The sequence below is a fragment of the Streptomyces sp. NPDC038213 genome, from assembly GCF_055600495.1.
Genome location: NZ_JBVJYM010000012.1, coordinates 74,100 through 189,442 on the forward strand (window position 1 = coordinate 74,100; position 115,343 = coordinate 189,442).

The following is a 115,343-nucleotide window of genomic DNA, read 5'->3' on the forward strand; positions in this document are numbered from 1 at the left end:
CCCCCTCATCATCCGCGGCCTCGCCTTGTCGGTCCTCTCCGGAGGCCGGGCCCCCCGCGCCGGCGGCGGGGGCCCGCCAACCCACAACGGCCCCGTCAGGCCGTACAGCGGATCATCGTCAGGGGCCGGTTCGCGGCGTAGTCCTGCCAGTACTCCTCGCCGAACTCGGCGACGCCGGCCTCCGAGACGTCGAGGCGCACCCACTCGACGCCGGAGAACCCGGCTCCGGCCAGGGTCTTCTCGTACGTCTCCTTCGACGGCACGGTGGCCTCGAAGGACACCGGGGGGTCCAGCAGGGCCGTGAGCCGGATGCCCCTGCCGATCTCGTCGTCCTTGCCCGTCGACTCGCACAGGAACCCGTACTTCTCCAGCGACGGGCCGCCGAAGTCGAACTCCGGGCTCTGCACGAAGAGGAAGAACGAGCCGCCGGGCACGAGGCTGCGCCGGATGTTGGCCATCATCCGCCCGATCTCGGCGACGTCCTGCGCGTAGTTGAAGGCCTGCACGGCCACCGCGAGGTCGAAGGGCTCGTCGAAGGCCCGCAGGGTCGCGGTGTCCCCGACCTCGTACGCGATGCCCAGCGGCTCCGCCGCCTCGAGCGCCGCGGCCGCCTCGACCATCGCCCCCGAGATGTCGAACCCGAGGACCCGGGCCGCGCCGCGGCGGCGCAGCTCGCGGCTGTAGAAGCCGGTCCCGCAGGCGATGTCGAGCACGGACTTTCCGGTCACGTCGCCGACCAGCGCGAGGAAGCCCGGCACCTCGGCGTAGCGGATGATGGGCAGGGTCTTGAAGCCCTCGAAGGCCTCGCCGATCCCGTCGTACAGCTGACCACTCATCGTGGCGTTTCCCCTCGATTCGTGGCGTCGGCTCCCGAAATGAGCCGCGGCCCGTGGAGGAAGTTTCATCCCACGGCCGGGCGGCCCCGTACTGGCAGAAGATCCAAAAGACGGCGCCCCCCGATGTGCGGAGATCCCTCCAATCCGCCCCGCGGACAACGCACTTCACCCACCCGTCGGGTTCCGCTTCCCGCCCCGCCCCGCGGGGCCGGCGCCCGCCTCAAACGTCCACCCCGCCCGTACGCCCCTTCCGCTTCGCGGCGCATTTGGCGGGCGACCCCTGCTGGACGAGAATGGAGGCCGTTCGAGCTCCGGGGGAAAGCGCGATGAGGTTCGGCGTACTCGGTCCGCTGTCGGTGCACGACGATGCGGGCCTTCCCAGACCCGTCGCCCAGCCCAAATCCCGGGCGCTGCTCGCCGCCCTCCTCCTCCAGCCCGGGCAGGTCGTCACCTTCGACTCCGTGATGGGCGCACTGTGGGGGGAGCGCAGGCCCGCCTCGGCGGTCGCCTCCATGCACAACCACATGGCCCGGCTGCGCAAGGACCTCGGCCCCGGCGCCGCGGCCCGGCTGCACACCGTCGGCCAGGCCTTCCGGGTCTCCGTGTCCGAGGGCGAACTCGACAGCGAGGTCTTCGCCGGGCACGGCGGCCGGGCCCTGGAAGCCCTCCGCGCCCAGGACTGGAGCACCGCCGAACGGGAGGCCGGGGCGGCCCTCGCGCTCTGGCGCGGCCTGCCGCTGGCCGACACCCCGCTCGCCGTCGAGCACCCGCAGACCGCCTACCTGGAGGAGCAGCGGCTGCGCGTCCTGGAATGCCGGTACGAGGCCTGCCTCGGCCTGGGCCGGGTCGAGGGCCTCGCCGCCGAACTGGAACTCCTCGTCGCACAGCACCCGCTCCGCGAGACGTACCACCGGCAGCTCATGCTCGTACTCGACCGCACCGGCCGCCAGGCCGAGGCCCTCGCCCGCTTCCACGGCCTGCGTCGGCTGCTCGCGGACGAGCTCGGCGTGGAGCCCGGCCCCGCCGTCCGCCGCGCCCACCAGGAGGTGCTGTCCGGGCGCGGCCGCACCGGCGCCGACGCCCCCCGTCCGGCCGCGGACCCCCGTCCCCCGACCCCCCGTCCCCCGATCTCGCGCCCCGCTCAACTCCCCGCCGCACCCGCCCACTTCGTCGGCCGCAGCGAGGACGTCGAACAGCTCCGCGACGCCCTCCTGCGGGACCGCACCCGGTCGGCCCTGGCCGTGGTCACCGGCATGGCGGGGGTCGGCAAGACCGCCCTCGCCCTGCACACCGCCCAGCAGCTCCAGTCCGCCTTCCCCGACGGGCAGCTCTACCTCAACCTGCACGCGGCCACCCCCGGCGTGTCCCCGCTCGACGCCGCGCAGGCCCTCTCCCTGCTGCTCCAGGGCATGGGCGCGGACCCCCGCACCGTCCCCGCCGACCCCGGGGCCGCCTCGGCGCTCCTGCGCTCAGCCCTCGCCGACAAACGCGTGCTCCTCGTACTCGACGACGTCCCCTCCGCCGGCCGGCTCACCCCCCTGCTGCCCGCCGGGCCGGGCTGCGCCGTGATCGCCACGAGCCGGATCCCGCTCGCGACCCTCGGCGCCGACCGGCACATCCGGCTGGAGCCGCTGTCCCCCGCGATGAGCACCCTGCTGCTGGAGAAGGCCTCGGGGCGCCGCTGGAGCGCCGGGGACTCCGCCCGCGTGGCGCACCTCGCCGAGCTGTGCGGCCGCCTGCCCCTCGCCCTGCGCATCACCGCCGCCCGGCTGGCGACCCGCCGCACCCTCACCGTGGAGGCGCTCGCCGCCCGCCTCACCGCCCACGACGCCCGCCTCGACCACCTCGAACTCGACGACCTCAGCGTCCGCCGCTCCCTGTCCGCCTCCCACGAGGCCCTCGCCACCTCCGACCGGGCCCGCGACCGCGACGCCGCCCTCGCCCTCACCCGCCTCGGCGGACTCGACCTCCCCGAGTACTCCCCGGCCCTGCTGGCCCGGCTCATGGGCGTGGACGAACTCCGCGCCGACCTCGCCCTGGAACGCCTCGCCGAGACCGCCCTCGTCGAGGAGACGCGCGCCGGCCGCTACGGCCCCCACGACCTGGTCCGCGACTTCGCCCGCGAACTGGCCGCCCACCACCCGGACCTGGCCGCCCACCAGGCCCGCGAGGAAGCCGCCCTGGCCTGGTACGTCCACCGGGCCGCCGCATGCGCCCGCCTCCTGCGGCACGGCAGCCCCACCCTCCGCGGGGTCGCCCCTGACCCGGACGGGCCCGCAGCCCCCGACGGGCCCGCAGCCCCCGACGGGTCCGACGGGCTCAACGCGCCCGCCGGCACGGCCGGTTCCGCCGGGTCCGACGAGGGCGGCTTCCGCGATGCCGCAGCAGCCGCCGCCTGGGGCGACGAGGAAGCCGAGAACCTCGTCTTCCTCGCCGGCCGCCCGGACGGCGGCAGGCTCGGCCCCCGGCGCGCCATCGAACTCGTCAGCGTCCTCTCCGCCTACCTCCACGATCGCGGCCTGGTCCAGGAGCGGCGCACCCTCGCCCGCCGCGCCGTCGCCGCCGCCCGCTCGGCCGGCAACCGCGAGGCCGAGACCACCGCCCTGCGCGCCCTGGCCGTCACCCAGTACTCCGACGGCTACCTCAACGAGGCCCTGCTCCTCCTCGACGAGTCCCTTGCCCTGGCCGCCGAACCCACCCCCGCCGCCCGCATGCTCGCCCTCGGCAACAGGGCGGCCTTCCTCAAAGAACTCGGACGGTACGACGAAGCCCGAACCGCACTGCACCAGGCCCTCGCCCTGCGCCCCGAGGACCCGAACGACATGGAGGACTTCCACCGCGCCCTCCTCCTCGGCCACCAGGGCTACGTCAGCGAACCCGACGACCTGCGCCTGGCAGTCTCGTACCACCTCCGCAGCCTGGAGCTCGCGACCAGGATCGGAGCGGACGTGATCCGCCTGGTCGCCCTGTGCAACACCGGCCACTGCCACCTGGCCCTCGGCGAACCCGAGGCCGCCCTGGCCCGCTTCGCCGAGGCCGCCGCCATCACCGCGACCGGCGTCCTGCACTGGAACGCCGAACGCGAGATCCGCATCGGCAGGGCCAGGGCACTGCGCCTGCTCGGCCGGCCCGGGGAGGCCCGCCGCGAGTGCGAGGCCCTCCTCGGCCTCGCCGCCGAACGCGGCGACACCTACACGACCGGGCTCGCGGAACACGAGCACGGCCACGCCCTGCGCGCCTGCGGCGACGAGCGCGCGGCCCGGCAGTCCTGGCGCACCGCCCTGCGCAACCTCGACGGGACCGACGCCCGCATCCTCCCGGAACTCCGCGGCCTCGCCGGGACCCGCCCGGGCCAGGGCCCCGAAGAGCGCCGTGCCACCCCGGAGCACGCCGCCTCGTCGGAGGTCCCGGCCGCCCGCGGCCACGAGGACTACGAGCCGGTGTAGGCGCAAGCCCGCGGGTCGGTACGCCCGTTCGCCCGCATGCCCGTACAGCCGTACGCCCGCGGGTCCTTGCGCCCGTGGGTCCGTACGCCCGCAGGCAGGTCCGCAAGCCCCTCCCGCAACCCGCCGAGGCACGCCCGGCGGGCACCGGCCTGCCCGGACCGGCCCGTTGGAGCCGTGTTGGCGGGCTGTTGGTACGGGTCGACAGAGTGGGCGGCGAGCACCCGGCCAGGGTGCCCACCCGCAGGCGAGACCCGCCCGGGACCCACCCGAGACCCGCCCGAGCCCGCAGACCGCCGGTCCGCACCCGTCCGCCGCCGTCGCCCCGTCCGCCCCCCGGACGGTTCCCGACGGCGCGGCCCGGCCCGGACCGGCCCGGACACCGAGTTGAGGACACCCCACCATGACCCCGGTCACCGAACCGACCCCCGGCCGCCGCACCCTGCTCACCGGAGGCCTCGCCCTGGGCGCCGCCGCCGTGCTGCCCCTCTGGGCGGGGGGCCGGGCCGCGGCAGCCTCCGCCCCGACCATCGTGGACACCGCGGGGTGGGGGGCCAGGCAGCCGAGCAGCCCCGTACGGGTCCTGCCCGTCCCGCCGCAGAAGATCATCGTGCACCACACCGCCACGGCCAACGTCACCGACTACTCGCAGGCACAAGCCGCCAGACTGGCCCGCTCCATGCAGAACTGGGCGATGGACGAACGGCACTGGATCGACACCGGCCAGCACTTCACGGTCTCCCGCGGCGCCCACGTCCTGGAGGGCCGGCACGGCAGCCTCGCCGCCCTCCGCGGCGGCACCCAGACCGTGGAGTCGGCCCACTGCGGCGGCCAGAACACCATCGCCATCGGCATCGAGAACGAGGGCACGTACCGCACGGTCGACCCGCGCAGCGAGCAGTACGCGAAGCTCGTCGAGCTCTGCGCGCACCTCTGCCGCCAGTACGGCCTGCGCGCCTACCAGATCTACGGGCACCGGGACTTCAACGCCACCGAGTGCCCCGGCGACCGCCTGTACGCGCTGCTGCCGCAACTGCGCCGCGACGTCGCCGCCCGCGTCGGCGGGGACCCGGCCGCAACCGTCTGGCCGGTGCTCCGCAGCGGCGACACCGGCCACCGGGTCCGCGCCCTCCAGCACCTGCTGATCCGCCGCGGCGCCGCCATCACCGCCGACGGGAGCTTCGGCCCGGCCACCGAGAAGGCCGTACGGGACTTCCAGACCCTCGTGACCGCCACCTCCGACGGTTACGCAGGCAACCAGACCTGGCACCAGCTCGTCGCCCCCGTGCGCCAGGGGGACTCCGGCGAAGCCGTCAGGGCCGTACAGCTCCTGCTCACGGCCAAGGGCGTGCCGACCGCCGTCGACGGCGCCTTCGGCCCCGGCACCCAGGCCTCGGTCACCGGCTTCCAGAACACGGCCGGGCTCCCGGCCGACGGCACGGCCGACGCCCGCACCTTCAGCCGCCTGCTCGGCTGAACCCGCCCACCCGTCCACTGCCATCCGCCCACCAGAGGAGAAGACCACCGCCATGCCACCGACCACCGCCCTGTCCTTCCGCGCCCTGCGCGCGGCCGTCCCCCTCACGGCGCTCGCCGCATTCGCCGCCCTGCTCCTCCTGGTCGGCCTGGGCGCCCCCGCACAGGCCTTCGGCGGCGCGTTCGTCCCGACCCAGAGCAAGGGCAACCGCGGCACCGACGTCGTAGCCCTCCAGTACCTGCTCAACGGGCAGGGCGCCCAGCTCACCGCCGACGGGGTCTTCGGCGGCGGCACCGACACCGCCGTCCGCTCCTTCCAGACCGCCCGCAGGCTCGACTCCGACGGGATCGTCGGCCCGCAGACCTGGAAGGCGCTGACCCCCACCGTGCGGGAGGGCAGCCGCGGCGAGGCCGTCAAGGCCGTCCAGTACCTGCTGAACGCCAAGCGCGGCGCGGGCCTCGCCGTCGACGGCGCCTTCGGCGCCGGCACCGCCTCGGCCGTCCGCACCTTCCAGAGCCACGCCGGCCTCGGCGCCGACGGTGTCGTCGGCCCCGACACCTGGACCAACCTGCTGTGGCACTACGAGTCCGTCGACTACGGCGCCGGCACCCTCTGCAACCAGAGCCCCGACGGCAACGGCTCCGCCGACTGGGGCACCGCCGCCGCGGTCGCCCAGCTGGAGGCCGCCGCCCGCACCTTCTCCGCCCACGGCCGCGGCAAGGTCCCCGTCGGTGACGTCAGCTTCGAGCACGGCGGCTCCATCTCCGGCCACGCCAGCCACCAGGTCGGCATGGACGCCGACCTGTGGCCGGTGCGCACCGACGCGGCCCAGTGCAGCGGCTCCCGGATCACCTGGCAGTCGGGCGCCTACGACCGCGGAGCGACCCGCGAGCTGGTCAAGGCCCTGCGCGCGGCGGCCCCCGGGCACGTGAAGTTCATCTACTTCAACGACCCCCAGCTGATCGCGGAGGGGCTGACGATCCAGTACCCCAACCACGACAACCACCTGCACATCCGGTACTGCGAGCCGGTCCACCCGAACGCCTCCTACCGGTGCTGAGCAGCGGCAACGGCATCGGCAGCACGAACAAGAGCAGGCACAGGGAAGAGGAACAGGAAGAAGACGTGACGAAAAGACACCCGGGCGCAGTGGCCGCCCTCATCGCCACCCTGCTGGCCGCGCTCGCCGCCGGCCTGCTCTCCGCGGCCCCGGCCCTCGCCGCCGACTGGCCCCTCGTCCGCAAGGGCGAATCCGGCCCCCAGGTCACCACCGTCCAGCACCTGCTGGCCGCCCGCGGCCACGCCACCGGCGCCGACGGCGCCTTCGGGGACGGCACCGAGGCCAAGGTCAAGAGCTTCCAGAGCGCCGTCGGCCTGTCCCCGGTGGACGGCATCGTCGGCCCCAACACCTGGTCGAAGCTCATCAGCACCGTCCGCAAGGGCGACAACGGCTCCGCGGTCAAGGCCGTGCAGACCCAGCTCAACCGGTACGGCTCGGGCCTCGCCGTCGACGGCGCCTTCGGGGACGGCACCGAGGCCAAGGTCAAGAGCTTCCAGTCCGCCAAGGGCCTGTCCCCGGTCGACGGGATCGTCGGCCCGAACACCTGGCGCGCCCTGGTCGCCGGCTCGGGCGGCGGCGGTGGCGGCGGCGAGATCCTCACCCACGCCCAGGCGACCGCCGTCTTCAGCGCCGGCAGCATCTCCTGGACCTCCTCCGGAAACTGCTCCAACCGCAACAGCAGCAACTGCACCTCGTTCGACGGCCTGCGCCGCACCTCCGCCGACGGCGCCGTCGCCCTGCGCCGGGCGAGCGGCTGCGCCCTGACGATCACCGGCGGTACGGAGACCGGGCACGCGGGCGGCACGTACAGCCACTGGAACGGGTACAAGCTGGACTTCGCCCTGACCCCCTGCCTGACCGGCTACGTCACCCGGAACTTCCGGCTCGCGGGGACCCGCCCCAGCGACCAGGCCCCGCTCTACGAGTCGCCCTCGGGCAACATCTACGCCCAGGAGAGTAACCACTGGGACGTGGCCTTCCTCAGCTGACCGGACGACCGGACGACCGGACGACCGGACGACCGGACGACCGGACCGACGGGGGACGGCCGGCGGCAGCGACCACCGCTGCCGCCGGCCGCGGTCGCAGGTGGGAGCCCCGGGCAATAAATGATTTGTCCGATTCCGACGTTTCGCGGACGATGATCCCTCGTGAGTACCCCCCGCCGCATCGCCGCCCTCCTCCCCGATCTGACCCCCTGGCACTCCAGCCGTGACTTCCGGCTGCTGTTCTGGCAGGGCACGGTCACCTTCTTCGGCTCCTTCATGGCGATGATCGCCCTGCCGCTCCAGATCAAGCACCTCACCGACTCCCCGCTGGCGGTGGGCGCGATGGGTGCCGTGGAGCTGGTCCCGATGGTCGTCTGCGGGCTCTACGGCGGAGCGCTCGCGGACGCCGTGGACCGGCGGCGGCTGATCCTGCTCACCGAAGCCGCACTCGGCGCCCTGGCACTGATCCTGCTGGTCAACGCGATGCTGCCGGACCCGCTCCTGTGGCCGCTGTACGTGGTCGCCGCCGGGGTCTCCGGCCTCGCGGGCCTCCAGCGGCCCGCCCTCGACTCCCTGATGGCCCGGATCGTGCCCCACGACCAGATGACGGCCGCCGCCGCCCTGAACTCCCTGCGCTACAACATCGGCGCCATCGCCGCCCCCTCCCTGGCCGGCGTGGTCGTCGCGTACGCGGGCTACGCCTCGGCGTACGCGGTCACGGTGGTCGGCTTCGCGGCCTCCGTCCTGCTCTGCACCCGGCTGGCGCCCGCACCCCCCGTGCACGGCGCCGAACGGCCCTCGCTGCGCTCCATAGCCGAAGGCGCCCGCTACGCGTGGAGCAGGCCGGTCCTGCTCGGCACGTACGCCGTGGACCTCGCCGCGATGTTCTTCGCCTTCCCGAACACGATCTTCCCCTTCCTCGCGGACGAGCTGGACGCCGTCTGGGCGCTGGGCCTGATGTACGCGGCGGGTGCGGTCGGCTCCCTCCTGCTGGGCCTGACCAGCGGCTGGACCTCCCGCGTCCACCGGCACGGACTGCTGGTGATCGGCGGGGCGGGCGTCTGGGGCCTGGCCGTGGCGGCGGCGGGCTGGACCGGCAGCATCTGGGTGGTGCTGGCCTGCCTGGCCGTGGCGGGCGCGGGCGACATGCTCAGCGGCCTCGGCCGCGCCACGATCTGGAACCAGACCATCCCCGAGGAGCTGCGCGGCCGCCTCGCCGGCATCGAGGTCCTCTCGTACAGCGTCGGCCCGCAGCTCGGCCAGGTCCGGGCGGGCTCGATGGCGGGCTGGACGGGTACGCGCTCCGCGTTCTGGACCGGCGGCGTGGCCTGCGTGGCCTCGGTCGCCATCCTGTCCGCGCTGCTCCCGAAGCTGTTCACGTACGACGCCCGCACCGACGAGGACGCCGTCCGCCGCCGCGCCGCCCGCGAGCCCGCCGACCCGGCCCCGGCGGCCTGACGGGGGCCGGGCGGGGGCGGTTCCGTCCGTACGTACGCAGGTACCTGCGTACGTACGGACCTGCTAGGAGTCCGCGACGGGGGAGAGGACGGCGGGCGCGGTCCCCTCCAGGACGAAGCCGCTGTCCAGCCGGACCCGGACCGTCACCCGCTCCCGGTCCGCCTCGAAGGTCCGCCAGGCGGGCTCCAGAGCGGCGACCTCCTCCTCCAGCCGCCCCCGGCTGGCGGCGGGCATCTGCGCCCCGAAGTCCTCCAGCAGGGACTTCAGGCGGAGGAACTCGCCCACGGCCTTGTCGGGCTGCCGCTCGTGGGCGTCCACCCGCTCGACGGTTCCGCGGGTCCCCGCCGCCAGGGCCAGCGATCCCACCACGGCCCCGGCCCCGTCTCCGGCCGCGTCCCCGTGACCGTCCGCCTCCCCGCAGCCTTCCCCGCCCGCCACGGTGACCGGACCGGCGAGCCCGAGCTCGACCGCCAGTTCCACCCTCTGCCCCACCGCGAACCCCATGGTCCTCTTCCCCGGTCCTCGTCCGACGTGCCGCCCCGCCGGGCGGCGCGTCCCTGCATCCCGCCATTATCGGCCGCCCGGCCGGAGCCCCGGGGACCGGCCGCTCAGAACACGTCGGTCGCGTACCGCCCCGCCGCCCGCATCCCGTCCAGCCACCGCGCCCCGTCCGCGTCCCCGGACCCGATCCGGCCCAGCACCTCCTCGACCGCGGGCCCCATGCCCCCGGCGTCCCCGCACACGTACACGTGCGCACCCCGGCCGAGCAGCTCGCGGACCCGGTCCCGCTCCTCCCACAGCCGGTCCTGGACGTAGCGGATCCCCTCACCACCGGTGTCCGGGCCCCCGCCGCCCAGCCGCGAGTACGCGCGGTGGACCTCCAGCCGCCCCGCGGCCACGTGCTCCGCGAACTCCTCCGCGTACAGGTCGTCCCACTCCGGGTGCCGGCAGCCGAAGAACAGCACCGTCGGACCGGTGGCCCGGCCCTGCGCCGCCGCGGCCATCCGCGCCCGCACGAACCCGCGGAACGGCGCGATCCCCGACCCGGAAGCGATCATGACGGCCGGTACCGACGGGTCCGCCGGGGGCCGGAAGGTCTCCGGGGGAGAGGTCACGGCCACGGTGAGCCGGTCCCCGGGCCGGGTCCGGCGCAGCAGGTCGGAGGCGGCGCCCCGGAAGACGCCCCGGCCGGAGCGGGCCGGGCCCTCCAGCACCGACACCGTCAGCGCCGCCGTGTCCTGCTCCTCGGCGGCCGAGCTGATCGAGTACGCGCGGGCCCGCGGCGCGGGCAGCAGCTCCAGCAGCAGCGCGAGGTCGGCCCGGCAGGAGGCGAACCGCTCCAGCAGGTCCAGGACGCTGAGCCGGGGCCGCAGCACCCCGTCCGCGTGCCCCTCGCCCGCCAGCCGCTCCAGCTCGGCGCGCTCCGGCGGGCAGGGGGTGTGCGCGGCCAGCCGGGCCACGGCGCCCGCGGAGGCGGGGGCCGACAGGTCGACGTACCGGGTCAGCAGGTCGTCCAGCCGCAGCGGGCGGCCGATCGGCAGCCGCCCCGCGGGGGCATGCGACTCGACGGTGCAGACCCGCCCGGCGGGCAGGCCCAGCCGGTCCAGCAGCCGCGTCACCAGCTCCGGGTGGTTCTCGGGCAGGACCGACAGGTAGTCGCCCGTGCAGTACGAGGCCCCCGCGGGCAGCCGGACCTCCAGGTGCCGCTTGGAGCCCGCGCCGGGCTCCCGCACCAGCTCGCGGTTCTCCAGCACCACGGCGGTCCCGGTCCCGGCGCCGCCCTCCTCGTCCCCGCCCGCCGCCTCGACCACCCGGAAGCGGGGGCCGGCCGTCGCCATCTCGGTGATCCCGTAGGTCTCGGCGAGCTGCGGCCACAGGGGCTCGTACCAGCGCTGCCAGTCCCCGTGGAAGTCGGTACGGGCGTCCGTGGCGCCCCGCTCGCGGATCCGCCGCGCGCCCGCCGCGGCCATCGCCTCGTCGACGAGGGTGGGCACGCGCTGGTAGGTGGCGGCCCAGTCGAGGCTGCCGCAGCCCAGCACCAGGTAGTCCACACCGGAGAGGTCGGGGGCCTCCTCCGTCAGCCAGGACACGAAGCGGCGGGCGTTGTCCGGCGGGGAGCCGTTGTAGGTGGAGGTGACGATCAGCACCGCGCCCTCGGCGGGCAGCCGGCCCGCGTACTCGTCGAGCGGGGCCGCGGTGGTGCGCCAGCCGCGGGCCGCGCCGTCCCCGGCGACCGTGCGGGCCAGGGCCTCGCCGCCGCCCCCGTTCGACCCGTACAGCACGAGCAGGGGGGTGCCGTGGCCGGGCGCGGCCGGGGCGTCCTGCCGGCCGTCCCCGGGTGCGGCGGCTGCGGGTACGGGTACGGCCTCCGGTACGGGCGCGGGTGCCTGCCGCCGCCGGGCCCGTACGGCCAGCCCCGCCGGCTTCACCGTCAGCGTCTCGTGGACCGTCAACTCGTAGTTGGGATCGGCCAGTTCGAGATCGAAGCGCTGGAGGACCATCGCCAGGACGAGGACCGCCTCCTGGAGGGCGAACGGCCGCCCGATGCAGGCGCGCGCCCCGTGCCCGAAGGGCATCCACGCGTACGCCGGGATCTCCGCCATCCGCTCCGGCGCGAACCGGTCGGGGTCGAACTCCTCCGGGTCCGGCCACACCGCCGGATCCCGGTGCAGCGCGGGCAGGTTGACGAGTACCGACTCGCCCGCCCGGACGGCGTACCCGCCCAGCGTGGTGTCCCCGTCCGGGGCCAGCGCGAAGCCCGGCGCGGTCGGGTGCAGCCGCAGGGTCTCGCGCAGCACCTGCCCCAGGTAGCCGAGCCCCGCCAGGTCCTCGAACCGCGGGGTCCGCCCGCCCAGCACCCCGTCCACGGTCTCCTTCGCCCGGCGCAGCACCTCCGGGCGGGTCAGCAGGGCGTGCACCGCGAAGGACAGCAGCCCGGAGGTGGTCTCGTGGCCCGCGATCAGGAAGGTCGCCAGCTGGTAGCGGACGTTCTCCTCCGGCAGCACGGCCCCCGTCACCGGGTCCGCCGCCGTCAGCATCCGCTCCAGCAGGTCGTCCGGGCGCTCCCCGGCGGGCTGCGCCCGGCGCGCGGCGATGATCTCGCCGGTGATGCGCCGCATCGTCTCCAGGTCCTCGCGGTAGCGGCTGTTGGTCCGCAGCAGGAAGGGCTGGAGGCCCGGCAGCCGCTCGCTGCGCGCCCCGGCCTCGGTGAGGCTGCGGACCATCGCGCCGACGAAGGGGTGCATCTCCTCCGAGTAGAAGGAGTTGAGGCGGACGCCGAAGGCGCACAGGGCGATGGTGTCGAGGGTCAGCCGGGTCATGTCGTCGGCCACGTCGATCCGCGCACCGGGCCCGAACCGCTCCCAGCGCGTCAGCATCTGGTCGGCGATGTCGAGCATCGCGGGGAAGTAGTCGCGCATCGCGCCCGGCCCGAAGGCGGGCATCAGCAGCCGGTGGGCCACGGCCCAGTTCGGCTCGTCGCCGTACGCGGTGAACAGCCCGTCGCCGGCGAAGTCCCGTACCTCCTCCAGGGCGGCGTGCACGGACTTGCGCCAGTGCGGACCGGCGCACATCTCGGCGACCAGCTCGTGCGAGGACACGAAGACCTGGCGCTCGCCGTTGATGGTCAGGGCGAAGATCCCGCCGTACTCGCGGTGGAAGGAGTCGAGGAACTCGTCGCTGCTCCCGTCCGGGGCGGTCAGCAGCTCGGGCAGGTTGCCGAGGAGGGGCAGCGGGCGGGGGCCGGGCAGCGGCAGGCCCCCGGGGGTGGCGGTGGTGGAGGCGGCAGCGGGGGAGTGCGTGGCGGACATGGGTACTCCTTCGGGAAGGGACGTGGCGGGGGGAGGGGCGGGGGCGGTCATGCCGCGGACGGGCCGGGCGGTACGGGCCGGTCAGGGCCTGGTGGCGGTGGCGGTGGCGCGGGGCTTGGCGGCGGGGGCGGCCGCGGCGCTGGACGACGTACCCGAAGCCGAATCTGAAGCCGAAGCCGAAGCCGAAGCCGGGCCCGAGCCCGCATCCGGGCCCGAATCCCCGTGCGCCCCCGCCCCGGCCCCCGCCTCCGCGACGCGGTGGCGGCGCAGCACCAGGGCCGCGGCCGCGGCGGCGGCGCCTACGATCAGCGCGGCGGTGAGGAAGGTCTGCGACATGGCGTCCACGAAGGCGCCGTGCGCACCTGCGACGAGTTCGCGCCCCTGCTCCGGCGGCAGCGCGGCAGCCACCTGTTCCGCGGTGGCGAGGGTCTGCGTGGCCGCCTCCGCGGCCTCGGGCGGGGTCTGGGCGGGCAGGTCCGCCAGCACCCGGGAGGCGTAGGCCTGGGCGCCGATGCTGCCGAGGACGGCGGTGCCCATCGCCCCGCCCAGTTCGTACGCCGTCTCGCTGATGCCCGCGGCGGCTCCGGCCCGGCCGGGCGGCGCGGCGCTGACGATCACGTCGTTGGTGAGGGTGTTGGCCAGTCCGACGCCGGTGCCGAGCAGTGCGCCGCCGCCGAAGGCGAGGGCCGCCGCGCCGGAGGCGTCCAGCAGGCTCAGCAGCAGGTAGCCGGTGGCGGCGAGGGCCAGCCCGAGACCGATGACCGGGCCCGCGGCGAGCCGCCGGGCCAGGGAGGGCACCACCAGCGAGCCGAGGACCGCGCCGACCGCGAGCGGCAGCGCCCACAGTCCGGCCTCCAGGGCCGAGCGCCCCAGGACGATCTGCACGTACTGCGGGAAGAAGTAGAGCATCCCGGTCATCGCGAACACCCCGGCGATGTTGGTGAACACCGCGACGCCGAAGGGCAGGGACCGCAGCAGCGCGAGGTCGATCAGCGGCTGCTCCAGCCGCCGCTGCCGTACGGCGAACAGCGCGGCCACCGCCGCCCCGCCGGCCAGCCAGGCCGCCGGGACGAGCCCCCAGCCCAGCCGCCCGCCCTCCTTGAACCCGAAGACGACGGCGAGCACCGCCCCGATCAGCAGGACCGCGGAGAGCAGGTCGAACGGGCCCGGCCTCGGGTCCCGGGACTCGGGCAGCAGGAAGGGGCCGACGGCCAGCAGCAGGGCCATCACGGGCAGGTTGATCAGGAACACCGAGCCCCACCAGAAGTGCTCCAGCAGCACTCCGCCCACCACGGGCCCGAGTCCGGCCCCGCCCGCGAAGGCGGCCGCCCAGACGGAGATAGCCCGGCGCCGCTGGGCGGGGTCCTCGAAGATGTTGCGGATCAGCGAGAGGGTCGAGGGCATCAGGGTCGCGCCGCCGAGCCCCAGCAGGGCGCGGGCCGCGATCAGCACCTCGGCGTTCCAGGCGAACGCGGCGAGCAGTGAGGCCGCTCCGAAGGCCGCCGCGCCGGTCAGCAGCAGTCTGCGGCGCCCGATCCGGTCCCCCAGGGACCCCATGAGGATCAGCAGCCCCGCGAGGAACACCCCGTACACGTCGATGATCCACAGCAGCTGCGAGGAGCTCGGCGCCAGGTCCGCGCTGAGCGCCGGGACCGCCATGGACAGGACGGTCAGGTCGATGCTCATCAGCAGCACCGGGACCGTCAGCGCGACCAGCGCCCACCACTGCCGGGGCCCGGCCCGCCGGACGGAAGCGCCCCCGTCGGGCCCACCGCCGGGTACGGACTTGCCAGACAGAACAGAACTACTCATTCCCATCGCCCCCTCGTTCTCCTTCACCTGCTGCGGCTGCTGCTCGCCGCCGATGGAAGGACCGTAAAGTTGGCCAGGTGGCCAAGTCAAGTGGCCAAGCCAAATGACTTGGCCATCTGACCGAGTCGTTTGACTCGGTCACCCGACTCAGTCACCCGACCAATGTCTTGCTACTCTTCGCGGCATGACGACGGCACCGGCTGGCAAGACGACGAAGAAGCACCTAAGCGCGGACGTGCGGCGCGAACGCCTGGTCGCGGCCGCCCTCGTGGTGATGAAGCGCGACGGCATCGCCGCCGCGAGCACCCGGGCGATCTGCGCCGAGGCCGGGATGCCGCACGGCGCGTTCCACTACTGCTTCCGCTCCAAGCAGGAGCTCTACGCCGCCCTGCTGGCCCTGGACATCAACATCGACCTCGGCGCGGCCTGGGGCACCGTCAGCCCCGGCGCCGACCCGGCGGCGACCCTGCGGGCCCTGCTGCGCACGTACTGGGAGGCCGTCGAGGCCGACCCGGAGACGCAGCTCGTCCTCAGCGAGCTGATCAACCTGGCCCTGCGCGAGCCCGAGCTGCACGAGCTGCCGGGCTGGGAGCACCGGGCGTACCTGGACAAGACCGTGGAGTACCTCGAGCGCTTCGCGCAGGAGGCGGACCTGGAGTACACCGTCACCACGGCGGCCTTCGCGCAGATGCTGATCGAGTGCTTCAGCGGGGTGGCCTCCGCCTGGCTGTCCCACCGCGACAACGCGGCCGCCCGCGCCAGCCTGGACCACTTCGCCGACCTCTTCGCCACCCTCGCCCGTCCGCGCCCTCACGACAGCGCTTCCGAATAACCGGCCGCGGCAGCGCCGCCGTTCGGTTATATTGGCGCCACTTCGATCCGCAACCTGGCCCCTCGCGGGCAGGCGCAAGATCTCCGCTGATACGTGGAAAGGTCTTGCCATGCACGGATTCGCGCACGCGCGCCGCCAGACGGGAACCGCCCCCGGGAGCGGCGCGCCCGTCCTGATCACCGCCGTGGCCCCCCGCAAGGGCGAGGGCAACAGCCCCACCGGCATCGTCGGCCGGCACCTCGCGCGCCTCCTGCTCGAAGCGGGCCGCCCGGTCCGCGTCCTGGCCGAGCCGGAGGTGGCCGACGGCTGGCCCGCCGGGGCCGGGCTGGTGACGGGCTCGGTCACCCGACCGCGGGACCACGCACCGGTCTTCGACGGCATCGGCGCCGTCTTCCTCGCCGGAGCGCACCCGGAGACGACCGCCGACGTCCTCGGCCTGGCCCGCGCGGGCGGCGCGGAAAAGGTGGTCCTGCTGTCCTCGCACGGCCCGGAGTACGAGGCGGCCTACCCGCCGGAGACCTGGTACTGGCTGGCGATCGAGAAGACGGTGGAGGCCTCGGGCATCCCCTGGACCCACATCCGCCCGTCAGCCGTGATGGGCGCCGCCGTTGAGGGCACGTACCCGGCGACCGGCTCGGACTGGGCGGAGACCATCCGCGCCGACGGCACGGTCCGCGAGGCCTTCGCCGACCGCGGCCACTACCCCTTCATCCACGAGGAGGACCTCGCCGCCGTCGCGGTCGCGGCCCTGACGGACACCGGGCACGACGGCCGCATCCTCGAGGCCGTAGGCCTCCCCCTGAGCACCCGTTCCCGCATCCGCACCCTCGCCACCGCCCTGGACCGCGAGCTCACCACCACCGAACTCACCCCGGACGAGAGCCGCGAGGCCTGGCGCAGCCGAGGCTGGCCCGAAGGCGGCATCGACGTCACCCTCCACGCCCTGGAGGCCTACGCCGACCAGTACGAGGAACTCGTCGCCTGGACCCTCTCCCAACACCCCACCGTCCAGTCCCTCATCGGCCGCACCCCCCTCACGTACGAGTCCTGGGTCCACTCCCACCTCCACCTCTTCGACTGACGCGGCCGAACCGCCCGAGCCGGAACCGGTTGGGGCCCGCCCCTTACCGGCGGGCGGTTCGCCTAGCCTGCCCGCATGTCAGTGAACATTGCATTCAACTTCCGGGTGTCGGACCTGGTCGACGAGGTACAGGCCCGGGCCGTCGTGGAGGAGATCCGGGAACTGCTGCACGACGAGCGCATCGCCGGGCAGGTCGCCGTGGCCGCGGCGGAGGAGGGCGGGGCCTGGGCCGTGGCCGGGGCGACGACGTTCCCGCTCATCGTGTCCCGCTCCTACCAGTGGTGCCCGCAATTCGAAAGCTCCTTCGCCTGGTACGTGAAGGAGGTGGCTCCGGCGGCGAAGACGGCCCTGGACTGGGACTATCCCGACGAGCCGTGAGCACCGGCCGGGGTCCCGCCGCCCGGACGGGTGCCCCCGAATGCGGGGTTCCGGCCCGGCTGCGGGGGGATAATGCGGCGGTCAGGGCGCGGTACGGCACGGAGGGCACCACGGTGGGGGCGGCACGCGAAGCGGAATCGGTGACGGTGGCGGGGCTGCTGGCGGCGGCGCCGCCGGACACCGGGGGCGCGCTGTGGCGGCTGCGGGCCGGCGGCCGCCAACTCGACGCCAACCTGGTCCGCCACCTGCCGGGCACCGGCGGGACGCCGTCCACCGAGACGGCCGTGGACGTGGTCCTCCTGACCGTCTCCGGCAGCGGCACGCTCACCCTCGACGGAGCCGACACCCCGCTCGGCCCCGGGCGCCTGGCCTTCCTGCCCCGCGGCACCTCCCGCGCCGTGTCGGCGGGCCCCGACGGCCTGGTCGTCCTCACCGTCCACGGCCGCCGCCCCGGCATGAGCATCACCCCCGCGGCCCCGCCCGGCCCCCCGCCCCTGTGCCCGGTCCACCTGGTCTGCCCCCGCTGCCACCGCCACGCCATAGAAGCCGCAGCCCGCTACTGCTCGGCCTGCGGCACCCCCCTCCCGGACCACCGGGACGCGTGACGGGGGTGCGGTGGCGCCCGGCCAGGCGGTTGTTCCTGGCCCGCGACCGGTCCCCCCCGCCCTCAAACCGTCCGGTCGGCGGCGGTGGTCAAGATGTGGCGGTCAACGTGTGGTGTTCAGGCTGTGGAGTTCTGCGGCGGCTTCCAGGCGGCGGGGGTTGCCGAGGTGGGAGAGGGACTCGTGGGCCGCGGTCAGGGTGGTGCGGGCCTCCTCGTGGCGGGCGAGGTGGCGCAGGACGATGCCCAGGTCGAGCCGGGCGGATGCGCTCCAGACCGGCATCCTGGCGGCCTCGAAGTGCGCGAGCGCGTACGACAGCGGGGCCTCCGCCTCCGCCCAGCGGCCCAGCGCGGCCAGGTCGTTGCCGATGTGCTGGCGGCTGGAGGCGAAGTAGAGGCCCATCACCTCCTGCGGTTCGCCCGGCACGCCCACCCGGCTGCGGGCCTCGCTGCGCCGGTGGATGGCCAGCGCCTCGTCGGCCCGTCCGCACAGGCGCAGCAGCCGGCCCATCAGGTTGAGCGCGCTGAGCTCCGCCAGGCGGGCGTCGAGGCCGGGCAGCGGGGCGAGGTGCGCGGCGGCCCGCCGGAACTCCCCGATGGCCTCCTCGGTCCGGCCGAGCCGGTGCAGCGCCCCGGCCGCATAGCTCATGGCCCACCCCACCTGCACCTCGTCGCCGGCCTCCCGGGCCAGGTCGAGGGCGGTCCGGGCGGTGGCGAGGCCGGCGGCGTGGTCGTAGAGGCACACGTCGTAGGCCCAGGCCAGGTAGTTCAGCTGCACGGCCTCCTCGCGCAGGCTGCCCAGCGCGCGCGCCGAATCGGCGCCCCGCCGGAACACCTCCGCCCACAGCTCCCAGTGCAGGGTCCGGTCGGAGAACCAGTGCATCGCCTCCGCCGCATCGACCACCCGCCGGTGGTCCCCGGCCGCCTGCGCCCGCCGCAGCCCGTCCAGCCACTGGGCCCGCTCCTCCTCCAGCCAGGTCTGCGCCTCGACCGGCCCGGCGGGCGCGGTCGCAGGGTCGGGGTCCCCGTCCGCCGCGCCGCCGGGTACGGGCGACGCCCCGGCGTCGAAGAGCAGCGCGGCGGCCGTGGCCCGGCTCAGCGCCCACCGGCCCGCCCGCTCCCCGGCGGCGGCGATCTCCTCCGGCCCGTCCTCCCCGGCCGCCTGCTCGGCGGCGTACAGGGCGAGCAGGTCGTGGTAGCGGTAGCGGTCCGCGGAGGGGTGCGGCTGGAGCAGCCCGGCGTCGGTCAGCTCCTCGGCGCACCGCGCGGCCACCCGCACCGGCACCCCGGCGAGCTGCGCGGCGGTCCCGGGGCTGAAGTCGGGGCCCGCGGCCAGGCAGGAGCGCCGGAAGACCGTACGGGCCTCCGGGCTCAGCTGCCGGTACGACAGCCCGAACGCCGCCCGCACCTCCAGCGATCCGGCCCGCAGGGCGTCCAGCCGCTCGCCCTGTGCGGCGAGCCGGCCGACGAGCTTGGCGATCCGGTCGCCGGGCCGGGCGGCGAGGCGCTGCCCGGCGATCCGTACGGCCAGCGGCAGGTGGCCGCACAGCTCGGCCAGGTCGCGGGCCGCCTGCGCCTCCCGCGCGACCCGCTCCGCACCGACGATGCGGGTGAGCAGCTCGACGGCCTCCTCCCGGCGCAGCAGGGCCAGTTCGGCGCGGTGGACGGCTTCGAGCCCGGCCAGGGCCTGACGGCTGGTCACGAGGGTGAGCGAGGACCCCCCGCCGGGCAGCAGGGGCCGTACCTGCTCCTCGTCGGCCGCATTGTCCAGCAGGAGCAGGACCCGCCTGCCGCGCAGTACGGACCGCAGCAGGCCGCTGCGCTCCCCGGTGCCGGCGGGCACCTCGCCGCCGGAGACCCCGAGGGCGTGCAGCAGGCGGGCGAGCGCCTCGCGCGGCGGGGTCGGCTGCGGGTCCATTCCGCGCAGGTCGAGGTAGAACTGCCCGTCCGGGTAGTGCGGTGCGAGGGCGTGCGCCGCGTGCACGGCGAAGGCCGTCTTGCCCAGCCCCGGCTGGCCGCTGACCACGGCCACCGGCGGATACCCGCGGGCACCGTCCTCCCCGGCCAGCTCCGCCAACCGCGCCAGCGCCCGCCCGCGGGCGGTGAAATCGCGCAGATCGCGGGGGAGGGCGAGGGGGTGGTGGGCGGCGGCTCCCGGCAGCGGGTCTGTTCGGGGCTGCGGGCGGGGGTCCGGCTTCGGGTCCGCCTCGGGCTGCGGGTCCGCCTCGGCCTTCGGGTCCGCCTCCGCTTCCGGCTCCGCCTGCACCTCCGTCCGCCCCCCGGCCCGCCGCGGGCGCGGCCGTCCCCGCCGGGCCGCCCGCTCCAGCTCCGCGGCGCCCGCCGCATCGAGTCCCAGGGCCGCGGCCAGGGCCTCCACGGTGCGCCGCTGCGGCCCCCGGGTCCGCCCGCGCTCCAGGTCCGACAGGGCCCGTACGCTCACTCCGGCGGCGTGCGCCAGCTCCTCCTGGCTCATCCCGGCCCCGCTGCGCAGGTCCAGCAGGAGCGCCCCGAACCCTCCGTCGGCCGGTGTGTCCGTCCCCATGCCCGCTGTGTCCCCCGGTACCGCGCGGACCGGCCGGTCCGCCGAATCCTTCCGGCAGAAGTATGCCGGACCCCGCCCCACCCCCTGGAATCCCCCGATCCGCATCCGGCCACCACGTACCCCGGGCAGGCCACCGGGCCGCGGACCACCCACACCGCCGTGTCCTCGCGGATGGGCTTGCAGGAGGTGCACCCCATGCGGCCCGACCCTGCCAGCCGCGGCCGGTCCCCCCACCGGTTCTGAGGTCTCGTCCGGGGTGATCACGCCACCCCGCCCACCCCTGGCCGGAAAATTTCGAAGAGATCACGCAAATATTGCACGCATCATGACGGTCACTTCGGCGGGTTCGACGGGACCCAGCGTGCGCCCCGCCGCCCCCTTGTGCCCCCATACCCCGTCCAGCCAGCAGGTAGTCGGTCTGTCCGGCTTGCGGGGGTCCGGGTGATGGGTCGGCTGTCGGGCAATTCCAAAATCTGCGCGATATCTTGCGTTCACTTGTTGGTGGTGGTTGAGTGTGCCGCGCCCCACACCGCAGTCGCCGAGCCCGGTGGGGCGACCTCCACGTTCCTGCCCGAAGGGGACCACCTGATGAGAAGTGCCAGGCTCCGCCGTACCCGCCGCGCCAGCGCGGTCGCCCTCGCCTCCGCCGTGACGCTGACCGCGCTCGCCGCCTGCGGTACGAGCAGCAGCAAGGACGGGGGTGACGGCGCCGGGCAGCCGAGCGGTTCGGCCGACGCCTCCGCCCCGCTGGACCCGAAGACCAAGGTGTCGATCACGATCGACTGCATGCCCCCGGCGGCGAAGGCGGCCGAGCTCAAGGAGTGGAAGGAGGACGTCGCCGAGTTCAACAAGACGTACCCGAACGTCACCATCGAGGGGCGCTCCACCCCGGGCCAGTGCCTGGAGCCCCCGCGCTTCACCGCGATGCTCAAGGCGAAGTCCCAGCCGGACGTGTTTTACACCTACTTCACGGACCTGCCGCAGGTCCTGTCCGAGGACGGCGCCACCGACCTCTCCGCCTACGTCAGCGACAAGACGGTCCCGGCCCTCAAGGACATCGACCCGAACGTGCTCGACGTCCTCAGGAGCGACGGCAGGCTCTACGGTCTGCCCACCAGCAACTACACGATGGGCCTGCTCGTCAACCGCAAGCTCTTCAAGGACGCGGGCCTGAACCCCGACACCCCGCCGAAGACCTGGGACGAGGTCCGGGCCGCCGCCAAGAAGATCGCCGCCCTCGGCAACGGCATCTCCGGCTTCGGCGAGTACAGCGCGGCCAACACCGGCGGCTGGCACTTCACCGCGCAGCTCTACAGCCTCGGCGGCGACATCGTCGACGCGACCGGCAAGAAGGCGGCCTTCAACAACGACCTCGGCAAGCAGCTCGCCGAGAACCTCCACGCCATGCGCTGGGAGGACGACAGCATGGGCAAGACCCAGCTGCTCAAGTGGGGCGACCTGCAGAAGCAGATAGCCACCGACAAGCTCGGCATGTTCCTCGCCGCCCCCGACGACATCACGTACATGGTCCAGCAGCTGGGCGCGAAGTACGAGAACTTCGGGATGGGGCCGATCCCCGGCGGCAAGAACACCCTCGCCGGGGGCAACGGCTACATGATCAAGCAGGGCATCTCGCCCGACAAGGTCAAGGCCGGCATCGCCTGGCTCAACTTCAAGTTCACCACCGTCGGCAAGGGCCAGTTCGACTGGGCCCGCACCAAGGCCGACAAGCTGCCCGTCGGCCTCCCGCAGCCCAACTTCTGGCTGAACGAGTCCAAGGCGAAGGACGACGCCGCCCGCGCCGCGAACGCCACCATGCCGGTCGCCAACTTCAAGGCCTTCACCGACGCCCCCGTCCCCGGCAAGGCCGAGCCGCCGAAGGCCCAGGAGATCTACAAGGTCCTCGACAACGTCATGTCCGGCATCCTCACCAACAAGGACGCCGACATCGACAAGCTCCTGTCCACCGCGGAGACGCAGGTCAACCAGGTGCTGGCCAACCAGTGACGGCCCCGGGCGGGGCGCCGCGCCCACCGCGCCCCACCCCGCCCGCACGCCGGTACGCCGGTACGCGCCCAGCCCGTACGCCCGTAAGCCCCACCTCAGCCGAGGAGCACGCACGCATGTCGGCCCCGAGCCTGACCCCGAGAAGAGCGGGGAGCCCCCGCCCGCCCCGGCCGCGCCGGGAGGACCCGGCGACCACGGCCCCGGCCGGCTCCTTCGCCGGCAGCCTGCGGCGCAACCTGACGGCCCACGCCTTCCTCGCCGGAGCCGTCCTGTGCTTCGCCGTCTTCTCCTGGTACCCGATGGTCAGGGAGTTCCTCCTGGCCTTCCAGAAGACCGAGAGCGGCGAGTCCGTCTGGGTCGGATTCGACAACTTCCGCACCGTCTTCAACGACCCGGCCTTCTGGCAGGCCTGGGGCAACACCCTCTGGTACACCGCCCTCGCCCTGCTCCTCGGCTTCGCCGTCCCCTTCGTCCTCGCCGTCGCGATCAACGAGTTCCGGCACGGCAAGGCCTACCTGCGGCTCCTGGTCTACCTGCCCGTGATGCTCCCGCCGGTCGCAGCCGTCCTGCTCTTCCAGTACCTGTACGACCCCGGCTACGGCCTCCTCAACGAACTGCTCGCCCTCCTCCACCTGCCCGAACAGCAGTGGCTCCAGGACGCCGACATCGCGATGTTCGCCCTCGTCATCGCCTCCACCTGGATGAACATGGGCGGCGCCACCCTGATCTACCTCGCCGCCCTCCAGGGCATCCCGGGCGAGCTCTACGAGGCCGCCGAACTCGACGGCGCCGGGCTGCTGCGCAAGATCTGGCACGTCACCGTCCCGCAGACGCGCCTCATCCTCTCGCTGATGTTCCTCATGCAGGTCATCGCGACCATGCAGGTCTTCGTCGAACCGTTCCTGCTCACCGGCGGCGCCGGCCCCGAGGGCTCCACCACCACCGTCGTCTACCTCATCTACCAGTACGCGTTCAACTTCAACAACTACGGCGCCGCGGCCGCCCTCGGCCTGCTCCTGCTCGTACTGCTCGCCGGATTCTCGGCCGCGTACGCCAAGCTCAGCCGCTCCGAGGACGCATAGGACCGGGAGGACAGCATGTCCGCACGTACGCTCATCTCACCGGCCGCCCTCGCCCGACCCCGCGGCAGGCGCCTGTACTGGAGCGCCTTCGCCCTGGTCACCGCGGGCTTCACCCTGGTCTTCCTCGGCCCCCTCTACTGGCTGGTCTCCAGCGGGTTCAAGGACACCCAGGAGGTGGTCCGGACCCCGCCGACCCTCGTGCCCGAGAGCTTCACGCCCGGGAACTACAGCCGCGCCTGGGAGGTCATGGACCTGTCCTCCCTGCTGTTCAACACCTTCTACTACGCCCTCGGCGCCCTCGCCTTCCAACTGGTCCTCGACGTGGCCGCCGCCTACTCCCTGTCCAGACTGCGCCCCGTGCTCGGCAAGGCCGTCCTCGGGATGATGCTCGCCACCCTCATGATCCCGGCGACCGTCCTCGTCGTACCGCAGTACCTGACCGTGCTGGACGTCCCGGTCGTCGAGCGCAACCTCCTCAACACCCCCTGGGCGATCTGGCTGCCGTCCGTGGCCAACGCCTTCAACATCTTCCTGCTGAAGCGGTTCTTCGACTCGATCCCGAAGGAGATCCTCGACGCCGCGTCCATCGACGGCGCGAGCCCGGTGCGGATCCTGTGGTCGATCGTCCTGCCGATCTCGCGGCCCGTCCTCGGCGTCGTGTCGATCTTCGCGGTGGTCGGGGTCTGGAAGGACTTCCTCTGGCCGATGCTGACGCTCCCCGACCCCTCGAAGCAGACCCTCAACGTGGGCATCTACTCGCTCTCCACCGGGGTCCCCGTCAACGTCCTCATCGCCGCCCTCACCATCGCCTCCCTGCCGACGCTGATCGTCTTCCTGCTCTTCCAGCGCAACATCATGGGCGGCCTGACCGCGGGCGGCCTCAAGGGCTGACCCCCGGATCCCCCGCCCCGCGCACCCCCGCCCGCCGCACCTGCCCGAAGCCTCCCGGGCACCCCCCGATCACTCGCCGCCGCCCCGGGCCCATCCGACCCCGCCATCCGGGGCGGCGGCGAGGCCCCGTCCTGCCCGAAAGGAAACCCCGTGGCCGCCCCCACTCCGTCCCGCACCGCCGACTGGTGGCGCGACGCCGTCATCTACCAGGTCTACCCGCGCAGCTTCGCCGACGGCGACGGCGACGGCACCGGGGACCTCGCGGGCATCCGGGAGAGACTGCCCCACCTCGCCGGACTCGGCGTCGACGCCGTCTGGTTCACCCCCTGGTACGCCTCCCCGCTGGTCGACGGCGGCTACGACGTCGCCGACTACCGCGCCATCGACCCCGCCTTCGGCACCCTCGACGAGGCCGAGAAGCTCATCGCCGAAGCCGCCGAACTGGGGCTGCGCGTCATCGTCGACATCGTCCCCAACCACGTCTCCGACCAGCACGCCTGGTTCCGGGCCGCCCTCGCCGCCGGCCCCGGCAGCCCCGAGCGGGCCCGCTTCCACTTCCGCCCCGGCCGCGGAGAGCACGGCGAACTGCCGCCCAACGACTGGCCCTCGCAGTTCTCCGGCAACACCTGGACCCGCGTCCCCGACGGCGAGTGGTACCTCCACCTGTTCACCCCCGAGCAGCCCGACCTCAACTGGGACCACCCCGACGTCCGCCGCGAGCACGAGGACGTCCTGCGCTTCTGGTTCGAGCGCGGAGTCGCCGGAGTACGCATCGACTCCGCCGCCCTCCTCACCAAGGACCCCGCCCTCCGCGACTTCACGGAGGGCACCGACCCCCACCCGTACATCGACCAGGACGAGATCCACGAGGTCTACCGCTCCTGGCGGGCCGTCGCCGACGAGTACGGGGGCGTCTTCGTCGGAGAGGTCTGGCTCCCCGACGCCGAGCGCTTCGCCCGCTACCTGCGCCCCGACGAGCTCCACACCGCCTTCAACTTCAACTTCCTCGCCTGCCCCTGGGAGCCCGGCCGCCTCCGCGACACCATCGACAACACCCTCCACGAGCACGCGCCCGTCCACGCCCCCGCCACCTGGGTGCTCTGCAACCACGACGTCACCCGCACCGCCACCCGCTACGGCCGCGCCGACACCGCCTTCGACTTCGCCACCAAGCGCTTCGGCACCCCCACCGACCTGGAACTGGGCACCCGCCGCGCCCGCGCCGCCGCCCTGCTCACCCTCGCCCTGCCCGGCTCCGTCTACCTCTACCAGGGCGAGGAACTGGGCCTCCCGGAGGGGGAAGTCCCCCGCGAGCACATCCAGGACCCGATGCACGCCCGCTCCGGCGGCACCGACCCCGGCCGCGACGGCTGCCGCATCCCCCTCCCCTGGGAGGCCGACGCACCCGCGTACGGATTCGGCACCGCCGCCGGCACCGGGACCTGGCTGCCCCAGCCCGCCGACTGGGCCCGCTACGCCGTCGACCGGCAGAGCGCCGACCCGGACTCCATGCTCACCCTCTACCGCACCGCCCTCGCCCTGCGCCGCACCGTGCCCGGCTTCGGCGACGGACCCCTCACCTGGCTCCCCGCCCCGGACGGCGTCCTCGCCTTCACCCGCGCCCACGGCCTGACCTGCGTAGCCAACCTCTCCGGCAGCCCCGTGCCCCTGCCCGCCCACCGCGAACTCCTGCTGGCCAGCGGCCCGCTGACCGCCGACGGCAGGCTCCCGGACGACACGGCCGCCTGGCTCCTGACCTGAAGCCCCGGCTCCCGACCTGAAGCCCCGGCGCCAGACCCGACCGCCCGGCCCCTGTCGCCCCCCGCCCGCGCCCCGAGCCCCACCCCTTCCGTCCCCCTTCCGTCCTCCTCCGTCCCCTTCCGAAGCAGCGAAGAAGCGAGGCCCGATGTCCCCCCGCCGCGTCCCCCCGCGCCTGCGCACCGGTGCGGTCGCCACCGCCGCCGCCTGCGCCCTGCTCTGCCTCGGCCAGGCCGCCGGCGGCATCGCCACCGCCGCACCCGCCCGCCCGGCCCCGGCCCCCGCCCCGTACCCTGCCGGAGCCGTCGTCACCCGCGCCGGCCTCGAACCGGCCCTGGTCGCCGGCCGCGGCGCCGCCGTCGCCTTCGACGAGCAGGAGGCCGAGAACGCCCGTACGAACGGCACCGTCATCGGCCCCGACCGCACCGCGCACACCCTCCCCTCGGAGGCCTCCGGCCGCCGGGCGGTCCGGCTCGCCCCCGGGCAGTACGTCGAGTTCACCCTGCCCCGCGCCGCCAACGCCCTCACCGTCCGCTACAGCATCCCCGACGCGCCCGGGGGCGGCGGCACCACGGCGCCGCTGCACATCGGCGTGGCCGGAAAGCCCCGCGCCACCATGACCCTGACCTCCGCGTACTCCTGGCTGTACAACCAGTACCCCTTCACCAACGACCCGCAGGCGGACCTGCTCCACCCCGACTGGTGGCTCGCCGAGTGCTCCTGCGTCCCGTCCGCCACGACCCCCGCGCCCGTCATCACCAAGCCCTTCCGGCCCACCCACTTCTACGACGAGCAGCGCCTGCTGCTGGGGCGGACCTTCCGCGCGGGGGAGACCGTACGGCTCACCGCCCCCGCCGGCAGCCCCGCCGCCTGGACCGTCATCGACCTCCTGGACACCGAGCTGGTCGCCGCACCGCACGTCGAACGCGGAGGGATCGACGTACGGGCCTTCGGCGCCGACCCGGCCGGGCGCCGGGACGCGGCCCCCGCCATCGAGCGGGCCATCGCCGCGGCCCGGCGCACCGGGCGGCCGGTCTACCTGCCGCCGGGCACCTTCCGCGTGGACCGGCACATCACCGTCGACCGGGTCACGATCGTCGGCGCGGGCAGCTGGCACACCGTGCTCAAGGGCCGCCGGGTGACCCTGCCCGAACCGGCGCCCGACGGCTCGGTCCACACCGGCATCGGCCTCTACGGCCGGCCCGCCGCCGAGGGCGGCAGCCGCGACGTGCACCTGTCCGGCTTCGCGATCGAGGGCGACGTACGCGAACGGATCGACACCGACCAGGTCAACGCCATCGGCGGCGCCATGAGCGACTCCACGGTCACCGGCCTGTACCTGCACCGCACCAAGGCCGGCCTCTGGTTCGACGGGCCCATGAGCAACGTCCGCGTCACCGGCAACGTGATCACCGACCAGATCGCCGACGCCCTGAACTTCCACACCGGTGTCACCGACTCCGTCGTCCGCGACAACTTCATCCGCAACACCGGCGACGACGGCATCGCCCTGTGGTCGGAGAAGACCGCCGACGCGCGCAACACCGTCGACCGCAACACCGTCCAGTCGCCCACCCTCGCCAACGGCATCGCCGTATACGGCGGCGAGGACACCACGGTCAGCGGCAACCTGGTCGCCGACCCGGTCCGCGAGGGCAGCGCCCTGCACGCCGGGGCGCGCTTCGGCGCCGAACCCTTCACCGGGACGCTCCGCTTCACCGGCAACACCGCCGTCCGGGCCGGCACCCTGGACCCCAACTGGAAGATCGGCCTGGGCGCCCTGTGGATGTACGCCCTCGACGGCTCCATAGACGCCGACGTCCGCGTCACCGGCGACCACTACCTCGACTCCACCCACAACGCGGTCATGCTGGTGAGCGAGTACGGGGTGAAGGACCGCTACGGCATCCCCTCGGTGCACTTCAAGGACATCCGCGTCGACGGCGCGGGCAACTCGGTCCTGAGCGCCCGTACGAAGGGCTCCGCCACCTTCGAGAACGTCGACGCCCGCAACGTGGGCGCCGTCGGGGTCAACAACTGCGGCTCCTTCAACTTCCCGGCCACCGGATCGGAGTTCGCCCTCACCGACCGCGGGGGCAACGACGGCGGCTGGCTGGCCCCCTGGCTCCTGCCCAACACCATCACCTGCGACGACCGGCCCCCGGTCGTCCCGCCCCCGGCCCCCGCGCCCTGGTGAGCCCGTCACCCTGCAGAATTGACGCAATTCTTTTGCAGATTTTGCGCTAGGCTTGCGTGTATGACGCGACGACTTGCTCAGGTGGCGAAGAAGGTGGGGGTCAGCGAGGCGACGGTCAGCCGGGTCCTCAACGGCAAGCCCGGAGTCTCGGACGCCACCCGGCAGTCCGTGCTCACGGCGCTGGACGTGCTGGGGTACGAGCGGCCGACGCAGCTGCGCGGCGAGCGCGCGCGGCTCGTCGGCCTGGTCCTCCCCGAGCTCCAGAACCCGATCTTCCCCGCGTTCGCCGAGGTCATCGGCGGCGCGCTCGCCCAGCAGGGACTCACCCCCGTGCTCTGCACGCAGACCAAGGGCGGCGTCTCGGAAGCCGATTACGTGGAGCTGCTGCTCCAGCAGCAGGTCTCCGGCGTGGTCTTCGCCGGAGGCCTGTTCGCGCAGGCCGACGCCCCGCACGAGCACTACTACCGGCTCGCCGAGCGCAATATCCCCGTCGTCCTGGTCAACGCCTCGATCGAGGGCCTGGACTTCCCGTGCGTGGCCTGCGACGACGCCGTCGCCATGGAGCAGGCCTGGCGCCACCTGGCCTCGCTGGGGCACGAGCGGATCGGGCTCGTGCTCGGCCCCGAGGACCACGTGCCCTCGCGCCGCAAGCTGGAGGCCGCCCGGGTGGCCGCCGCGGCCGCCAGCACCCGGTGGGACGAGGCCTTCGTCGAGCGGACCATCTTCTCCCTGGAGGGCGGGCAGGCCGCCGCCGCGCGCCTCCTGGACCGGGGCGTCACCGGCATCGCCTGCGGCAGCGACCCGCTGGCGCTCGGGGCGATCCGGGCCGCCCGCCGGCGGGGGCTCGGGGTCCCGTCGGACGTCTCCGTCGTCGGCTTCGACGACTCCGCGTTCATGACCTGCACCGAGCCGCCCCTGTCGACCGTGCGCCAGCCCATCGAGGCCATGGGGCGCGCCGCCGTCGACCTGCTGAGCGCGCAGATCCAGGGCGCACAGCACCACCTGGGCGAGCTGCTCTTCGAGCCCGAGCTGGTGGTCCGCGGCTCCACGGCCCCGCCGCCCGCGCGCTGAACCCGCCCCGGCTGAAAGAAAACTGACGACATATCACCTCACGGCACCGGTGTCCCCCGCCCCGAGCGGGGCGGCACCGGTGCCGTCGGTGTTTCCGGCAGATGTTGCCTGTCGGTAAGTGGAGGGAACCCGTTGACAAACTCGTCATGCAGTAGAAACCTTGCGGGCTAACAGCGCAAATGAGTTGCAGAAGCTGCTCAAGAAATTGGCTGACTGTTATTCGATCCCTGTCGGAGTCACGTCGGGCTCCACGGCGCGCAACCTGTCGCACCACCACCGGCCCCCTCGCGCCTCCCCCGGCGAGGGCTGCTCCCGGACACGACGACAGGCCACGGGCCGGGCCCGCATCGCGGAGAGGTCACCATGAGAGGCACACACCCGAGCAGACGTTGGGGGGCCGGTCTGCTGACAGCGGGCCTCCTCTCCGCAGGACTGCTCCCCGCCCCCGCCCACGCGGCGGCGGACCCCAATCTCGCACTCGGCCGCACCGCGACCGCCGGCGGCGCGCACGGCGGCTACCCGGCGTCCCACGTCACCGACGGCAGCCAGCAGTCGTACTGGGAGGGCCCCGCGGGCTCCTTCCCGCAGTGGGTGCAGGTCGACCTCGGTTCCCTGACGGACCTCGACCGGCTCGCCCTCAAGCTCCCGACCGGCTGGGAGGCGCGCACCCAGTCCCTCAGCATCCTCGGCAGCGCCGACGGCAGTGCGTTCAGCACCATCACCGGGGCGCAGCCCCGCGCCTTCGACCCCGCGTCCGCCAACACCGTGGGCATCCAACTCCCCGGCGCCAAGGCCCGGTTCGTCCGGATACAGATCGCATCCAACTCGGGCTGGAACGCCGCCCAGCTCTCCGAGCTGGAGGTCTACGGAGACCCCGGCGACGGCGGTGACCCCGGCGACCCGCCCCCGGCCACCGGCACGAACCTCGCCCGGAACAAGCCGATCGAGGCCACGTCCACCACCCAGAACTACACGGCGGCCAACGCCAACGACGACGACACGGCGACCTACTGGGAGTCGGCCGGCTTCCCCGCGAGCCTCACCGTCAAGCTCGGCTCGGACGCCGACGTCGAGGCCGTCGCCGTCAAGCTCAACCCGAACGCCGCCTGGGGCCCGCGCACCCAGTCCCTGGAAGTCCTCGGCCGGGCCTCCGCGGAGAGCACCTTCCGCACCCTGAAGGCCCGCGCCACCTACACCTTCAGCCCCTCGGCGGGCCAGAACACCGTCACGGTCCCCGTCACCGGCAAGGTCTCCGACCTGCGCCTGACCGGCTTCTCCAACACCGGCGCCACCGGCGTCCAGGTCGCCGAGATCCAGGTCCTCGGCCGCGCCGCCCCGGCACCCGACTTCGTCGTGGGCGAGCTGGCCTGGGAGCCGGCCACCCCCTCCGAGGCCGAGGCCGTCACCGCCAAGGCCACCGTCCGCAACGCCGGCACCGCCGCGGCCCCCGCCACCACCGTCAGTGTCAGCGTGGAGGGCGCCGTCGCGGGCTCCGCGCCCGTACCCGCACTGGCCGCAGGCGAGTCGAAGACCGTCGACGTCCCCCTCGGCAAGCGCCCCACGGGCTCGTACACCGTCTCGGCGGCCGTCGACCCCGCGGACACCGTGCCCGAGCTCGACAACGGCAACAACAGCCGGACCGCTTCCGCCAAGCTCACCGTCTCCCAGGCCCCCGGCCCGGACCTGACGGTCACCGCCATCACCCCCAACCCGGCCGCACCCCCCGTCGGCGCCCCCGTCTCCTTCACGGTCGCCGTGCAGAACCGCGGCACCACCGCCGTCGCAGCGGGCACCACCACCCGCCTCACCGCCGGCCCGACGACCCTCTCCGCCGCCACCCCCGCCATCGCCGCGGGCGCCACGGCCACCGTCGCGCTCACCGGCACCTGGACCGCCACCAGCGGCGGCGTCACCCTCACCGCCACCGCCGACGCCACCGGCACCGTCACCGAGACCAACGAGGCCAACAACGTCTTCACCCGCTCGATGGTCGTCGGCCGCGGCGCCGCCGTCCCCTACACCGAGTACGAGGCGGAGGACGCGGACTACCGCGGCACCCTCCTGTACACCGACTCCACCCGGCCCTTCGGCCACACCAACTTCGCCACCGAGTCCTCGGGCCGCGAATCGGTGCGCCTGGACGCCACCGGCGACTACGTCGAGTTCACCTCAGCCGGGGCCGCCAACTCCATCGTCGTACGCAACTCCATCCCCGACGCCCCGTCCGGCGGCGGCCGCGAGGCCACGCTCAGCCTCTACGCCGACGGGCAGTTCGTCCGCAAGCTGACCCTCTCCTCCAAGCACAGCTGGCTGTACGGCACCACCGACCAGCCCGAGGGGCTCACCAACACCCCCGGCGGCGACGCGCGGCGCCTCTTCGACGAGTCCAACGCCCTGCTCGCCCAGTCCTACCCGGCCGGGACCAAGTTCCGCCTCCAGCGCGACGCCGGGGACACCGCCGCCTTCTACATCCTCGACCTGATCGACCTGGAGCAGGTCGCCCCGCCGGCCGCCAAGCCCGCCGAGTGCGTGTCCATCACCGAGTACGGGGCGGTGCCCAACGACGGCACCGACGACACCGACGCCCTCCAGCGCGCCGTCACCGCCGACCAGAAGGGCGAGATCCCCTGCGTCTGGATCCCGGCCGGACAGTGGCGCCAGGAGCAGAAGATCCTCACCGACGACCCGCTCAACCGCGGCAACCACAACCAGGTCGGCATCAAGGACGTCACCATCCGCGGCGCGGGCATGTGGCACTCCCAGCTCTACACCCTCACCCCGCCGCACCTGGCGAACGGGATCAACCACCCCCACGAGGGCAACTTCGGCTTCGACATCGACGACAACACCAAGATCTCCGACATCGCCATCTTCGGCTCCGGCACCATCCGCGGCGGCGACGGCAACGCCGAGGGCGGCGTCGGCCTCAACGGCCGCTTCGGCAAGAACACCAAGATCAGCAACGTCTGGATCGAGCACGCCAACGTGGGCGCCTGGGTCGGCCGCGACTACTCCAACATCCCCGAGCTGTGGGGCCCCGGCGACGGCCTGGAGTTCACCGGCATGCGGATCCGCAACACCTACGCCGACGGCGTGAACTTCGCCAACGGCACCCGCAACTCCACCGTCTACAACTCCTCCTTCCGCAACACCGGCGACGACGCCCTGGCCGTCTGGGCCAGCAAGTACGTCAAGGACACCTCCGTGGACGTCGGCCACGACAACCACTTCCGCAACAACACCGTCCAGCTGCCCTGGCGGGCCAACGGCATCGCGGTCTACGGCGGCCACGGCAACACCATCGAGAACAACGTCGTCGCCGACACCATGAACTACCCCGGGATCATGCTGGCCACCGACCACGACCCGCTGCCCTTCTCCGGCCAGACCCTGATCGCCAACAACGCCCTGCACCGCACCGGCGGCGCCTTCTGGAACGAGGACCAGGAGTTCGGCGCCATCACCCTCTTCGCCCAGGGCCCCGACATCCCCGGCGTCACCATCCGCGACACCGACATCCACGAGTCCACGTACGACGGCATCCAGTTCAAGACCGGCGGCGGCGCCATGCCGAACGTGAAGGTCACGAACGTGACCGTCGACAAGTCCCTCAACGGCTGCGGAATCCTCGCCATGAGCGGTGCCCGCGGCAGCGCCACCCTGACGGACGTGACCATCACCAACTCCGCCAAGGGCGCCGTCTGCTCCCAGCCCGGCACCCAGTTCACCTTCCAGCAGGGCTGACCCGCCCCCCCGAACGGGCGCGGCGCCCGCCACCCCCGGCGGGCGCCCCGCACCCGCGCACCACCCTGCCGAACACCCGGGCCCGCCGCCGCCCCCGCCGGGCGGCGCCGGGCCCGGCCCGAGAAGCGAGGAAGAATGAGAACCCCCACCTGGCGGTCGCGGTGCCTGAGCGCCGCGATCGCGACCAGCCTGCTGGCCCTCGGCGGCCCCGCGCTCACCGCGCGGGCCGCCGGCGGCCCGAACATCGCCCTGGGCGACGCCGCCTCCGCGAGCACCGCCCAGTCCGGCTACACCGCCGGCAACATCACCGACGGCAACCAGGGCACGTACTGGGAGGCCGCAGGCCCCTCCTTCCCCCAGTGGGTGCAGGCCGACCTCGGTACGGCCGCCCGCGTCGACGAGGTGGTCCTGAAGCTGCCCGCCGGCTGGGAGGCCCGCAACCAGACCCTGTCCGTCCAGGGCAGCACCGACGGCACCTCCTTCAGCACCCTCAAGAGCTCCGCCTCGTACACCTTCAGCCCCGGCTCCGCCAACACGGTCACCGTCGCCTTCCCCGCGACCCAGACCCGGTACGTCCGCGTCCACCTCACCGCCAACACCGGCTGGCCCGCCGCGCAGCTCTCCGAGCTGGAGGTGCACGCCGCCGAGGGCTCCTCCGGGAACCTCGCCGCGGGCCGGACCCTCACCGCGAGCAGCCACTCGGACGTGTACGCCGCCCCGGGCGCCAACGACGGGAACCGGGCCACGTACTGGGAGAGCGCCAACAACGCCTTCCCGCAGTGGCTCCAGGCCGACCTCGGCTCCACCGTCGCCGTCAACCGCGTCGTCCTCAAGCTGCCGGCCGGCTGGGGCGCCCGCAGCCAGACCCTGAAGATCCAGGGCAGCGCCGACGGCACCCGGTTCACCGACCTGACCGCCTCCCAGGCGTACGCGTTCAACGCGGCCGGCGACAACACCGCCACGATCACGACGGACTCCACGACCACCCGGTACGTCCGCGTCCTCGTCACCGCCAACACCGGCTGGCCGGCCGCCCAGATATCCGAGCTGGAGGTCTACGGCCCGGCAGCGGGCGACACCCAGGCGCCGACCGCCCCGACCGGCCTCGCCTACACCGAACCGGCCACCGGCCAGATCAGGCTCACCTGGAACGCCTCGACCGACAACGAGGACGTCACCGGCTACGACATCTACGCCGACAACGTCCTGCTGACCACGGTCGGCGGCGACGTCACCGCCTTCACCGACACCCGCCCGACCGGCCAGACCGTCTCCTACCGGGTCCGCGCCCGCGACGCGGCCGGCAACCAGTCCGGCGACAGCAACACCGTCACCCGCATCGGCGACGGCGGCGACACCCAGGCCCCCACGGCCCCCGGCGGCCTCCAGTTCACCGAACCGGCCGCCGGCCAGGTCAGGCTGACCTGGACCGCAGCCACCGACAACCGCGGCGTCACGGCCTACGAGGTCTACGCGAACAACGTCCTGCGCGCCACCACCGCGGGCGACGCCACCACCTACACCGACACCCAGCCGGCGAGCGCCACCGTGGCGTACCACGTGGTCGCCAAGGACGCCGCGGGCAACTCCTCCGCCGCCTCCCACAGCGTCACCCGCAACGGCAGCGGCGGCAGCGGCTCCAACCTCGCCGTCGGCAAGGCCATCGAGGCCTCCTCGACCACGGGCGAACTCGCCGCCGCCCGCGCCAACGACAACGACGCCGCCACCTACTGGGAGGGCGCCGGCGGCACCTACCCCCAGACCCTCACCGTCAAGCTCGGCGCCAACGCCGACCTCGACAGGCTCGTCCTCAGACTCAACCCCGCCCAGGCCTGGGGGGCCCGCACCCAGACCGTCGAGGTCCTGGGCCGCGAGCAGAACGCCGCCGGCTTCAGCAGCAGGGTCGCGGCGAAGAGCTACTCCTTCGACCCCGCCTCCGGCAACACGGTCACCATCCCGCTCACCGAGCGGCTGGCGGACGTACGGCTGCGCTTCACCGCCAACTCCGGCGGCGGCGCCGGACAGCTCGCCGAGTTCCAGGCCTTCGGCGTGCCCGCCCCCAACCCGGACCTCACCGTCACCGCCCTGACCACGGCCCCCGCCGCCCCCGACGAGGACGACGAGATCACCGTCAGCGCCGTGGTCCGCAACCACGGCACGGCCGCGGCGCCCGCCAGCAAGGTGGCCGTCCGGCTCGGCGGCACCAAGGCCGGCACCGGGCAGACCCCGGCCCTCGCCCCCGGCGAGCAGGCCACCGTCCCCGTCCCCGTCGGCGTGCGCGCGGCGGGCTCGTACGAGCTCAGCGCGGTCGCCGACGAGGCGAACGAGGTCCTGGAGCAGAACGAGACCGACAACACCCACACCCGCTCCACCCCCCTCGTGGTCAAGCCGCTCGCCAGCTCCGACCTGCTCGCCGCCTCGGTGGCGACCACCCCGTCCAGCCCGGCCGCCGGCGACACCGTCACCTTCAAGGTCGCGGTGAAGAACCAGGGCACGGAGGCGACCGCGGCCGGCAGCCGCGCGGTCACCCTGGAGCTCCTCAACGCGCAGGGCGGCGTGGTCAAGACGCTGACCGGTGCCCAGAGCGGAGTCCTGGCCCCCGGCGCGAGCGCTGACGTGTCCCTCGGCCCGTGGACGGCCGCCAACGGCTCGTACACCGTCCGGACGGTCATCGCCGCCGACGCCAACGAACTGCCGGTCAAGCGCGGGAACAACACCCGCACCCAGCCCCTCTTCGTCGGCCGCGGCGCCAACATGCCGTACACGATGTACGAGGCCGAGGACGCCGCCGCGGGCGGCGGCGCCACCGTCGCCGGGCCCAACCGGACCGTCGGCGACACCGCGGGCGAGGCCTCCGGCCGCAGGGCCGTCACCCTGGACGCCACCGGCGAGTACGTCGAGTTCACCACCCGCGCCGCCACCAACACCCTGGTCACCCGCTTCTCCATCCCGGACGCCCCGGGCGGCGGCGGCACGAACTCCACCCTCAACGTCTACGTCGACGGCGTCTTCAAGAAGGCGCTGCCCCTCACCTCGAAGTACGCCTGGCTCTACGGGGCCGAGGCCGGCCCCGGCAACGACCCGGGCTCCGGCGCACCGCGCCACATCTACGACGAGGCCAACCTGATGTTCGGCGAGACGATCCCGGCCGGCAGCCGGATCCGCCTCCAGAAGGACGCCGCGAACACCGCCGCCCACTACGCCATCGACTTCGTCAACCTGGAGCAGACCGCAGCCGCGCCCAACCCGGACCCGGCCGCCTACACCGTCCCCGCCGGATTCACCCACCAGGACGTGCAGAACGCCCTCGACAAGGTCCGCATGGACACCACGGGCAAGCTCACCGGCGTCTACCTGCCGCCGGGCGACTACCAGACCTCCAGCAAGTTCCAGGTCTACGGCAAGGCGGTGAAGGTCGTCGGCGCGGGCCCCTGGTACACCCGCTTCCACGCCCCGGCCTCGCAGGACAACACCGACATCGGCTTCCGCGCCGACGGCACGGCCAACGGCTCGCTCTTCAAGGGCTTCGCCTACTTCGGCAACTACACCACCCGCATCGACGGCCCCGGAAAGGTCTTCGACTTCCAGAACACCGCCGACATGGTCATCGACGACATCTGGAACGAGCACATGGTCTGCCTCTTCTGGGGCGCCAACACCGACCGCACCACCATCAAGAACTCCCGGATCCGCAACATGTTCGCCGACGGCGTCAACATGACCAACGGCTCCACGGACAACCTGGTCGCCAACAACGACGCCCGCGCCACCGGCGACGACAGCTTCGCGCTCTTCTCCGCCATCGACGCCGGCGGGGCGGACATGAAGAACAACGTCTACGAGAACCTGAGCACCACCCTGACCTGGCGGGCCGCGGGCATCGCGGTCTACGGCGGCTACGACAACACCTTCCGCAACATCCACATCGCCGACACCCTGGTCTACTCCGGCATCACCATCTCCTCGCTGGACTTCGGCTACCCCATGAACGGCTTCGGGACCATCCCGACCACCTTCGAGAACATCTCGATCGTCCGGGCCGGCGGCCACTTCTGGGGCAACCAGACCTTCCCCGGCATATGGATCTTCTCCGCCTCGAAGGTCTTCCAGGGCATCCGGGTCAACCGCGTGGACATCGTCGACCCCACGTACAGCGGGATCATGTTCCAGACGAAGTACACCGGCTCCCAGCCCGAGAACCCGGTCAAGGACACCGTCTTCACCGACATCTCCATCACCGGCGCGCGCAGGTCCGGCGACGCGTACGACGCCAAGTCCGGCATGGCCCTGTGGGCCAACGAGCTGCCCGAGCCGGGCCAGGGCCCCGCGGTCGGCGAGGTCACCTTCAACTGCCTGCGCATGCAGGACAACGCCCAGGACGTCCGCAACACGACCAACTTCAAGATCAACATCAACCCCTGCTGAGGGCACCCGCCCCGGCACGACCCGGCGCCCCCCGCAGCCTGCGGGGGGCGCCGGCCCCGTCGGCCCGCGGGATCCGCCCCGGTACGATGAGCCCCTTGCAGACGGGCTGGACAGGAGGTTGACGGCGGTGGGCGAAGAAGCGAACGGCGGTGCCGGGCAGGTGTCCCGCCGCCGGGGCCAGGGCGAGCTGGAGGCCCAGGTGCTGGCCGCCGTGGGGCAGGCGCCCGGTCCGGTCACGGCCGGCTGGGTGCAGGAGCGCATCGGCGGCGGGATCGCTTACACGACCGTGATGACGATCCTGACCCGGCTGCACGCCAAGGGCGCCGTGGCCCGGGAGCGGGCGGGCCGCTCGTTCCAGTGGACGGCCGTCGCCGACGAGTCGGGGCTGGCCGCCCTGCGGATGCGCAGGGTGCTGGACGCGGAGGCGGACCGGCAGGCCGTCCTCGCCAGCTTCGTGACGGCGCTGCCCCCCGGGGACGAGCGGCTCCTGCGGGACCTGCTGGCGCAGGCCTCGGAAAAGGGTGAAGACTGACGGCATGGGGGTCTTCGTCTTCCTGCCGCTCGTGCTGCCGCTGACCGCCTGGCCGGTCGCCCGGCTGGCCGAGCACCGGCTCCACCCGCGGACGGCCACCCGGCTGCTGACGTGGACGGCCGTCCTGCTCGCCGTGTGCAGCACCCTGTCCCTGGCCCTGCTGATGGTCGTCGGCACCGCGCAGCTGCCCGGCAACCCGCTGCCGGACGGCTGGTCGGACCCGGAGGTCCGGGCCGCCGTCCCGTACGACGAAGTCGCCGGACGGGCGGCGATCCCCGCCCTGCTGGCCGTGCTCGTGTGCTGCCTGGCCGCGGGCCGGCGGCACGTCCGGGTGCGCAGGCGCGCCGGGCGCGCGGTGGCGGGCCGGGCCGGGCGGTCGGTGGCGGTGCTCCCCGACCCGCAGCCGTACGCGTACGCGCTGCCCGGCCGGCGGGGCGGCGGACGGGTCGTCGTCAGCACCGGCATGCTGGCCGGGCTCGCCCCGGACGAGCGGCGGGCGCTGTTCGCCCACGAGCGGGCCCATCTGGCGGGCCGTCACCACCGGTTCCTCCTGGCGGTGCAGCTGGCCGCCCGCGCGAACCCGTTCCTGCGCCCGCTGCGGACCGCGGTGGCGTTCACCGCGGAGCGCTGGGCGGACGAGGAGGCGGCGGCCCGGATCGGCAGCCGCCGCACGGTCGCCCTGGCGGTGGGCAAGGCCGCCCTGGTCTCCACGCCCGCTCCCGCCTCCCCGCTCGCCGCGTTCGCCGCCGGCCCGGTCCCGCGCCGGGTGGCGGCCCTGTTGGGCCCGGCCCCGGTCGCCCCGCACTGGCCCTCCGCCTTCACGGCCCTGGGCGCCGCCCTGTGGACCGCGGCCGCCGGGGTGGCGGCTTCGGCCCTCTCCTCGGCCAACTCGGCGGTCACCCTCTTCGCCATCCTCCACGCCGCCCTCGACGCCTGACCGCCGCTGCCCGGCGGGACGGCCCGGGGGCCCCAGGGGTCAGAGGTCGAACTCGTGCGGCGGCAGGTCGAGGGCGAAGCAGGCCTCGCGGACCACGGCCTGCTCCGTCTTGTCGAAGTCGCCGTCGGCGCCGCCGATCACGATGCCGATCTGGATGACGGCACGGGCCTCGGCGGGCTTCCTGCGCGCCTTGGCCACCTCCTGGAGCACGCCGACCCGGCCGAAGTCGAAATCGGCGGCGAGCCGGTCCAGGTTCTCGTCGAAGCGCCGCTGGAGGTCTGCGGCGTCGAAGTTCTGCAGCACCTCGTTGGTGGCGATGAGCTGGGCGACCCGCCGCCGCTCGGCGGGGTCGACGGTGCCGTCGGCCGCGGCGACGAGGGCGCACATCGCCATCGAAGCGTCCCGGAAGGCACCGGACTTGAGGTCGTTCTTCTTGGCGGTCAGCTGGGTCTGCATCGTCGATGCGGACTCCTTGATGCGGTCCCACAGGGCCATGAGCACTCCTTGGCGGTCGGGGGCGGGCGGGGCCGGGTAGGAGCCCGGCCCCGCCCGTCAACTTCTACAACAGTGTAGAAGTTACCAGGCCGCCCGCCCCGGGCGCCCGCCGCCCTCAGGCCTCGTCGTCGCCCTCGTCGCCCTCGAAGAAGTCCCCGACCTCGTCGACGAGTTCGGCGGCGACCATGCCGCCGACGACACCGACGGCCAGGCCCGCGGCCCCTGCGGCGACCACGGTCCCCGTGCCGGGGCCGCAGCGGTGCCCGTCGCCGTGCCCGTAGCCGTCCTTGTATCCGTGTCCCTGCCCGTCGTCGTACCCCTGCCCGTACGGGCCGCCGTGCGCGGAGTACCCGGCGGCCGGGGGGAGCAGGTCCCGGATCCAGGACTCGACCTCGGCGTTCCAGCCGGGGCCGGCGGCCGGGTCGTGGCCTACCGTGCGGCGGGTGAGGGCGTCGTGGCCGCCGGAGAAGGGGCCGCCGCGCCTGTCCGCCTCCACGACCACCTCCACCCCCGCCGGACCGGCGAGGAAGGTGACCTCCACCTCGTCGGCCAGGTGCGCGTACCGGGGCGGCGGGGTCAGCTCGATCTCCTGGTAGAACGGCAGCTGCTGGCCGGTGCCGGCGATCCGCCCGTACTCCAGGTCCACGGACTTGAAGCCGAACCCGAGCTGCCCCAGGGCCTCCAGCACCGCTTCCTGCGCGGGCAGCGGGCGTACGGTCAGGGCGTCGAGGTCGCCCTTGTCCCGGGCGCCCGCCACGCCGAGCTCCGTCCGCACGCCGAGCGCGATGCCCAGCGGCTGCCCGTACAGCTCGGTGACCGGGGTCTCCCACGGCAGGGCGACGGTGAAGGGCACGCTGCGTTGCTCGCCCTCCTGGAGGCGGAACCCGCCGCCGACGGTGTAGCGCTCGAAGACGAGGTTCCCGTCCTGCTCGCCGTGTTCGGTCTCGGCCTCGACGCGGGCGACGAGTTCGAGCGTGATGTGCTCGATGTCGAAGCCCGTATGCCCCCCGGTCAGCCGGACCTCGCCGGACAGGCTGCCGCCGGGGACCGCCCCGACCGGGTCCAGGACCGTGTCCACGGCCGGACCGCCGATCCCCATCGAGCCGAGCAGTCGCTTGAACACCATCGGGGCGTTCTCCTTAAGTCTGTGGGGCAAAGGCAGGAGCCCCGGCGGCGGACCGCCGGGGCGAAGGGTGCGAGCGGGGCGCGGGGGCGCCGCCCGCGGGTGGGTGAGGGGGTGCTACTTCGCGGAGTCCAGCGCGGCGAGCGCCTGGGCCCAGCGGGCGAACTTCAGGTCGGCCAGGTCGGCGACGGTCCTGATCCCGAACGCCTCCCTCAGCAGCTCCCCCTGCCGCTCGCTGACCCCCTTGAGCGCGTCCACGGGCGCCGCCAGCACCTCCGCCACGCTCTTGTCCGCCCACGCCTTGTCCAGCACCTTGTCGAGATCGATCGAAGCCATGAGAACTCCCTCCCTGGAGAACAGCTGCCACCAAGCGGTCCGCCAACAGGCAGGTCCAGAAAGGCCGTTGCGGCCGTTTCCGGACATGCCGACGGCCCGGTGCGCGAAGACCGGCACAAGCAAAATCTACACGCATGTAGAAGAATAGGGGACGTCGAACCACCGCGAGCCGCCCCGCACGAACTGGCCCGACCGACCACCCGCCCGACTGCCCGTCTCCCCGCCACCGGAAGAAATCGGGTGACGCCGCGGCCCGTACTGCCTAGCATCGGCCGCTGCCCCCACCCCTCCTCCCGATCGGCCGCCACGTGAAGTCCCTGGTCCCCGGAGTGCTGCGCGACGAGCCGCAGTTCGCCCGACTCTTCGCAGGACAGTCCCTGTCCGTGCTCGGCGACCGCGTGTCGCTCGTCGCCGTCCCCTTCGCCGTGCTGTCCGTGGGCGGTTCGGCCTCCGACGTCGGACTCGTGGCGGCCGCCGGACTCGGGCCCATGCTGCTGTTCACCCTGGCCGGCGGCGTGTGGGCGGACCGCTTCCCGCGGCACCGCATCATGCTCGCCGCCGACCTGGTCCGCTTCCTCGTCCAGGGGCTCATCGCGGCGCTCCTGCTCACCGGTGCGGCCACCGTCGCCCACCTGGTCGCCCTGATGGCCGTACTCGGCGCGGCGGACGCCTTCTTCCAGCCCGCCTGCACCGGGCTCACCCCGCTGGTCGTCGCGCCCGACCGGCTGCGGGAGGCCAACGCCCTGCGCGGTCTCGTCCAGTCCTCCGGACTCGTCCTCGGCCCCGCCGTGGCCGGCGGCCTGGTCGCCCTCGCGGGCCCCGGCGGCGCGCTCGCCCTCGACTCCCTGACCTTCGCGGTCAGCGCCGCCTTCCTGCTGCGGCTCAAGCCCCGCGCCACACCGGCAGGCGAGGCCGGCGGCGAAGGCCGCGGCGGCTTCCTGCGGGAGCTGCGCGAGGGCTGGCAGCACGTACGCACCCGTACGTGGGTGTGGTCGGGCATGGCCGCCATGTCCGTCTACCACGTCGTCGTCCTGCCGTCGGTGTTCGTGCTCGGCCCGGTGCTCGCCGCGGACGAGTGGGGCGGCGCGGCCGGCTGGGCGGTGGTGGTCGCGGCCTTCGGCACCGGCTCGATCGCCGGAGACGTGTGGGCGTACCGGCTGCGGACCGCCCGCCCGATGGCCGTGGCCGCCGCCGCCCTCGCCATCGCCTCCTGCCAGGCCGCGATCATCGGCTCGGGCGGCTCGCTCCTACTGATCGCGGCCCTCGAAGCGGTCACGGGCGTCGCCGTCTCCCTCTTCTTCGTGCTCTGGGAGACCACCCTCCAGACGCACGTGCCCGAGCACGCCCTGTCCCGCGTCAGCTCGTACGACCACCTGCTGTCCTCGGGCCTGATGCCCCTCGGGCTCGTCCTCGCCGGACCGCTGGCCCAGTCCTTCGGCACGCGCCCCGTCCTGTACGCCATGACGGCCCTCGGGGTCCCGGCCGCCCTCGCCCTGTTGCTCGTCCCGGCCGTCCGCAGACTGCCGGCGACCGCCGCGGCGCCCGTACCCGGTGCGCCCGGCGAGGACATCAACGCCGCAGGCACCGCACCGCAGCGGCCGGACTGCCCGACCGCCGCGTGACGCACGCCCGACGGCCTGGCCGGGGCTGAAGACGGTCGCCGGAGCCGGAGCGGTGTGCGATGCCGGTCGCCGGACGGCGCTGCTGCGCCGGGGGCGCCGGGAGGGTGGCGGGCGGGGGGCGCTACGGTCGTGCTCCGAGGAGGGAGCCCCATGCCCCGTACGTTCAGTGTCAGCGACACCGTCTTTGTCGCGGCCGACCCGTCGACGGTGTACCGGCACGTGTCCGACCCGGCCCTGATGGGCCGCTGGAGCCCGGAGAACCTGGGGGCCACCCCGGTCGACGGGCCCGGCACCGCGACGCGTGCCGGGATGGTCTTCGACGGCCGCAACAAGCGCGGCCCGTTCCGGTGGACGACCCGCTGCACGGTGACGGCCGCCGACCCGGACGAGCTCTTCCGGTTCCGGGTCCACGCCATCGGCGTGCGCCGCCCGTGGCTGCCCGGCCCGATCGCCACCTGGGAGTACCGTTTCGCCGCCGTGCCCGGGGGCACCGAGGTGACGGAGACGTGGACCGACGACCGGCGGGCCTGGCCCGACGCCGTGGCGAACGCCTTCGACAGGGTCGCCACCCGCGGCCACACCTTCGCCGAGTTCCAGCGCAGGAACATCCGCACCACCCTGCGCAACCTGAAGGAGCAGCTGGAGGCCGGCCCCGCCACCCCCTGAGACCGGCGGAGCAGCCGAAAGGGGGCGTCCCCCGGCGCACACGACGCCGGGGGACGCTCCCTTCCCCTTTTCACCTGCTCCGTGCGGGGGAGGGGGCACATCCTGGCTCCCGGCCCCGGCCCCGGCCACGCTTTGCGTGTGCGATCACAGGGCCTTTGGAACCATGGATAATGAGAGGGATCAATTTCCAATCGCATAAAACGGGGCGGGAACACCTTTGATTCGGAACAAGGCGGCGCTGTGGGTGGCCGTGCTCGGGGCGGCCGTGCTGTCCACGGCGGGCTGCGGCACCGGCGGCGGCAGTGCAGCCGGCAGCCGTGCGGACGGTGCGGCGCAGGGGGCTGCGGAGCGGACCGCTCCGGCGCCGGGCGCCACGGTCCCGGCCGGCGGCCGGCAGCAGGACACCCTGGGGCGGGCCGCCGTCGACGATGAGATCGAGGCCGCGGCCGCGGCCGCCGGGCTCAAGGGCCTGTCGCCCGACCCCGACCCCGCCGCCACCTCTCCCACCGAGCGCCGGCTGGGCGCCTGTTCGGTCCTCTGGGCGGGCAGCCCCGACGTGCCGGTCGGCACCGGAACCGGCGCGGCCCCGTACGCCGCCCTGCTGCGGGCCCTGGGGGAGCGCGGCTGGACCGCGGGCGAACGGCAGCAGGAGGGGGCCGTCACCGAGACCCGGCTCACGGACGGTCCCTGGAGCCTCACGGCCAGGCTCACCGAGACCGACCGGGTCGACACCCTCCTGCTGGTCGCCCACCACGAGAGCTGCGCCGCCGACATCGCCGCCCTGGCCGACCGGGGCGGGAGCCGGTGAGCGCCGCCGCCCCCGGGACCGGCTTCGACCTGGAGCAGTGGGCCGCGGACCTGGCGGAGCTCGCGCGGGCCGTCGACCGCGGTTTCGAGGCCGTGTACGGATTCGCGCCGGACGGCCACCGGCTGAGCCGGTCCGGCCCCGGCGAGGCCGCCGGGGTGACCGCCCGGCTGCGGGAGGCCGGGGCGCACCCGTCGGCCGGGGCCTTCTGGTCCCGGTTCTCCGCCGTCGAACTGCCGGACCTGGACAACGGGTTGTGGCTTGGCGACACCGACCTCGTCCCCCGCGACTGCGCGACCCGGCTGACCGGGGCGGTGGAGGACCTGGTGACGGGCCTCGGCTCGGACGGCGGCGGCGCGTACTACGCGCTGAGCACCACGACCGGTTGCGTCTACCACCTGGTCTCGGTGGTGTCCGGGCCGGACGGCTCGCTGGAGGTCCCCGACCGCTGCCACACGGTCGCGGCGCCGGACCTGTGGGCGTTCCTGGAAGACCGCCGGGCCGCGCTGGCCGGGGCCGCCGCCTTCATCGCCGCACGCACCGGCGGCTGACCGTACGCGCCGCAGCCGGCCGGTTCAGGGGCAGAAGACCTCGCGCGCCGCGGCCGCGCCCTCGTTCCAGCCGTCGGTGAAGGCCGCGTTCGCGGATGCCGGGGGCCTGGCCGTGCAGCTCTCGTTGATGTCGTCCCAGCCCGCCGTGATCCCGGCCTTGTAGGTGGTGCCGGGCCCGACGGTGGGTTCCGGGCCGCCGGTGCACGCCGTGGTGGTGCCGCCCTGCGTGACGGCGTAGCGGTCGTCGGCCTTGTTGCCGATGCTGAACGAGCCGCCGTCCGGCACGTTGAAGACCGTGGTGGGCGCGGACGGCGAGGACAGCTGCGCCTCGCCCCGCGTGAACCCCTCGCCCTCGATGACGACCCGCTCCACCTGGTTCGGGTCCGAGACGGTGCAGGTGGCCGCCGGTGCGGCGGCAGGCTGGGCGTACGCCGCCGGCGCCGTGACGAGCGCCGAGGCGCCCAGCAGGATGGCGGCGGCCGCGGCGGTGGTGCGCGCGCGTCGGTGCATGGTGGTTCTCCTCGTCCCTCGCCGGGTACGGCGTTCGACAGAGTCGGCCCGTCCGTGCGTACGGGGCACGGCCTGCGGGCCTGCGGGAGCGCGGCGCCGGGAGGCCCCTTCCGGGCCCGGCCGGCCCGAGCCGTACGCAGCGGCCGGCGGCTTCGGAGCGCGCGGTCCGGCCGCGCGCGGGCGGACCGCACCGGCTCCATCGTCCCCCGCCCGGTGCGGCGTGTCGACCGGGCGGGGGACGGTGGCGGCCGCGGTGGCCTCAGGCCGCCGCGGGCCGGGGCAGCAGCGGCGGGTTGAGGCGGGCGAAGGCCTCCTGGCGCTCGTAGGGGAAGTGCGGGTACGGGGCCGGGCGGTGGCTGACGGCGTCCAGGCAGGCGGTCTGCTCCGGGGTCAGGGACCAGCCCGCCGCGCCGAGGTTCTGGTGCAGCTGCTCCTCGTCCCGGGCCCCGATGATCACGGAGGCGACGGTGGGCCGCCCCAGCAGCCAGTTCAGCGCCACCTGCGGGACGGTCCGCCCCGTCTCGGCCGCGACGTCGTCGAGTACGTCCACCACGTCGTACAGCAGCTCCGGGTCCACCGGCGGACCGTAGTCGGCGGTGGCGTGCAGGCGGCTGCCGGCGGGCAGCGGGCGGCCGCGGCGCACCCTCCCCGTCAGACGGCCCCAGCCCAGCGGGCTCCACACCAGGGCGCCCACCCCCTGGTCCCGCGCCAGCGGCATCAGGTCCCACTCGTAGTCCCGGCCGACCAGGGAGTAGTACACCTGGTGGGCGGTGTAGCGGGGGCGGCCGTCGCGGTCGGCGGCGGCCAGGGACTTCATCAGCTGCCACCCGGCGAAGTTGGAGACGCCCGTGTGCAGCACCTTGCCCGCGCGGACCAGCCCGTCCAGGGCCTCCAGCACCTCCTCCACGGGCACCGCCGCGTCGAAGGCGTGCAGCTGGAACAGGTCGATGCGGTCGGTCCCCAGGCGGGTCAGCGCCTCGTCGACGGCGCGCACCAGCCGGGGCCCGGAGGTGCCGGCCTCCCCGGGGCCCTCGCCGGTGGGCAGCCCCGCCTTGGTGGACAGCAGCAGCCGGTCCCGGCGGCCGCGCACCGCCTCGCCGAGCACGGACTCCGAGGCCCCGGCGGAGTAGACGTCGGCGGTGTCGAAGAGCGTGATGCCCGCGTCGAGCGCGATGTCGACCATCCGGCGGGCCTCCCGCACCCCTGTGTCGCCCCAGGCCCCGAAGAGCGGCCCCGAGCCGCCGAAGGTGCCGGCCCCGAAGCTCAGCGCGGAGACCTGCGGACCGGACGCACCGAGTGTCCTGTACTCCATGACAACCCCCAGTTCTCTAATGGGACTCCAGCCCCTTTAGGATGTCCCCAAGGTAGCAGCCCTGCGCCACTAATGGAACCGGAGACCCGTTATGACGGCCCAGCCGCCCCCCTCGGACCACCCCTCGGAGCAGCCCGCGGACCCCGGCACCGTCCGCCCCGGCGGCCGCACCGCCCGGGTCCGCGCGGCCGTCCTGGAGGCGGCGGGCGACCTCATCGCCGAGGCCGGGCTCACGGGCCTGGACCTGGCCGAGGTGGCCCGCAGGGCCGGGGTCGGCAAGACCACCGTCTACCGGCGCTGGGCCACCACCACGGGCCTGGTCGCGGACCTTCTCGCGCACATGGCCGAGGAGTCCGTACCGCGCACGGACACCGGCAGCCTCGACGGGGACCTCCTCGCCAACGCCGAACTGGTCCGCGCCACCCTCTCCGACCCCCGGCAGGGCGCGCTGTTCAAGGCCGTCATCGCGGCAGCCGCCACCGACCCGCGCACCGCGGACGCCCTGCACCGCTTCTACCGCATCCGGGTCGCCGAATGGGCCCCGTGCGTGACCGCGGCGGTGGAGCGCGGCGAACTGCCCGCCGGCACCGACCCCGCCGAGGTCGTACGGGCCGTCTCCGCCCCCCTCTACTACCGCCTCCTGACCACCCCGGAACCCCTCACCCCGGCCCTGGCCGCCACCGCCGCCCACGCCACCGCAGCGGCAGCCCGCGCAGGCGCCTACACCGCCACCACCGCCCCCACCGCGCCGGTCACCCGGGCCGTCCCGTAGGGCGCACGCCCCACGCCCACGAGGGCGTTCCCATCACCTCTGAGCTGGGAATCTAACAGTCAGTGACGTTGCGGTGGTGTGGGACTCCTGATTTACTGACCAAGCTCCGGACGCCGCGCGCAGCGCCAACGGCCCATCGACCAGGGCAGTGTGACGGCCTGTTCCCGTCCAGCTCCGGATCCTGACTGATTTCCACACGGGGGTACCTCCATGCGCTCTGCGCGCTCCATACCGGCCCTTGTCGCGGCCGCCGCCCTGCTCGGCTCGCTCGCCGTCGCCTCGCCCGCACACGCGGGCGAGGCGCCGCAGCCCAACGAAGACCTCGGCATCGAGATCCCGGTCGACCAGATCCCCGTCGTCCCGCCGGACGCCGACTCGTGGCCGGCCGACGCCGGCACCTCCACCGAACTCGGTACGGAGGACGGCGCCAAGGTGCCGGACCCCATGGTCTCGGGCGGGCTGGCCCGCAACCCCTGGGGCTGCAAGGGCGAGATCGACACGCCGCACGTGTCCCACACGACGCCGTTCACCATCAACGTGCACCTGGACACCAAGTGCCGTTCCATGGTCCCCGGCGGCACCCTGTCCACCGAGGGACACCTCTACCGCTCCCGCTGGTACGGCTGGGAGCACCTGGTCTCCAAGTCCGCCCAGCAGCGCGGCTCGTCCACCAAGTCGATGCGCCTGCCGCTGCCCAAGGGCTGCCGCAACGGCGAGTGGTACAAGTACCGGGCGCTCGGCCGGTTCTTCGCCAAGGGGCCGCGCGGCGGCTACACCGCGCACGTGAAGAACCAGAACAACTCCGAGATCAAGTGCTACCAGTACTTCACGTGATCCGTCCGTACGCCCCGGCAGGACCGCTGCGGACCGCCGCGGCGGTCCTGCTCGCGGGTGCCCTCGCGGGTTGCGGCCCGGCGGGCCCGGCCGGTGCGGGATCTGGCACCGCCCCGTCCGCCGCGAGCCCTTCCGCCGTCCCCTCCCCTCCGGACGGCACCGCGACGGCGCCGCGCGGCGCTCCCCCCGCGGCCCGCTCCGGCGGCGCCCCGCTCCCGCTGGTGGCCGCCCGCGGCTGGGCGTCCGGCACCCGGGAGCCGCCCCGCCGGCTGGACTGGCCGCCACGGGCCGCCGGGGGCCCGCCCTCGAGGGTCCGCGTCGACCTGGCCCGCGCCGAAGCGCCCGTCTACGTCTCGCTGCTGGCCCACGCCCGCAAGAACGCCGACGGCCTGCCGGACGAGTCCACCGTCCGCATCCTCGAGTGCTCGCCGCAGGAGAGCGCACCCGGCTGCACCGTCGCCCCCGCCCCCGGCGGCCGGTGGACCCTCACCTTCACCGACGACGGCCTCGCCCAGCACCCCTACCGCATCCTCTACGTCCAGTGGATGGGAGCGATCGTCAACGACTCCGGAACGGAACAATGGGCCTCGTGGCAACTCCCCCCTCCCCGCCCGACTGGCTAGGCCCCCGGCCCGACGGCCCCGCGGCCCTGCTGCCCTGGACCCTGGCCCGGGCGGCATCCGCCGACCCCGGTGCCGCCCCCTTCCGCGTCGCCGTCCGCATGGAGTTCTCACCCCGCTGGCCGGAGCGGGAGCAGGCCCTGGGCGGGCCATGGGTGGCTTGCGCCCCCCTGGCCGGCGCCCCGGGCCCGCTCCCGGCCGCCGCACCCGTGACCGAGCACCTCGCCCTCACCGCCCGCGACCCCCTCCACTGGACCCTGCGGACCGCCTACGCGGACACCCCGCCCGGCGAGGACTCCAGCCCCGCCGCCGACGGGGAGCGCCTGCCCTGGTGGGAGGCCGTGGAGGACCGGGTCCACGCCCTGCTGGCGCCGCGGCTGTTCGTCGGAGACCTCACCGACCTGACGGCCGCCCCGTCCGGGCCCGTCCTCGGGCGCGCGTGCGTACGGCTCGACGGCCGCCCCCGGCCCCTGCGCCCCAACCCGGCCAGCCCGTGGGCCCCGCCCGGCGCCGGCCGCGTCAGCGCCTGGATCGACGTAGGCACCGGCGTCGCCCTCCGGGCCGCGCTGGGACCGGACCCCGAACGCCCCGACTGCACGTACACGATGACCGCGCTGGAGGGCGTATGAGCACCGCACCCCCCTGGGCCGCGCTGCCCGTCCCCTCCGACCCCGGGGAGTGCGCCCGCTGGGCCCTGGCCCGGATGGCCGCGACCGAGGCGGACGAGGCCCCGTTCGCCGCCGTCGTACGGGTCCACCGCCCCCTGCGGCCCCCGGAGACCGGCTCCGGCCACGGCACCGCGCTCCTCGACCCGGCCCGTACGGACCTCCTCAACGCCGCCCGGGAGCGGACCTTCACCCTGACCGCCGCCTCCGCCGAGCACTGGCACCTCACGATCGCCGCCGACGGCCGCACCCTCAGCGACCAGCGCCTCGAAGCCGGCCTCCTCACCGTCACCGCGGACGGCGCGTCCCGCACCGTCGGGGTCCCGCCCGGCCCCGGGCGGCACTGGGCCGCCCTCCCCGACACCGCGGTGGTCGACATGCTGCGCCCCGCCGCGCTCGTGCCCTGGCTGGCCGGCCTCACCGCCCGCCCGGCCGTCTGGCGCGGCCGCCCGTGCGCCGAGGTCACCGCCACCCCCCGGCAGGACACCCGGCACCCGGCCGACCCCTGGGCCCCGCCCGGCATCCCCGCACTCCACCTCCGCGTGGACCGCGCCACCGGCCGCCTCCTGACGGCCTCCCACTCCGCCGCGACGGAGGCCGAGCTGACCCACCTCACCCCGCCGCCCGCCCCTCTGACGGGGCGACGGGGCAGCTGACCCGGGAGGGTCAGACGAGGTCCGTGTACAGGGGCTCGCTCGCGGAGTCGAGGGGGAGGGCGGTCCGGCGCTTGAAGGGTGCGCGCCAGTCGCCGGTGGCGCTGTGCAGCCACTCGTTCCGGCCGTCGGTGGCGAGCAGGTCGGCCCGGCCGTCCTTGTCCGCGTCCCCGATGCCGATCAGCTGCGTGGAGGGCTTCCAGCCGCTGCCGATCTTCTGGCGGGGTGCGAAGGCCCCGCCCCCCTTGCCGAGGTGGAGCCACAGGGTGCCGTCCGCGTCCCGCGCGACCAGGTCGCCCCCGGACGCACCGGCTACGTCGCCCACCACCGTCACCGCGTCGTACCCGTTCCAGCCCGCCCCGAGCTTCGTGCGCGGCGCGTACGGCTTCCTCCACGCGCCGGTGCCCTTGTACAGCCACAGCACGCCGCTGCCGTCGCGGGCCAGCAGGTCGGCGCGGCCGTCGCCGGTGACGTCGTGGCCCGCGGTGAGGAGGTCGTACGCGTCCCAGCCGGCGCCGATGCGTACCGGAGCGGCGAAACCGCCGTTGCCGTAACCCGGTCGGACGTACAGCACCCCGTAGTGGTCGCGCATGACCAGGTCGGCGGCGGACGTCCCGCCGAGGTTGCCGGCCGCCAGGATGTTGACGTACGCGCCCCAGTCCCCGCCGGAGGAGCGCCTCCCGGAGAGCACGGAGGTGGTGGCCCTGCCGGAGCCGAGGTCGGCGTGCACGGTTCGCGAGAGAGTCATGAAACGGCCGTTGCGCTGGAGGATGTCGGGGGAGCCGTCGTCGTCGTAGTCGTGCGGCGCGGGCCTGCGGGTGACCTCGAAGGCGCCCTCGGAGACGACGTCCGGCCCGAAACCGCCGATCAGGCGCAGGGTCAGCGACCACGTGTACGCGCCGTTGGGTGCGGGCTCGTACGTCGTGCCCTCGCCCAGCGCCGACCAGTCCAGCCCGATCAGGCCCGGGCCGGTACCGGGGGCGCCCAGCGGGCGGGGGCTCGTCGTGAACTCCCGGCCGGTGGCGCGGTGCCGCACCGTGAGGACGGCCTGCACATCGCGCCGGGACAGCTTCCAGCGCATCGCGAGCGGCGCCTCGTCGAGCCGGGCGGCCGCGGGCACGCCCTCAGCCAGTACGGCGACGTTCTCGGGCTCCCTCATGACAGCGATCCGGTCGGCGCCGGGCGCTCCACCGGCCCCGGGGGCGATCCGGTACACGCCCGCGCCGCCGGCCGCGGTGCTGCCGGTGGTGAGCAGGCCGCCGTCGGGGGCGGCGCGCAGGTGCGTGGCGTGGAGGCCGAGGGCCCGCGGCTCGCCGCCCGCCAGCGGCACCGCCCGGAGTCCGGTGCCCTCGGGCGGATTCGCGGTCCCGAGCGGGACCAGGCCGCCGTACACCAGCCAGCCGCCGACGATCCCGAGGCTCCGCGCCGCCCCCGCCGGCGGGTGGACCCCGCTCACCCGGCCGCTCTCGAGCTCGACCACACGGATCATGTCCGGCCGGCCGCCGCTCTGCCGGACCGTCAGCGCCAGGTGGGTCCGGGAGACCGCCGCGGCGTTCGCGAGTCCCGCTCCCTTGCGGTCGTACAGGACCTCGGCGGCGGCCACGTCGACCACCGCCTGCCCGATGCCCGCCAGTTCCGAACCGTCCGAGTAGCCGACGACGGCCAGCCCCTTCGCCCCGCCCAGGACCTGGAAGCCGGATGCCCGCGGCAGGCCCTCGACGGTGCGGATCCCGTCCTGCGCGACCAGCACCACTTCGCTGGCACCCGGGGAGACGCTCCGGGTGGCGAGGACCGTGCCGCCCACGGTGCCGAGGTAGGCGTCGAGGCCGCGGGCGGCGAGGTCGACTGCCGTACGGCGTCCTGTGGCCGTGTCCGTCAGCACGATGCGGGACCCGGTCCGGGTCGCGACGGTGTCGGAGGCGAGCCCGTTCCACGCGGGGTAGTGGCTGCCGGTGAAGGCGTCCATCCGCTTCTTGGACCCGTCGGCGAACCGGTTCCAGGCGACCAGGCCGCCACGCTCCCCCGTGAGGTAGCCGGTGCTGCCGACGCTCAGGACCCGCCCCCCGGGGCTCACCCAGGGCGCGGCCGCCGCCGCGGCGCCGGAGGCCGCGGGGGAGGACGGGGCGGCCGCAGCAGCACCCACCGGGGGCGCCGCGGCGGTCAGGCCGACCACGAGTGCGGTGGCGATCAGACGGGACGAACGGGACATCGGCTCTCCAGTACCGCAGCGGCAGGGCGCCGTTCCCCCGACGGACACCGGCAGGACGGCACCGCCCGCAGGCGCACCCCGCGCACCCCGACGAACCATCCGCCCCCCGGTCCGCAAGACGCCCGGACCCCCAGAATGGTCGTACGAGTATCACCGCCAACCCCACCAGCCCCAAACACCGCGTCCTGCCCCCCCGGGGCCTCCGACCACAGGGGGGGCGAACCGGCACGTCAACTTCCGGCACCCGGCCCGCACCCGGGGGACGGGTCAGCCGGGGCGGCGCCGGCCCGCCCGCCGCGGCCGGACCGCGGCCGCGGGCCCCGGAGTTCGCAGTCGGAGCGGTGCCGGCGGTGTGGCAGGGTGGTGGGTCACGTGGGCCTCGGGGCCCGTGGACGCGAGAGAGGTATGTCATGAACGAGGACGAGCTCAGGGCGCTGTTCGACGAGATCGACACGGACGGCGACGGGCGGATCAGCATCGTCGAGCTGGCGGAGGGCTTCAAGGCGGAGGGCGCCCAGGGGCGCCTCGCCGAAGAGGTCAAGAAGGCCATGGCGGCCGACGCGAACCACGACGGGGTCCTCGACTTCGACGAGTTCCGCACCCTCCTGAAGTAGCGCCGGGCCGACGGGGGAGCCGGGGCGCGCGGCGGGAGCCTCAGAGGCCGCCCCCGCAGCCGCCCCCGCACCCCCCGCCGCCGAAGTCCGCCCCGCCCAGCCCCACACCGCCGCTGGACTCCCAGTGGGACCGGGTGGACGGGGGCCCGGGGGAGCGGGGCGGCGGCACGTACGGCTTGGTGAGCGCCCTGTGGAGTGCGGGCAGCGCATACGTGCCGCCGCGGGCGACGGAGATGAGCGCCGTGCCGGTCCTGCGGTCGGGACGGCCCTGCCCGGGCAGCCGGGTCCACGCGCCGCGCCTGCTCAGCCGTTCGGACAGCTTCCGGGCGGCGAGCGGTCGCAGGTTCGACTTCGTGCCCTCGTACCAGAGCGCGACGAGCCCCCAGATCCAGAGCAGCACGTACGCCGCCGCCCACACCAGCGGGACCCGGTCGTGCACGGCCCAGTCGGCCGCGGGCACCAGGGCGCTCGCCGCAACGCAGGCCAGGCAGGCGCGGACCGCTCGCTTCCGCGCGGACCGCGCGCGCCGACGCGCCTCGGGGTCGTCCAGCAGCCCGCCCCGGACCAGATCCTCCAGTACGGCCGCGACCGCCGCCGACTTCCCTACGGCGTCGAGGAGTTCCGCCCCGTCCTGCGCCCCGCCCCCGGCGGCCCGGAGTCCGGTGGCGGCCTGCTGTACGGCGTCCCGTCCCGGCGCGTCCGCGAGCAGTACGCGGCCCTCCCCGGGGCTGGTGAGCCGGCCGTCGAGGAACATGGCGGCCAGCGCCGTACCGGCCACGTACCGCGCCCCGCCCGACAGGGCGGCCAGGACGTACAGGTCGGGCTTGGCCGGTTCGCGGACGGGCGGATCGATCCACTGCCGGTTCTCCCGCCCGTAGAAACGCAACTGCCGCACCAGCACCACGCACAGCACGACGTAGACCGCTCCCCATGCGACCTGCCACATGACCGCCCCCTTGGTCCCCCCGTGGATACCCGCCCCTCCCCGCCCCAAAACCGGGCAAGCCGCCCGCAGGGGCGCCGCGACCGCCAGCCGCCCGAGGGCGCCCGTACCGCCGGGGAACGACCCCGTCCCGACGTCGGTCGGCCTCGGGGACGAGCCGCCTTCCGCCCCGGGGGTGAGGCGGTCCCTACCGGGGGTTGACGCGGGGCGGACGGGGGCGCCGGAGGATGGGGGGCGGCAGCAACTCCCGCTGCTCTGCCGGTGTTTCCCGGTGCCGCCGGGCATCCCGGGTGAGAGGAACCATGGTGAGCGCGATGGAGTCCGTCAGCCGTGCCAGTGCCGGTGCCGCGGCCGACCGGGATCCCGGGGCGGGTGCGGGTGCCGGGGCAGGTACCCCGCGGATCCCGCGTGCCGTCCTGTGGGCGGCGTACGCCGTGCCGCTGTGCACGCTGCCGTCGGGGCTGTGGCGCATCGCGCTCGTATCGGGCTGGCCGGACTGGTACGCGGGCCACGACTGGCTGCCGGGCGAGCGCCCGTACGTCGTCTCGCTCTCCCTGGTCGCGCAGTGCCTCGCGCTGCTCACGCTCGGGCTGGTCAAGCCGTGGGGCGAGCGCCTCCCGGCGTGGGTCCCCCTCGCGGGGGGACGCGAACTGCCGGTCCGCGCCGTCGTGGTGCCCGCCGCGGCCGGAGCCCTCCTCGCCACGGCGCTGTCCGCCTACGCCGTGCTCAACTACTTCTTCCACTTCGTCCCGCCGCTGAACGACAACGGCGAGGTGTTCCCCACCAGCGGGCCGGGCGCCTGGATGCTGTGGGCCTGCTACGTCCCGGTCCTGGCCTGGGGCCCGCTACTCGCCTTCGTGACCCGCGCCTACCACCTGCGCCGCACCCGCGGGAATCGGTAGCCACAGCGGGCCTGCGCACCGCCCCGCCCGCCCCGCCCGTACCATCCTGTGGTGCCTCGCAGGCGCCGCACCCCCGGCCCTCCTGGCAGCCGCCCTCGCCTACGCAGGCCCCGCCGCCCTCTGGACCTGGACCCCCGACGCCTTCACCGCCCTCTGCACGGCATCCGCCGCGGGAACCGCCGTCACCGCCCTGCGCCTCGCTGCCGCCCACGCCAACAGGAGGTCCGCACGGCGCCGCGCCCCGTCCGTACGCAACGCACCCGACCGCCCCGTTCCGGACGCGCCCCTCCCACTTGCCCCGCCCCCCTACGGAAACCCCGGCCCTTCCGCGAAGATGCCGCCATGTCGCCAACGGACTTAGCAGGTGCGGTCGTCGCCTCCCTCGTCTCGGGCGCGGCCTCCGGCGCCGGCACCGCAGCCTTCACCCGCCTGTCGGAGCTGGTCCGCAGCCGCCTCGGCCGCTCCGACGAGGGGCGTGGAGCCCTGGACCTCTGGGACGCGGAACCGGGCTCCGAGCAGGCTGCGGAAGCGGTACGGGGTCGCCTGACCGTGGAACTGGACGGCGACCCCGCCCTCGCCGACCAGCTGCGGGCGGCCCTGAGTTCCGGACCGCCACCCCCTCCGGCCTACCCGCCGACGATCACCCAGCACGTCCACATCGGCGGCGACGCCCCCCACGCCACCATCAACATCGGCCCCCTGCACCTGAAGAAGACCACGGGGACGGTGGTCACCCTGATCGCCGTCGGCGCGGTGCTGGCCCTGCTCGTCGTCATCGGCTTCCGCAACGTGGTCCAGATGCTGGGCGACGACGGACGGGACGGCGCGGGCGCGCGCAAGGTGACCCCCCTCACCGAGCTGGCGGTCGTCGAGAGCGTCCTGCCCGGCGGGGACAGCCTGCCGGCCGAGTTCAAGAGCAGCGGCGAGCCGGAGGTCAGCGCGGGGGAGCAGGGCTGCCAGCCCGCCTGCGAGGGCCGCCTGTTCACCGCCCGTACCACCACGGGGCGCGAGAAGCCGCAGAAGACGGCCGCGCTCTACGTCACGGCCTTCGACAGCGCTCCGCACGCCGCCCGGGCGTACGACCTGATGCGCAGCGACCTGGCGGACGACTCCGAGAAGACCCTCATGTCGTACCCGGCCCTGGGCGACACCAGTACGGCCTTCCGGTTCACCCCCGGCAAGGAGATGGTCAACGAGGACGACGAGACCATCGAGGAGGCCGAAGCGGGGGCGCTCGTCGGAACCGTCGTCGTCTTCGTCCGCTACACCACCGCGGCAGGCGACCTGGAGCCCTCGCTCGCCGCGCTCGGCCGGATGATGGCGGACCGCGCCCAGCAGGCCCAGAACGGCAAGGCCCCGTCCGCCTCGGCGTCCCCCTGACCCCTCCCGGCGGCGCGGCCCGCGGCCCGGGCGGGGAGTTCGCGGTATGCAGGAGCCATGACGACTGACGGGCGCGGTGCGGGCGGGGAACCGGCGTGGTTCGAACGGCTGGCGGAGAAGGCCTCGGCGGCCACCGCCTCGGTGGCCTTCCAAGCGGTGTGCGTCGCCCTGGTGGCGGCGTACCTGGTCGGCCACTTCCTGCACATCCCGCTCGCGTGGCAGCTGCTCCTGGGCGAACTGATGACTGCCGTGACCCTGCTGCTGCTGGCCCTGCTGAAGAACAGCGAACGCAGGGCCGAGCACGCGGTCCAGCGCAAACTCGACGCGATCGCCGCCGCCCTGCTGGAGATGCGGCAGGGCGAGGAGCACGAGGCGGCCGACGACCTCCGCCGGGTCATCGGCATGGACGAGGAGGTCTAGGTGCGTCCGCCCCGCTGGGCCCGGCCCCTGACCAGGGCCCCGGGCCTCAGCCGGGCAGGCGGGTGGCGAGTCCGTCGAGGAGGACGTCCAGGCCGGCGGTGAACTTCCGGTCGCGGATCGCTGCGGGGTCCTCGACGTACTGCCGGTGCTCCTCGTCGGTCTCCGGGGTGGTGGGCAGGACCCGCTCGAGGAACTCGGCCTCCGTCAGACCCGAGCGGGCCACGGTGGTGAGCCAGGCCGACTCGGTGGTGCTCATCCCGATCGCGTAGGAGTACACCGCGTCGATCGCACCGGGTACGTGGGACAGGCCGATGCCTTCGAACAGGTCGGCCAGTCCCGCCGAGAGCGCGGACAGGTTCGGCCCCTGGTAGGCGAGACCGGCCCGGCCCAGTTCGGCGCACAGCCAGGGGTGGCGGACCGCCGTCGCCCGGAAGGACTGCGCGCACTCCGAGACCGCGGCACGCCAGTCGGCGCCCGCGCCGTCCGGGCCTCCCCGTCCGCCGGGGACGAGGACCTCCCCGAGGACCTCGTCCACGGCCAGCTCCAGCAGCTCGTCCTTGTTCGCCACGTGCCGGTACGCCGACGTGGCCCCCGCGTTCAGGCGGGCGCCGAGCTTGCGCATGCTCAGCGCCTCCGCGCCGTCCGCGTCCAGCATGCCGACCGCCTCGCGGACGATCACGTCGCGGCTCAGCCCCGGCTGGCGCGGCTCGGGCTGCGGACGCGTCCAGACGGACGGCACGGGAGGGGACTCTGCTGCCACGGTTGTTCCTCCAAAGCGGGGTGCTGCGCACCGGGTGCGCACGGTGTACGCGCCGAGGGTACAAGCGCCGCGAGGGCCACTTCCCGCCCACCCGCACGAGCCTGCCACCTGCGGCAACTGCCTTGCTGAGCCGTCGCGTCCGATGCTGTCAGATCATGGTTGCGCACATCGTACGCCCATGCGTACAGTGTGCGCGTCGGAAGTCCTGTGCCTTGTTCCGCCGGTTCCGGCAGCTCCGCCCGATGCGCGCGCCGCCCGACCGGGCCGCCCCGGGCGGACCCCGCTGCGGGAAGCGGCGGGGGCCGGCCAGGGGCCGGCGAGGAGCTGCGTCTGCGGACGCCGCGCCGCTCGCGCCGCCGGGTACCGGGTTCCGGCAGGCGTCCCCGGCGGGGGCTGCCGCTCCGTCGCCGTGTCGGCCGTCCACAGGGGAGACGGCCGCCGCGGACGGGGCGAAGCGGCCGCCGGAAATATTCCGAGCAATTCATATGAAATTCGTGCACAACCATCTGGTGGGCCCCATGAGTCCCACCGGTGATGGATCTGACATGCGATCTGACATCTGATCTGGCATCTGCATCACGGGGAAAGGAACCTGCCTGATGGACGCACACGGGGGAGGGCGGGGCCGGCTGGCCGTCGCGGTGGCCATCGTCAGCACGCTGACCGGCGTCGCACTCGGCGTACCGCCGGCCTTCGCCGCCACCACCACCCTGTTCCACACCACCTTGCCCGCCGCGACCGCCACCACAGCCGCAGCACCCCCACCCGCAGCCGCCACGCCCGCGCAGCAACTCCCGTCCTGGAACAGGGCCGAGCCCGTCAGCGACCGGATCATCAGCTGGGTGGGCCGCCAGCAGATCGCCGTCGCCTCCGACGGCTCCGCGGTCGCCGTGTGGAAGGAGGCGGTGGCCGGGACCAGCTGGACGTACCGCCTGTACGCGGCGGTCCGCGCCCCGAAGTCCAGTACCTGGAGCGCCCCGAAGCCGCTCTCCCACACGCCCACGAGCAGGGGCGACGTCCAGCTCGTCGCCGGAACGGGCGGCGAGGTCCTGGCCGTGTGGGCGGAGTCCCCGCACCACGACGCGGCCCAGGGGACCGGCCGCGAGGCCCGCGTCGTGGCGGCCACGGTCCACACCAAGTCCCTCGCCTGGTCCGGTACTTCGGAGCTGCTGCCGCTCTCCGCGGGCCTGACCCTCGACAGGCTGCGCGCCGCCGCCGGCCCGGACGGCACCTTCGCCGCCGTGTGGGCGGGCGGCCCGGAGGGCCGCGGTCCGGCCGCCGTCTCCGCCGCCGTCCGCGGCGCCGACGGCACCTGGGGCGCTGCGGCCGAGGTCGCCTCGGCCGCCTCGCCGCAGGAGCTCCTGAAGGACCCCGACGTCGCGGTGGACGCCACCGGGTCCGTGGTCGCCGCGTACGTCCGTACGACCGGCACCGGCGACACCGCCAACCGCCTGGAGACGGTCACCCGCTCCGCATCCGGACGGGCGTGGGGCGAGCCCGCCCCTCTGACCGCTGCCAGCGCGGGCGCGACCCGGCCCGAGCTGGGCACGGGCCCCGACGGCACCACGGCCGTCGCCTGGCGCGTGGACCAGCCCGCCGCGGACGGCAAGCGCACGACCGCCGGCTACGCGAGCGTACGGGCCCCCGGCGCCGCGGCCTGGGGCCCGCAGCTCCAGGTCTTCGCCGACGCCTTGACCGACCCCGCCTGGCGCACCCCCGAGCCGCTGGTCGCCCCGGACGGCCGGGTCACCCTGCTCTGGCTCCACCCGAAGGCCGCCACAGCCACGACCCCCCTCTACGCCTCTTCGCTGGGCCGTACGGACTCCCGCTGGTCCGCCCCGGCCCCCATCGCCTCGGGCACCGGCGCGCCCTCCCGCTACGGGGCCGCCATCGGCGCCGACGGCACCATCCGCGCCACCTGGTCGCAGCCCCGGCCCGGCTCCGGGAGCACGGACGTGCATCCCATGGAGACGGCCCGCGACCCGCGGACCGGCACCTGGACCGCACCGGTCCGGCTGACCCAGAACCGCGGGGTGACGGGGAACCGCTTCGCCGAGCTCGCCGTCGGCCCGGACGGTGCGGGCGCGGCCCTGCTGGTCGCCGGTGAGCTGGAGCGGGCCGACCAGCTCCTCGCGGTGCGCACCAGCACCGCACCCGCTGTGGCGCTGACGGCTTCGAACGCGCCCGCCGCGGCCGTCTTCGGCGGTACGGGCCCCGCCTGGGACCCGACGTGGACCGCGAACCAACCGGTCCGCTGGACCCTGGCGCTCAAGGACCCGGCGGGCCGCACCCTCCGGACCCTGTCCGGCACCACCGCCGCCGCGGCGCCGGTCCGCCCGCGCTGGGACGGCCGTACCGCCGCCGGCACCCCGGCCCCGAACGGCCCGCTGGCCTGGGAACTCGCCCTCACCGGCGCCGAGTCGGCCGCCGACCCGGCGGTCCTGGCCCGCGGAACGGTCGCCCTGCGCGGCGGCGCCGCCGTCCACCGCGACTTCGGCGGAGCGGCGAACACCCCGGACGGTACGGGCGACTTCGTCCAGACCACGGCCGCCGGCACCCTCCGCACCGCCTACGGCAACCGCGCCACCGGCAACTTCAGCGGCAGCGCGACCACCACGGGCTGGCCCAAGGGCTTCCGCCCGGTCCCCTTCGGCGACACGAACGGCGACCGCTGCAACGACACCCTGGTCCGCATCCCGGCGACCGGCGAGATGCGCCTCTACACCCCCGCCTGCGGCGAGGCCCTCAAGCCCACCACCCAGCACAAGGTCCTCGGCAAGGGCTGGAACGCGTACGACGTCATGACGGCCGTCGGAGACGTGAACAAGGACGGCCGCCCCGACCTGATCGCCCGCGATCCGGCCACCGGCGGCCTGTACCTCTACACCACCACCAGCACCGGCATCCTCTCCGCGCGCGTAGGCCTCGGCACGGCGTTCAAGGGCTACAAGAAGATCGTCGGCGCCGGGGACCTCACCGGCGACGGCCACGGCGACCTGCTGCTCCAGGACGCCTCGAACGAGCTGTGGCGGATGAACGGCACGGGCAACGGCACCTTCGGCCCGCGCACCCTGGTGGTGAAGGACTTCAGCCCCTCCTACACCACCCTCGTCGTCCCCGGCGACCTCACCGGCGACGGCCGCGCCGACCTCCTCGCCCGCGACAGCGCCGGCGCCATCTGGCGCTGGAACGGCACCGGAGCCGGCACCTTCGGCGGCCGCACGCAGCTCGCCACCGGCTGGCAGGTCTACAACGGCGTCTACTGACGCCCGCGCGCGCCCACTCCGCACCACCACCACGTACGCACCGCTCCACGAAAGGCAACTCCGTGCACGACATGGGCGATTCGCCGACGCAGGCCACGCCTCCGGCCCCCCTGGAAGAGCTGCTGCTCACGGCGGCCGACCTGGGCCCCGCGGGCCTCGACGGGTTCACCGAGATGGCGGCCCCCTCCTCCGACGAGGACCCGCCGCCGATGACCGCCGCGACCCCGGAGCTCACCGCGCTGCTGAACAGAGCCTTCCTGGACAAGGCCGCGCGCGAGGTCAGGACCTCCTTCGTCAACGCCGACTCCACGATCCTCGTCGACGAGGGGGTCTCGGAGCGGGAGGCCGGTGCCGCCGCGGCCTGGATGGCCGACATGCGGGCGGTCTACGAGGGCTGCCAGGCCTGGACGATGAGCATCGGCGACCAGGACATCACGGTGGAACTCCTCGACCCGGCCGCCGATCCGAGCGGGCCGCTCGACGTGGAGAAGCGCTCCGGCGGCGACGAGGCCCTGATGCGCACCATGCTGGCCGGCCCCGCCGGACAGCAGGCCCGGATCACCACCCTCCTGGTACGGGACGGCGACCGGGCCCTGGAACTGACCTTCCGCAGCCTGGCGGGCGATCCGGACGGCCCCGGAGCGGCCGGCCTCGCCACCGCGATGGCGAAGTTCCTCGTCCTGGCCCCGGCGAGGTTCCTGGGCCTGCCCGCCGCAGCGGGCGCGCAGGGCTGAGGCGGGACCGGGCCACGGCGGCAGGCCCCCGATCAGGGACGCGGTGCCCCCGGCCGGGGGTCTGCACCGTCGTGCCGCCCGTCAGCCCGCTTTCTCCTCCAGCTCCTCCTCCGGGTTGAGCACGCACTCCTCGCAGGTCCCGCCGCCGTCGCGGACCCGGTAGTACAGGCAGCAGTTGTTGCGGCGGTAGGAGAGCGCCGCGGTGGGGCCGGCAGCCCGGTACGTTCCGGCCCCGGCCAGCGGCGGCCGGTCCAGGAGGGCGCGGACCAGGGGCGCGACCGGGAGTACGGGCGGATGCGGTGCCCGCGTGTGGAGGGCGCGGTGGGCGCAGACCAGGGTGGCGGCGGCGTTGCCGTGCAGGACCTTCGGGGACACGGCGCAGGTGCGGTGCACGGCCGCGGCGAAGGGGCCGAGGTTCTGCTCGACGACCGTGTGCCCGAGTGCCCGCAGGGGGTCCCGGTCCGGCACCTCCCGCAGCTCGGGGAGCCACAGGTCCACGGGCCCGGACCCGGGCAGGCGCCAGTGCAGACGGCCGGGGTCGAGGTCGGGGACCCGGCCGGTGAGGGCCGCGCCGGCCAGTGCGACCGACCACAGGCGGGAGGCGGTGCCGATGTGGAGGGTGGACGCGGCCACCCGCGGCTCGTCGGTGCGCAGGCGCGCGGCCACGGCCCGTACGCACTGCGCCATCGTGTCCGCGTCGCCGTACAGCTCGGCCAGCGGCCGGTACCCCGCGACGGGTGGCCGCGGTCCGGTGGACACCGCGAAGTACCGGCTGATACCCGCGAACCGGGCCAGGACGGCGGGGGTGAGCACCGGGGTCACCATGCCCGTACCGCCCCTGCGGCCCCTACCGCGTGGACCGCCCGTACGGTCCCCACCGGCCGCCGAAACCGCCGGCCGCCGCTCTGCGGCAGGCTGCCGTAGCCGTAGCCGTAGCCGTAGCCGTAGCCGTAGCCGTAGCCGTAGCCGTCGTATATGTGCAGGCACACGAGTGCCACCGCCTCCCCGGGGAGATCCGCCCCGTACGTCGAGGTGCGACGGCGTGAGTCTCCTGACTCGGGATCAGTGCTCCTCCGGCCTTCCCGCCCTGACGGGCAGTGGCCGCGCATGGAGTCGCTCCCCCTACACAGTGGCGGTACCGTGCCGGAATCCCACCGGCTTCCTCGTCCCGCCGTCGCTTGACGCCCGCAATCGTCGCAGACTGCGCACCGCCGCCACCAGCACCGCAGCTGTGCAGCCGGCCACGACGGGCAGCCGACTCGACCCCGCCCGGCCGCGCCGCGGCGGGACCCCTCGCGGGCGGACCGCCCCCAGGGACGGTGCGCGGTGGGCCAGACTTGCTCGCGTGGACGAGGATCGACGTAAGTACGATGGCTACGAGGGCCGCGAGGCCTTTGTCGGGCGGGGCCCCGAACTGGCCGCCCTGACCGCCATGCTGGCCGCCCACCGGGCGGTCACCGTGGTCGGCACCGGAGGCGTGGGCAAGAGCCGGGCGGTCCGCCACCTGCTGGAGCAGTCGCCCCACGGTGACCGCCCCTTCGCCTGGGTGGAACTGTCCCGGCTCCAGGACGCCTCCCAGCTGGCCGACACCGTCGCCGCCGCCTGCGGCCTCGCCGACCACACCCCGCGCATGCCCGCGGAAGCCCTCTGCGCCTGGCTGGCCGACCGCGAACTGCTCCTCGTCCTCGACTCCTGCGAGCACCTGCTCCCCGAGGTGCGGTACCTGGCCGCCGACCTGATGACCGCCGCCCCGGGGCTGTCCGTACTCGCCACGAGCCGCCAGCCCCTCGGCATCCGCGGCGAGCGCGTCGTGGAACTGCCGCCGCTGCGGCCCGACGACGCGCTCGAACTCTTCCTCAGACGGGCCGCCGCGGTCGCGCCGCAGCTTCCGCACCCCTGGCCGCCCTCACTCCTTCGGGTGGCACGGGACATCTGCCGCCGCCTCGAAGGCATCCCCCTGACGCTGGAGCTCGCCGCCGCCCAGCTCACCCACCACGCACCGCAGCAGCTCGCCGACCGCCTTCACCGCCATATCGACCCCCTCCTCTCCGCCACCCCCCGCGACCCCCGCCGGCACCTGAGCCTGCGCACCACCATCGGCTGGAGCCACGAACTGTGCGACCCGGCCGAACGCCTCCTGTGGGCACGGCTCTCGGTCTTCCGCGGCCCCTTCGACGCGGACGACGCGCGCGCGGTCTGCTCCGACGCGGCCCTGCCGCCGGCCCGGGTCCCGCAGGCGCTGGACGGACTGGTCGCCAAATCGGTCGTCAAGAGGTCCGGGCAGGACCACGTCCTGCTCGACACCATCAGGGAGTACGGGGCCATGTGGCTCGGCCACCTGGAGCAGGGCGACACCGTCCGCCGGCGCCACGCCGACCACTTCCACCGCCTGGCCCGCTCGGCCGAACAGGGATGGCTCTCGGCCGACCAGGGCAGCTGGTACCGCCGGCTGCGCGACCGGCACCGCGACCTCTGCGCGGCCCTGGACCACCTGCTCGGCGCCGAACCGGCCCGCGCCCTGGACATGGCCGCGCGCGTCGCCTTCTTCTGGGGCTGCTGCGGGCACCTGAACGAGGCCCAGACCTACCTCCAGCGCGGGCTGAACGCCCCCAGACCGGACGGTACCGACATCACGCGGCCCCGCTGGGCGCTGGGCGTGGTCCTCCTCCTGCGCGGCGAACACGAGCACGCCCACCGCCTCGCCCTCGCCTGCGAAGCAGCCGCAGCAGCACGCGGCCTGGACGAGGACCCCGACGACCCCCACGACCCCGACGACCGGCTGGACGCGGCCTACCTCCTCGGCATCAGCCACCTGCTGGCCGGCCGCCCCCTGGCCGCCCGCATCGTCACCGACAACGCCCTCGAAGGCCTCCCGGGAACCGTCTTCGACTCCGCCGCCAGGCTCCGCTGCCACCTCGCCCGGACCTTCGCCCTCACCGCGACCGGCCTCCACCAGGAGGCCCGCGCCGCCGCCGAGGAACTGCGCGAGGGCTGCACCGCCCGCGGCGAGCACTGGACCCGCTCCTACGCCGACTACCAGCTCACCCTGATCTCCCTGATCGAGGAGCGCCCCGCCGAGGCTGCCGCGCACGCCCGCTCCATGCTCGCCGCCAAGCACCACCTCGGCGACAGCTTCGGCACCGCCCTCGGCCTCGACCTCCTCGCCGCCGCCCAGGCGGCCGCCGGCGAATGCGCCCGCGCGGCCCGCACCTCGGGCGCGGGCCACGCCCTCTGGCAGTCCGTGGGCCACCCCCAGCGCGGCACCCCCGAACTCGCCCCCCTGCGCACGCAGTCCGAACACCACGCCCGGACCCTCCTCGGCGACCGCGCCTACGAGGCCGCGTACCGCGAAGGCATGCACGGCGGCTGGCGGGACCGCTGAGCCCCGCGGAGCCGGCGCCCCGTCAGCCGCGCCGACCCCCGCGGGGCGCTATTCCCGCCGACCGGGCCCGCGACCTAGACTGCGACCGCTCCAAGACCTGGCGATCGCCGGAAAGGGCGTGCAGGATGAACCGATTACTGATCAGCACCTTGGCGGCGGCCACGGCGCTGGCCCTCTCCGGCGGCAGTACCGCCACCGCTTCCGAGGGCCCTCCGCCGCGCACCACGAACGGCCCCTGCCAGTACGCGCAGACCCCCGAAGAGCCGCCCGCGCGCCCCGTCCCGCTGCCGCCCGACCCGCGCCGCACCCCCAGCCGCGGCACGGTGGACATGGCGGTTCCGACCAGCCAGGGCCGGCTCCCGCTGCGCCTGGACAGGGCCAAGGCCCCCTGCACGGTCCAGAGTTTCCTGCACCTGGCCCGCCACGGCTTCTACGACCGCACGGTCTGCCACCGCCTGACGGCCTACCCCACGCTGAAGGTCCTGCAGTGCGGCGACCCGACCGGCACCGGCGAGGGCGGGCCCGGGTACAAGTACAAGGACGAGCTCCCGGTCGACCTGCCGCCCGTACCGACCGACCCGACCGGCACGCGCCGCCAGTACGGGCGCGGCCTGCTCGCGATGGCCAACGCCGGTCCGCACACGAACGGCTCGCAGTTCTTCGTCGTCTACGGAGACTCCGTCCTGCGCCCCAACTACACGGTGTTCGGCACGGTCGGCCCCGAAGGCCTGGCCACCCTCGACAAGGTCGCCGCGGCAGGCATCGAGCCGACCGCCGAGGACCCGGCGCCGGTCGACGGCACACCCGCCCTGCGCACCGAACTCCTCCGCGTCCGCCCGGCCTGCCCGCAGTGACGTGCTCCGCGCCACGCGGCCGTCGGCCCGTACGCCGCCGCGTGCCGCCGGGCGCAGGCCGTCTTGCCCGCGCCGGACGCGCGTCCCTAAGGTGGTCGGGGTGGGGTGGAGTGGCTGACCGGGGGAGGGTCCGGCACATGATGCGACGTCTGGTTCCGCTGACCGCAGCGCTGGCGCTGCTCGCCGGCTGCAGTGCGGCCGGGGACGACGGGAAGTCCCGCAGCGACGCCGAACTGGCCTGCACGCTGGTGTGGAAGCTCCCCGACCCGCTGCCCGCCGACTCCTCGGACACCGAGTGGGAGCTCGCCTACGGCCGGCTCGCCGTGGCCTCGGAACTCGCCCGCCTGGCCGCCCTGGAGGACGCGAAGCACAAACCGCTCGCCGAGGCACTCGACCTGGCCCGCGGCACCGCCTCCTCCACCTCCGACCTCCGCAAGGCCGCACCGGGCCTCAAGAAGGCCCGCAGCCACTGCTGACCGACCCGGAGGCGGTGTTCCCCCCGCTCCGGGGAGGAACACCGCCTCACGGCGTCAGTGGATGCCTCCCGCGTACACCTGCCAGCCGGTGCCGAGCTTGACGCGTCCGCCGAAGGTTCCCCTGCCGGTGCCGTCGTAGCGCCAGACCGCGCCCGCGGTGTCGCGGACGAGCAGGTCGGCGCGGCCGTCGCCGGTGAGGTCGCCGATGCCGACGAGGGCGTTGTACGAGGCGCCCCAGTCCTTGGCGAGGAGGGTGCGGGCGCCGAACTTGCCGTTGCCGAGCCCGTAGCTGCGCCACAGCTCGTTGCCGGTGTCCTGGAGGAGCAGGTCCCCGATGCCGTCGCCGTTGAGGTCGCCCGTGCCGACGATCTTCTTGTAGTCCTTGAAGGCCGTGCTCAGGAGGACGCGCGGGGACAGGATCCCGGAGGCGGTGGTGGTGTAGAGGTACAGGCCGCCGGTCTTGGGGTCGCGGGCGATCAGGTCGGGGCGGCCGTCCTTCGTGACGTCCCCGACGCCGGTCATGAGGTCGTACGCGTTCCAGCCCTTGCCCAGCACCCGGTGCTTGGTGGTCGGTTTGAGGGCGGCTCCGCACGCGGGGGTGTAGAGGCGCATCTCGCCGGTGGCCAGCCGTACCAGGGTGTCGTTGCAGCGGTCGCCGTTGGTGTCGCCGAACGGGACCGGGCGGAAGCCCTTCGGCCAGCCGGTGGTGGTCGTGCTGCCGCTGAAGCTGTCGATCCCCGGGTGCCCGTACGCGGTCCGCAGGCTCGTGCCGTTGACGGACATGATGTCGCCCGTACCGTCGGGCGTACCCGCCTTCCCGCCGAAGTCGCGGTGGACCGCCGATCCGCCCGTGACCGTGACCGAGCCCTTGGCCAGGACGACCGGGGCCGGGGCGTTGGCGGGGGAGGTCGTCAGGCTCCACGCGAGCGGGCCGTTCGCCGGGAGGGTGCCCGCGGCCGTGCGCCCGTTCCAGGCCGCCGTGACCTTGCAGGTCTGCGTGTTCCCGGTGAGGGTGCGGACGGCCTTGCCCGTCTTCGGGTCGGTGAGGGTCAGCGTCCAGTCGGCCACGGGCGCGCTGAGGTCCCAGACCGGGGCCCAGACCGTCTTCCTGCCGTCGCTCCCGGCCAGCGGAGCCGCCGCCGGGACCGCCGAGCCGGTCACGACCAGCGGCGGCAGGGTGTCGGACGCGAGCAGTGGGGTCCAGTCCTCGTCGTTCCAGTCCTGGTGCCACAGGGCCGCGGCGGAACCGCCCGGTCCTGCGGCGACCGCCCCGAAGAGCTTGGAGTGTTCCGCGGTGGCGCCGGGCAGGGCGGCGGGCGCGGACCAGGCGTCGTCGCCGGAGGTACGGGCCGCCTGGCCCAGGACGTGCCGCACGGACGAACCGGCGGCCACCTGCTCCGACCACAGCACGCGCACGGTCCCGTCGGGACCGATCTCGGCGTCCTCCAACTGCACCTCCTTGCCCCGGAGTCCGAGCTGCGCCTCCTGCTTCCAGGCGGCGGCGCCCGCGCGCAGGGTGGCGGTGGCGATGCCGGAGACCACCCCCGTCCCGCCGTCGTGGCGGTCCCGCCAGGCGAGGGTGACGTCGCCGTCGGGCGCGATCAGCGGCTCCGGCGCCCGGACGGCCTCCTGCTGGCGCTCCGAGGGCACGGCGAGTACGGGACCCCAGTCCGCGCCCGGCCGCCGTACGGTCGCCCGGATCGCCTCGTCGGCCGACGCCCCCGGGGTGCCGTCGACCCAGGTCATGGCCAGGGAGCCGTCGGGGCCGGAGCCCAGGTTGGGGCCCGTGGTGCCCTTGCGCGGAGCGGCGGCGGGTACGGGCCGGCCCCAGGACCCCGCAGGGCCGGGCCGGGTGACGGTCTCGACGCCGGACAGGCCGTCGGCGGTGGTGCGCAGGTAGCCGATGACGGCTGTGCCCTGGGTGTCCACGGCTACGTCGGGCCGCGTCACCGCCCCGTCGGTCGTGGAGGCGACGGCGGTGGGCGCGGACCAGGTCCCGTCGGCGGCCCGGGTCGTCGTGGTGACGGTCCGCTCGACGGGATCCGTGGCGGAGGCGCCGTAGGGCTCGGTGGACCAGACGGCGGTCAGGGTGCCGCCGGGGCCCGGGGCGAACGCGGCACCGGTGACCGACAGCCCGGCCTCCCTCTCCACGAGGGCCTTCTTCGTCCAGACGCCCCGGACGAGGTCGGCGACCCACACCTGGCTCGCATCCGTGCCGCCGCCTCCGTCCCACTCGGTCTCGGCCCACGCGGCCGTCACCGTGCCGTCAGCGCCGGGGAACATCCGGAACGCGTGCAGGCCGTCGCCGGCGAGGTACTTCTTCGCACTCCAGTACCGGCTGCCGGCGGGCCGGACGGAGTAGTAGTAATCGCTCGGCAGGTCGTCGGAGACCGCCTCCCCCCACACCGCCACGGCCGTGCCGTCGGGGGTGATGACCAGGTGCTTGGTGCCGGAGACGAGGCTCCCCGACGGGCTGTCGAGCGGAACGGGCTGGTTCCACCCGGGAAGCGGAGCAGCAGCCGCCGGTCCGGCGGCGAGCAGCGGCGGGACGAATCCCCCGGAGACGACCAGTGCGGCAGTGGCGACGGCAGCCGCCAGCCGGCCGTGAGTGCGGGCCTGTACGCCCATCGGGCAGTTCCTTCCCCCGTGAAAATCATCGATCAGCCGGTTGGACCCCCGACCCCCGCGGATGGTTGTACCGTGCCCTTCTACGGCGGCCGCGTGCGGCCCGGCACCGGGCCGGCTGCCGAGCAGGCTGGCTCAGCGGCCGGCCTGAGCGCGCAGGAGGGCGAACAGGGCGGGGACGTCCGGCTTGTCGATGCCCGTGTACTCGGTGAAGAACGTGGTCACGGCGCGGGCGATCGTCTCCGACCGGGTGGCGTCGGTCGTCGTGGCGATGTCGGTCAGGAGCATGGCGTAGGCGGCGGTGACGCGGGCGTACGGCGCGGCTTCCTCCAGTCCGCTCACCGCCTCGGCGAAGCCGGGGTCGGCCGGGTCCAGGAAGTCCTCTTCGGAGTCCACGTCCGCAGCGAGGGTGGAGAGGATGAGGTAGCGGCCGACGAGGGCGATGACGGTGGGCAGCGGCCGCTCGCCCGGGGCGCTGACCTCCACGGCACGCAGCCCGTCCGCGTCGTCCTGCCACACGGCCTCCAGGGCCGCCGTTGCGCGCAGCACCTCCTGCCGCGTCAGTTTCTCCCGTCCCATGCCGGCCCCCTCGGTCCCGTCCCTGGTCGTGGGTGGACTCTAGGCGGTGGGCGGCGCCGCGGGCGAGGACGGGGTGCCACGACCGGGTGAAGCTACGGGACTCGGCTGCGGGGCCCTGCACGCCGCGACCACCATCGGGCGCGCAGGCGGCCGGCGCCGCCCGGCCGCCGCCGGACAGCCCGTCGCCGCGCGGGGGGACGACAGCCGGCCCGCCCTGCCCGCGGCTCCTCCCGGGGCCTCAGCTCTTGACCGGGTGGAAGTTGTCCCCGGCCCGGGCCTCGCCCGTGCACTCGAGGCCGCGGTAGCGGTCGCGGAAGGCGGCTGTGATGCCGGTGTACGCGTCGTACGCCTGGTCCAGGGGCAGGTCCTCGCCCACCCTGAACCGCAACTGCACGTGCAGGGATTCCCGGTGCCCCAGTGTCTTCGGCCCGGGTACGGCGCCGCCGGCCGTCCCGTCGGCCTGGCGCAGCGTCCTCCAGGCCAGTCGTGAGGTGTCCCAGTACTGCAGGTCCCCGTAGGGGCTCAGATCGCGCTCGCCCTCGTTGTAGAGGTGACTCCCCAGCTCGGCAATGACCTTGACCGACTTCATCTCCGCCCCGGAGACGTTGGTGACCGTGGCGGTGTACGTCGTCCAGCGGGGGCCGAGGGCTACCGGCCGGGGGACGCCGAACGAACGCCCGACGGAGGTGTTGATGTTGTACTGCCCGTAGGCGGTGTCGACGTCGACGCAGGTCGGAATCCGGGCGCCGGGATCGGGCTCCATGTTCGGCCTGCCCGAGGGGTGGGCCGCGACCGGTGGCTGCGGACGCGTTCCGGCCGCGGGGAGGATGGTGAAGTCGGACCAGGCCTCCTTGGCCGAACCGCAGGAGCCGTCGGCGTTGCGGTAGTCCCCGGAGGCGAGCGCGTACCCGGCACCGGGCTGGGCCTCCTTGACCGCGCGGGTGCGCAGCTGGAGCGTGACGGTGCTCCGCGGACCGACGGGGAGGAATCCGAACACCTCGTCCGCCTGCGCGTGGCGGAAGGACTTCCACCGCCCCGTCCGGGCGTCCCGGTACTCCGTCTCCAGCTCCCACGCGGGCCGGTCGACGCGCTCGGCGGAGGCCACGCGCAGGAAGGGCTGGACCTCCTCCAGGCGCTTGCCGGTGGTGTTGGTGAGGGACAGGGAGAAGGAGGACCAGGCGCCCCCCGCCGTCAGCCGGCGCGGCAGCCGGTGGACGGCCACGCGCAAGTGGTCGGACTCGAATGCGCAGGACCGGCCCGCGGGAGCGGCGGACCCCGGCGCGGCGGCTCCGGTCGGGGCACCTGCCGATAACGCGGCGCCGGGCGCAGCCAGTACGGCGGACGGTGCGATCACGGCAGCTGCCGCGGCGGCTGTCAGAGTGCGGCGGATCATCATCCGGAAAGAGCCCGGCCGCCTGCCGGCTCAGATGCCACTCCTGCTCCGCGGTGCCGTTAAAAGGTGACGTGTTCTGTCAGTTTTGGCATGAACGATGGATTCCATGACGATGGAGAACAGGACCGTCCAGAACACACACGACGGCGTGCAGGCCGGCCCGGCGGGCCCGCTCGCGGGTCGGGTCGCGCTCGTGGCGGGTGCCACCCGCGGGGCCGGACGGGCGCAGGCCGTGGAGCTGGGCCGGGCCGGTGCGACCGTGTACGTCACCGGCCGTACGACCAGGGACCGGGTCAGCGAGGTCGGCCGGAGCACCGAGACCATCGAGGAGACCGCCGAACTCGTCACCGCCGCGGGCGGCACCGGGATCGCCGTACCCGCCGACCATCTCGACGAAGCCCAGGTACGCGCCCTCGCCGGGCGGATCGACCGGGAGCACGGGCGGCTCGACATCCTCGTCAACGACCTGTGGGGCGGCGAGCACCTCCTGCTCACCTCGGTGTTCGGCAAGAAGAGCTGGGAGACACCGCTCGCCGACGGCCTGCGGATCCTGGAGCTCGGGGTGCGCTCGCACGTGATCACGGCGGCGCTGATGCTCCCGCTGCTGATCCGCTCCGACGCGCCGCTGCACGTGGAGGTGACCGACGGCACCGCGCACTCCAACCGCCGCTACCGGGAGAACCTCTACTACGACCTCGCGAAGAACGCCCTGATCCGCCTCGCGTTCGGCCTGGGGCAGGAGCTCGCCCCGTACGGCGGCGCGGCGGTCGCGGTCTCGCCGGGCTTCCTGCGCTCGGAGCAGATGCTCGCCCACTTCGGTGTGGGCGAGGAGAACTGGCGCGACGCGATCGCCCGGGAGCCGGAGTTCGCCATCGCGGAGTCCCCGACCTACCTGGCCCGCGGGGTCGCGGCGCTGGCCGCCGACCCGGACCGCGCGCAGCGGTGGAACGGCACGTCCACCTCCAGCGGCGAACTCGCCAGGCTGTACGGGGTGACGGACGTGGACGGCAGTCAGCCGGACGCCTGGGCGTACTTCGAGGACGTGACCTACGGCGGCAGCAAGGCACCCGCCGAGGACTACCGCTGAGCCCCGCCTACCCCTGATCCCCGGCCCCCTCCGGCGAAGCCGCCCCGGGGCCGGGCCGGTACAGCGCGGCCAGCGCCGCCGCGTGCGCGCGGAAGCGGGCGCGCAGCCGGGCCGGGGCCAGCACCTCGGCGTCCGCGCCGAGCCGGGCCAGCTGGTCGAAGGCGACGTCCTCGGACTCCGCCGGCAGGTCGACGGTGACCAGGCCGGCGGAGTCCGGGGCGCTCGCGGAGGCGAGCGCGTCCGCGACGGCGGCCCCGTCCACCACCGAGGGCAGCCGGTCCAGCCCCGGACCGGTCAGCCGCACCGTGACGGTGATCCGCAGCAGGGCGCGGGCGAAGGCCGCCGAGCGGGCCTCCCAGTGCGCGGCCAGCTCGAAGGCCGGATCGCGTACGAACGGCTCCTCCGCCCCGGGCGCGGGGCCCAGCGCGGTGATCCGGTCCACCCGGTAGGTGCGCCAGCCGCCGTCCCGTTCCTGCCGCCCGCCCGGGACACGGGCCACGAGGTACCAGGCCCCGGCCTTCAGTACGAGCCCGTACGGCTCCACCACCCGCTCCACGGCGCCGGGCGGCTCCCCGTCCCGTCCCGGCCGCGCGTACGACAGCCGGACGGCCCGGTCCGCCCACACCGCGCGGGCCAGCTCCGGCAGCAGCTCCGGGGCGGCGGGCTCGCGGAACCAGGCGGGGGCGTCGAGGTGGAAGCGCCGCACCGAGGACTCGGCCGCCCGGCGAACCGACGGGAGCAGCGTCGCGGTCAGCTTCAGCCGGGCGGTCTCCGCCGCGTCCGACAGCCCCAGGTCCCGCAGCGCCGCGGGCAGACCGGACAGGAAGAGCGTCTCCGCCTCACCCGTGCCGAGCGTGGTGAGCCGGGTCCGGTATCCGGCGGCAAGGAAGTACCCGCCCACCCGCCCCCGCTCCGATCGCACCGGCACCCCGGCCTCCTGCAACGCCTGCACGTCACGGATCACGGTCCGCTCGGAAACCTCCAGCTCCCGGCCGAGCGCGGCCGCGGTCAGACCGGGGTTGGACTGGATCAGGAGGGCCATACGAATCAGCCGCGCAGCACGCATCCCCACAGCATCACCGACCCGGCGAACAACCACCCCCTCGTACCGCCGCCACTCCCAGGCGGCCAGGCCTGGATCGCCCCCGCACGACGCCTTGCCTGACGCACGGTTGGCCGGCTGCCGTGGCAGAAACGGCTCGCGGTGGGAGAAGTCGGCTGCTGTGACCTGGACCCCGCTGCGGGCGAGGAAGGATGAGCCGTCTGCTCAGTCGATTCAGTCGGTGTCGAAACTGCGGCGGGCGGCTTCGATGTCGGCGAAGTACCGGTGCGTCCAGTCGCACATGCCGTCGACCGTCGCGCGCAGGGCCCGGCCCGGCTCGGTCAGGGTGTACTCGACGCGCGGCGGCACGACCGGGTGGACGGTCCGCCTCAAGAGACCGTTGCGTTCGAGCAGGCGCAGGTTCTGGGTCAGCATCTTGTGGCTGATGCCTTCGACCTCGTCACGCAGCTCGGTGAACCGCAGCGTGCCGTCGCCCAGCGCCTCGATGATCAGCAGCACCCACTTGTTGGCGATGTCGGAGAAGATCTCCCGCGCCAGGGAGTCCGCCCGGGTCAGATCCGCATCGTCCTCGGCCGGACCCGAGTCTCTGAGCTGCTTGGTCACCATGAGGTTCCTTTGTCACTGAAAAGTGCGTTCTTCCAGGTAGAGCGCCACTCTCCTACGGTTCCCCAGTAACCACAAGAGACCAAGAGGAGCAGCAAGAACATGGCCGTCACCCTGGTGAACCCCGAAGGACTGCCCACCGTCGACGCCTACCGGCAGGTCGCGATCGCCTCCGGCACACGGATGGTCTTCATCGCCGGACAGGTTGCTTGGGACTCCACCGGACACATGGTCGGACAGGGCGACCTGGCCGCCCAGGTCGAGCAGTGCTACCTCAACGTCGCCACCGCGCTGGCCGCAGCCGGCGGCACCTTCGACGATGTGGCGAAGCTGACCCTCTACGCCGTCGACTGGACCCCCGAGAAGATGCCCCTGCTCATGGACGGCATAGGCCGCGCGGCCAGGAGCCTCGGGCTCGCGCTGGTGCCGCCGGCCTCCCTGATCGGCGTAGCGACGCTGGACGTCCCTGAGCACCTGGTCGAAATCGAGGCGACCGCAGTCCTCGACTGACCGGCTGCGCCGGGCAGCACATGCCGTCCACGGAACGGGAGGCCTACGGATTCTCCTGCCCCGGCGAGGCGCGATCCTTCAGCCCTGTGAGGGGATGTCCAGGGCGGTCCCGTACAGGCGCGAGACCCGCAGCAGGATGGTCACGCGCCGGTCGGGCAGCGGCTGTTCGCCAGGGGCCGCCCCGTCGGCCGGATCCACGATCTCCGCCTCTCCCTCCGCCACGGCGAACGACCAGACGTCCGGGCCGCTGACGTGCAACGAGGCGTGCGGGTCGCGGCGCAACTGGCGGACCTTGAGGCGGTCGGCGGTGGAGGAGACCCTCAGGACGCGCTCCTCGGTGTTCCAGTCGTAGAGGACGGTCGACAGGTGCGGGTGGCCGGTGCTCCTGACGCTCGCGAGTACGCCGAACTGCTGCTGGCCCAAAAGCCGGGAGAGCTCCTGGTCGGTGAGCGCACGGGGGGCCGGCCCGTCGTTCCGGGTGGTGCTGGGGGTGGTCTCAGTGGCGGTGCGGTGGCTCATGGTGGTCAGCCTTTCGATGGTCAGGTCGGGACGGGAGGGCAGATCGGACGGCTGCGACGTCGATGGCGAGCCCGCTGCCGCAATGAGGAAAACCATAACAGATAGTTTTGTTGCAGACTATCTAGTGAGGTCTCATCCGTGGGCAAGCGCCCCCCGCCACCGACCACTCGGTCCACCAGATACGGGGGGAACACCTCGCCGCGGCAAGCCAGTCCTCCGTTCCCGGGGTCGACCCGACCGTGCGTTCACCCCCGCACTACGATGCGGGCCCTATGGAGTCGATGGGATCCCTGTTCACCGCTGTCGTCTGGGGCGGCACCTTCTTCGCCCTGCTGCTCGGCGTGCTGTCCGGAGCCCTCGTAGTCCGCTGGCGGCGGCGGGAGATGGCCGCCCTGCGGCAAGCCGAAGAGGCCCAGAGCGAGAACCCGAGCCGGTAGAACCGCACAAAGCGGCACTGCTGTCGGTCCCCACGGGGCGGCCGACCACCCGGTCAGTGACTCAGCACGGCTCGCAAGGAGTCCAGTTCGGACCCCTTGCTGTAGCTGGTCGGCTGGTCGGTCACCGCGTCTCCTTGATGGCTTGCGCAGCATGGTCCAGCGAGGGGAAGCACGCATCGGCTTCGGCGAGCAGTTCCACCCCGTGCGTGGTGGCCACGGCGTAGACGGTGCAGCCGGCGGCGCGCCCGGCCTGAATGCCGGCCGGTGAGTCCTCGACCACCACGCAGCGGCGCGGGTCCACACCGAGCTGCTCCGCAGCGGCCAGGTAGCCGTCGGGCGACGGCTTGCCGCTACGAACGTCCTCGGCGCAGACGCGGACGCGGGGCACGGGAAGCCCCATGCGCTCCATCCGCAACCGGGTCGCCTCCCTCCGGCTGGAGGTGACCACAGCCCAGGGCACCGTCAACGCGTGCAGGACGTTCGCGGCGTCGGGGTAGGGGCGCATGGCCTCTTCCTCAACAGCCATCAGCCGGTCCAGCACCCTGCTCTCCTCCGCGACGTCGAGCTCCGGGCCCACGATGCGAAGGGTGTCCACACGCCGCCGTCCCTGGGTGACCCGACGCACATACCCCGGGTCCAGGCCGCGCAGCACCGCCCACGAGGTCCACACGCGGTGGTGGGCCGCACCGGAGTCGATCAAAACGCCATCCACGTCGAACAGAGCAGCGCGCAGCCTCGTCGTCATGCCCGTACCCTCCTGCGACCTCCAAGCGGCGTGCAAGCGATATGCCCAGATCCGGATCGGCCCCCTGCCCCTCCGAGCCGGTCACCGGGCCGCTGCGGCTGACCAGCGGCACGTCAGACGACATGACCGCGCACCAGCGTCGGCCGACCGGCGGCCCGAAGCCCTGTTGCGACGTCAGCCACGCCCTCAGAAGGGCGGGTACCCGAGCGGATAGGGGTGCGCGGCATACGGCGCTGCTACTGCGGCCGACCCGTTGGCGGTGCCGGCCGGGGCGGGCGTCCTCAGTCCTCCAGTCCCGCCTGCCGGCACCGCTGCTTCGCTGTACGGAGCCTGTCGTCCACGGGCGAGGCGCCGGCCGATGGCTGCCCCTTCAGCAAGTCCAGCTGGTCGTCCAGGTTCTCCTGCGCGCTGCGCGACAGCACCCAGCCCAAGGGCGCCTGGACGCCGGGCCCGCGGACGTTGGCGAACGTGAGGTAGCGGCTGCACCCGAACGCCTCCAGGGCACGCTGGCGTACGGCAGCTTCTGCCACGGACACCGCGGCGATCTTCCCCTGTGCCGGCACGAGGAGCTCCCGCGGCCGGCTGTGCGAGGGGGCCGGCGAGGCGACGCTGCTGTAGCCGTTGTCGATCTGCACGAGTGCGGCCTCCACCTGCCGAACTGCCGTGCCAGTACCCGGCGGGCAGCCCCGCGGTACGGCGGTCCCCGGGCCCGCCGGTCCGGTGGCGGCCCCGGCCGTGACCCTCCGGTTGTGGCAGTCGATCAGGCGGCCGAGCTGTGCGTGCAGGTCGACTGCGGTGAGACTCCCGGTGGAGTCCACGTACCCTCCGTCGATCACGGACACCGCTGTCTTCCCGTGCCCGCAGTCGGCGGCGGTGAGCCGCCCCGACGGGGTGATGAAGGGGAAGCGCGCGGAAGGCAGTGCCGCCGTCGAGAGGTTGACGTCCTGGCGTTCGCACAGGAAGCCCGGACGCAGGTCGATCAGCGCCGGTCCGCCCTGCGGGGGCTCTCCTCGCGGGGACGTCCCCGCGCCCGCCGTCCCGTCCGGGGAGTCGGCCAGCCAGGACACCGTCCCGAGGCTGCCTCCCGAGACGCTGCTCACCGCGAACACGGGGGCCCGGCCGTGCGTACTCGGCGGTGCGGGCCGGAAGCCCCCTGGGGCGACGTCGGCGGTCTTCCGTGCTGACCGGTGGTCGAGCATCGTCCGGAGAGCGTTCACGAAACTGCGGCCCGATGTCGGACCGGGACCGGATCGCTGCCCAGGGCCTGCTGCTGACCGGTCTGCTGTTCGCGGCCGCGTGGCGGGCGGGTCACGCCGACCTGGTTCAGGCGGACTTCGTCCTGCCGCTCCTGCCCGGGACGGCGCCCGCGGACAGGGCGGGGAGATCGGCATCGGGCGGACAGCGGAACCCACCCGGGAATAGAGTGGACGCCGGGTCGGGGTGAGTCGGGGATCTGAGGTGAACGGCACCGGCTGAGCCGGGACGCCTTACCGAGCGGGGGACGCATGGCTGGCTGGTGGCGGAGACGGGCCACGCGTGAGCGCGACGTGCCGGGGACTGCGGAACCGCGATCCGGACCGGGAAGTGAACTGCCTGCCGGGCCGGTGCACGGGACGCTGGCCGGAGAAGCGGCCGGGCCCGACGGGCCGCAGGCGGCGACGCTCTCCGTGTTCGGCGACGGCGTGGCGCTGACCGGGGCCGGCGGCACGGGCGGCCCCCACGTGTACCGGTGGGCGCAGGTCGCCCGCCTGTGGTGCGCCAACGACGTGGACGGCAGCCATGGAACGGACGGCACGGTGGTCACGCAGTGGGTACACCTGCTGCGGATGGAGTTCACCGACGGCACGGTCTTCGCCTCGCGGACGACCGACCCGCCCGTCGCCACACCAGAGGCCGTCTTCCTCTCCGGCCGCATGTCCCCGTCCCCGCCCTCTGCCATCGCACCGCTGGTGGACCGGATCAGGGGCCCGGTGACCGCGCTGCACCTCGCCCGGGCCAAAGAATCCCTCGCGGCCGGCGAGGAGCTGGAGTTCGGGCCGCTCACCGCCACCGCGGACGGGCTGCGCCACGACGGCACGGACATCTCCTGGCACAGCATCACCTCGTGCCGCTACAGCGTCGTCATCGCCGACGAGGACGAGAGCGAACTGGGCGCCCTGCTGCGCATGGAGTACCGGGCGGCCGAGGGCGGCGCGTACGGGCTCCCGTTCCACTGGCTGCGCATACCGGCTCTGGACGTACCGGACATGGACGTCCTGATCGCCCTCGCAGCCGAGAACCGCACCTGAGCCCGGGGCGCCCCGGTCCGCCCCGCCACCGGTTCCCGCCGCCCGGCCCGCCCCCGCCGCGAACCCGTACCGCCCCAGCCGCGCCGCAGGCCGCCGCCCCCGCTGCTCGCGGGCCCGGGCTGCGGCTCCGGAGCCCGCGCGCTTCCCGTCAATCAGGACGTCCAGAGAGTACGCAGGTCCTGCCCGCCACGCCCGCCACGCCCGCCACGCCCGCCACGGCCGCCCTGCCGCGACGCCCGGGCCCGTCCGGAGTCCGCGTCGGCCCGGTCCCGGTCCCGGCGCCCGGAATGATGGTCGACAGGATGCTCCACGAAAGTCAGCCAGAACCCAAGATTCGGCGGCGCTACCAGGGGGCGGTCCGAGCGGGTACCGGGTGCTGGCGTAGGTTCGCACCGTGACGTGCTCCCCGAGATCCTGGTTGGTGGCCCGGTGAGCGGCTGGTGGGCTTATCTGGAGGAGCGGACCTGCCGTGAGGTGGACGCCGACGTGCTGCGCGACCGCCGATTGTCGGCGGTCAGGTCGGTCTGGGAGGCGCTGCGTCCTCTGGGGGTGGGGCTGCACGAGGCCGAGCGGGTGGTCCACGCGCGATACGCGGTTTTGGGGGACCGGGTACAGCACACGCCGCCCGATCCGCTGGACCTCGCCTCGCTCGCAGCCCGGGCCGCAGCTCTTCCCGGCCGTGTGGCAGCGGTGGAGGCGATCTGGGACGGCGACACCGTGCACGACTGGTTCGTGGACCTGGTCGCGGTTCTGGACGCTCCGGAGGGAGAGGGCCGCCTGGCGACCGTCTACCACCGATCCGGCAGCCCCCCTCCCGGCGTTGCCGCCACTGAGGCCGGCCGGGCGCTGGCCGCCCACCTTGTGGTGCCCTTCCACTTCGCGTCTCCGGACGTCCCGGATGACGACGCTCCGCGCTGGAGGACGACCCAGCGGCCGGCGAGGTACGTGCCGAAGCCGTAGACGTACGCCTCCACCGCCAGCGCCTCAAGGCCCGACGCCCCACACCGCCCTCTTGTGACCAGCCCGGACAGGCAGCGCCCCTCCGGAGATCCCGCCCCGCCACCTGCGGCCCGGCACCCTCGCCGTTCTCGCCGTGCGGCTCCCGGCGTCGGCCGGCGGCTTCCGGCGCGCTCGGCCCGCCCTGCCGGGATCCCGCCTCCCGAACTCCTTCCCGGCAACGCCACCCTCACCGGCCGGGGTGCCACCACCGGAAGCGGTGATGCCGAGAACCCCCTCCGGCAGGCCACCGTCACCCTCATCCCCACCGCCGAATGCGGCATGCGGTGGATCACCAAGGACGCGGCCACGCCCGGGAAGCCCGGAGTCGGTCGACTCGTACAGGTGCAGAAAGCCTCCTCGCCGCGACTCGGGCCTGGCCCCTGCCTGCGGCCCGCTCCATTACGGCCGCAGTCCTGTGCGGCCGCAGTAGTCCTGTGCCCGCCGGGAGGCTGCGGCGGCGCAGGAGGTCGTACCGGCTGCTGTACTCGGCGCGCAGCTCCCGCGTCCTGCCGGTGACGGTGAGCAGAATCTCGCGCCGCAGGGCCAGGTGGTGGCGGGCGAAGCGGTCGGCGACTTCGTGCTGTTCGCCGGGACCGAGCCGGGTCAGCGTACGGGCGAACTGCCGACCCGCCTCCTGGGCCTCGCGCACGGCGGCCCGGCCCATGAGGTAGCCCTCCAGGCGGGCGAATCCGGCGGCGGCGTCCTCCTGCGGGCGCTCTGACACGGCGGTCTCCTACGGGTTGCGGCCCGGGGCGGCGTCCGGGCCCTGGTGGGTGGCGGCGGAGGGGTCGTCGACGATGTCGCGCCGGTCGTGCTTGCCCGGGTCGAGTGCGGCGATCTCGGGGTGGTGCAGGTCGAAGGCGGGGGACTCGGAGCGGATGCGGGGCAGGGTGGTGAAGTTGTGCCGCGGCGGCGGGCAGGAGGTGGCCCACTCGAGGGAGCGGCCGTACCCCCACGGGTCGTCGACGGTGACGCGGGGGGCCGACCGGGCCGTCTTCCAGACGTTGTAGAAGAACGGCAGGGTGGAGATGCCGAGGAGGAACGCGCCGATCGAGGACACCATGTTGAGCGCGGTGAACCCGTCGGCACTGAGGTAGTCGGCGTAGCGGCGGGGCATGCCCTCGGCGCCGAGCCAGTGCTGGACGAGGAAGGTGGTGTGGAAGCCGGTGAACAGCGTCCAGAAGTGGATCTTCCCGAGGCGTTCGTCGAGGAGGGTGCCGGTCATCTTGGGCCACCAGAAGTAGAACCCGGCGAACATGGCGAAGACGACCGTACCGAACACCACGTAGTGGAAGTGGGCCACGACGAAGTAGCTGTCCGTCACGTGGAAGTCCATCGGCGGCGAGGCGAGGATGATCCCGGTGAGCCCGCCGAAGAGGAACGTGACGAGGAACCCGATCGACCACAGCATCGGCGTCTCGAAGGAGAGGGAGCCCTTCCACATGGTGCCGACCCAGTTGAAGAACTTCACGCCGGTCGGGACCGCGATCAAGAAGGTCATGAACGAGAAGAACGGCAGCAGCACCGCCCCGGTCGCGAACATGTGATGCGCCCAGACCGTCATCGAGAGCCCGGCGATCGCGAGGGTGGCCCCGATCAGGCCGATGTAGCCGAAGACCGGCTTGCGGGCGAAGACCGGGATGATCTCGGTGACGATGCCGAAGAACGGCAGGGCGATGATGTAGACCTCGGGATGCCCGAAGAACCAGAACAGGTGCTGCCACAGCAGCGCGCCCCCGTTGGCCGGGTTGAAGACCTGCGAGCCGAACCGCCGGTCCGCCTCCAGCACGAGGAGGGCGGCCGCCAGGACGGGGAAGGCGAACAGCACCAGGACCGAGGTCAGCAGGATGTTCCAGGTGAAGACGGGCATCCGGAACATCGTCATCCCCGGACCGCGCATGCAGATGATCGTGGTGACGAAGTTGACGGCCCCCAGGATGGTCCCGAATCCCGACAGCGCCAGCCCCATGATCCACATGTCGCCGCCGACGAACGGCGTGCGCTCGGCGCTGCTGAGGGGGGTGTACGCGGTCCAACCGAAGTCGGCGGCGCCCTGCGGGGTGAGCACGCTCGCCACCACGATCAGCCCGCCGAACAGGAACAGCCAGAAGGACAGCATGTTCAGGCGGGGGAAGGCGACGTCGGGGGCGCCGATCTGCAGCGGCATGATCGCGTTGGCGAACCCGGCGAAGGTCGGGGTCGCGAAGAACAGCAGCATGATCGTGCCGTGCAGGGTGAAGGCCTGGTTGTACTGCTCGCTGGAGACGATCTGCATGCCGGGGCGGGCCAGTTCGGCGCGCAGGAGAAGCGCTAGCACCCCGCCGGCGACGAAGAACGCGAACGACGCGATCAGGTAGAGGTGGCCGATCTTCTTGTGGTCGGTGGTCGTCAGCCAGGACACGATCACGCTGCCGCGCGGGCGGCCGGGAACGGGGAGGGGGGTGGCGGGCTCGGTGGACGTCGCCATGGGCGGTCCCCTTCGGCTCGGTACACGGATGTGCCGGACCGTCCCTCCCCCACCGGCCCCCACGCAGAGTGCCAGGCTGCACTAGGGATCACGGCGCTCGGCGAGCCTGCGCCGCGGACTGGACCGGATTGGCCGAGCGCACGCGCCGGCCCTCCCGCCCTGCCTCAGCGATGCGACCCGAAGCGTGTCCAGGCAGGGGCGGTGCGGGAGGCCTCGGACGGCAGGCGGGCGCCGCCCCGGGGGCGGCGATACGGCGATGACGGTCTGGTCGATCGCGAAGCGGGTGCCCGGTACCGGCCCGGGCGGGCGTCTCGGGCGCGGCGGCCCGGCCCCGGGGTCAGGCTTCGGTGGCCGGGACCGGCACCCTCTTCCCCGCTCTGCGGCTGCACACCCCGTGGCTGCAGCTGCATCCCTCCGCCGGACCGGCTCCCGCTACCCCGGCAGCTGGTGAGCTCGAACCAGCCGCCGGTGGAACTCGCGGACGACGGCCTCGGGTACGGCTCGGGGGGCAGCGTCGCCGCCGTAGGACGCGTACCGGGTGACGACGTCTCCGGTGCGCACGTAGGTGATCACGGACCGAGCCGTCAGAGGGGGCGGCTCTGGCGGTTCGGCGAAGCTCGGGTGGCTGCTCGGAGCGATCAGCACCTGGTACGACAGCATCTCATCGCCCGGATATTCCGCCGACGGCAACGGCTCCAGGCCCTTGTGGGTGTGCTCTTCAGCGGTCCACACGGGCACGGTGTAGTGGGCGCACCGGGGGACCGCGGCCCGCAGCTCGTCCATCACCCGCACCGCCTCCCCGTGCGGATAGCTGTACGAGGTGGCCAGGACGCCCGGCTGCCCGGCACGGGGATCCAGACGGACCGCGGTGGCCGCGACCGGATCCCGCTGCTCGTTCGCCAGGGCGCGGGCCACTGGCATGCAGAGTTCGACCCGCTCGTACTCGTCGTGCGGGTCGGTGCGTTCGAAGGCGGCCCGGTAGCCCGGGACCGCCCCGCCCCGCGGTAGGACGGCCATCAACTGCTCCATCGCAGGCGGTCCGCTCCGCGGCCGGAGCCCCGGTGGCGGACTGTCCGCGACCGACACCGCGCCACACACCAGCACCGTCAGCGCCACGACCACCGGCGCCGGTACCCGCCGTCCCATTCCGCCCCCGCCCACGATCCCGCCCCACCTTCCCGGGCCCGGCCCGGCCCCCAGCATGCACCACCTCCCGGTCCGCCCCTCGGGCGGGCCGCCGAGAGCGACGATGCCCGTTCGTCCTGTGATCGGTCCACAGCCGGCGGGAACGCCCGGATCAACCCTCGCGTGAATCCCCGATCCCCTGAGGGCCTGGAGGCGAAGCCGTAGGAGGAGAGCAGAGCGGCACTGCAGGCGCTGCCCGATCTCGGCGGCGACGACCGACCGGCTTGCCTCTGCGCGTTCCTGGTCTGCGAAGAACCACGGACATGCCAGGGCCCCTCGCTGGACCTCAGCCTTGACCAGGCGGACCACCCCGCCGAACTGCGGGACTACTCATCGTTGAGGCAGATCCTGAGCGCTGTCGCCGGGTCCTGGGACGCTGCACGCACAGGCCACCGCACTTCGGGCGCCCGGCCGCCTGCCAGCTACGAAAGGGCTGCCGTCCTTCGGGGCGGCAGCCCCTTCGCGCGGCAGGCGGGTGTGGGCGGCCCTGTCCTGGCGGGCCGGTTCGTGCGGGGACGCCGGCCGGGCCGGTCACGCGGCCCTGTACGCCCGGGGCACGGACTGCCCGTGCGCGCCGCAGGGGTGCGTCGTAGTCCCCGCCGGCCACTGCCCGGAGCACGGCGCCCACGCCGCACCCGCGGTGGGGCAGCATCCCGCGGGCGGGATCCACTGCGTGCCTTGTCACCGGGTGGGCGGATTCGATGGAACCTTTCCCAGGCTGAAATGGTTGCGAATCTGCTGGGGGGTGAGCTCGGAAGGGTAGATCGCCGTCTCGTCCATCTGTCCGGCGAAATAGGCGCTCGTCGGCTCCTGTGGCCACCCGACGAGATTCCCCCCACCGATATGCCAGTATCCCGTGTATTGAACGAAGTTGCCCTCGGCGGGTAGGGAGCCTTGCAGGATGCCGTCGACGTAGAGCCTCATTCCGCTGATTCCTTGGGTCGCCACGATGTGGTGCCATTGGTTGTCGTTGAGGGGCGGGTGCGTTCCCGAGGACACGGTGCGAGTCCACCGTCCGCCGCTGGCGCGACGAGCTGATCACCCTCCTCGCCGCCCAGGCGCTGAAACGCCTGGTCAAGCTCGACATCCTCACCGAGGCCGACACCGGCAGCTTCACCAGGAAGCAGTAGCCGGCCGAGTTTCGCTACGAGCAGCCATCGGGCCACCGGCCGTGGACCGTCGGATTCCGCCCGCACCCACCCCGTCAGGCGACGACAGAACCACCGAAGACTCACGAACCGCCCTCTCAGAACGGCGCCCCCGTAGGACAGGGTCGAAGAGGACCGAAGGTGCGGAGCGGGCCGAGGAAGCGGGGGCCGCTCCGCTGCGGTGCGCCGTGGCGCGTGCAACCCCCGCCATGGCGCGTACGACCCCCTCGATGGCGCGCCAGACCCTCCGCCGCCGCGGCGCGGCACCTTAGCGTCATGCCTGTTCAGGCAGGGGTTTTGCCGGGGCGTCAGGTGCGGCCTGCGTGTCGGCGAAGACGTGCGGCCGAGACCGCGCCCCCTGCCCGGGCATCTGTGCGGCCGGAGACCGTCCTTGGTCCCAGGCCGCACGTTTCGTGTCGGAGTCCGGTCCACACCGGTCAGGCGTCGGTAGGGCGATCGCCCAGACAAGGGCCGCGTGGGGACGAAGGCCGGACCAGCGGCCGAGCGGGCGCCTGCGACGGCCGGGCACGCGGGCCCGAAGACGCTGGGCGCGGCATGCCATGGCCCGCCAGCGAGGTCCTCGGGTGTGTCATCGAATCAGGAGTGGAGAAAGAGCAGTGCGCAAGAGAACGGGTATACCGCCCGCGCCTGAGTCAGGAAGACGGCCTGTGGGCCGCGGGCTTCCTCCCCTCGCCTTGGGAGTGGCCGGCATCCTGGCCGTGGAGACGGTCTTCATGGCCGGAGCCGCGAGCAGTGCGGTGTCGTCGGCCCCGGCGCGGGCCGCGTCCGCGGCCCCGGCGCGGAACGCCACCCAGGCCGCCGACCTCGCGTCGGCCGGGCTGACCGCACGGCTGTCGGGGAAGCCGGTGGAGGCGCTGTCGGAGCGTACGGAGTCAACGACCACGTGGGTGAACCCCGACGGGACGGCCACGATGACGGCCTCCTCGGGCCCGGTCCGGTTCCGCGACCGGGCCACGGGCCAGTGGCGCGACGTCGACGTCGCTCTGGTGAAGCGTGGCGGGACGATCGGGGCCAAGGGGCACCCGTACGGCCTGTCGCTCGGGGGCCGGACACCCTCCGCACAGGCGGCGAAGGTCCGCGCGTCCGGCGCCGCGGGCAAGCCGGGGACCACCGCGGTCCCGCTCGTCACCCTCGATGCCGGCAAGGGCCGGCAGGTGGGCCTTTCCTGGCGCGGGGTCCTGCCCGAACCGCAGCTGAAGGGCACGCATGCACGCTACGTGGACGCGCTGCCCGCGACGGACCTGGTCATCGAGGCCACCCGGACCGGTTTCGAACAGTACCTGGAGCTGAAGGACCGCTCCGCGGTCGCCGCGAACGGCACGGTCACGCTGACCCTGAACGCCAAGGGCGTCAAGGCCCGCGCCAACGCCGACCGGTCTGTGACCTTCCTGGACGCCAAGTCCGGCAAGCAGGTCGGTGTGCTCCCGGCACCGGTCATGTGGGACGCGAGCGTCGATCCCAAGTCGGGGGAGCACTCCCGCCGGGCCGACGTGGGCCTGAAGCTCGCGCAGCGCGGCGGGGTGATCGACATCACCCTCACCCCGGACGCGAAGTTCCTGGCCGACCCGGCCACGAAGTTCCCGGTCACCGTGGACCCGGCGGTGAACGTCGCCGCGATGTGGGACACGTTCGTGCAGCAGGGCACGACCACGGACATGTCGGCCTCGACCGAACTGCGCCTGGGCAACAACGGCTCCGGACAGGTGGCCCGTTCGTTCCTGCAGTTCCCGATGGCGCAGATCGCGGGCAAGCAGATCCTGGACGCGAAGCTGAACCTGTGGAACCACTTCTCCGCCTCCTGCGCGCCCGCCTCCTGGGAGGTGTGGGACACCCCGCACGCCACGGAGGCCAGCCGGTGGACGGCGCAGCCGAACTGGACCGCCAAGTGGGCCACTTCCACGGCCACGAAGGGCTTCTCCACCTCCTGCGGTGACGGCTGGGTCTCCCAGGACGTCAAGAACCTCGCCGTCGCCTGGGCCGCCAACGGCAACACGAGCAACACCATGGGCATCCGGGCCACGACCGAGTCCGACCCGAAGTCCTGGAAGCGGTTCAACTCCGGCAACGCGGCCGCCAACACCCCCCACATCACGGTCACTTACAACACGCCCCCGGTGGGCGGGAACCCTATGAAGGCCGGCCCGGGCCGTGCCCACGGCGGCAAGAACTGGGTGACCACCACCACCCCCGACCTGTCCTACACCGCGAGCGACGCCGAGACGCCGTTCCTGCGGACCAAGTGGGAGGTGTGGGAGGGCACCACCAACCTGGAGGTGTACGACAGCGGCACCCAGGACCTGGTCGAGAACCGCACGGTCTCCCACCAGGTGCCCGCCGGCAAGCTCGTCAACGGCCGCACCTACTGGTACAAGGGCCGCGTCAACGACGGCTCCTACTGGTCGAACTGGACGCCGACGGTGTACTTCACCGTCGACACGACCAAGCCGGCCGCGGCCTCCGTCTCCTCCGGGGACTTCCCCACCGGCACGTGGTCGGGCACTCCGGACGCTGGCGGCGGCTACTCCGGCCAGTTCACCTTCACCCCTCCCGCCGCAGACGCGGCAGCGGTGGAGTACAGGCTCGACGGCGACCCCCTGTGGCAGTCCGCCGCCACCACCGGAGCCGCGGTGACCAAGACCCTCAGCTTCGCCGAGGGCAAGCACACCGTCACCGCCCGGACCGTGGACCCGGCGGGCAACGTCTCCGCCCCGAGCACGTACGTCTTCTACGCCGGCTCCGGAGCCGCCCTGCTGTCCCCGGACCAGGGCGAGCGCCCGGCCCGGCGGACCACCCTGGCCGCCGAGGGCAAGTCCTCGTACACCGGAGTGACGTACCAGTACCGCCGAGGCGAGACCGACCCGTGGAAGAACGTGCCCGTCGCAGGCGTGCGCAAGGCGTCCGACGGGTCCGCCGTCGCCGCGTGGCCCCTGGCCAGCCCGCAGGGCCGCCCCGCGCAACTGACCTGGAACATCACCGACACCTTCGCCGAGGACGGACCCATCGACGTCCGGGCCGTCTTCAGCGACGGCACGGCCACCGACGCGTCGGCGCCCCACACGGTCACGGTCGACCGGCAGGCGGGCTCCGCGCCCACCGCCGACATCGGCCCCGGCTCCGCCAACCTCCTCACGGGTGACTACACCCTCGACTCCACCGACGTGAGCATCCTGGGACTGACGGTCAGCCGGAGCGCGGCCTCGCGCAGCGGCGGCACCCCCGACGCCGAGGGCCAGGTGCCGATCTTCGGTCCGCAGTGGCGCTCCGGTACGGTCGCCGCGCTCACCAAGTCCGACTGGTCGCACCTGCGCAAGACGTCCGCCACCTCGGTGGCCGTCGTCGACATCACCGGCGGGGAGATCGGGTTCACGGCCGCGGCGGGCGGCACCTGGAAGCCCGAGCCCGGCGCCGAGAGTGCGACCCTGACCGGCTCCTTGACCGGGACGTTCACCCTGCGCAACACCGACGGCGTCACCACCGCCTTCACCAAGGTCGACCCGGCCATGGACGTGTGGAACGCCTCCGCCAGCGCGCTGCCGACCGAAGGCTCCACCACCAAGGTGGTCGCCGAGAAGGTCATGGTGAACGGCGAGGCACTGGCCCGCCCGCGGTGGGTCGTCACCCCCACCCCGGCCGTGGGCACGGCCGCCTGCGAGGCCGCGCCCTCCACCCGCGGCTGCCGCGTCCTCGAGTACGTGTACGCGGGCGACACCACCGCCACCGCGACGGCGTTCGGCGACTACGCGGGCCGCGTCAAGGAGATCCGGATCTGGGTCACCAGCCCCGGCGCGACCGAGTCCACCCCCTCCAGCGTGGCCCGGTACGCGTACGACGACCAGGGGCGGCTGCGCGAGGGCTGGGACCCCCGCATCAGCCCCGCCCTGAAGAACGCCTACACCTACGACGCGGCGGGCCGCGTCACCACCCTCACCCCCGCCGGGGAGCTGCCCTGGACCTTCACCTACGGGAAGGCCGGCAACGCGGTCACCGCAGGCGAAGGCATGCTCCTGAAAGTATCCCGCCCGACCCTCAAGCAGGGTGAGACGGCGCAGACCGACGGCGAGGCCGCGACCACCGTCGTCTACGACGTACCAGTCTCCGGCACCGGCGCCCCGCGGGCCCTCGGGGCCCAGGACGCGGCCGCCTGGGGCCAGACGGCCCTGCCGTCCGACGCGACCGCCGTCTTCCCGCCCGGCTCCGTCCCCGCGGGCAACGACGGCCGCACCCTCGCCGCCGGCGCCTACGGCCGGGCGACCGTCACCTACATCGACCCCTCGGGCCGCGAGGTCAACCGCGCCGTCCCCGGCGGCGGCCTGAGCACCATTGAGTACGACCGGTACGGCAACGTCGTCCGGGAACTGACGGCCGGCGCCCGGGAACTGGCCCTGGGAGCCACCCAGGCCCGCCAGAACGAGCTGAAGGGGCTCGGCATCGCCGACCGCACCCCTGCGGACCGCGCACTGCTGCTGTCCACGGTCAGCGTCTACAGCGAGGACGGCCAGCGGGAGACGGACATCTACCGTCCGCTGCGGCGGGTGACCCTGGAGAGCGACCTGCCGGCGGCGGGGGACAGGCCCGCCCTGCCCGCCCGCTCCGTCGTCGCGGCCCGTTCCCACACCCGCAACGCCTACGACCAGAACCGTCCTGCGGACAGCCCGGTCTCCGGCCGCGTGACGACCCTCGTCACGGGTGCCGCCGTCGAGGGCTACCCCCAGGACGCGGACCGCCGCACCGTCACCCAGACCTACGACTGGAACAGCGGTCAGCAGACCCGGACGGTGAAGGACCCCGGCGGCCGGAACATCACCGAGCGCAAGGAGTACGACTCCCTCGGACGGCTGGTCGAGAAGATCTCGCCGAAGTCGAGCGGATCGGACGCCGGCACCGAGCTCACCACGTACTGGTCGGCCACCGGCACCGGCGCCTGCCACGGCCGCCCCGAATGGGCCGGTCTGCCCTGCCGCACCGAGCCCGCAGCCGACATCACCGGGGGCGCCGGCAACCCGCAGACCCAGCCCGGCCGCACCATGGAGTACGACCGCTGGGGCACCGTGGAACGCGTGGTCGAGACCTCCGGCAGCCACACCCGCACCACGGTGACCACCGGCGACGACGCGGGACGGGCCGTGAAGTCTACCGTGACCGGCGGCGACGCCGCCGCGATCGAGGACACCACGCTCACCTACAGCCCGGAGAACGGCAAGGTCGTCCGCAGCACCACCGGCACCGCCTCCATCGAGAGGACCTACGACAAGCTGGGCCGCCTGGTGTCCTACGACGACGGCGCGGGCAACGTCACCACCACCCAGTACGACGCGCTGGACCGGCCGGTCAAGACCACCGACTCCGCCCCGTCCACCGTCACGTACCAGTACGACGCGGCCACCGAGCCGAGCGGGGCGGCCACCTCGATCACCGACTCCGAGGCCGGCACCTTCACACCCGCCTACGACACCGACGGCAACCTCGTCTCCGAGCAGCTGCCCGGCGGCCTGACGCTGTCCCTCACCCGAGACTCCGGAGGCGACCCGGTCGGCCGCACCTACCGGCGCTCCTCCGACGGCGCACTGGTCCTGTCCGACACCGCGGAATTCAACATCCACGACCAGATCGTCCGCAGCACCGTCACCACCGGCGGCAGCCGGGACCGCCGCTACGACTACGACGGGGCGGGATCCCTGGTCCGCGTCGACGACACGGCCGCGGACCAGGTCTGCACGCGTCGCGCCTACGGGTTCGACGCCAACTCCAACCGGACCTCGCTCGCCGTGTCCACGAGCGCCCCCGAGGCGCCCTGCACGGATAGCGCAGCCGCCTCAACGGCGTACGCGTACGACAGTGCCGACCGGCTCATCTCGGCCGGCACCGCCTACGACGCCTTCGGACGCACCACCGGCACCGGGGGCACCCAGTACGGCTACTTCGCCAACGACATGGTGCGCACCCAGACCGTCGGCGACCGCCGTCAGACCTGGACCCTGGACGCTACGGGCCGACTCGGGTCCACGGTCACCGAGAGCAAGGACGGCCAGGGCGCCTGGAACGCCACCGGCAGCCGGACCAACCACTACGGCGGCGATTCCGACAGCCCCTCCTGGGTGCTGGAGACCGCCTCACCGCGCGAGGTGAGCCGGTTCGTCAAGACCGGCGAAGGCAACCTCGGTGCGATCACCAGGACCGGTGGGGAGACCTGGCTCCAGCTCACCGACCTGCACGGGGACATCGCCGTGCAGTTCCCGCTCGCGGCCGACCAGGCACCCCAGGTGCTCACCTCCGACGAGTACGGCAACACCGCCGGCACGCCCGCGCGATACGCCTGGCTGGGATCCAAGCAGCGCTCCGCCGAGACCGCGGACGGCACCGTCCTGATGGGCGTACGCCTGTACTCCCCGGTCACCGGACGGTTCCTGAGCCAAGACCCCGTCCCCGGCGGAAGCTGCAACGCCTACGACTACGTCTGCGGCGACCCGGTCAGCCGCAGCGACACCACCGGCACCAGGTCGGCCTCGTGCCGCACCCACAGCCGCAGCTACAAGGTGTACGAGGGCGGAGTGCCGATCCAGATCGGCACCGTGGGGATGCGCGTGGAGGTCTGCGTGGACAGGTCCCACGGCATCACCTGGTCCCAGGGCGTCAGCTGGGGCGACGAGACGGGAACGGCCTCCGGGCTCGGATGGACGCTCGCCCTGCACGGGGCCTACCGCAACGCGAACCGCTACGGCTGGACGCAGTGGAAGGCCAACGGCAAGGGCCAGGTCTGCTTCCTGAAGTACCTGCCCGTCTGCGGCTTCCAGGAGCGCTTCGAGGTGAGGTTCGACTACTACACCTCGGCCTGGTTCGGCGGGGCACCCGCCCGCAACACGCCGCTCTGGAACGCCAAGTGCACCAACCGACAGTGCGGGTTCCGATTCAAGCGGTAGCCGGTCACGGCCGGATGGCCTGAGCGCACGACCGAGGGGCCGGACGACCGCAGCAGTCGTCCGGCCCCTTCCTGCACGGCCCGCCCGTCCCGCCGGCCTCAGGGCACCGGGGAAGGCACCGGGGAAGCCCCCCGGCGCAGGTCGGTGCTGGTGTGTCCGGTCCACCGGCGGATGGCCCGCCGCATCGAGCGGACATCGGCGTAGCCGCCCTGCTCCGCGACCGAGTCGAGCGTCAGGTCGGTGGTGCGGAGCATCCGCAGGACGCGGGTGCGGCGCGCCGCCTCCAGCTCCGAGCTCCACGTCGTCCCGGAGGTCTCCAGCCGCCGCTGGAGGGTCCGGGTGCTCATCGCCATGCGCTGCGCGACCGTGCGCAGGACGGGGTCACCCGGGCCCTCCGCCGCGAGGGCGAGCCGGAACTCGTCGATCCAGCCGTACAAGGGGACGGCCTGGCCCAGCGAGCGCTCGGCATGGGTCCGCAGCACGGCCGACAGGCCGGGCTGGGCATGCGGGGAAGGAACCCGCAGCTCGGCGGAGCGGAAGGTGATCGAGCTGATCGGCACGCCGAACTCGACGGCCCTGGTCCCGTACAGCTCGGCCAGCGCTCCGTGGCTGCGGGGTGCCTCGGCCGCGAGTGCGACGTGCACGGGGACGACGGGCCGCCGCATCGCCTCCCCGAGCCGCTGCTGGAGGAGGCCGAGGCCGAACGCGCGGATGGCGGACGCAGTCTCGTACGTGAGCTCCGAGGCGTTCGCATGGCGGAGGGTGACGTACTCTCCGTCCTCGGTCACCAGGAGCCGCTCGGTGCCCGCGTCCCCGACGGCGGCGACGTACTGCGCGGCGTCGCGGATCCCCTGGAGCGGCGTCGGGGCAGACGTGAGGAGGTAGTCCCAGACGCCGAAGGCGCCCAGCTCCGCCCGCCGGGCCATCAGCAGGGCCACCTCCGTCCACGGGGCCCGCGTGGTGAGGAGCTCCCAGATACGGATGTTGGTCGCGGACGGTGTGCGGAAGCGGTCGCCCTCAAGGTGCTCCGGGGCCATGCCGAGCAGGCCCTCGAACTGCTCTCCGGGCACGCCGAGGAGTCGCGCGACGGCGGCGTTGTGCCGCGTGAACGCGGACGGCGTCGTACCGGGGAGCACGGGTTGCGGGGCGGCGGAGCACTCCGGAGCGGCGGGCCGGGGACCGCAGACCTCCTGGGAATGCCGGTCCTGACGAACCGTCGGATCCCCGTCCGGCCCGTGCCCGTGCTCTTGCGTCATGACCGTCCTCGTCGGGTGGCGTTCGGGGTGACTCCCGGCCGTGCCGGGAGCGGCACGCACCTGACGAGGGACGGAGTGCGTCCCCCGCCCCGCGGACGGCAGACCGCACTCCCGAACGCACGGTCCGGTCCCCCCAGCTCGATTCGTGCTCGCGCCATGGTAGATCGACAGACACTGTGACTCGATCACGCCCGGTCGACAAGCGCGGGCAGCTGCCGGAACACCGCCCCCGGACCGCGGTGCACCGCCCGCCCCGCCCGCCCCACCCCCATCTGAGCATGCTGCGCGTCGGGGCCAACCGGAGGATTTCGCCGGGGAGTTGCGTCGCCGGCCCCGCAGCGCACCGCGGCGCCCGTCGCCGCCGGGCGTATGGTCCCGCCTGGATCGCTCCGCGGCGAAGAGGCCCGCGTACCGACAGCCCGCCTGGACTGCTGGCGGGCCTGACGAAGGTGATCTGGGTGCGGCCCTTGAGGCACTTGCGTTCCAGCGCGGTGATCCTCCCCAACCGTCGGGGCCCGGTACCGGACCGGGCGGGGGTCTCGCCCACGGCAGCACCGTCCCGCGGGCTGTGCACGGGCCGGCACGGGGAGCTCCCGGGCATGCAGGAGCCCCGCCCTGCATGCGGAGCGCGGTGGGCTCGTGGGGTCGGGGCCCGAGGCGCGTGGCGGGGCCCGGCCGGGCCACGGATCGAGCCCCTGCAACTGCGCAGTCGGCCCCACCAGCGGCTCGGCGTCCCCACGCGACCCGTACGTCGACAACGACACCCGCAGTGCGGTGATCTCCTCTCCCCGCGGGTTCACGGCCACGCCGGCTGCCGGTGGAACCCTCTCCCGTTACGGTCCGGCCGACGCGGACGGCGAGGGGAGCGAGGCCAGTTCGCCCAGGACCCGGGCCGCCGGCGCGGGGTCGACCAGCCACTTTGAAGGCCGGCCAGCGCAAGTGACCGCGCTGTTGCTCCCTCGCCGGGAGCCCGTACGCGCGCATCTGCTCGTAGGCGAGCAGCGCCCGGGTCACCGAGCTCCAGCAGCCCGTCCTGTGCACCCAGTCCCGCTCGGGGGCCGACGTGACTGTTTTGCCGTGACCCGCAAAAGTGGGGGCCTTGTGGTTTTGCAGGTGGACTTTCATGTTCTGGTCTTGTGGGTTCGGGTTGACTCGTGAGTACGGCGGACGGGCCACTCGCAGCACTGGCGGGCCCGTCTTGGTGTGCGTGCCTGGGAACGTGTCCCAGCGGGGGTGCATCCGTCGGTGAGGCCGGCTGGCGCAGGCAGCCTCACCCGACCCGTGTGTCCAGCTCTACAGGAGCGTCCTGTTCCCACCGGCACGGTCGGGGCGGGGACGCTCTTCAGTAACGCCATCGACGACGAAGACCGCGCACAGATCTACACCGTCCTCATGCGGCACCTCCACAACGACACAGCGGGTGACCTGGCCGAGGGGCCCGAGTGGGGGAACTACACGCGGATCGTCGCACCCGGCGACCTCACCGAGGACGGGGCCCCCGACGTGGTGGCCCTGGACCAGTACGGCAGGCTCTACCTCCACGTCGGCGTGAAGGGCTTCAGGGAGCCGAAGCTGGCACCCAGGGCCCAGGTCGGTACCGGCTGGGGCATTTACGACCGGCTGGTGAGCGGCGGCGACCACACCGGTGACGGACGCCCCGACCTGCTCGCCCGCGACTACCGCGACGGCAAGCTGTACGTGTACCGCGGCACGGGCTCGGCAAAGGCCCCGTTCGCCCCCCGTGCCTTGATCGGCGCGGGCTGGAACGCCTACCTGCACCTGGCATCGCCCGGCGACCTCACCGGAGACGGACGCGCCGACCTCGTCGCCGTCGACAGCCCCGGCAACGTCTACCGCTACACGGCGACCGGCCGCACCGGGGGCGCCCTCCTCGCACCCCGATCCAAGATCGGCACCGGCTGGAAGTCACTGGACAAGGTGTCATGAGGACTGCGTCCCTCCGCCCCGCCCATGCTCTGGTCCCCACCTGACAGGTGTCGAGCCTGACGGGGGACGCAGTGTGCAGATTGCTGCCCCGACCGCCGTTGCGTCTGGTGAGCAGTGGCCCGAAGGGTGTTGGCTGGCTGGCCTGACGGGGGCTGAGGTTTCGGTGACTGCCGTGCCGGCTGAGGCTGGCGACAGCAGGCGAGTGCCTGATTCAGCCGCTTCGCTCCCGCCTGATCCCCAGGCGCCCCCAGCCAACCCGGCTTGAGCCCTGTGGCGGGATGGCGGTCGACGGTACCCCGAAACACGACTTGTCGGTCCCCGCCTGCCAGAAGGACCACGTCTTCGCCAGCTCAACGGCCCACTCCGCCGACTGGTCCGGGAAACCGCAGGCCGGGGCGCCGAGCCGAGTGCCTGCGTCATCGACGCACAGAGCGTCGAGACCTCCGCCAACCGGCCGGACCGCGACGCCATCGACATCCCCCGCACCTCCGGGACGTTCGCTGCGCCACCCAGAACAGGGAGCCCTTCACCTGACCTTCGGCAGGCCCTCCATGGACACCCTTGCCGTCCAGATCAGCGGAGAGCCGGGCAAGCCCTTCACCGCGCCCGTGGACCTCGCGACCGCGGCGACGGACCGCACCGGAGCAGCCCCGAGGCCGGCCCGACCCGCAACGCCCACATCGGCCTCGGCTACACCTCCAACGGCCGCCGAGGACCTCAAGGGCGGGCTGCTCTGCGAGGTCGGGCCAGCAGGGTACGGCACGCGATCCTGCCCGCCCACGGGGCAAGACTGCGGCAGCACCGTGCCCGCCCCACACTGACTGGAGCGCGGCGACCGCGCCGCGCCTGCGATGGAAGGGCACTCGGCGGGCGGTGCGATCAGCAGCTGCGGGGCGGTCGCAACGCAAACCTCCGGTAGCGGCCGGTGCTGGCGTTCCAGCGGTCGGCCGGACCGCGCGTCGTGACAGGCCCTCCGTTCCCGCATATCGGCCCTGAGAGAGGTCGCTCGGCGTCACGGTGTGCGTGTAGCGCGGGTCTGCTACGGGACGGCCGAACACGGCGCGGTGGTGTGCAGGCCCTGGTACGGCGGCGGAGCGCTGCGAGCTTGCGGTGCGGACAGCCGCCCGCCGGCGCAGCCTGTTCCCGAGGTGTCAAGTGCGGTTGCGGTTGCGGTGAGGTGTCGGGCAGGCTGGTTACATGACGGATTCCCCTCGCACGACCCGGGTGGTCCTGGCTCCGGACGAGGCCGCGGAGCTGGACCGCCTCGTCGCGGCCGTGGCCATGCACGCCGAGGCCCTGGAGCAGGCCCGTACCGCGCTAGGGAGGGCCGCGGGGCGGATCGCGGCCCGCTACGACCGGGGCGGACCGGCCGCGGTTGCGGCGAGGGCCGGCTGGTCCCGCCAGCACGTCTCCACGCTCGCCGCCGCCCACCGCGCCCAGACCGGGAACGGCAGCGAGGTGGCGGCATGAGCACGGCCCCCGAGCACCCCTCCGGACCGTCCGGGCCTCAGCCTCCGGCCACGGCGGAGGAACTGCGTGCGGCCCTCGCCCGGCTCGCGCCGGACGCCCTGCCCACCTTCGACTCCGAACGCGCCACCGCCATCGCCCGCGCCCGCGAGCAGGTCAGCTCCGCGCCGATGCGCCGTTTCCTGCGTCAGTGGGCCCTCTACGTCGCTCTCGAACGCCACCCCGACCAGGCCGCGCGCCTGCGCACCTTGGAGGCCCAGGCCGCTCGCGCCACCACGCCGGCGGAAGCGGCGGCGATCACGGCGGAGATGGGGCACATCCTGGACAAGGCCGCGGCCGAAGCCGGCATCCCGCTCGGCGGGGCCCGGTGACCGGCTGGCGCTGGGAGTACGACCCCAACGCCGACGAAGTCATCAAGGGCCTGCCCGCCCACGTCACGGCCGAAGTCGAACGCCTCGCGGACGAACTCGTCGCCCTCGCCGACGTCGGCGTCGACATCACCGACATCGGCGAAGGCGGCCGCAAGGGCATTCCCGGAGGGCTGCGCCGTATCCCCCTTCTGGACGACGGCTGGTTCTACGCCCTTCCGTTGCCCCGGATGAAGCTTGTTGCGATCATCCGGATCATCCCGCCCTATGCCGATTTCTGAGGTGAGGTACTGCAGGGTGACTGCGGTCTCGGAAGGAGGGCCTGCAGCAGAGGCCCTTGCCCCGTGAGCCCTAGGCCTTGGCACCGGCGGCGAGGTCGCCTCCGCGCGGGACGTAGGCGTAGCCGAGGTGGACGGTGCTCATGTCGGGGGCGTTCTTGTGCACCCACCAGTACTGGCGGGGCTCGTTCACGTCGCCGAGCACCTCACACGCCTGGACGTCGGGGGCCCCTGCGACGGGTTCGCACCCTGCCTCCTGCGCGGCGACCGAGGACACGTCCGCCGTGCCCGCCCCGTTGCCGTCGAGCGGCTTGGTGGAGTACGTGTACAGCACGGTGCCCTTGAGGCGCCCGGACTCCAGAGGCGGCGACCCGTACCAGGGGCCATCAGGATGGGCGACCGCGTCCTGCATCACGAGTCGCACCGCTTCGTCGGCTTCACCGGCACCGGCAGGTGTACCAACGAGGGTGTAACCAGCGGCCAGCACGATGGAAGCCGCGACGGCGGCGGTGCGGCTGAGCCGTGTTGAAGTGGTAAGAACGCCCTTTTGGAGAGCGGCGGCTCCAGCCCGGTGCCGGAGCCGCCGTCACGTGAGCGAGAGGGTCCCACGGAATCGGCTCCCTGATGCGACAGGGTGCTGATCACCGCCTTGGGACCCGCCCGCCGTCAATCTGCGTTAAAGGCGCGTCCTATCGGACGTCCACGAAGTCCCCGATGGAGGCCGCGGGCGGCGTGGTGCTGGTCCCTGCAAACTGCCAGCGCCAGGTGCCGTCCTTGGAAGCGGTGACGGTCGTCTTGAGGTCGCCGGTGCTGTTCGACGTGACGGTCTTCACCGTGGTGTAAGCGGTGGAGTTGCGGGCGCGGAACTGCAGGTTGACCTTCTGACCGGAGTAACCGCGGTTGGTGTGCGTCTCCCAGTTCGCCCGGGTGAGCTTTCCGGTGATCGTGAGCGGCTTCCCGGCGGTGACAGGTTCGGGTCCCGCGTTGACGGTGAGCTGCGATGCGCGCTGCAGGTAGGTCGTGGCCGCCACATCGACGCCGTGGTGGTCGCCGTCCCTGCCGCGGGCGACTGCGGTGAGGTACCAGGGTCCTGCCTCGGCGTTGTGGAACCACCCCTTGTCCACCTCGAACTCGTGCACGCAGTCCGACGTGGTGGTGGAAATGGGCTCGCAGGAGCGGCGGCCGGAGGCGGCAAGTCCGGACGTCGGGTCGCCTCTCGGCCCCCGGTAGAGGACAGCGTCCACGTAGTCGATCCCGGCGGCGTCGTAAGCCTTCACGTGCACCTTGAACGAGACGGCGCCTGCGGCCGACCCCACGATGATGGGCTTGCCGTAGTTGACCCTGGCGGAGAGCACTTTGCTGTCGCCCTGCCGGGTGTCGGCTGCAGCAGGGAGCGCAACTGCGCCCACGGTCAGCAGAGCGGCAGAGCAGACGGCGAAATAGGTACGCCCGGGCATGGTCCCCCCACGGGATGCATCAGGAAAGCAGTCGATTCGAACGCGAGAGCCGCGACGAAGGTCCCGAGCATCTAACCACTGCTGATCAGGGACGCTGCATGGGGGTGGCCGGGGGTCAGCCAGGTGACCGGCGAGTGGTGTCCTGAGATGTCCGTGGACAAGTCAAGCGCCGTCGGACCTGGCTGGTCCGACGGCGCTTGGGCTCGGCTGTGCTGGTGCTACCAGGTACCGGGCTCGGCGTGGAAGGAAGGCCGCGGGAGCTCGAACCCGCCCGCCCCGTCACCGTCGAACGTGAAGTAGCGGGTCGAGCCGTCTGCGTAGTTGTAGACCGCTGTGACGTCGGTCTTCGCGTCTCCGCCGGCGGAGCCTGCCAGCGGGTTGCCGCTGCTGCTGGCCCACCAGTTCCCGGTCCCTGACTTCCAGCCGAGGACGGGTGCGTTGAAGCCGCCGTCGGCCTGCCCGGTGAACGAGTTGAGGCTGGTGGTTCCGTCGCCGTGGTCCAGCATGGCCACCAGGTCCGCGCGGCCGTCGCCGTTGAGGTCGCCGTCGGTGATCTCAACGGAGGCCAGGGGCCAGCCGCTGGAGGCGGTGTAGGCCTTGAACGGGGCCTTGTACGTGCCGTCGGCCTCGCCGAGGAACGTCCAGATGTTGACCGCGCTCGTGCCGTGCCCGTAGAAACCGATCAGGTCCTTGCGGCCGTCCCCGTTCACGTCGCCCACGGTCCACTTCGTGAAGGCCGCGTTCCAGTAGTTCGTGTCCGACTTCCAGTTGAGAACGGGGTTCTGGAAGCCGCCGTCCGACCTCGCGAGGAAGGTGTGGACTCCGGTCTGGGCGTTCCCGTAGTCGTAGGCGGCCGTCAGGTCGTCACGCTTGTCACCGTTGGTGTCCCCAGCCGTCAGCGAGACGCGGGACCAGGTCCATCCGGAGCTCAGGATCGCGCTCTTGACGCTCTGGTCGAACGTGCCGTCGCTCTGGGCGAGGAAGGTCCAGGCCGCGACCGTCCCGTCGTCGTAGCCGTACAGGCAGGCGACGTCGGTGCGGCCGTCACCGTTGAAGTCCCCCGAGACCCACTTGGCCCTTGTTGCGTCGAACAGGCCGTTGGTGCTGCTCCAAGCCTCCTTCGGAGGGCCGTACTCGCCCTCCGCGTTGGCCCTGGCTACGTAGAGGCCCGTGTGCTGGTTTCCGTAGTTGTAGACGGTGATGACGTCCGACCGTCCGTCGGCGTTGACGTCACCGGCCAGGTCGGTGCGAAGGTGCGCCGTGCGGTCGCCGTCGGCGTGCTCCGTGGCCGTCCTGCTCGTGCTGTTCCAGCGGATGTAGCCCTTGGCGAAGTCCTGGCGGACTCCACCTGCCACGGGGTACTCCTCGGAGGCCGGGTAGCCGAGCGCGCTCTTCTCGCGCCCCAGGGCGTTCCAACGCGCGAGGATGCCGCCGTATACGGGCCAGGATCCGGTGGTGGAGCTCCAGTAGATGAATCCGCTGTCGACGGACTGGTCCTGGAACCGGAACGCCTGTACCCGTCCGGCCCCGGTCTCTACGGCCTCGTGTGCCGTGGAGGGGTAGCCGAGCGTGTGGAATCCATCGATATCGCGGTACCGGGCGTAGATGGATCCCTGGAGGATATGGGTTCCGATGGCGTGGTGATAGTAGACGGCGCCGAGTTTGCCGTCCTTGTTGAAGGTGGTGAACCATCCCACTCCATCGGCTGTGCGGCGTTCTTCCGAGGCCGGGTAGCCGAGGCTTCCGCCCTCACGGCCCGCTGCCGTCCATTTGGAGAAGATGGCCCCTGTCACAAGCCAGGTGCCGGTCGTCGGGCTCCAGGAGATGGACCGGTTGTCCGCCGACGTCCCTGGGGCCTGGAAGAGGGCGTAGCGGCCGGTCTTGTCTGCCGCTGTGACGATGTCGGTCGACGGATAGCCGACCTTGGCCGGTCCTCCGTGTGCCTTGTACTTCGCCAGGATCGGTCCGCACAGCTGGTGCTTGCCTGTGTTGGGGCCGGTGAAGTACTCGCAGGTACCCCAGGGGGTACCACCGGAGACCAGCGGCCGGGCCTGCCCGAATATGGTGCCGTTCGACAGTGCCTGGCCGGGGAACTCGACCGCGCTGCCCTGCGCGTCCTGTGCCCACAGGTCCGCGTAGGGGGTACCGGACGCCACACCGTTCTCAAGATCGCCGTTGCTTGACAGGTGCGGGTAGGCGGTACGTGTGAATCCGGAACCGATGGAGGTCTGACGGACCTTCGGGTCGGAGTACACGCTCAGGTCCACCTCGGTGGACCGGATGCTGTCCGTGTTCTTGCGGCTGGTGTACTGGTGGATCAGGCCGGTTGTCAGGTCGCGGGCCCAGAGTTCCGGCAGGCCGTCCTTATTGAGGTCACCGGGGCCGATCAGGGTCATGTTGCCCCAGTTGGCGGCGCCGATCTCGATCGCGTCCGCGATGCTGTCGAGTTTCGCCCCCTTGCCCTGGGCGCCGAGGTAGAGCCACAGCTCGCTGCCGACCTTGACAAGCAGGTCCGGGGTGTCGGACGCGTTCACCACGCCGTCGCCATTGTCGTCGTCCATGCTGGAGACGGACAGGATCTGGTCGGCGCGCTTGACAAGCGCGTCGTCGTCCATGGCCGACTGCAGGCGATAGCGGCCGCTGTGCTTGTCGGCGAGTGTGCCGTCCCCTTCGTTCTCGTACACCCAGATTTCGTTGATATCCGGGTTTGCCGTACCGGGGCGCAGCTGGAGGAGGTCCTCGTAGTAGTCCCCGCTCCAGTCGCCCCGGTGAGTGAGGGACACACTGTTGGAGAAGGACGCGGGATCCGCCCGGCGGCTGGTGCTGAACGCTCCGTTGTTCTGGGTGTAGACGTGCAGTTCGCCGCTGCCGGGGTCCACGGTCCACAGGTCGGTGAACTTGTCGCCGTTCAGGTCGCCTGGAGCGTCCCGCTCGGCTGCCCGGGTCGGGTAGAAGAGGTGGTTGGTGATGGGCGACTGGTTGTCCGCTGCGTCAAGGCTGCGGACGTAGAGGTACTGCGGGCCGGCACTCAGCGGCGTGAAGCGTACGGCGGCCGACGGTCCACCCGTTGACGTGGCCCTCACGGACTTGGGAGTGCTGTCGCCGTCGGTCCACCACTCGTAGCTCACCACATCGGTCACGCCGTTGGCGCCGAAGACGAAGCTTCCGGCGGTGCGGGCCGGGTTTCCGTCCCGGCCGGCGGGGAACTCCGTGGAGGTGACGGTGGGGCGCTGCTTTGGCGCCGTGGCGTCCACGGTGAACTTGCACCTGGTGCTCACGGGACCGTTGGCTTCCCGGTCAGTGGTGGCCACTTCCCACCAGTAGCTGCCGCTGCCGAGCTCTGCGGCCTTGATCTCGTGTTGGGCCATCACGCGCGTGGCATGGCCCGTCTTCCGGGCGCGGGTGACGGTGGTCGACCCCTGCTTGCCGTAGCGGAACTCGACGTCGAGGGCTTCGTCCTCGCTGTCGCCCACCCGCGCGAAGAGCACGACCTTGTCCGTGGTCCCGATCACGCCACCGGTGCAGGGCACGGAGGGGTTGGTGGCGAGCGCGGTAGGCCGGTCAGGGATGGTGTTGAACCATGTGGACACGTAGGCGCTGTGCGGGTCGAACTTGCGCCAGGAGACGTCGACCTGCGTGCTCTTGGAGACCAAGCCGAAGGACCACGTGGCGAACTTCTCCTTCGCTGCCTTGGCGATAGCCGAGGTCACTCCGAACTCGACCATTCCTGCCGAGTCCACGGGGCAGTTGCGGCCGCCGAACGATTCGCCGGAGGAGTCCACGGTACGCAGCCAAGCAGGCTGGTTGTTCCAGGTGATGCCGGAGGGCAGCTTTTCCCCGATGTCCTTGACCAGGACCTCTCCCGACTTGCAGGACCAGGATCCGGCGTGCGTCTGCTTGATCCAGAGGCTGGATTTGAGGATTTGCTTACCCCACAGGTTTCCTGTCGGAACCCGGAAGTAGGTGTTCGCATGGACGGTCCCGCCGCGCTGGGTATCGGTTGCGTGGCCCACACGCGCGAAGTCGGAAATTGTACCTCCGTTCGCATAGGTGGTGTTCTCCGTACCGGGTATCCCGGTGTGCTTGTAGGCGATGGCCCACGAGTTCTTCCGTGCGGTAGGTGCCCAGTCGGGGTCGATAACCACAGGGAATACGGTGTCCGGGTCCGAGAGGAAGGAGGGGTCGGGCTTCAGCGTCAGCTTCGAGTCCGTCACCGTCATGTCGAGGGGCGTCTGCCCCGACCCTTCGGTGGCACCCCCGAGGACCGCTGAGAGGGACCGCTTCGGCGCCAGACGCGCTGACGCCCGAGAAGAGTACGAAGCAGACGTTTTGATCAGGTTCTCGCTGCCCGCCGAATCCCACATGTGCGGTTTGCCTGCGGAGAACGCGACGTTGCCACCGGGGCTGGTGGCTTGGATGCCGCCGTCGGGAGCAGGCGAGATGTCGACTCCCTCCCCTTCCAGGGTGAAGGATATCGCCGAGAGCGCGGGGTTCTTGGCTGCCTGCGGGGTCTTGACGACGAGGGCATGGGAGAAAGAACCGGGTGTGGCCGTGGCGGTCAGATCCACGCCGGGCAGGACTTCGGGGTAGGTCGCGGTGGTGCCGGCCAGGGTAGGCGCGGGCAGTCGCCCGGGCCATCCGAGTGATACTTCCCGCCCGTTCAGGGACATCTGTGCAAACGGACCCTCCCCCCCGCCCGAGAAGGAAAGATCCATTGACGTTGCCCTGGGGGAGATGCGTCCGTCGGGCGACTTCTCGAGCGTCGGATCGACTGACACGAGCTCTCCGCCTTCTCGAACCCTTTTCGGAACGAGAGAGCGGTCTAGTCTGAAAGTGCCATCCGAGTTGGCAAAAATTTCATCGGTCTCTGTACGTCGAGAAATTATCTCTACAGGGTTCCCGGTGTCCTTTGCCTTCTGGAATGCAGTGGCAGTTTCTTTTTCGATTTTCTCGGAGAGGCTGGCGCTTGCATTTGGCGTGCCGGGGTTCGGGGAATCATCGGCTGATGCACTCGGCGGTGCGGTGGTCAGGCCGACCAGCATGGCCGATAGTGTCAATACGGAAACCCTCGCTCTGAGGGCTCCCTTCGGTCGCTTCATATGTTGCGTCCCCCTGGTGCTGGGACCCGGGGCTTTTGGCTTGGACTCTGTGCCCCAGGTGTAGGTCAAGGGTGAAAAATAGCAGGAGGCGACAGGTCTTCGCTGCGTCTGTGTTGTCGGCAGATGGCCTGGAAGGAGTCGCTTGAGCAGGCGATGCCCCTTAGATCCGGCTGGAGAATTTGGTCCGATTTGACCCTCTGGGTGGCCTTCCGGTCGGTGATATCGTCCGTTGCCGACTGTAATGACGGGGAATTCTGGGGGATTGCTGAAGTGAGAGTTCAACGCGGCCGTTTGGGGTCGCGCACGAGTGCCGTTTGGCGGCGATGGGCCCTGCCTTTGATCGCCTCGTCTCTGCTGGTGCCGGGACTTCCGGCACTCGAGACTGCTAGCGCGGCAGACAAAGCCGGAGCGATTCCGTCGCTTCAGGAATTGACGGATGTCTCCGGCCGCCCAGCCGCGCTGCAGGCGACTGCGAGGACATCCGTACCGGTGCCCATCGGAAAGAAGATTGCCAATGCCGCCTGGCCGAAACCAGGCGTAGCCGCTGTCCAACTTCCCAGCCAGTCTCGAATGTTGGGCTCCGCGTCCGCCAAGGTGCGGCAGGGCGGCGTGTCCGGCGGAGTGAGGGCCGGATCCCTGCCCGTTCGTGTGGCGCATGGAGCGGGCAGCGGCACAGCACCGAAGGCCGCCCTGGCAGCCTCCGCTGCCGAGATCACCGCCGAGGTCACACTTGCGGACCGCGCCGCCGCGGCCCGGGCCGGAGTCGACGGCATTCTGCTCCAGGTCCGTCGTACGGACAAGGCTGCCGGCTCAGCGCCGCTCGAGGTCGAACTTGACTACTCGGGTTTCCGGAATGTGTACGGCGGCTCATGGGGATCGCGCCTGAGACTGGTGGCAATGCCCGAGTGCGTGCTGACCACGCCGAAGAAGGCGGAGTGCTCCGCGCGTACCCCTGTCGCCACACACAACGATGTCCGTACAGGCACACTCACGGCCAAGGTGCAGGCCCCTGCGGCTCCCGCCGATGCGTCGAAGAACGCACCAGCCGTTGTCCTCGCTGCCACCGCCGGCCCGCAGGGGCCCTCGGGAGACTTCCGCGCGACCTCGCTCAGCCCCACGGGAAGTTGGACCGGCGGCGGTGCAGCAGGTGACTTCAACTGGAGCTACCCGATGGACGTCCCGGCCTCGCTGGGCGGCCCGGGGCCCGCGCTGGGCCTGACCTACAGCTCGGCCAGCATCGACGGCCGCACTTCGGCAACCTCGCAGCAGGCCTCCTGGGTTGGTGACGGATGGGACCTCGGGGCGTCCAACAACTTCGTTGAACGCTCCTTCGTGCCGTGTGTCAACGACCGCAAGGAGGGCAGCGGCTACAACAATCCGAAGCACCCCACGGGTGACCTCTGCGAAGGCCCCCCGACCGTAACGCTCTCGCTCAACGGTTCCTCCACCCAGCTTGTGCTGGATGACGCGACGAAGAAGTGGAGGCCGGCTGACGATGACGGCAGCCATGTCGCCTTCACCAGCGTTCCCGTGGACCCCGCCAAGCCCGACGGTGAGAAGAAGGACTACTGGCGCATCACCACGATCCAGGGCGTCAAGTACTACTTCGGTGTGAACCGCCTGAGCGGCTGGGCCGAGGGCAAGGCGGAGACCAACTCGGTCTGGCGCGTACCGGTGTACGGCAACCACCCCGGCGAGACCTGCTACCAGGCGTCCTACGCCGACTCCGTCTGCAACCAGACCTGGCGCTGGAACCTCGATGCCGTCGTCGACGCGCGCGGCAACGCCATGACCTACTGGTACGAGAAGGAGTCGAACCACTACGGTTCCAACGTCACCGCGCTCGGAAAGTCCACCGCCCGCGCCTACGACCGCGGAGGATGGCTCAAGCGCATCGACTACGGCGTGCGCTCCGGCGACTACTTCGGCGACAGTCCGGCCCGGATCACCTTCAAGGTCGCAGAGCGCTGCGTCGTCGTGACGGGCACCAGCCCGTTCGACTGCAACGAGGCCAAGCTGACCAGCGAGGCCGCCAACGACGTGCGGATGCACTGGCCCGACGTCCCGGCGGATCAGCTGTGTGCCCCAGGTACGGAGTGCAAGGGCCGCTACTCGCCCACGTTCTTCTCACGCAAGCGCCTGACCGGTGTCAACACGTACGTCCTGGTCGCGGACACCTACCGCGCCGTGGACACCTGGGCGCTCGGCCAGTTCTTCGCCGACACCGGAGACGGTGAGGCGCCCCTCTGGCTCAGCACGATCACGCACACCGGCAGGAACGGCGTAGACATCGATTTGCCGCCGGTCACGTTCAGAGGCAAGAAACTGCCGAACCGCGTCGACGCCGAAGCAGAGGGCAGCCCCGCCTACCGTCGCTGGCGCATCGGCGCAGTCGAAACCGAGACCGGCGCCACCATTGCCGTCACCTACGCCTCCACCGAGTGCTCGCGCACCGGTACGGTCGTCATGCCTTCTGCAGCACACACCAATACACTGCGCTGCTACCCGGTCGTGATCGAAAGCCCAGACCCGGCAGATCCCACGGGAACCAAGAAGCTCTACACGACGGACTGGTTCCACAAGCACCGCGTCGACCGCATCACTGAGTCCGACAAGCACGCCTTCTCGCCAGCAAAGGTCACGACGTACAGCTACGTGGGCAAGCCGGCCTGGGCATACGACGACGAGAGCGAAAGCGTCGACGCCAACGTCCGCACCTGGTCGCAGTACCGCGGCTACGCGAAGGTGCGCACTCTCGTGGGCGCGGCACCCGACGAGCGCTCGCTCGTCGAGAACCTGTACTACCGGGGGCTGGACGGCGACAAGCTCAAGCCGGGAGCGACCGATGTCCGCTCGGTCGAACTCACCGACTCCGAGGGCGCCAAGGTCAAGGACCACGAGCACTTCACCGGCCAGGTCCGGGAAACCCTCTACTACAACGGTGAAAACGGCGAACTGACCTCAGCCACCCTCTACACCCCCTTCACAGGCAAGGACGCGACAGCCAGCCGTAAGCGCGAAGGCGCTGCCACGCTGGAAGCGCGTGTCAACGGGGCAGGGAGCGTGGCCTCGCGCACGATCCTTTCCGGGAACCGCGGTCAGCGGCGTACCGAGGTCAAGCACGAGTACGACGCCATGGGTCTGCTGGAGTCCACCACGGACCGCGGCGACGTCGATGTGGCGACCGACGACACGTGCACGGCCTACGAATACTTCAAGGACACCTCCGCTTCCAAGTGGCTCTACCTCCAGAAGCGGGTGGAGACCGTCACCAAGGCCTGCGGTGACAGCACGATCACCCGTCCTGCCGATGTCGCTTCGGACACCGTCGTCACGTACGACGCCAACGGAAACGTCGTCAAGGCCGAGGCCCTCTCCGGCTACGCCAACGGCGTGCCGCAGTACACGGTGACCGGCACCACCAAGGTCGACACCTACGGCCGCCCGGTATCCGTCACGGACGTCTACGGCAAGGCCACCACCATGGCCTACACTCCAGCGACCGGCGGCCTGGTCACCAAGGTCACCACCACCAACACGCTCGGGCACACCAGCACCAGCGAGTTCGACCCCGGTCGCGGCCTGCCGCTCGTCCAGCAGGACGCCAACGGTCGTCGCCAGGTCATGCAGTACGACGGCCTGGGCCGCGTGACAAAGGTCTGGTCCCCAGACCGCGACCCAGCCACCGAGACCCCCGACGGGGAGTTCTCCTACAACATCAATACGTCCGGACCGGTGGTCATCACCAGCAAGTCCCTGCTGGACAGCGGTGCCTACCGGACCTCGTACGAGATCTACGACGGCCTGCTGAGGTTCCGTCAGGCGCAGCAGCCCGCCCTCGACGGCGGCCGCCTGATCACCGACACCTTCTACGACAGCCGTGGACAGGTGTGGAAGGAGAACGCCGGCCACTTCAACAGCGGCGAGCCGGAAGGCAAGCCGTGGGAGTCGCTCGACAACGAGGTGCCGTCCTCCACGCTCACCGAGTACGACGGCCTCGGCCGGCCCGTAGCCACCATCGCCCGCAAGAAGGGCGTGGAGACCTGGCGGACCACCACCAGCTACGGCGGCGACTGGATTGGCACCGACCCCCCGGCGGGCCAGGCCCCCACCAAGTCGCTGCTCGACGCCCAGGGCCGTAAGGTCGAACTCCAGACGTTCAAGGGCACCACCCTGACGGGCGCGTACGACAAGACGACGTACGCATACGACAAGCGCGGCCTGCTCTCCTCGGTCACCGACCCGGGGGGCAACGACTGGTCGTACACCTACGACATCCGTGGCCGCCTCACCCGCAGCAAGGACCCTGACAAGGGCGTCCAGACCACCACCTACGACCAGGGCGACCGCGTGCTGACCGTCACCGACGGCCGCACGCCCGACCCGAAGACGATCGCCTTCGAGTACGACGCCCTCGGCCGCATCACGGCCACCCGCGCCGGCTCGGCCACAGGCACCAAGCTGACCGAGCAGACCTACGACTCCCTCCCCGGGGCCCTGGGCCTGCCGGTTTCCGCCACCCGCTACGACAACGGCAACGCCTACGTCCAGGCCGTCACCGGCTACGACACCGAGTACCGCCCGACCGGCTCGAAGATCACGATCCCGGCCTCGGAGGGGAAGCTCGCAGGCGAGTACGCCTACGCGAACGCCTACTCCGCCAACGTCGGCCTGCCGTTGATGGTCACGCACCCGGCCGCAGGAGGGCTACCCTCCGAACGGGTCAGCGTCGGCTACCACGGACTCGACCAGGTCACCGGCATGTCTGTCGCCGGCAAGCCCTTCGTGACGGATACGGAATACACCAAGCTCGGCGACGTCGTCCGCACCCGCGTCGGAGTCGCAGGTAAGCAGCTGATCTCCAGCTACGAGTTCGACGAGCAGACCCGGCGCAACCTCAAGGTCACCCACGATCAGGAGACCGGCACCACCAGCACGACGCGCATCAGCGAGATCTCGACCACCTACGACCACTCCGGCAACGTCCTGCGCATCAAGGACGCCCAGGGCCCCAACCCGACCGCCGCCACTACCGACACGCAGTGCTTCGTCTACGACTACCTGCGCCGCATGTCGGAGTCCTGGACGGCCACCGACAACTGCTCCGCCAAGCCGAATCCCACCGACCCCAACGTCAAGCCGAAGGTCGGCGGACCGGACCCGTACTGGAGCTCCTACACCTTCGACGCGGTAGGAAACCGCAAGACCGAAACCAAGCACGACCCGGCCCTGGACGCGGCGAAAGACATCCGCCGCACGTACACGTACGCCACCGGCCTGGACACCACCAGCCGCCTGGCCAAGGTCGACACCACGGGCCCCGCGGGCGCCCGGACCGAGAGCTACGTCTACGACACCGCCGGCAACACCACCAAGCGGACCGTCCAGGGCAGCACCCAGACGCTGCTCTGGGACACCGAGGGCCGCCTCGACAAGGTCACCGAGGGCACCAAGACCACCGAGTACCTGTACGACGCCGGCGGCAACCGCCTGATCCGCAGGGACCCGACGGGCACCACCCTCTACCTGCCGGGCACCGAGATCCGCACGGACAAGTCGGGCGCCATCGTCAAGGGCACCCGCACGTACGCGCACCCCGCAGGCCCGGCAATGGTCCGCACCGCCGAAGGCGGGAAGATCACCACCACCTACCTCCTGAACGACCGCAACGGCAGCTCCACCACGGCCGTCGACGGCACCACCCAGGTAGTGACGCGTCGCAAGTTTGACCCCTTCGGCGAGGAACGCGGCGCCCAGCCCACCATGTGGCCGGACGAGCGCGGTTTCCTCGGCGGTACGAAGGACGACTCCACAGGCCTGACACACCTCGGGGCCCGCGAGTACGACCCGGCTCTGGGCCGGTTCATCTCGGTCGACCCGCAGATGAACATCGTCGAATCCCAGACGATGAACCCGTACGCCTACGCGAACAACAGCCCGGTCACGTTCTCCGACCCCACAGGCCTGGCGTTCTGCGAGGACGAGCGCTGCACCAAGCGCAGCAACCCGCCCCGCAAGACCCCCGGCACGACGAACCCTCCGGGGCAGACGTCGACCCCGCCGGCCCCGAGCAAGCCCACCCCCTCCGTGTCCAAGGAGGACGTGGAGAAGGCCAAGCGCCTCAAGCAGCAGTCCAAGATGGACTTCATCCTCCAGACCGCCAAGGAGGTCGTGAAGGAGGCCAGCGGCTACAACGACGTCGTCGCCTGCCTGGGCGGTGACGTCGTCACCTGCGGAATCCTGGCGGCCGAAGCGGTCATCCCGTGGGCCAGCCGGGCGAAGAAGCTCGTCAAGGCACTCGCCCGGGCCTGGAAGGCCTACCGCAGGTGGGAAGGCGAAGTCGCCTGGGCGGTCGACATCATGCGCCGCTCTGACGACGACGCAGCGGCCATGGCGAAGTACGCCGAAGACATGGCCGCATGGAAGAAGGAGTCGGAAGCCGCAAAGGCGGCAGCCCAGAAGGCCGACGAGGCAGCTGCCACAGCGGCCAAGAAGACGGACTCGGGCGGCGGAGACAGCGCAGGTGCCTCTTGCCGCACGAACAGCTTCACACCAGGCACCCAGGTGGCCCTGGCCGACGGCTCAGCCAAGCCGATCGAGGACCTGAAGCCGGGCGACAAGGTACTGGCCACCGATCCCGAAACGGGCGAGACCAAGGCCAAGGACGTCGCCGCCACCATTGTCGGAGAGGGCATCAAGAACCTCGTCGAGATCACTGTGGAAGCGAAATCTAGCGGCGGCACCAAGTCTGAAAGGATCACCGCGACTGATGGCCACCCCTTCTGGGTACCCGCCCTCCGCAGGTGGATCAAGGCCACGGACCTGACCCCTGGTACCTGGTTCCGCAACGGGGACATCGTCCAGGTTTCGGCCGTCAAGCGTTGGACGCGCTCGGCAAGGGTTCACAACCTCACTGTTGCGGACATCCATACGTACTATGTGCTGGCGGGAAGCGCGCCGGTCCTCGTCCACAACTGCGGTGGCGGTTCGGCTAATGAGGGGCATCTTCAGGGCGTAGTTGACGACCTCACTGATGCAGCGGGAGGCGGTGCGGGATGGCGAACCATGGGCGGCCTACACGTGGATGTTTCCCCTGGGAAGGGTCTTGACTTCTTCGCGGTGGGTGCTCGTGCGGATATGAGCCCCGCTCAATTTAATGTGGTTCCTTCCCTCGGAGGTAATTCGTTCGCTTTTAGAATTCCACAGCCAGCCAAGACTGTGAAGCGTGACAATCTTTGGCATGCGGAAGTAAAACTCTTTAATGAGGTTGTTGGCGGACTCCAGTTGCAGCCAAAACTTCTAATCGTAAGTCGACCCATATGCCCCAAATGTGAAGATTTTCTGACAAAGCGTGGTGCCACGCTAACTTCGGATACTTCGGCCGTTTGGTGACGCTCGGTCAATGTGTTTTCTGGGAGTGAATTGACTGTGAGTGCAGAGTTTGAAGGACTCCTTCCCGAAGAGTTGGGGTCTCTTTGCTGCGCGGCTTCGCTGCGCATCGGAGGCGCTCTCTTCATCATCGCGGACAACGCTGGTGTTGACGATCTGTATAATCGTGTCGACTCCGGCCTGCGGGCGGCTATGAGAGCGTGTGAAGGAAGGGCTCTAAATTCGGAAATCCTTCGTGATGCCGTAGCGGCCCATGCGCGACTCGCTGCGGAGGTCCCTGCAAGTATTGCAGAGGCGCAATTCTTCCGTGGCGGAGTCCAGGTGATGGGGATGGTCTTGAACGCGGCATCAAATGGATATAGCCCAGAGGTCTGTCAACAGGTTCTCCGTGGAGCCCAGACGGCGGCAACTCTCTGGCGGTCGCCGGATGGCGAGAGTCTGGGTTCCTTCGAGCGGGCAGCGCAGGAACAGTCCCTGTCGGAGTTGCGAGACTTGGGCGTGACCGCGGTACGTAAGGCAGCTGGCGCAGCAGCGCTTACATACCGAAGGGCCGCTCGATCGGCGTTGACTTCCGACTGACCGCGCAATATTGCCGTGGGTCTCGTCGGTACACGCGAGACCCACGGCTGTTGAGGGCCATGACCCCTTGATCCGGTTGATGGCTCCTTCCACGGGTCGCAGTTCTAGTTTGTGGCCATCCTGAACGGGCTCGTGCATGGTTGGCGGTGCGACGTCGAAAGATGCAGGTTGGGCCTTGACCCCAGATTCTGAACACACGAGACACTTGATCCTGAGGATCTGAGAACGGATATCTCGTGGTCATGAAGCACTACCCGCCGGAGTTCAAGGCGGACGCGGTCGCGCTGTACGAGTCGAGGCCGGGAGCGACGATCAGGTCGGTCGCCGCCGATCTCGGGGTCAATCCCGAGACCCTGCGGAACTGGGCCCGGGCGGCCGGGGCGAGTCGGCTGCGGGGCCGCCGTGCCGAGGAGCCGGCCGAGGCGCCCGAGCCGCTGGAGGTGGAGAACGCCGCACTGCGGAAGAAGATCCGGGAGTTGGAGGAAGAGCGCGAGATCCTCCGGAAAGCGGCGAAGTATTTCGCCGGGGAGACGCTGGTGAACCGCTTCCAGTTCGTCGCCGACCATCAGCGCCGTCACGGCGTGAAGCGGCTGTGCGACGTCCTGGGCATCGCCCGCTCCAGCTTCTACTACTGGCGCCGCACGGCTCCGGACCGAGCCCGCCGACAAGCGGCCGACGCCCGCCTAGCCAACCGGAGACGGGCCGTGCACCAGGAATCGGACGGCACCTACGGGACCCCGCGGATCACCGCCGAGCTCCGCGAGAACAGCGGCGAGCCGGTCAACCACAAGCGTGTCGCCAGGATCATGCGGGCATCCGGAATCCAAGGGGTTCGCCTGCGCCGCCGGCACCGCACCACCGTCCCAGACCCGGCCGCGGCCAAGGCTCCGGATCTGCTCGGCCGCGACTTCACCGCCGAAAGCCCCAACACGAAGTACGTCGGTGACATCACCTACCTGCCCATCGACGGCGGGAAGTTCTGCTATCTCGCGACCGTGATCGACCTCGCCTCGCGCCGTCTGGCCGGGTGGGCCATCGCCGACCACATGCGCGCGGACCTCGTCACCGACGCCCTGGCAGCGGCGGTCCGAACCCGCGGCAGTCTCGCCGGATCGATCATGCACACCGACCACGGAGCCCAGTACGCGAGCAGGGCATTCGCTGAAGCCTGCAGGTCAGCAGGGGTCCAACGGAGCATGAGTGCGGTCGGCTCCAGCACGGACAACGCTCCCGCGGAGTCCTTCAACGCGACCTTCAAACGCGAGACGCTCCAGGGCCGAAAGAGCTGGCCCAACGAGCGCCAGGCCCGACTCGACGCCTTCCGATGGCTCAACCGCTACAACACCCAACGCCGGCACTCCCACCTCGGACACCGCAGCCCCATCACCTACGAAGCCGCACTCGAAGCACCACCAACTACGCTGGCACCAGCCGCATAACCGTGTTCAGGATTCGGGGTCAAGGCCCCTCCTGGGCAAAAACTCCGAGGCGGCTTTCAGGATCTCGTTCGCTGCCCTCAACTCTGCGACGTCCCTGCGGAGTTGTTTCAGCTCGTCGAGCCCGGCCTGGCGGACCCAGCCGCGCAGGGCCTCCTTGTGGATGCCGAGGTCCCTCGCAATGTGGGCGATGGGGCGGCCGGTGGTGCGGACCTCGCGGATCGCGTGCTCGCGGAGCTCGTCAGGGTATCTACGGGGTGCTGCCATGGTGCTGGTGGTTCTCCTTCGCCAGGACGGTATCCCTGGCATCAGGGGCTCCACAAATCTCGGTACAGCTCATTCCCCCCAAATCTTCACCGACCAATGACGCCGCCACAGATCTCACCTCTCACACACTTCCATCTCTCGATCAGCACCGCCATGTTCCCAGGCCCCGTCCCTCCAAGGGCCTGACGACCTGGACGGTCTACCAGGCCGATGGCGAGCCGGCGGCGATGGAGGCGGAGCTGTTTCACGCTGGTGTCCAGGCCGGGGAGTGGCTGCGCCCTCTGCTGCCCCGGCCGTAAGGCGGCCTGCGGACCGAGAACATCGTCCTCTGCGCGCGGTCCCCGGAGCTCGGCAACGGGACCTGCTGGCCTGGCCCCACTGGGTTCTGATAACCTCTACGGCCCCGTCGGGATCATGTTTGGCAAGTTCCACGCGGAAGAGGAGGAGACCTCCCGGGCCGGCGCCCGGATCCCGGCTGCCCCTGTCTCGTTCCTCCCGGTGAGGGCCGCCGTACGCCGCCGCGACCCCCGCTTCCTCACCGCGACCCCGTACCTGGCGGCCGCGCTCGCCGGAGCCGAGGACGACGGCCGCGGCCTCCTCGGGCACGGGGGCCTCAACGGCACCCTTGCGGTCCCCATTCTTCAGGGGAGGGTGGAGGGGCGCCAGAGGTGCCCGGCGCCGCCACTGAGCGCAAGTATTACCCCGACTGCGGCAGAGGGGAGATCTCACACCGGCGTCGGTGTGGCTCGCAGGCCGCCGAGCAATGCGGCCAGGTAGTGGCTTTATTCACGGGTTGTGGCTCTGGTTCAGATTCTGTGGTGCCAATACGGCGAGTGATCACAGCTAGTCGAATGCCCAAAGGATGAGCTGAACTTCTTGGCGCCACTCTGCGGCGGTGCTGCTGTTCACCCATCCTTGGGCGAGTTTAGATCCATCCCCCAAGACGCGGCGGAGCGCTTGGCGGGCCAGGGCACGCACCGGCTCTGGCATCTCGGGGAGTGGTCTCCCCGGCCCGTCCTCAGGGTTCGTGGGAATATCGCTGCCCCGGGCATGGCCGATGGCGTAGGCAGCGGCGGCAACTGCCTCTGCTCCGTCCTCGCCGTTGACAACCGAGCCGGAATCGACTACTCGCTGGAACGCTTCCTTGATGGCTGCCGCGGCCTCCTGCGGCGGCAGGCCATGGAGCCAGTCCCTGAAGTCGTCGGCGAGGTCGCTTTGGAACGGTCCTGTTCCCCACGTTCCCATATGTGTCTCCTGGTATTCGCTGACCGAGCCGCGGTCAGCATCTCAGCAGCCACTGACACCGTTCAGGGCGCAAGGAGCACGCGCTTGCGGAGCAGGGCAAAGCCAGCACGGCCGAACATCTGGCGCTTGAGCATCTTGATCCGTTTGACAAGCCCCTCGACTGCGCCCGAGCTCCAGGGCAGGGTCAATCCGGCGATGACGGCGTCGAGGTCGCGGTCGATGCCGACGGCGAGGGTGTGGAGACTGGGCAGGTCGTCCTGCCGGACGGCATCTAGCCAGTCCGGGAGACGCTCGCCCTGGCGCTCGGTGAGCATGACCGCGAAGGAACGGACGTGTCGGGTGGTCAGGGGCTGGGCAGGCGTCGTCCGAGGCGGCTTTGGACTTCGCGGGCTGCGCAGCGTACGCCTTCGTCTTCGGCGTTCTCGGCGGCGGCTTCGAGGGTGGCCAGGGTCACCGGGGCCTCGGTGCGGGTGAGGAGGGGGAGCCGGGGGGCTTCGGTGGTGTCGAAGTCGGCGGCGAGCATGTCGTCGTGCAGATCGTCCAGGGTCACCCCCGGCACAATGGGGTCTGTTGCGGGTTCGGGTGACAGGTTCAGTCACGCGGCTTGGAGGGCCGGTGTGGTCATGACGGTCTCGTATTCGACGGGTGTCAGGCGGCCGAGTGCGGCTTGTCTGCGGCGTCGGTGGTAGGTCCGCTCGATCCACGTCACGATGGCGATTCGTAGTTCCTCGCGGGTGGTCCAGCGTCGGCGGTCGAGGACGTTCTTCTGCAGCAGGCTGAAGAAGGACTCCATGGCCGCGTTGTCGCCGGCTGCCCCGACTCTCCCTATGGATCCGGCCATCCGGTGGCGGTCGAGCGCCCGGACGAATTTCCTTGATCGAAATTGCGATCCGCGATCGGTGTGCAGGATGCATCCGTCGACGTGTCCGCGCCGGGCCACGGCGTTCTCCAGGGCGGTCACGGCCAGTCGGGACTTCATCCGCGTGTCGATGGAGTAGCCCACGATCCTGTTGCTGAACACGTCCTTGACCGCGCAGAGGTAGAGCTTGCCGTCGCCGGTGGCGTGTTCGGTGATGTCGGCGAGCCAGAGCCGGTTCGGGCCGGCCGCGGTGAAGTCGCGACGGACGAGATCGTCGTGGACCGGCGGGCCGGCCCTGCCGCCGCGGCCGCGCTTCTTGCCGAACACGCTCCACCAGCGGTTGTCCCGGCAGATCCGCCACGCCGTCCGGTCCGCCATCGACGCCCCGGCATCGCGTGCTTCGTCGGCCAGGAAGCGGTAGCCGAACTCCGGGTCCTCGCGGTGGGCGTCGAACAGCGCGTTCGCGCGATACGCCTCAGCGAGGACCGCGTCACCAACCGGCTGGTCGAGCCATCGGTAGTACGGCTGCCTGGCGAGCTTCAGCACCCGGCACGTCACCGCGACGGGTGTGCCGTCCGCGGCCAGCTCTTTCACGAGCGGGTAGATCCTTTTCCCGGCAGATGCGCCTGCGACAGATACGCCGCGGCCCGCCGCAGGACCTCGTTCTCCTGCTCCAGCAGCTTGATCCGCCGGCGCGCTTCCCGCAGTTCCGCGTTCTCCTGGCTGGTCGTCCCGGGCTTCGCCCCGTCGTCGATGTCCGCCCGACGCATCCATTTCCACAGCGTCATCGGGTGGACACCGAAGTCGGTGGCGACCTGCTCGACCGTCACACCCGGGCCGCGGTTCCTCGCGACCCGCACGACGTCCTGGCGGAACTCTTCCGGATAAGGTTTGGGCACAGCGACATCCTTCCCACCTGCCCTACAGGGCAAGCCAGTTCAGATGTCACCCGATCGTGCGGCAGACCCATGCCCCCGCGGGCCTGCGGGTCACCGTCCGGGTCCGCTCGGGGTGCGGGGTCCTGTGGTGGGTGGCGGGTCGTGCGCGAGGGGGAGGACGCGCACGGCCCGCCGGGGGTAGCCGCTCTTCACCCGGCCCTGCGCGCTCGTGCCCCGGGCCGGCAGCCGCAAACACGGCGGGGACCCCTCCCGGCTGCGCCCGCTCTGCCCCTCGGGGAGGATCGGAGGGCCGGGTGCGGGTAGGCGGCGGGTGAAGGGAGGGCCGTGTCGTGGTGGCGCCTCCGG

84 protein-coding genes, 3 pseudogenes and 1 riboswitch are annotated in these 115,343 nt (G+C 72.6%); of the genes and pseudogenes, 51 read left to right on the forward strand and 36 right to left on the reverse strand.

Features of this window, described 5'->3' with window-relative positions; genetic code table 11:
* Window positions 1-95: 95 nt before the first annotated feature.
* Window positions 96-836, reverse strand: coding sequence for a class I SAM-dependent methyltransferase (locus ACZ7JZ_RS18895; RefSeq protein WP_470940438.1), 741 nt, complete (start codon window positions 834-836; stop codon window positions 96-98).
* Between the two features lie 326 nt (window positions 837-1,162).
* Here ACZ7JZ_RS18895 and ACZ7JZ_RS18900 point away from each other — a divergent pair, with 326 nt between their 5' ends.
* The 6 genes and pseudogenes from ACZ7JZ_RS18900 (at window position 1,163) to ACZ7JZ_RS18925 (ending at window position 9,263) form a co-directional block, all read left to right on the forward strand.
* A complete protein-coding gene (locus ACZ7JZ_RS18900) occupies window positions 1,163-4,282 on the forward strand; it encodes an AfsR/SARP family transcriptional regulator (RefSeq protein ID WP_470940441.1) in 3,120 nt (1,039 codons plus the stop codon).
* Between the two features lie 400 nt (window positions 4,283-4,682).
* Window positions 4,683-5,756, forward strand: coding sequence for a peptidoglycan recognition protein family protein (locus ACZ7JZ_RS18905; protein ID WP_470940444.1), 1,074 nt, complete (start codon window positions 4,683-4,685; stop codon window positions 5,754-5,756).
* A gap of 52 nt (window positions 5,757-5,808) precedes the next feature.
* Entirely contained in the window at window positions 5,809-6,816 is a 1,008-nt protein-coding gene (locus ACZ7JZ_RS18910) for a peptidoglycan-binding domain-containing protein (protein WP_470940446.1), read from the forward strand.
* 89 nt (window positions 6,817-6,905) lie between these two features.
* Window positions 6,906-7,166, forward strand: a pseudogene (locus tag ACZ7JZ_RS18915) (peptidoglycan-binding domain-containing protein); the annotation flags it as partial.
* Window positions 7,167-7,223: 57 nt separating this feature from the next.
* Window positions 7,224-7,805 carry a peptidoglycan-binding domain-containing protein gene (locus ACZ7JZ_RS18920; RefSeq protein WP_470940673.1) on the forward strand — a complete coding sequence of 194 codons (582 nt, stop codon included), beginning with the start codon at window positions 7,224-7,226 and terminating at the stop codon, window positions 7,803-7,805.
* Between the two features lie 162 nt (window positions 7,806-7,967).
* Window positions 7,968-9,263, forward strand: coding sequence for an MFS transporter (locus ACZ7JZ_RS18925; protein ID WP_470940448.1), 1,296 nt, complete (start codon window positions 7,968-7,970; stop codon window positions 9,261-9,263).
* A gap of 63 nt (window positions 9,264-9,326) precedes the next feature.
* On the opposite strand, the gene ACZ7JZ_RS18930 is transcribed toward ACZ7JZ_RS18925, so the two are convergent.
* The 3 genes from ACZ7JZ_RS18930 to ACZ7JZ_RS18940 all read right to left on the reverse strand — a co-directional run bounded on the left by ACZ7JZ_RS18930 (window position 9,327) and on the right by ACZ7JZ_RS18940 (window position 14,884).
* Window positions 9,327-9,767 (reverse strand): hypothetical protein, encoded by a 441-nt coding sequence (locus ACZ7JZ_RS18930; RefSeq protein WP_470940451.1) that lies wholly within the window; start codon window positions 9,765-9,767, stop codon window positions 9,327-9,329.
* Window positions 9,768-9,871: 104 nt separating this feature from the next.
* Window positions 9,872-13,072, reverse strand: coding sequence for a bifunctional cytochrome P450/NADPH--P450 reductase (locus ACZ7JZ_RS18935; protein ID WP_470940454.1), 3,201 nt, complete (start codon window positions 13,070-13,072; stop codon window positions 9,872-9,874).
* 81 nt (window positions 13,073-13,153) lie between these two features.
* Window positions 13,154-14,884 carry an MFS transporter gene (locus ACZ7JZ_RS18940; protein WP_470940457.1) on the reverse strand — a complete coding sequence of 577 codons (1,731 nt, stop codon included), beginning with the start codon at window positions 14,882-14,884 and terminating at the stop codon, window positions 13,154-13,156.
* Between the two features lie 184 nt (window positions 14,885-15,068).
* Between ACZ7JZ_RS18940 and ACZ7JZ_RS18945 the strand changes: the two genes are divergently transcribed.
* The 4 genes from ACZ7JZ_RS18945 to ACZ7JZ_RS18960 all read left to right on the forward strand — a co-directional run bounded on the left by ACZ7JZ_RS18945 (window position 15,069) and on the right by ACZ7JZ_RS18960 (window position 17,780).
* Window positions 15,069-15,716 carry a TetR/AcrR family transcriptional regulator gene (locus ACZ7JZ_RS18945; RefSeq protein WP_470940460.1) on the forward strand — a complete coding sequence of 216 codons (648 nt, stop codon included), beginning with the start codon at window positions 15,069-15,071 and terminating at the stop codon, window positions 15,714-15,716.
* A 109-nt stretch (window positions 15,717-15,825) separates the two neighbouring features.
* Window positions 15,826-16,797: an SDR family oxidoreductase gene (locus tag ACZ7JZ_RS18950; RefSeq protein ID WP_470940463.1), complete on the forward strand. Its 972-nt coding sequence runs from the start codon at window positions 15,826-15,828 to the stop codon at window positions 16,795-16,797.
* A gap of 75 nt (window positions 16,798-16,872) precedes the next feature.
* Window positions 16,873-17,175, forward strand: coding sequence for a hypothetical protein (locus ACZ7JZ_RS18955; RefSeq protein ID WP_470940466.1), 303 nt, complete (start codon window positions 16,873-16,875; stop codon window positions 17,173-17,175).
* A 113-nt stretch (window positions 17,176-17,288) separates the two neighbouring features.
* A complete protein-coding gene (locus ACZ7JZ_RS18960; protein ID WP_470940469.1) occupies window positions 17,289-17,780 on the forward strand; it encodes a hypothetical protein in 492 nt (163 codons plus the stop codon).
* 102 nt (window positions 17,781-17,882) lie between these two features.
* Here ACZ7JZ_RS18960 and ACZ7JZ_RS18965 read toward each other — a convergent pair whose 3' ends face one another.
* Window positions 17,883-20,318, reverse strand: coding sequence for an ATP-binding protein (locus ACZ7JZ_RS18965; RefSeq protein ID WP_470940471.1), 2,436 nt, complete (start codon window positions 20,316-20,318; stop codon window positions 17,883-17,885).
* Window positions 20,319-20,906: 588 nt separating this feature from the next.
* Here ACZ7JZ_RS18965 and ACZ7JZ_RS18970 point away from each other — a divergent pair.
* The 10 genes from ACZ7JZ_RS18970 (at window position 20,907) to ACZ7JZ_RS19015 (ending at window position 38,962) form a co-directional block, all read left to right on the forward strand.
* On the forward strand, window positions 20,907-22,325 hold the full coding sequence (locus ACZ7JZ_RS18970; protein WP_470940474.1) for an ABC transporter substrate-binding protein: 1,419 nt from the start codon (window positions 20,907-20,909) through the stop codon (window positions 22,323-22,325).
* Between the two features lie 116 nt (window positions 22,326-22,441).
* A complete protein-coding gene (locus ACZ7JZ_RS18975) occupies window positions 22,442-23,407 on the forward strand; it encodes a carbohydrate ABC transporter permease (RefSeq protein WP_470940477.1) in 966 nt (321 codons plus the stop codon).
* A 15-nt stretch (window positions 23,408-23,422) separates the two neighbouring features.
* Window positions 23,423-24,298, forward strand: a complete 876-nt coding sequence (locus ACZ7JZ_RS18980; RefSeq protein ID WP_470940480.1) for a carbohydrate ABC transporter permease — start codon at window positions 23,423-23,425, stop codon at window positions 24,296-24,298.
* A 150-nt stretch (window positions 24,299-24,448) separates the two neighbouring features.
* Window positions 24,449-26,059 carry a glycoside hydrolase family 13 protein gene (locus ACZ7JZ_RS18985; protein ID WP_470940483.1) on the forward strand — a complete coding sequence of 537 codons (1,611 nt, stop codon included), beginning with the start codon at window positions 24,449-24,451 and terminating at the stop codon, window positions 26,057-26,059.
* A 145-nt stretch (window positions 26,060-26,204) separates the two neighbouring features.
* Complete coding sequence (locus tag ACZ7JZ_RS18990) at window positions 26,205-28,253, forward strand: glycosyl hydrolase family 28-related protein (RefSeq protein WP_470940485.1); 2,049 nt, start codon at window positions 26,205-26,207, stop codon at window positions 28,251-28,253.
* Window positions 28,254-28,313: 60 nt separating this feature from the next.
* The gene (locus tag ACZ7JZ_RS18995) at window positions 28,314-29,324 is read left to right on the forward strand and encodes a LacI family DNA-binding transcriptional regulator (RefSeq protein ID WP_470940488.1); all 1,011 of its coding nucleotides are present in this window, start codon (window positions 28,314-28,316) and stop codon (window positions 29,322-29,324) included.
* 363 nt (window positions 29,325-29,687) lie between these two features.
* Window positions 29,688-33,068 (forward strand): CARDB domain-containing protein, encoded by a 3,381-nt coding sequence (locus tag ACZ7JZ_RS19000; RefSeq protein WP_470940491.1) that lies wholly within the window; start codon window positions 29,688-29,690, stop codon window positions 33,066-33,068.
* A 135-nt stretch (window positions 33,069-33,203) separates the two neighbouring features.
* A complete protein-coding gene (locus ACZ7JZ_RS19005; protein WP_470940494.1) occupies window positions 33,204-37,493 on the forward strand; it encodes a discoidin domain-containing protein in 4,290 nt (1,429 codons plus the stop codon).
* Between the two features lie 127 nt (window positions 37,494-37,620).
* A complete protein-coding gene (locus ACZ7JZ_RS19010) occupies window positions 37,621-38,025 on the forward strand; it encodes a BlaI/MecI/CopY family transcriptional regulator (protein WP_470940497.1) in 405 nt (134 codons plus the stop codon).
* 4 nt (window positions 38,026-38,029) lie between these two features.
* Window positions 38,030-38,962: a M56 family metallopeptidase gene (locus tag ACZ7JZ_RS19015; RefSeq protein ID WP_470940500.1), complete on the forward strand. Its 933-nt coding sequence runs from the start codon at window positions 38,030-38,032 to the stop codon at window positions 38,960-38,962.
* Window positions 38,963-39,001: 39 nt separating this feature from the next.
* On the opposite strand, the gene ACZ7JZ_RS19020 is transcribed toward ACZ7JZ_RS19015, so the two are convergent.
* From ACZ7JZ_RS19020 to ACZ7JZ_RS19030, 3 genes are all read right to left on the reverse strand, one after another.
* Entirely contained in the window at window positions 39,002-39,457 is a 456-nt protein-coding gene (locus tag ACZ7JZ_RS19020) for a tellurite resistance TerB family protein (protein WP_470940503.1), read from the reverse strand.
* 115 nt (window positions 39,458-39,572) lie between these two features.
* A complete protein-coding gene (locus tag ACZ7JZ_RS19025; protein WP_470940505.1) occupies window positions 39,573-40,583 on the reverse strand; it encodes a sporulation protein in 1,011 nt (336 codons plus the stop codon).
* A gap of 114 nt (window positions 40,584-40,697) precedes the next feature.
* Window positions 40,698-40,916, reverse strand: a complete 219-nt coding sequence (locus tag ACZ7JZ_RS19030; protein ID WP_470940508.1) for a hypothetical protein — start codon at window positions 40,914-40,916, stop codon at window positions 40,698-40,700.
* Window positions 40,917-41,224: 308 nt separating this feature from the next.
* On the opposite strand from ACZ7JZ_RS19030, the gene ACZ7JZ_RS19035 reads away from it, so the two are divergent.
* The 4 genes from ACZ7JZ_RS19035 to ACZ7JZ_RS19050 all read left to right on the forward strand — a co-directional run bounded on the left by ACZ7JZ_RS19035 (window position 41,225) and on the right by ACZ7JZ_RS19050 (window position 44,560).
* On the forward strand, window positions 41,225-42,538 hold the full coding sequence (locus ACZ7JZ_RS19035; RefSeq protein ID WP_470940511.1) for an MFS transporter: 1,314 nt from the start codon (window positions 41,225-41,227) through the stop codon (window positions 42,536-42,538).
* Window positions 42,539-42,688: 150 nt separating this feature from the next.
* Window positions 42,689-43,204, forward strand: coding sequence for an SRPBCC family protein (locus ACZ7JZ_RS19040; RefSeq protein ID WP_470940514.1), 516 nt, complete (start codon window positions 42,689-42,691; stop codon window positions 43,202-43,204).
* 217 nt (window positions 43,205-43,421) lie between these two features.
* A complete protein-coding gene (locus tag ACZ7JZ_RS19045; RefSeq protein ID WP_470940517.1) occupies window positions 43,422-44,012 on the forward strand; it encodes a hypothetical protein in 591 nt (196 codons plus the stop codon).
* Entirely contained in the window at window positions 44,009-44,560 is a 552-nt protein-coding gene (locus tag ACZ7JZ_RS19050) for a hypothetical protein (RefSeq protein ID WP_470940520.1), read from the forward strand. The genes ACZ7JZ_RS19045 and ACZ7JZ_RS19050 overlap by 4 nt, the downstream gene beginning before the upstream one ends.
* A gap of 24 nt (window positions 44,561-44,584) precedes the next feature.
* Here the strand turns inward: ACZ7JZ_RS19050 and ACZ7JZ_RS19055 are convergent, their stop codons facing one another.
* Both ACZ7JZ_RS19055 and ACZ7JZ_RS19060 read right to left on the reverse strand, forming a co-directional pair.
* Complete coding sequence (locus tag ACZ7JZ_RS19055) at window positions 44,585-45,070, reverse strand: hypothetical protein (RefSeq protein ID WP_470940522.1); 486 nt, start codon at window positions 45,068-45,070, stop codon at window positions 44,585-44,587.
* A gap of 259 nt (window positions 45,071-45,329) precedes the next feature.
* The gene (locus ACZ7JZ_RS19060) at window positions 45,330-46,382 is read right to left on the reverse strand and encodes an aldo/keto reductase (RefSeq protein ID WP_470940525.1); all 1,053 of its coding nucleotides are present in this window, start codon (window positions 46,380-46,382) and stop codon (window positions 45,330-45,332) included.
* A 91-nt stretch (window positions 46,383-46,473) separates the two neighbouring features.
* On the opposite strand from ACZ7JZ_RS19060, the gene ACZ7JZ_RS19065 reads away from it, so the two are divergent.
* The 5 genes from ACZ7JZ_RS19065 (at window position 46,474) to ACZ7JZ_RS19085 (ending at window position 49,929) form a co-directional block, all read left to right on the forward strand.
* On the forward strand, window positions 46,474-47,154 hold the full coding sequence (locus tag ACZ7JZ_RS19065; protein WP_470940528.1) for a TetR/AcrR family transcriptional regulator: 681 nt from the start codon (window positions 46,474-46,476) through the stop codon (window positions 47,152-47,154).
* A gap of 210 nt (window positions 47,155-47,364) precedes the next feature.
* On the forward strand, window positions 47,365-47,988 hold the full coding sequence (locus ACZ7JZ_RS19070) for a hypothetical protein (protein ID WP_470940531.1): 624 nt from the start codon (window positions 47,365-47,367) through the stop codon (window positions 47,986-47,988).
* Window positions 47,985-48,611, forward strand: coding sequence for a hypothetical protein (locus ACZ7JZ_RS19075; protein WP_470940533.1), 627 nt, complete (start codon window positions 47,985-47,987; stop codon window positions 48,609-48,611). The genes ACZ7JZ_RS19070 and ACZ7JZ_RS19075 overlap by 4 nt, the downstream gene beginning before the upstream one ends.
* Window positions 48,578-49,237: a hypothetical protein gene (locus tag ACZ7JZ_RS19080; protein ID WP_470940536.1), complete on the forward strand. Its 660-nt coding sequence runs from the start codon at window positions 48,578-48,580 to the stop codon at window positions 49,235-49,237. Before ACZ7JZ_RS19075 ends, ACZ7JZ_RS19080 begins: the two co-directional genes overlap by 34 nt.
* Window positions 49,234-49,929 (forward strand): hypothetical protein, encoded by a 696-nt coding sequence (locus ACZ7JZ_RS19085; protein WP_470940538.1) that lies wholly within the window; start codon window positions 49,234-49,236, stop codon window positions 49,927-49,929. The genes ACZ7JZ_RS19080 and ACZ7JZ_RS19085 overlap by 4 nt, the downstream gene beginning before the upstream one ends.
* Window positions 49,930-49,939: 10 nt before the next feature.
* Here the strand turns inward: ACZ7JZ_RS19085 and ACZ7JZ_RS19090 are convergent, their stop codons facing one another.
* Window positions 49,940-52,135, reverse strand: coding sequence for an FG-GAP repeat domain-containing protein (locus ACZ7JZ_RS19090; RefSeq protein ID WP_470940540.1), 2,196 nt, complete (start codon window positions 52,133-52,135; stop codon window positions 49,940-49,942).
* A gap of 410 nt (window positions 52,136-52,545) precedes the next feature.
* On the opposite strand from ACZ7JZ_RS19090, the gene ACZ7JZ_RS19095 reads away from it, so the two are divergent.
* Window positions 52,546-52,749 carry an EF-hand domain-containing protein gene (locus ACZ7JZ_RS19095; protein WP_470940543.1) on the forward strand — a complete coding sequence of 68 codons (204 nt, stop codon included), beginning with the start codon at window positions 52,546-52,548 and terminating at the stop codon, window positions 52,747-52,749.
* Between the two features lie 40 nt (window positions 52,750-52,789).
* Here ACZ7JZ_RS19095 and ACZ7JZ_RS19100 read toward each other — a convergent pair whose 3' ends face one another.
* The gene (locus tag ACZ7JZ_RS19100; protein WP_470940546.1) at window positions 52,790-53,695 is read right to left on the reverse strand and encodes a TIGR04222 domain-containing membrane protein; all 906 of its coding nucleotides are present in this window, start codon (window positions 53,693-53,695) and stop codon (window positions 52,790-52,792) included.
* Between the two features lie 299 nt (window positions 53,696-53,994).
* Here ACZ7JZ_RS19100 and ACZ7JZ_RS19105 point away from each other — a divergent pair, with 299 nt between their 5' ends.
* The 3 genes from ACZ7JZ_RS19105 (at window position 53,995) to ACZ7JZ_RS19115 (ending at window position 56,394) form a co-directional block, all read left to right on the forward strand.
* Complete coding sequence (locus ACZ7JZ_RS19105; protein WP_470940549.1) at window positions 53,995-54,594, forward strand: hypothetical protein; 600 nt, start codon at window positions 53,995-53,997, stop codon at window positions 54,592-54,594.
* Between the two features lie 342 nt (window positions 54,595-54,936).
* On the forward strand, window positions 54,937-55,974 hold the full coding sequence (locus ACZ7JZ_RS19110; RefSeq protein ID WP_470940552.1) for a hypothetical protein: 1,038 nt from the start codon (window positions 54,937-54,939) through the stop codon (window positions 55,972-55,974).
* Window positions 55,975-56,031: 57 nt separating this feature from the next.
* The gene (locus ACZ7JZ_RS19115; RefSeq protein ID WP_470940554.1) at window positions 56,032-56,394 is read left to right on the forward strand and encodes a low affinity iron permease family protein; all 363 of its coding nucleotides are present in this window, start codon (window positions 56,032-56,034) and stop codon (window positions 56,392-56,394) included.
* Window positions 56,395-56,440: 46 nt separating this feature from the next.
* Here the strand turns inward: ACZ7JZ_RS19115 and ACZ7JZ_RS19120 are convergent, their stop codons facing one another.
* Complete coding sequence (locus tag ACZ7JZ_RS19120; RefSeq protein ID WP_470940557.1) at window positions 56,441-57,154, reverse strand: TetR/AcrR family transcriptional regulator; 714 nt, start codon at window positions 57,152-57,154, stop codon at window positions 56,441-56,443.
* 599 nt (window positions 57,155-57,753) lie between these two features.
* Here ACZ7JZ_RS19120 and ACZ7JZ_RS19125 point away from each other — a divergent pair.
* Window positions 57,754-60,420, forward strand: coding sequence for an FG-GAP repeat domain-containing protein (locus tag ACZ7JZ_RS19125; RefSeq protein WP_470940560.1), 2,667 nt, complete (start codon window positions 57,754-57,756; stop codon window positions 60,418-60,420).
* Between the two features lie 71 nt (window positions 60,421-60,491).
* Window positions 60,492-61,154, forward strand: coding sequence for a hypothetical protein (locus ACZ7JZ_RS19130; RefSeq protein ID WP_470940562.1), 663 nt, complete (start codon window positions 60,492-60,494; stop codon window positions 61,152-61,154).
* Between the two features lie 81 nt (window positions 61,155-61,235).
* Here the strand turns inward: ACZ7JZ_RS19130 and ACZ7JZ_RS19135 are convergent, their stop codons facing one another.
* Together ACZ7JZ_RS19135 and ACZ7JZ_RS19140 are read right to left on the reverse strand one after the other, a co-directional pair.
* Window positions 61,236-61,979, reverse strand: a complete 744-nt coding sequence (locus ACZ7JZ_RS19135) for a (2Fe-2S)-binding protein (protein WP_470940564.1) — start codon at window positions 61,977-61,979, stop codon at window positions 61,236-61,238.
* Window positions 61,973-62,143 carry a hypothetical protein gene (locus tag ACZ7JZ_RS19140; RefSeq protein ID WP_470940566.1) on the reverse strand — a complete coding sequence of 57 codons (171 nt, stop codon included), beginning with the start codon at window positions 62,141-62,143 and terminating at the stop codon, window positions 61,973-61,975. Before ACZ7JZ_RS19140 ends, ACZ7JZ_RS19135 begins: the two co-directional genes overlap by 7 nt.
* Window positions 62,144-62,176: 33 nt before the next feature.
* A riboswitch (cobalamin riboswitch) is annotated at window positions 62,177-62,382 on the reverse strand.
* 117 nt (window positions 62,383-62,499) lie between these two features.
* Here ACZ7JZ_RS19140 and ACZ7JZ_RS19145 point away from each other — a divergent pair.
* From ACZ7JZ_RS19145 to ACZ7JZ_RS19155, 3 genes are all read left to right on the forward strand, one after another.
* On the forward strand, window positions 62,500-64,536 hold the full coding sequence (locus ACZ7JZ_RS19145; protein ID WP_470940568.1) for an ATP-binding protein: 2,037 nt from the start codon (window positions 62,500-62,502) through the stop codon (window positions 64,534-64,536).
* A 125-nt stretch (window positions 64,537-64,661) separates the two neighbouring features.
* Window positions 64,662-65,390 carry a peptidylprolyl isomerase gene (locus ACZ7JZ_RS19150; protein ID WP_470940571.1) on the forward strand — a complete coding sequence of 243 codons (729 nt, stop codon included), beginning with the start codon at window positions 64,662-64,664 and terminating at the stop codon, window positions 65,388-65,390.
* 137 nt (window positions 65,391-65,527) lie between these two features.
* The gene (locus ACZ7JZ_RS19155) at window positions 65,528-65,866 is read left to right on the forward strand and encodes a hypothetical protein (protein ID WP_470940574.1); all 339 of its coding nucleotides are present in this window, start codon (window positions 65,528-65,530) and stop codon (window positions 65,864-65,866) included.
* A gap of 54 nt (window positions 65,867-65,920) precedes the next feature.
* Here the strand turns inward: ACZ7JZ_RS19155 and ACZ7JZ_RS19160 are convergent, their stop codons facing one another.
* From ACZ7JZ_RS19160 to ACZ7JZ_RS19170, 3 genes are all read right to left on the reverse strand, one after another.
* Entirely contained in the window at window positions 65,921-68,494 is a 2,574-nt protein-coding gene (locus tag ACZ7JZ_RS19160) for an FG-GAP repeat domain-containing protein (RefSeq protein ID WP_470940576.1), read from the reverse strand.
* A gap of 132 nt (window positions 68,495-68,626) precedes the next feature.
* On the reverse strand, window positions 68,627-69,070 hold the full coding sequence (locus tag ACZ7JZ_RS19165; RefSeq protein WP_470940579.1) for a hypothetical protein: 444 nt from the start codon (window positions 69,068-69,070) through the stop codon (window positions 68,627-68,629).
* A 238-nt stretch (window positions 69,071-69,308) separates the two neighbouring features.
* Window positions 69,309-70,292, reverse strand: a complete 984-nt coding sequence (locus tag ACZ7JZ_RS19170) for a hypothetical protein (protein ID WP_470940581.1) — start codon at window positions 70,290-70,292, stop codon at window positions 69,309-69,311.
* A 283-nt stretch (window positions 70,293-70,575) separates the two neighbouring features.
* Here ACZ7JZ_RS19170 and ACZ7JZ_RS19175 point away from each other — a divergent pair, with 283 nt between their 5' ends.
* A complete protein-coding gene (locus ACZ7JZ_RS19175) occupies window positions 70,576-71,550 on the forward strand; it encodes an SDR family oxidoreductase (protein WP_470940676.1) in 975 nt (324 codons plus the stop codon).
* 7 nt (window positions 71,551-71,557) lie between these two features.
* Here the strand turns inward: ACZ7JZ_RS19175 and ACZ7JZ_RS19180 are convergent, their stop codons facing one another.
* Together ACZ7JZ_RS19180 and ACZ7JZ_RS19185 are read right to left on the reverse strand one after the other, a co-directional pair.
* A complete protein-coding gene (locus ACZ7JZ_RS19180) occupies window positions 71,558-72,616 on the reverse strand; it encodes a helix-turn-helix transcriptional regulator (protein WP_470940584.1) in 1,059 nt (352 codons plus the stop codon).
* A 210-nt stretch (window positions 72,617-72,826) separates the two neighbouring features.
* On the reverse strand, window positions 72,827-73,219 hold the full coding sequence (locus tag ACZ7JZ_RS19185) for a winged helix-turn-helix transcriptional regulator (RefSeq protein ID WP_470940587.1): 393 nt from the start codon (window positions 73,217-73,219) through the stop codon (window positions 72,827-72,829).
* Window positions 73,220-73,318: 99 nt separating this feature from the next.
* On the opposite strand from ACZ7JZ_RS19185, the gene ACZ7JZ_RS19190 reads away from it, so the two are divergent.
* A complete protein-coding gene (locus tag ACZ7JZ_RS19190; RefSeq protein WP_470940590.1) occupies window positions 73,319-73,726 on the forward strand; it encodes a RidA family protein in 408 nt (135 codons plus the stop codon).
* A 78-nt stretch (window positions 73,727-73,804) separates the two neighbouring features.
* Here the strand turns inward: ACZ7JZ_RS19190 and ACZ7JZ_RS19195 are convergent, their stop codons facing one another.
* A complete protein-coding gene (locus ACZ7JZ_RS19195) occupies window positions 73,805-74,245 on the reverse strand; it encodes a pyridoxamine 5'-phosphate oxidase family protein (protein WP_470940592.1) in 441 nt (146 codons plus the stop codon).
* Window positions 74,246-74,517: 272 nt separating this feature from the next.
* Here ACZ7JZ_RS19195 and ACZ7JZ_RS19200 point away from each other — a divergent pair, with 272 nt between their 5' ends.
* Complete coding sequence (locus tag ACZ7JZ_RS19200) at window positions 74,518-74,682, forward strand: hypothetical protein (protein ID WP_470940594.1); 165 nt, start codon at window positions 74,518-74,520, stop codon at window positions 74,680-74,682.
* Between the two features lie 121 nt (window positions 74,683-74,803).
* Here the strand turns inward: ACZ7JZ_RS19200 and ACZ7JZ_RS19205 are convergent, their stop codons facing one another.
* Both ACZ7JZ_RS19205 and ACZ7JZ_RS19210 read right to left on the reverse strand, forming a co-directional pair.
* Window positions 74,804-75,427, reverse strand: coding sequence for an HAD-IA family hydrolase (locus ACZ7JZ_RS19205; RefSeq protein WP_470940596.1), 624 nt, complete (start codon window positions 75,425-75,427; stop codon window positions 74,804-74,806).
* A 281-nt stretch (window positions 75,428-75,708) separates the two neighbouring features.
* On the reverse strand, window positions 75,709-76,527 hold the full coding sequence (locus ACZ7JZ_RS19210) for a hypothetical protein (protein ID WP_470940598.1): 819 nt from the start codon (window positions 76,525-76,527) through the stop codon (window positions 75,709-75,711).
* A 504-nt stretch (window positions 76,528-77,031) separates the two neighbouring features.
* Here ACZ7JZ_RS19210 and ACZ7JZ_RS19215 point away from each other — a divergent pair.
* The gene (locus ACZ7JZ_RS19215; protein WP_470940600.1) at window positions 77,032-77,715 is read left to right on the forward strand and encodes a hypothetical protein; all 684 of its coding nucleotides are present in this window, start codon (window positions 77,032-77,034) and stop codon (window positions 77,713-77,715) included.
* 429 nt (window positions 77,716-78,144) lie between these two features.
* Entirely contained in the window at window positions 78,145-78,675 is a 531-nt protein-coding gene (locus tag ACZ7JZ_RS19220) for a hypothetical protein (RefSeq protein WP_470940679.1), read from the forward strand.
* A gap of 328 nt (window positions 78,676-79,003) precedes the next feature.
* Here the strand turns inward: ACZ7JZ_RS19220 and ACZ7JZ_RS19225 are convergent, their stop codons facing one another.
* From ACZ7JZ_RS19225 to ACZ7JZ_RS19240, 4 genes are all read right to left on the reverse strand, one after another.
* Complete coding sequence (locus ACZ7JZ_RS19225) at window positions 79,004-79,438, reverse strand: hypothetical protein (protein WP_470940602.1); 435 nt, start codon at window positions 79,436-79,438, stop codon at window positions 79,004-79,006.
* Window positions 79,439-79,447: 9 nt separating this feature from the next.
* Complete coding sequence (gene ctaD / locus ACZ7JZ_RS19230; protein ID WP_470940605.1) at window positions 79,448-81,181, reverse strand: aa3-type cytochrome oxidase subunit I; 1,734 nt, start codon at window positions 81,179-81,181, stop codon at window positions 79,448-79,450.
* A gap of 432 nt (window positions 81,182-81,613) precedes the next feature.
* Window positions 81,614-82,198 (reverse strand): hypothetical protein, encoded by a 585-nt coding sequence (locus tag ACZ7JZ_RS19235; RefSeq protein WP_470940608.1) that lies wholly within the window; start codon window positions 82,196-82,198, stop codon window positions 81,614-81,616.
* A gap of 849 nt (window positions 82,199-83,047) precedes the next feature.
* Complete coding sequence (locus ACZ7JZ_RS19240) at window positions 83,048-83,365, reverse strand: LamG domain-containing protein (RefSeq protein WP_470940610.1); 318 nt, start codon at window positions 83,363-83,365, stop codon at window positions 83,048-83,050.
* An 850-nt stretch (window positions 83,366-84,215) separates the two neighbouring features.
* Here ACZ7JZ_RS19240 and ACZ7JZ_RS19245 point away from each other — a divergent pair.
* Entirely contained in the window at window positions 84,216-90,452 is a 6,237-nt protein-coding gene (locus tag ACZ7JZ_RS19245) for a DNRLRE domain-containing protein (protein ID WP_470940613.1), read from the forward strand.
* Between the two features lie 98 nt (window positions 90,453-90,550).
* Here ACZ7JZ_RS19245 and ACZ7JZ_RS19250 read toward each other — a convergent pair whose 3' ends face one another.
* Window positions 90,551-91,708 carry an AraC family transcriptional regulator ligand-binding domain-containing protein gene (locus tag ACZ7JZ_RS19250; protein WP_470940616.1) on the reverse strand — a complete coding sequence of 386 codons (1,158 nt, stop codon included), beginning with the start codon at window positions 91,706-91,708 and terminating at the stop codon, window positions 90,551-90,553.
* 1,281 nt (window positions 91,709-92,989) lie between these two features.
* Between ACZ7JZ_RS19250 and ACZ7JZ_RS19255 the strand changes: the two genes are divergently transcribed.
* The 5 genes and pseudogenes from ACZ7JZ_RS19255 to ACZ7JZ_RS19275 all read left to right on the forward strand — a co-directional run bounded on the left by ACZ7JZ_RS19255 (window position 92,990) and on the right by ACZ7JZ_RS19275 (window position 95,771).
* Window positions 92,990-93,655 (forward strand): FG-GAP repeat domain-containing protein, encoded by a 666-nt coding sequence (locus tag ACZ7JZ_RS19255; RefSeq protein ID WP_470940619.1) that lies wholly within the window; start codon window positions 92,990-92,992, stop codon window positions 93,653-93,655.
* A gap of 346 nt (window positions 93,656-94,001) precedes the next feature.
* Window positions 94,002-94,112, forward strand: a pseudogene (locus ACZ7JZ_RS19260) (IS5 family transposase); the annotation flags it as partial.
* Window positions 94,113-94,852: 740 nt separating this feature from the next.
* On the forward strand, window positions 94,853-95,125 hold the full coding sequence (locus ACZ7JZ_RS19265; protein ID WP_470940622.1) for a hypothetical protein: 273 nt from the start codon (window positions 94,853-94,855) through the stop codon (window positions 95,123-95,125).
* On the forward strand, window positions 95,122-95,493 hold the full coding sequence (locus ACZ7JZ_RS19270) for a DUF6247 family protein (protein WP_470940625.1): 372 nt from the start codon (window positions 95,122-95,124) through the stop codon (window positions 95,491-95,493). The genes ACZ7JZ_RS19265 and ACZ7JZ_RS19270 overlap by 4 nt, the downstream gene beginning before the upstream one ends.
* Window positions 95,490-95,771 carry a hypothetical protein gene (locus ACZ7JZ_RS19275; protein WP_470940628.1) on the forward strand — a complete coding sequence of 94 codons (282 nt, stop codon included), beginning with the start codon at window positions 95,490-95,492 and terminating at the stop codon, window positions 95,769-95,771. Before ACZ7JZ_RS19270 ends, ACZ7JZ_RS19275 begins: the two co-directional genes overlap by 4 nt.
* 70 nt (window positions 95,772-95,841) lie before the next feature.
* Here the strand turns inward: ACZ7JZ_RS19275 and ACZ7JZ_RS19280 are convergent, their stop codons facing one another.
* From ACZ7JZ_RS19280 to ACZ7JZ_RS19290, 3 genes are all read right to left on the reverse strand, one after another.
* Entirely contained in the window at window positions 95,842-96,183 is a 342-nt protein-coding gene (locus ACZ7JZ_RS19280; RefSeq protein WP_470940631.1) for a hypothetical protein, read from the reverse strand.
* A 274-nt stretch (window positions 96,184-96,457) separates the two neighbouring features.
* A complete protein-coding gene (locus tag ACZ7JZ_RS19285; protein WP_470940634.1) occupies window positions 96,458-97,225 on the reverse strand; it encodes a calcium-binding protein in 768 nt (255 codons plus the stop codon).
* 218 nt (window positions 97,226-97,443) lie between these two features.
* Window positions 97,444-101,445 (reverse strand): FG-GAP-like repeat-containing protein, encoded by a 4,002-nt coding sequence (locus ACZ7JZ_RS19290; RefSeq protein WP_470940638.1) that lies wholly within the window; start codon window positions 101,443-101,445, stop codon window positions 97,444-97,446.
* A 4,914-nt stretch (window positions 101,446-106,359) separates the two neighbouring features.
* Between ACZ7JZ_RS19290 and ACZ7JZ_RS19295 the strand changes: the two genes are divergently transcribed.
* A complete protein-coding gene (locus tag ACZ7JZ_RS19295; protein WP_470940682.1) occupies window positions 106,360-109,716 on the forward strand; it encodes an RHS repeat-associated core domain-containing protein in 3,357 nt (1,118 codons plus the stop codon).
* 812 nt (window positions 109,717-110,528) lie between these two features.
* Entirely contained in the window at window positions 110,529-111,731 is a 1,203-nt protein-coding gene (locus tag ACZ7JZ_RS19300) for an IS3 family transposase (RefSeq protein WP_470940641.1), read from the forward strand.
* Window positions 111,732-111,737: 6 nt separating this feature from the next.
* Here the strand turns inward: ACZ7JZ_RS19300 and ACZ7JZ_RS19305 are convergent, their stop codons facing one another.
* From ACZ7JZ_RS19305 to ACZ7JZ_RS19325, 5 genes and pseudogenes are all read right to left on the reverse strand, one after another.
* Window positions 111,738-111,995 (reverse strand): transposase, encoded by a 258-nt coding sequence (locus ACZ7JZ_RS19305; protein ID WP_470940643.1) that lies wholly within the window; start codon window positions 111,993-111,995, stop codon window positions 111,738-111,740.
* Window positions 111,996-112,838: 843 nt separating this feature from the next.
* On the reverse strand, window positions 112,839-113,240 hold the full coding sequence (locus ACZ7JZ_RS19310; protein ID WP_470940646.1) for a DUF4259 domain-containing protein: 402 nt from the start codon (window positions 113,238-113,240) through the stop codon (window positions 112,839-112,841).
* A 62-nt stretch (window positions 113,241-113,302) separates the two neighbouring features.
* Window positions 113,303-113,575 (reverse strand): annotated as a pseudogene (locus ACZ7JZ_RS19315) (transposase); the annotation flags it as partial.
* A gap of 8 nt (window positions 113,576-113,583) precedes the next feature.
* Window positions 113,584-113,790, reverse strand: coding sequence for a hypothetical protein (locus ACZ7JZ_RS19320; RefSeq protein ID WP_470940684.1), 207 nt, complete (start codon window positions 113,788-113,790; stop codon window positions 113,584-113,586).
* A gap of 45 nt (window positions 113,791-113,835) precedes the next feature.
* A protein-coding gene (locus ACZ7JZ_RS19325; RefSeq protein WP_470940649.1) for an IS3 family transposase occupies window positions 113,836-114,998 on the reverse strand; the annotation gives its coding sequence in 2 pieces (ribosomal slippage) (window positions 113,836-114,711 and window positions 114,714-114,998; 1,161 coding nt in all).
* Window positions 114,999-115,343: the final 345 nt, after the last annotated feature.

Coding starts and splice junctions, on each gene's coding strand:
- ACZ7JZ_RS18895 (WP_470940438.1), bottom strand. CDS start 836: ATGAGTGGTCAGCTGTACGACGGGATCGGCGAGGCCTTCGAGGGCTTC.
- ACZ7JZ_RS18900 (WP_470940441.1), top strand. CDS start 1,163: ATGAGGTTCGGCGTACTCGGTCCGCTGTCGGTGCACGACGATGCGGGC.
- ACZ7JZ_RS18905 (WP_470940444.1), top strand. CDS start 4,683: ATGACCCCGGTCACCGAACCGACCCCCGGCCGCCGCACCCTGCTCACC.
- ACZ7JZ_RS18910 (WP_470940446.1), top strand. CDS start 5,809: ATGCCACCGACCACCGCCCTGTCCTTCCGCGCCCTGCGCGCGGCCGTC.
- ACZ7JZ_RS18930 (WP_470940451.1), bottom strand. CDS start 9,767: ATGGGGTTCGCGGTGGGGCAGAGGGTGGAACTGGCGGTCGAGCTCGGG.
- ACZ7JZ_RS18935 (WP_470940454.1), bottom strand. CDS start 13,072: ATGTCCGCCACGCACTCCCCCGCTGCCGCCTCCACCACCGCCACCCCC.
- ACZ7JZ_RS18940 (WP_470940457.1), bottom strand. CDS start 14,884: ATGAGTAGTTCTGTTCTGTCTGGCAAGTCCGTACCCGGCGGTGGGCCC.
- ACZ7JZ_RS18945 (WP_470940460.1), top strand. CDS start 15,069: ATGACGACGGCACCGGCTGGCAAGACGACGAAGAAGCACCTAAGCGCG.
- ACZ7JZ_RS18950 (WP_470940463.1), top strand. CDS start 15,826: ATGCACGGATTCGCGCACGCGCGCCGCCAGACGGGAACCGCCCCCGGG.
- ACZ7JZ_RS18955 (WP_470940466.1), top strand. CDS start 16,873: ATGTCAGTGAACATTGCATTCAACTTCCGGGTGTCGGACCTGGTCGAC.
- ACZ7JZ_RS18965 (WP_470940471.1), bottom strand. CDS start 20,318: ATGGGGACGGACACACCGGCCGACGGAGGGTTCGGGGCGCTCCTGCTG.
- ACZ7JZ_RS18970 (WP_470940474.1), top strand. CDS start 20,907: ATGAGAAGTGCCAGGCTCCGCCGTACCCGCCGCGCCAGCGCGGTCGCC.
- ACZ7JZ_RS18975 (WP_470940477.1), top strand. CDS start 22,442: ATGTCGGCCCCGAGCCTGACCCCGAGAAGAGCGGGGAGCCCCCGCCCG.
- ACZ7JZ_RS18980 (WP_470940480.1), top strand. CDS start 23,423: ATGTCCGCACGTACGCTCATCTCACCGGCCGCCCTCGCCCGACCCCGC.
- ACZ7JZ_RS18990 (WP_470940485.1), top strand. CDS start 26,205: ATGTCCCCCCGCCGCGTCCCCCCGCGCCTGCGCACCGGTGCGGTCGCC.
- ACZ7JZ_RS18995 (WP_470940488.1), top strand. CDS start 28,314: ATGACGCGACGACTTGCTCAGGTGGCGAAGAAGGTGGGGGTCAGCGAG.
- ACZ7JZ_RS19000 (WP_470940491.1), top strand. CDS start 29,688: ATGAGAGGCACACACCCGAGCAGACGTTGGGGGGCCGGTCTGCTGACA.
- ACZ7JZ_RS19005 (WP_470940494.1), top strand. CDS start 33,204: ATGAGAACCCCCACCTGGCGGTCGCGGTGCCTGAGCGCCGCGATCGCG.
- ACZ7JZ_RS19015 (WP_470940500.1), top strand. CDS start 38,030: ATGGGGGTCTTCGTCTTCCTGCCGCTCGTGCTGCCGCTGACCGCCTGG.
- ACZ7JZ_RS19020 (WP_470940503.1), bottom strand. CDS start 39,457: ATGGCCCTGTGGGACCGCATCAAGGAGTCCGCATCGACGATGCAGACC.
- ACZ7JZ_RS19025 (WP_470940505.1), bottom strand. CDS start 40,583: ATGGTGTTCAAGCGACTGCTCGGCTCGATGGGGATCGGCGGTCCGGCC.
- ACZ7JZ_RS19030 (WP_470940508.1), bottom strand. CDS start 40,916: ATGGCTTCGATCGATCTCGACAAGGTGCTGGACAAGGCGTGGGCGGAC.
- ACZ7JZ_RS19040 (WP_470940514.1), top strand. CDS start 42,689: ATGCCCCGTACGTTCAGTGTCAGCGACACCGTCTTTGTCGCGGCCGAC.
- ACZ7JZ_RS19055 (WP_470940522.1), bottom strand. CDS start 45,070: ATGCACCGACGCGCGCGCACCACCGCCGCGGCCGCCGCCATCCTGCTG.
- ACZ7JZ_RS19060 (WP_470940525.1), bottom strand. CDS start 46,382: ATGGAGTACAGGACACTCGGTGCGTCCGGTCCGCAGGTCTCCGCGCTG.
- ACZ7JZ_RS19065 (WP_470940528.1), top strand. CDS start 46,474: ATGACGGCCCAGCCGCCCCCCTCGGACCACCCCTCGGAGCAGCCCGCG.
- ACZ7JZ_RS19070 (WP_470940531.1), top strand. CDS start 47,365: ATGCGCTCTGCGCGCTCCATACCGGCCCTTGTCGCGGCCGCCGCCCTG.
- ACZ7JZ_RS19085 (WP_470940538.1), top strand. CDS start 49,234: ATGAGCACCGCACCCCCCTGGGCCGCGCTGCCCGTCCCCTCCGACCCC.
- ACZ7JZ_RS19090 (WP_470940540.1), bottom strand. CDS start 52,135: ATGTCCCGTTCGTCCCGTCTGATCGCCACCGCACTCGTGGTCGGCCTG.
- ACZ7JZ_RS19095 (WP_470940543.1), top strand. CDS start 52,546: ATGAACGAGGACGAGCTCAGGGCGCTGTTCGACGAGATCGACACGGAC.
- ACZ7JZ_RS19100 (WP_470940546.1), bottom strand. CDS start 53,695: ATGTGGCAGGTCGCATGGGGAGCGGTCTACGTCGTGCTGTGCGTGGTG.
- ACZ7JZ_RS19105 (WP_470940549.1), top strand. CDS start 53,995: ATGGTGAGCGCGATGGAGTCCGTCAGCCGTGCCAGTGCCGGTGCCGCG.
- ACZ7JZ_RS19110 (WP_470940552.1), top strand. CDS start 54,937: ATGTCGCCAACGGACTTAGCAGGTGCGGTCGTCGCCTCCCTCGTCTCG.
- ACZ7JZ_RS19115 (WP_470940554.1), top strand. CDS start 56,032: ATGACGACTGACGGGCGCGGTGCGGGCGGGGAACCGGCGTGGTTCGAA.
- ACZ7JZ_RS19125 (WP_470940560.1), top strand. CDS start 57,754: ATGGACGCACACGGGGGAGGGCGGGGCCGGCTGGCCGTCGCGGTGGCC.
- ACZ7JZ_RS19130 (WP_470940562.1), top strand. CDS start 60,492: ATGGGCGATTCGCCGACGCAGGCCACGCCTCCGGCCCCCCTGGAAGAG.
- ACZ7JZ_RS19135 (WP_470940564.1), bottom strand. CDS start 61,979: ATGGTGACCCCGGTGCTCACCCCCGCCGTCCTGGCCCGGTTCGCGGGT.
- ACZ7JZ_RS19150 (WP_470940571.1), top strand. CDS start 64,662: ATGAACCGATTACTGATCAGCACCTTGGCGGCGGCCACGGCGCTGGCC.
- ACZ7JZ_RS19155 (WP_470940574.1), top strand. CDS start 65,528: ATGATGCGACGTCTGGTTCCGCTGACCGCAGCGCTGGCGCTGCTCGCC.
- ACZ7JZ_RS19160 (WP_470940576.1), bottom strand. CDS start 68,494: ATGGGCGTACAGGCCCGCACTCACGGCCGGCTGGCGGCTGCCGTCGCC.
- ACZ7JZ_RS19165 (WP_470940579.1), bottom strand. CDS start 69,070: ATGGGACGGGAGAAACTGACGCGGCAGGAGGTGCTGCGCGCAACGGCG.
- ACZ7JZ_RS19175 (WP_470940676.1), top strand. CDS start 70,576: ATGGAGAACAGGACCGTCCAGAACACACACGACGGCGTGCAGGCCGGC.
- ACZ7JZ_RS19180 (WP_470940584.1), bottom strand. CDS start 72,616: ATGCGTGCTGCGCGGCTGATTCGTATGGCCCTCCTGATCCAGTCCAAC.
- ACZ7JZ_RS19185 (WP_470940587.1), bottom strand. CDS start 73,219: ATGGTGACCAAGCAGCTCAGAGACTCGGGTCCGGCCGAGGACGATGCG.
- ACZ7JZ_RS19190 (WP_470940590.1), top strand. CDS start 73,319: ATGGCCGTCACCCTGGTGAACCCCGAAGGACTGCCCACCGTCGACGCC.
- ACZ7JZ_RS19195 (WP_470940592.1), bottom strand. CDS start 74,245: ATGAGCCACCGCACCGCCACTGAGACCACCCCCAGCACCACCCGGAAC.
- ACZ7JZ_RS19200 (WP_470940594.1), top strand. CDS start 74,518: ATGGAGTCGATGGGATCCCTGTTCACCGCTGTCGTCTGGGGCGGCACC.
- ACZ7JZ_RS19205 (WP_470940596.1), bottom strand. CDS start 75,427: ATGACGACGAGGCTGCGCGCTGCTCTGTTCGACGTGGATGGCGTTTTG.
- ctaD (WP_470940605.1), bottom strand. CDS start 81,181: ATGGCGACGTCCACCGAGCCCGCCACCCCCCTCCCCGTTCCCGGCCGC.
- ACZ7JZ_RS19235 (WP_470940608.1), bottom strand. CDS start 82,198: ATGGCCGTCCTACCGCGGGGCGGGGCGGTCCCGGGCTACCGGGCCGCC.
- ACZ7JZ_RS19250 (WP_470940616.1), bottom strand. CDS start 91,708: ATGACGCAAGAGCACGGGCACGGGCCGGACGGGGATCCGACGGTTCGT.
- ACZ7JZ_RS19265 (WP_470940622.1), top strand. CDS start 94,853: ATGACGGATTCCCCTCGCACGACCCGGGTGGTCCTGGCTCCGGACGAG.
- ACZ7JZ_RS19270 (WP_470940625.1), top strand. CDS start 95,122: ATGAGCACGGCCCCCGAGCACCCCTCCGGACCGTCCGGGCCTCAGCCT.
- ACZ7JZ_RS19285 (WP_470940634.1), bottom strand. CDS start 97,225: ATGCCCGGGCGTACCTATTTCGCCGTCTGCTCTGCCGCTCTGCTGACC.
- ACZ7JZ_RS19290 (WP_470940638.1), bottom strand. CDS start 101,445: ATGACGGTGACGGACTCGAAGCTGACGCTGAAGCCCGACCCCTCCTTC.
- ACZ7JZ_RS19305 (WP_470940643.1), bottom strand. CDS start 111,995: ATGGCAGCACCCCGTAGATACCCTGACGAGCTCCGCGAGCACGCGATC.
- ACZ7JZ_RS19310 (WP_470940646.1), bottom strand. CDS start 113,240: ATGGGAACGTGGGGAACAGGACCGTTCCAAAGCGACCTCGCCGACGAC.